The organism is Micromonospora sp. DSM 43699 (assembly GCF_055517075.1).
Genome location: NZ_JBTMMT010000009.1, coordinates 1 through 115343 on the forward strand (window position 1 = coordinate 1; position 115343 = coordinate 115343).

The 115343-nt window shown below is 72.5% G+C and carries 91 protein-coding genes, 1 tRNA gene and 3 pseudogenes (1 of these 95 running past the window's edge); 56 read left to right on the forward strand and 39 right to left on the reverse strand.

All coding sequences use genetic code 11. The features are described 5' to 3' along the window. Nucleotides 1–8: 8 nt before the first annotated feature. Nucleotides 9–851, reverse strand: a complete 843-nt coding sequence (locus tag AC0AIB_RS06950; RefSeq protein WP_328344477.1) for a GNAT family N-acetyltransferase — start codon at nt 849–851, stop codon at nt 9–11. Nucleotides 852–997: 146 nt separating this feature from the next. Here AC0AIB_RS06950 and gltB point away from each other — a divergent pair, with 146 nt between their 5' ends. Together gltB and AC0AIB_RS06960 are read left to right on the forward strand one after the other, a co-directional pair. Continuing rightward, on the forward strand, nt 998–5653 hold the full coding sequence (gene gltB / locus AC0AIB_RS06955; RefSeq protein ID WP_328344478.1) for a glutamate synthase large subunit: 4656 nt from the start codon (nt 998–1000) through the stop codon (nt 5651–5653). After that, nucleotides 5646–7253, forward strand: a complete 1608-nt coding sequence (locus tag AC0AIB_RS06960; RefSeq protein ID WP_465096249.1) for a glutamate synthase subunit beta — start codon at nt 5646–5648, stop codon at nt 7251–7253. Before gltB ends, AC0AIB_RS06960 begins: the two co-directional genes overlap by 8 nt. Nucleotides 7254–7972: 719 nt before the next feature. Here the strand turns inward: AC0AIB_RS06960 and AC0AIB_RS06965 are convergent. Beyond that, a complete protein-coding gene (locus tag AC0AIB_RS06965; RefSeq protein WP_328344480.1) occupies nt 7973–9511 on the reverse strand; it encodes a M1 family metallopeptidase in 1539 nt (512 codons plus the stop codon). 161 nt (nt 9512–9672) lie between these two features. Here AC0AIB_RS06965 and AC0AIB_RS06970 point away from each other — a divergent pair, with 161 nt between their 5' ends. The 3 genes from AC0AIB_RS06970 to AC0AIB_RS06980 all read left to right on the forward strand — a co-directional run bounded on the left by AC0AIB_RS06970 (nt 9673) and on the right by AC0AIB_RS06980 (nt 15671). Beyond that, complete coding sequence (locus tag AC0AIB_RS06970; RefSeq protein WP_465096250.1) at nt 9673–12375, forward strand: hypothetical protein; 2703 nt, start codon at nt 9673–9675, stop codon at nt 12373–12375. A gap of 80 nt (nt 12376–12455) precedes the next feature. Further along, a complete protein-coding gene (locus AC0AIB_RS06975; protein ID WP_328344483.1) occupies nt 12456–14963 on the forward strand; it encodes an FtsK/SpoIIIE domain-containing protein in 2508 nt (835 codons plus the stop codon). Continuing rightward, nucleotides 14964–15671 carry a hypothetical protein gene (locus tag AC0AIB_RS06980; RefSeq protein ID WP_328344484.1) on the forward strand — a complete coding sequence of 236 codons (708 nt, stop codon included), beginning with the start codon at nt 14964–14966 and terminating at the stop codon, nt 15669–15671. Nucleotides 15672–15778: 107 nt separating this feature from the next. Here the strand turns inward: AC0AIB_RS06980 and AC0AIB_RS06985 are convergent, their stop codons facing one another. From AC0AIB_RS06985 to AC0AIB_RS07000, 4 genes are all read right to left on the reverse strand, one after another. Beyond that, a complete protein-coding gene (locus tag AC0AIB_RS06985) occupies nt 15779–16126 on the reverse strand; it encodes a hypothetical protein (RefSeq protein ID WP_328344485.1) in 348 nt (115 codons plus the stop codon). A 370-nt stretch (nt 16127–16496) separates the two neighbouring features. Further along, nucleotides 16497–16979, reverse strand: coding sequence for a hypothetical protein (locus AC0AIB_RS06990; RefSeq protein ID WP_465096251.1), 483 nt, complete (start codon nt 16977–16979; stop codon nt 16497–16499). Continuing rightward, nucleotides 16976–17776, reverse strand: a complete 801-nt coding sequence (locus AC0AIB_RS06995) for a hypothetical protein (RefSeq protein WP_328344489.1) — start codon at nt 17774–17776, stop codon at nt 16976–16978. Before AC0AIB_RS06995 ends, AC0AIB_RS06990 begins: the two co-directional genes overlap by 4 nt. Then, nucleotides 17773–18153: a hypothetical protein gene (locus tag AC0AIB_RS07000; RefSeq protein ID WP_328344491.1), complete on the reverse strand. Its 381-nt coding sequence runs from the start codon at nt 18151–18153 to the stop codon at nt 17773–17775. Before AC0AIB_RS07000 ends, AC0AIB_RS06995 begins: the two co-directional genes overlap by 4 nt. A gap of 353 nt (nt 18154–18506) precedes the next feature. Here AC0AIB_RS07000 and AC0AIB_RS07005 point away from each other — a divergent pair, with 353 nt between their 5' ends. The 5 genes from AC0AIB_RS07005 (at nt 18507) to AC0AIB_RS07025 (ending at nt 22250) form a co-directional block, all read left to right on the forward strand. Then, entirely contained in the window at nt 18507–18728 is a 222-nt protein-coding gene (locus AC0AIB_RS07005; RefSeq protein WP_465096252.1) for a winged helix-turn-helix domain-containing protein, read from the forward strand. Between the two features lie 163 nt (nt 18729–18891). Then, nucleotides 18892–19161 (forward strand): DUF6244 family protein, encoded by a 270-nt coding sequence (locus AC0AIB_RS07010; protein WP_465096253.1) that lies wholly within the window; start codon nt 18892–18894, stop codon nt 19159–19161. Nucleotides 19162–19382: 221 nt separating this feature from the next. Continuing rightward, nucleotides 19383–19817 (forward strand): hypothetical protein, encoded by a 435-nt coding sequence (locus AC0AIB_RS07015; RefSeq protein WP_465096254.1) that lies wholly within the window; start codon nt 19383–19385, stop codon nt 19815–19817. 108 nt (nt 19818–19925) lie between these two features. Next, the gene (locus AC0AIB_RS07020) at nt 19926–20696 is read left to right on the forward strand and encodes an HsdM family class I SAM-dependent methyltransferase (protein WP_465096255.1); all 771 of its coding nucleotides are present in this window, start codon (nt 19926–19928) and stop codon (nt 20694–20696) included. Between the two features lie 69 nt (nt 20697–20765). Next, the gene (locus tag AC0AIB_RS07025) at nt 20766–22250 is read left to right on the forward strand and encodes a DUF3237 family protein (protein WP_465096256.1); all 1485 of its coding nucleotides are present in this window, start codon (nt 20766–20768) and stop codon (nt 22248–22250) included. Between the two features lie 22 nt (nt 22251–22272). On the opposite strand, the gene AC0AIB_RS07030 is transcribed toward AC0AIB_RS07025, so the two are convergent. Further along, nucleotides 22273–22905, reverse strand: coding sequence for an FAD-dependent oxidoreductase (locus AC0AIB_RS07030; RefSeq protein WP_465096287.1), 633 nt, complete (start codon nt 22903–22905; stop codon nt 22273–22275). Nucleotides 22906–22926: 21 nt separating this feature from the next. Beyond that, nucleotides 22927–23223 carry an FAD-dependent oxidoreductase gene (locus AC0AIB_RS07035; protein ID WP_465096257.1) on the reverse strand — a complete coding sequence of 99 codons (297 nt, stop codon included), beginning with the start codon at nt 23221–23223 and terminating at the stop codon, nt 22927–22929. A 122-nt stretch (nt 23224–23345) separates the two neighbouring features. On the opposite strand from AC0AIB_RS07035, the gene AC0AIB_RS07040 reads away from it, so the two are divergent. Both AC0AIB_RS07040 and AC0AIB_RS07045 read left to right on the forward strand, forming a co-directional pair. Next, complete coding sequence (locus AC0AIB_RS07040; protein WP_328344514.1) at nt 23346–24266, forward strand: LysR family transcriptional regulator; 921 nt, start codon at nt 23346–23348, stop codon at nt 24264–24266. 240 nt (nt 24267–24506) lie between these two features. Continuing rightward, nucleotides 24507–25391, forward strand: a complete 885-nt coding sequence (locus AC0AIB_RS07045; RefSeq protein WP_328344516.1) for a lipase family alpha/beta hydrolase — start codon at nt 24507–24509, stop codon at nt 25389–25391. Nucleotides 25392–26072: 681 nt separating this feature from the next. Here AC0AIB_RS07045 and AC0AIB_RS07050 read toward each other — a convergent pair. After that, nucleotides 26073–26939, reverse strand: a complete 867-nt coding sequence (locus tag AC0AIB_RS07050) for an aldo/keto reductase (RefSeq protein WP_328344518.1) — start codon at nt 26937–26939, stop codon at nt 26073–26075. A gap of 116 nt (nt 26940–27055) precedes the next feature. Further along, a complete protein-coding gene (locus AC0AIB_RS07055; protein WP_328344520.1) occupies nt 27056–29182 on the reverse strand; it encodes a PP2C family protein-serine/threonine phosphatase in 2127 nt (708 codons plus the stop codon). Between the two features lie 329 nt (nt 29183–29511). Here AC0AIB_RS07055 and AC0AIB_RS07060 point away from each other — a divergent pair, with 329 nt between their 5' ends. From AC0AIB_RS07060 to AC0AIB_RS07070, 3 genes are all read left to right on the forward strand, one after another. Then, nucleotides 29512–29877 (forward strand): YciI family protein, encoded by a 366-nt coding sequence (locus AC0AIB_RS07060; RefSeq protein WP_328344522.1) that lies wholly within the window; start codon nt 29512–29514, stop codon nt 29875–29877. Between the two features lie 259 nt (nt 29878–30136). Next, nucleotides 30137–31585: a pyruvate kinase gene (pyk, locus tag AC0AIB_RS07065; RefSeq protein WP_328344524.1), complete on the forward strand. Its 1449-nt coding sequence runs from the start codon at nt 30137–30139 to the stop codon at nt 31583–31585. A gap of 90 nt (nt 31586–31675) precedes the next feature. Continuing rightward, nucleotides 31676–32560, forward strand: a complete 885-nt coding sequence (locus AC0AIB_RS07070; protein ID WP_328344526.1) for an acyl-CoA thioesterase — start codon at nt 31676–31678, stop codon at nt 32558–32560. A 97-nt stretch (nt 32561–32657) separates the two neighbouring features. Here the strand turns inward: AC0AIB_RS07070 and AC0AIB_RS07075 are convergent, their stop codons facing one another. Both AC0AIB_RS07075 and AC0AIB_RS07080 read right to left on the reverse strand, forming a co-directional pair. Beyond that, entirely contained in the window at nt 32658–34424 is a 1767-nt protein-coding gene (locus AC0AIB_RS07075) for a vWA domain-containing protein (RefSeq protein WP_328344528.1), read from the reverse strand. A gap of 30 nt (nt 34425–34454) precedes the next feature. Continuing rightward, nucleotides 34455–36035 (reverse strand): serine/threonine protein kinase, encoded by a 1581-nt coding sequence (locus AC0AIB_RS07080; RefSeq protein WP_465096258.1) that lies wholly within the window; start codon nt 36033–36035, stop codon nt 34455–34457. Nucleotides 36036–36338: 303 nt separating this feature from the next. Here AC0AIB_RS07080 and AC0AIB_RS07085 point away from each other — a divergent pair, with 303 nt between their 5' ends. Together AC0AIB_RS07085 and AC0AIB_RS07090 are read left to right on the forward strand one after the other, a co-directional pair. Beyond that, entirely contained in the window at nt 36339–36809 is a 471-nt protein-coding gene (locus tag AC0AIB_RS07085) for an RrF2 family transcriptional regulator (RefSeq protein WP_328344532.1), read from the forward strand. Between the two features lie 114 nt (nt 36810–36923). Then, entirely contained in the window at nt 36924–38030 is a 1107-nt protein-coding gene (locus AC0AIB_RS07090) for a sulfite exporter TauE/SafE family protein (RefSeq protein WP_465096259.1), read from the forward strand. A 22-nt stretch (nt 38031–38052) separates the two neighbouring features. Here AC0AIB_RS07090 and AC0AIB_RS07095 read toward each other — a convergent pair whose 3' ends face one another. Next, entirely contained in the window at nt 38053–39495 is a 1443-nt protein-coding gene (locus tag AC0AIB_RS07095) for a pyridoxal-dependent decarboxylase (protein WP_465096260.1), read from the reverse strand. A 212-nt stretch (nt 39496–39707) separates the two neighbouring features. Between AC0AIB_RS07095 and AC0AIB_RS07100 the strand changes: the two genes are divergently transcribed. Continuing rightward, on the forward strand, nt 39708–42008 hold the full coding sequence (locus AC0AIB_RS07100) for a rhamnogalacturonan lyase family protein (protein WP_465096261.1): 2301 nt from the start codon (nt 39708–39710) through the stop codon (nt 42006–42008). Nucleotides 42009–42259: 251 nt separating this feature from the next. On the opposite strand, the gene AC0AIB_RS07105 is transcribed toward AC0AIB_RS07100, so the two are convergent. The 3 genes from AC0AIB_RS07105 to AC0AIB_RS07115 all read right to left on the reverse strand — a co-directional run bounded on the left by AC0AIB_RS07105 (nt 42260) and on the right by AC0AIB_RS07115 (nt 44194). Then, complete coding sequence (locus tag AC0AIB_RS07105) at nt 42260–43270, reverse strand: LLM class flavin-dependent oxidoreductase (RefSeq protein WP_465096262.1); 1011 nt, start codon at nt 43268–43270, stop codon at nt 42260–42262. 137 nt (nt 43271–43407) lie between these two features. Further along, nucleotides 43408–44079 (reverse strand): transcriptional regulator, encoded by a 672-nt coding sequence (locus AC0AIB_RS07110; RefSeq protein WP_328344540.1) that lies wholly within the window; start codon nt 44077–44079, stop codon nt 43408–43410. 32 nt (nt 44080–44111) lie between these two features. Continuing rightward, nucleotides 44112–44194 (reverse strand) — tRNA-Leu (locus tag AC0AIB_RS07115). Between the two features lie 94 nt (nt 44195–44288). On the opposite strand from AC0AIB_RS07115, the gene AC0AIB_RS07120 reads away from it, so the two are divergent. The 12 genes from AC0AIB_RS07120 (at nt 44289) to AC0AIB_RS07175 (ending at nt 57806) form a co-directional block, all read left to right on the forward strand. Then, a complete protein-coding gene (locus AC0AIB_RS07120; RefSeq protein ID WP_328344542.1) occupies nt 44289–44912 on the forward strand; it encodes an ANTAR domain-containing response regulator in 624 nt (207 codons plus the stop codon). 184 nt (nt 44913–45096) lie between these two features. Further along, nucleotides 45097–46302 (forward strand): beta propeller repeat protein, encoded by a 1206-nt coding sequence (locus AC0AIB_RS07125; RefSeq protein WP_328344544.1) that lies wholly within the window; start codon nt 45097–45099, stop codon nt 46300–46302. A 274-nt stretch (nt 46303–46576) separates the two neighbouring features. Next, entirely contained in the window at nt 46577–47737 is a 1161-nt protein-coding gene (locus AC0AIB_RS07130; protein WP_328344546.1) for a branched-chain amino acid ABC transporter substrate-binding protein, read from the forward strand. A 106-nt stretch (nt 47738–47843) separates the two neighbouring features. Then, a complete protein-coding gene (locus AC0AIB_RS07135; RefSeq protein WP_328344548.1) occupies nt 47844–48794 on the forward strand; it encodes a branched-chain amino acid ABC transporter permease in 951 nt (316 codons plus the stop codon). Next, the gene (locus AC0AIB_RS07140) at nt 48791–49936 is read left to right on the forward strand and encodes a branched-chain amino acid ABC transporter permease (protein WP_328344550.1); all 1146 of its coding nucleotides are present in this window, start codon (nt 48791–48793) and stop codon (nt 49934–49936) included. The genes AC0AIB_RS07135 and AC0AIB_RS07140 overlap by 4 nt, the downstream gene beginning before the upstream one ends. Further along, nucleotides 49929–50774, forward strand: a complete 846-nt coding sequence (locus AC0AIB_RS07145; RefSeq protein ID WP_442930656.1) for an ABC transporter ATP-binding protein — start codon at nt 49929–49931, stop codon at nt 50772–50774. The genes AC0AIB_RS07140 and AC0AIB_RS07145 overlap by 8 nt, the downstream gene beginning before the upstream one ends. After that, the gene (locus tag AC0AIB_RS07150; protein ID WP_328344552.1) at nt 50764–51474 is read left to right on the forward strand and encodes an ABC transporter ATP-binding protein; all 711 of its coding nucleotides are present in this window, start codon (nt 50764–50766) and stop codon (nt 51472–51474) included. The genes AC0AIB_RS07145 and AC0AIB_RS07150 overlap by 11 nt, the downstream gene beginning before the upstream one ends. A 30-nt stretch (nt 51475–51504) precedes the next feature. Next, entirely contained in the window at nt 51505–52410 is a 906-nt protein-coding gene (locus AC0AIB_RS07155; RefSeq protein WP_328344554.1) for an ABC transporter substrate-binding protein, read from the forward strand. Nucleotides 52411–52416: 6 nt separating this feature from the next. Next, complete coding sequence (locus AC0AIB_RS07160; protein WP_328344556.1) at nt 52417–53406, forward strand: amino acid ABC transporter permease; 990 nt, start codon at nt 52417–52419, stop codon at nt 53404–53406. Then, nucleotides 53403–54224, forward strand: coding sequence for an amino acid ABC transporter ATP-binding protein (locus AC0AIB_RS07165; protein ID WP_442930657.1), 822 nt, complete (start codon nt 53403–53405; stop codon nt 54222–54224). The genes AC0AIB_RS07160 and AC0AIB_RS07165 overlap by 4 nt, the downstream gene beginning before the upstream one ends. Before the next feature lie 171 nt (nt 54225–54395). Continuing rightward, a complete protein-coding gene (gene polA / locus AC0AIB_RS07170; RefSeq protein WP_465096263.1) occupies nt 54396–57104 on the forward strand; it encodes a DNA polymerase I in 2709 nt (902 codons plus the stop codon). A gap of 141 nt (nt 57105–57245) precedes the next feature. Further along, nucleotides 57246–57806 (forward strand): isochorismatase family protein, encoded by a 561-nt coding sequence (locus tag AC0AIB_RS07175; protein WP_328344560.1) that lies wholly within the window; start codon nt 57246–57248, stop codon nt 57804–57806. A 60-nt stretch (nt 57807–57866) separates the two neighbouring features. On the opposite strand, the pseudogene AC0AIB_RS07180 reads toward AC0AIB_RS07175, so the two are convergent. The 4 genes and pseudogenes from AC0AIB_RS07180 to AC0AIB_RS07195 form a co-directional block, all read right to left on the reverse strand. Continuing rightward, nucleotides 57867–58211: pseudogene (locus AC0AIB_RS07180) on the reverse strand (DUF3140 domain-containing protein); the annotation flags it as partial. A gap of 128 nt (nt 58212–58339) precedes the next feature. After that, nucleotides 58340–58663 (reverse strand): annotated as a pseudogene (locus AC0AIB_RS07185) (Uma2 family endonuclease); the annotation flags it as partial. 12 nt (nt 58664–58675) lie between these two features. Then, the gene (locus AC0AIB_RS07190; protein ID WP_328344562.1) at nt 58676–58828 is read right to left on the reverse strand and encodes a hypothetical protein; all 153 of its coding nucleotides are present in this window, start codon (nt 58826–58828) and stop codon (nt 58676–58678) included. Nucleotides 58829–58995: 167 nt separating this feature from the next. Beyond that, complete coding sequence (locus tag AC0AIB_RS07195) at nt 58996–59805, reverse strand: class I SAM-dependent methyltransferase (protein ID WP_465096288.1); 810 nt, start codon at nt 59803–59805, stop codon at nt 58996–58998. A 405-nt stretch (nt 59806–60210) separates the two neighbouring features. Between AC0AIB_RS07195 and rpsA the strand changes: the two genes are divergently transcribed. Both rpsA and coaE read left to right on the forward strand, forming a co-directional pair. Further along, nucleotides 60211–61710: a 30S ribosomal protein S1 gene (gene rpsA / locus AC0AIB_RS07200; protein ID WP_328344564.1), complete on the forward strand. Its 1500-nt coding sequence runs from the start codon at nt 60211–60213 to the stop codon at nt 61708–61710. A 286-nt stretch (nt 61711–61996) separates the two neighbouring features. Then, nucleotides 61997–63259: a dephospho-CoA kinase gene (gene coaE / locus AC0AIB_RS07205; RefSeq protein ID WP_328344566.1), complete on the forward strand. Its 1263-nt coding sequence runs from the start codon at nt 61997–61999 to the stop codon at nt 63257–63259. Nucleotides 63260–63310: 51 nt separating this feature from the next. Here coaE and AC0AIB_RS07210 read toward each other — a convergent pair whose 3' ends face one another. Further along, a complete protein-coding gene (locus AC0AIB_RS07210) occupies nt 63311–64684 on the reverse strand; it encodes a hypothetical protein (RefSeq protein ID WP_328344568.1) in 1374 nt (457 codons plus the stop codon). A 512-nt stretch (nt 64685–65196) separates the two neighbouring features. On the opposite strand from AC0AIB_RS07210, the gene uvrB reads away from it, so the two are divergent. From uvrB to AC0AIB_RS07230, 4 genes and pseudogenes are all read left to right on the forward strand, one after another. Then, a complete protein-coding gene (uvrB, locus tag AC0AIB_RS07215) occupies nt 65197–67305 on the forward strand; it encodes an excinuclease ABC subunit UvrB (RefSeq protein ID WP_328344569.1) in 2109 nt (702 codons plus the stop codon). Between the two features lie 12 nt (nt 67306–67317). Continuing rightward, on the forward strand, nt 67318–68199 hold the full coding sequence (locus AC0AIB_RS07220) for a helix-turn-helix domain-containing protein (RefSeq protein WP_465096264.1): 882 nt from the start codon (nt 67318–67320) through the stop codon (nt 68197–68199). A 23-nt stretch (nt 68200–68222) separates the two neighbouring features. Further along, entirely contained in the window at nt 68223–68591 is a 369-nt protein-coding gene (locus AC0AIB_RS07225; RefSeq protein ID WP_328344571.1) for a VOC family protein, read from the forward strand. A 111-nt stretch (nt 68592–68702) separates the two neighbouring features. Beyond that, nucleotides 68703–69533, forward strand: a pseudogene (locus AC0AIB_RS07230) (helix-turn-helix domain-containing protein); the annotation flags it as partial. Nucleotides 69534–69741: 208 nt separating this feature from the next. On the opposite strand, the gene AC0AIB_RS07235 reads toward AC0AIB_RS07230, so the two are convergent. Together AC0AIB_RS07235 and AC0AIB_RS07240 are read right to left on the reverse strand one after the other, a co-directional pair. Beyond that, nucleotides 69742–70503 (reverse strand): SDR family oxidoreductase, encoded by a 762-nt coding sequence (locus AC0AIB_RS07235; protein ID WP_465096265.1) that lies wholly within the window; start codon nt 70501–70503, stop codon nt 69742–69744. Nucleotides 70504–70715: 212 nt separating this feature from the next. Then, nucleotides 70716–71009 (reverse strand): antibiotic biosynthesis monooxygenase family protein, encoded by a 294-nt coding sequence (locus tag AC0AIB_RS07240; protein WP_328344573.1) that lies wholly within the window; start codon nt 71007–71009, stop codon nt 70716–70718. A gap of 440 nt (nt 71010–71449) precedes the next feature. On the opposite strand from AC0AIB_RS07240, the gene AC0AIB_RS07245 reads away from it, so the two are divergent. After that, entirely contained in the window at nt 71450–72448 is a 999-nt protein-coding gene (locus AC0AIB_RS07245) for a TerC family protein (RefSeq protein ID WP_328344575.1), read from the forward strand. A gap of 49 nt (nt 72449–72497) precedes the next feature. On the opposite strand, the gene AC0AIB_RS07250 is transcribed toward AC0AIB_RS07245, so the two are convergent. Further along, nucleotides 72498–73406, reverse strand: coding sequence for a C40 family peptidase (locus AC0AIB_RS07250; protein ID WP_465096266.1), 909 nt, complete (start codon nt 73404–73406; stop codon nt 72498–72500). Nucleotides 73407–73466: 60 nt separating this feature from the next. Further along, the gene (locus AC0AIB_RS07255; protein WP_465096267.1) at nt 73467–74564 is read right to left on the reverse strand and encodes a mandelate racemase/muconate lactonizing enzyme family protein; all 1098 of its coding nucleotides are present in this window, start codon (nt 74562–74564) and stop codon (nt 73467–73469) included. On the opposite strand from AC0AIB_RS07255, the gene AC0AIB_RS07260 reads away from it, so the two are divergent. After that, entirely contained in the window at nt 74563–75405 is an 843-nt protein-coding gene (locus AC0AIB_RS07260; RefSeq protein WP_465096268.1) for a tyrosine-protein phosphatase, read from the forward strand. The two genes, AC0AIB_RS07255 and AC0AIB_RS07260, sit on opposite strands and share 2 nt — an antisense overlap. 109 nt (nt 75406–75514) lie before the next feature. Here AC0AIB_RS07260 and AC0AIB_RS07265 read toward each other — a convergent pair whose 3' ends face one another. The 3 genes from AC0AIB_RS07265 to AC0AIB_RS07275 form a co-directional block, all read right to left on the reverse strand. Next, a complete protein-coding gene (locus AC0AIB_RS07265) occupies nt 75515–76372 on the reverse strand; it encodes a serine hydrolase (RefSeq protein ID WP_328344583.1) in 858 nt (285 codons plus the stop codon). Between the two features lie 291 nt (nt 76373–76663). Continuing rightward, nucleotides 76664–78532, reverse strand: a complete 1869-nt coding sequence (typA, locus tag AC0AIB_RS07270) for a translational GTPase TypA (RefSeq protein WP_328344585.1) — start codon at nt 78530–78532, stop codon at nt 76664–76666. A 478-nt stretch (nt 78533–79010) separates the two neighbouring features. Next, nucleotides 79011–81164, reverse strand: a complete 2154-nt coding sequence (locus AC0AIB_RS07275; RefSeq protein WP_465096269.1) for an MMPL family transporter — start codon at nt 81162–81164, stop codon at nt 79011–79013. Nucleotides 81165–81311: 147 nt separating this feature from the next. On the opposite strand from AC0AIB_RS07275, the gene AC0AIB_RS07280 reads away from it, so the two are divergent. From AC0AIB_RS07280 to AC0AIB_RS07290, 3 genes are all read left to right on the forward strand, one after another. Beyond that, nucleotides 81312–81827, forward strand: coding sequence for a MarR family winged helix-turn-helix transcriptional regulator (locus AC0AIB_RS07280; protein ID WP_328348726.1), 516 nt, complete (start codon nt 81312–81314; stop codon nt 81825–81827). Between the two features lie 5 nt (nt 81828–81832). After that, the gene (locus AC0AIB_RS07285) at nt 81833–83485 is read left to right on the forward strand and encodes a CocE/NonD family hydrolase (protein WP_328344589.1); all 1653 of its coding nucleotides are present in this window, start codon (nt 81833–81835) and stop codon (nt 83483–83485) included. A gap of 195 nt (nt 83486–83680) precedes the next feature. Then, on the forward strand, nt 83681–84529 hold the full coding sequence (locus AC0AIB_RS07290) for a hypothetical protein (protein ID WP_465096289.1): 849 nt from the start codon (nt 83681–83683) through the stop codon (nt 84527–84529). A 136-nt stretch (nt 84530–84665) separates the two neighbouring features. Here the strand turns inward: AC0AIB_RS07290 and AC0AIB_RS07295 are convergent, their stop codons facing one another. Further along, nucleotides 84666–84869 carry a cold-shock protein gene (locus AC0AIB_RS07295; protein ID WP_091237353.1) on the reverse strand — a complete coding sequence of 68 codons (204 nt, stop codon included), beginning with the start codon at nt 84867–84869 and terminating at the stop codon, nt 84666–84668. A gap of 194 nt (nt 84870–85063) precedes the next feature. Between AC0AIB_RS07295 and AC0AIB_RS07300 the strand changes: the two genes are divergently transcribed. Beyond that, a complete protein-coding gene (locus AC0AIB_RS07300) occupies nt 85064–85738 on the forward strand; it encodes a class I SAM-dependent methyltransferase (RefSeq protein ID WP_442930789.1) in 675 nt (224 codons plus the stop codon). 102 nt (nt 85739–85840) lie between these two features. Here the strand turns inward: AC0AIB_RS07300 and AC0AIB_RS07305 are convergent, their stop codons facing one another. Both AC0AIB_RS07305 and AC0AIB_RS07310 read right to left on the reverse strand, forming a co-directional pair. Then, complete coding sequence (locus AC0AIB_RS07305; RefSeq protein WP_465096270.1) at nt 85841–86494, reverse strand: MBL fold metallo-hydrolase; 654 nt, start codon at nt 86492–86494, stop codon at nt 85841–85843. Nucleotides 86495–86501: 7 nt separating this feature from the next. Further along, on the reverse strand, nt 86502–87221 hold the full coding sequence (locus tag AC0AIB_RS07310) for a maleylpyruvate isomerase family mycothiol-dependent enzyme (protein ID WP_328344941.1): 720 nt from the start codon (nt 87219–87221) through the stop codon (nt 86502–86504). Between the two features lie 178 nt (nt 87222–87399). Here AC0AIB_RS07310 and rsgA point away from each other — a divergent pair, with 178 nt between their 5' ends. The 3 genes from rsgA (at nt 87400) to AC0AIB_RS07325 (ending at nt 92342) form a co-directional block, all read left to right on the forward strand. After that, nucleotides 87400–88479, forward strand: a complete 1080-nt coding sequence (gene rsgA / locus AC0AIB_RS07315) for a ribosome small subunit-dependent GTPase A (protein ID WP_328344943.1) — start codon at nt 87400–87402, stop codon at nt 88477–88479. 265 nt (nt 88480–88744) lie between these two features. Continuing rightward, nucleotides 88745–91690, forward strand: a complete 2946-nt coding sequence (gene uvrA, locus AC0AIB_RS07320) for an excinuclease ABC subunit UvrA (protein WP_328344945.1) — start codon at nt 88745–88747, stop codon at nt 91688–91690. A 187-nt stretch (nt 91691–91877) separates the two neighbouring features. Continuing rightward, a complete protein-coding gene (locus AC0AIB_RS07325) occupies nt 91878–92342 on the forward strand; it encodes a Rieske (2Fe-2S) protein (RefSeq protein ID WP_328344947.1) in 465 nt (154 codons plus the stop codon). 53 nt (nt 92343–92395) lie between these two features. Here AC0AIB_RS07325 and AC0AIB_RS07330 read toward each other — a convergent pair whose 3' ends face one another. Then, entirely contained in the window at nt 92396–95674 is a 3279-nt protein-coding gene (locus AC0AIB_RS07330) for a penicillin acylase family protein (protein ID WP_465096271.1), read from the reverse strand. Nucleotides 95675–95886: 212 nt separating this feature from the next. Here AC0AIB_RS07330 and AC0AIB_RS07335 point away from each other — a divergent pair, with 212 nt between their 5' ends. Then, on the forward strand, nt 95887–97245 hold the full coding sequence (locus AC0AIB_RS07335; RefSeq protein WP_465096272.1) for a jacalin-like lectin: 1359 nt from the start codon (nt 95887–95889) through the stop codon (nt 97243–97245). A 10-nt stretch (nt 97246–97255) separates the two neighbouring features. After that, nucleotides 97256–99196: an excinuclease ABC subunit UvrC gene (gene uvrC, locus AC0AIB_RS07340; protein WP_465096273.1), complete on the forward strand. Its 1941-nt coding sequence runs from the start codon at nt 97256–97258 to the stop codon at nt 99194–99196. A gap of 68 nt (nt 99197–99264) precedes the next feature. Here the strand turns inward: uvrC and recQ are convergent, their stop codons facing one another. Together recQ and AC0AIB_RS07350 are read right to left on the reverse strand one after the other, a co-directional pair. Next, entirely contained in the window at nt 99265–101109 is a 1845-nt protein-coding gene (gene recQ, locus AC0AIB_RS07345; protein ID WP_465096274.1) for a DNA helicase RecQ, read from the reverse strand. A gap of 129 nt (nt 101110–101238) precedes the next feature. Further along, nucleotides 101239–101475: a hypothetical protein gene (locus AC0AIB_RS07350; RefSeq protein WP_465096275.1), complete on the reverse strand. Its 237-nt coding sequence runs from the start codon at nt 101473–101475 to the stop codon at nt 101239–101241. A 22-nt stretch (nt 101476–101497) separates the two neighbouring features. Between AC0AIB_RS07350 and AC0AIB_RS07355 the strand changes: the two genes are divergently transcribed. From AC0AIB_RS07355 to AC0AIB_RS07395, 9 genes are all read left to right on the forward strand, one after another. Next, nucleotides 101498–102397 carry a hypothetical protein gene (locus AC0AIB_RS07355; RefSeq protein WP_465096276.1) on the forward strand — a complete coding sequence of 300 codons (900 nt, stop codon included), beginning with the start codon at nt 101498–101500 and terminating at the stop codon, nt 102395–102397. A 260-nt stretch (nt 102398–102657) separates the two neighbouring features. Continuing rightward, nucleotides 102658–103566: an RNase adapter RapZ gene (gene rapZ, locus AC0AIB_RS07360; protein WP_328344962.1), complete on the forward strand. Its 909-nt coding sequence runs from the start codon at nt 102658–102660 to the stop codon at nt 103564–103566. Beyond that, the gene (locus AC0AIB_RS07365) at nt 103563–104525 is read left to right on the forward strand and encodes a gluconeogenesis factor YvcK family protein (protein ID WP_465096277.1); all 963 of its coding nucleotides are present in this window, start codon (nt 103563–103565) and stop codon (nt 104523–104525) included. The genes rapZ and AC0AIB_RS07365 overlap by 4 nt, the downstream gene beginning before the upstream one ends. 54 nt (nt 104526–104579) lie before the next feature. Next, nucleotides 104580–105560 carry a DNA-binding protein WhiA gene (gene whiA, locus AC0AIB_RS07370; RefSeq protein WP_328344966.1) on the forward strand — a complete coding sequence of 327 codons (981 nt, stop codon included), beginning with the start codon at nt 104580–104582 and terminating at the stop codon, nt 105558–105560. Between the two features lie 338 nt (nt 105561–105898). Beyond that, nucleotides 105899–106903 (forward strand): type I glyceraldehyde-3-phosphate dehydrogenase, encoded by a 1005-nt coding sequence (gap, locus tag AC0AIB_RS07375; protein ID WP_328344968.1) that lies wholly within the window; start codon nt 105899–105901, stop codon nt 106901–106903. A 52-nt stretch (nt 106904–106955) separates the two neighbouring features. Further along, a complete protein-coding gene (locus AC0AIB_RS07380) occupies nt 106956–108155 on the forward strand; it encodes a phosphoglycerate kinase (RefSeq protein ID WP_328344970.1) in 1200 nt (399 codons plus the stop codon). Further along, nucleotides 108155–108946 (forward strand): triose-phosphate isomerase, encoded by a 792-nt coding sequence (gene tpiA / locus AC0AIB_RS07385; RefSeq protein ID WP_208569200.1) that lies wholly within the window; start codon nt 108155–108157, stop codon nt 108944–108946. Before AC0AIB_RS07380 ends, tpiA begins: the two co-directional genes overlap by 1 nt. A 95-nt stretch (nt 108947–109041) precedes the next feature. Then, nucleotides 109042–109302: a preprotein translocase subunit SecG gene (gene secG / locus AC0AIB_RS07390; RefSeq protein WP_088645052.1), complete on the forward strand. Its 261-nt coding sequence runs from the start codon at nt 109042–109044 to the stop codon at nt 109300–109302. Nucleotides 109303–109425: 123 nt separating this feature from the next. Continuing rightward, on the forward strand, nt 109426–109770 hold the full coding sequence (locus AC0AIB_RS07395; RefSeq protein WP_328344977.1) for an RNA polymerase-binding protein RbpA: 345 nt from the start codon (nt 109426–109428) through the stop codon (nt 109768–109770). Between the two features lie 61 nt (nt 109771–109831). On the opposite strand, the gene pgl is transcribed toward AC0AIB_RS07395, so the two are convergent. The 5 genes from pgl to tkt form a co-directional block, all read right to left on the reverse strand. Then, nucleotides 109832–110602: a 6-phosphogluconolactonase gene (pgl, locus tag AC0AIB_RS07400; protein WP_328344980.1), complete on the reverse strand. Its 771-nt coding sequence runs from the start codon at nt 110600–110602 to the stop codon at nt 109832–109834. 172 nt (nt 110603–110774) lie between these two features. After that, nucleotides 110775–111791, reverse strand: a complete 1017-nt coding sequence (locus tag AC0AIB_RS07405) for a glucose-6-phosphate dehydrogenase assembly protein OpcA (protein WP_328344982.1) — start codon at nt 111789–111791, stop codon at nt 110775–110777. 46 nt (nt 111792–111837) lie between these two features. Then, entirely contained in the window at nt 111838–113388 is a 1551-nt protein-coding gene (zwf, locus tag AC0AIB_RS07410) for a glucose-6-phosphate dehydrogenase (protein WP_328348727.1), read from the reverse strand. Nucleotides 113389–113692: 304 nt separating this feature from the next. Beyond that, a complete protein-coding gene (gene tal, locus AC0AIB_RS07415; RefSeq protein ID WP_328344984.1) occupies nt 113693–114871 on the reverse strand; it encodes a transaldolase in 1179 nt (392 codons plus the stop codon). 16 nt (nt 114872–114887) lie between these two features. After that, nucleotides 114888–115343, reverse strand: the end of a protein-coding gene (gene tkt, locus AC0AIB_RS07420; RefSeq protein ID WP_328344986.1) for a transketolase. 1674 nt of this gene lie beyond the right edge of the window; only the last 456 of its 2130 coding nucleotides appear in the window; the start codon falls outside the window, past its right edge; the stop codon is at nt 114888–114890.

The window sequence follows — 115343 nt, forward strand, 5'->3', positions numbered from 1 at the left end:
GTGGGGTGTTAGAGGAGGGCGGTGGGTTCGGCCAGGCAGGCGGTGCCGATGCGGCGGAAGCCGATGCGGAGGTAGACCCTCGCGATCTCCTCGCTGCCGGCGGAGAGGAAGACCAGGTCGGTGCCGGCGTCGCGCAGGGCGTGGGCGAGGGTGGCGGTCACTGCCGAGGCGAGCCCGCGGCGGCGGGCGGAGGGCAGGGTGGCCACCCCGGCGATCTCGGCGACGTCGTCGACCCGCATCGCCATACCGCTGGCCAGCGCGCCGTCGTCGGGCGTACCGGCGATCGCCGACAGTCGCCGGCCGTCGGCGATCCGGACCCGTTCCTCGTCCAGGGCGGCCATGTCCAGCTCGGTCATCGCGGCGTCCCGTTCGGCCGGGCCGGCGTCGCCCCGGGTGGTGCCGGCGGCGGAGAACCCGACCGCGGCGACCGCGCGTCGGGCCGCCACGTCGAGCGCGAAGCCGGGCGCGTCCGGGTCCAGCACCCGCACGGGTACGTCGGTGAGCGTCGCCGGGTCGGGCAGGGCGGCCGGGTCGAGCACCAGCAGCGGTGCCTCCAGGACGCCCAGCCCGGCGGCGCGGGCGGTGGCGAGCAGGTCCGGGGTGGTCTCGTGCACCCACTCGAACGCCTCCGGCAGGCCCAGCTCCCGTTGCCGTTCGCGTACCGCGTGCACGTCGGCCAGCGACGGAGGTGCGGTGGCGTCGAGGCGCGGTCGCGCGTAGAACGGCCAACCCTCCCCATCCCGGGCAAACAGCACCAGCGCGCCGTGTTCCTCGGGGCGGGCGGCGTCCCGGGGTACGGCATCGTAGAAGCGTTCCAACCGGTCGAACAGGTCGCGGTGTGCAGGATCCACCGCGCGAGACTACATGTCCCAGAGTCTGGACGGTGTGATCAATCCGCACTGGCCCCGCCGGGGTCGCCCTAACGTAGACTCAACAGACTGCCAAGGGCCGACGTCGTCCCGACCACGAAACAACCTGAGTGACGACAGGAGACCCGGTGGCCCTTCCGTACCCGCACACCCCGCAGCCGGTCCCGTCCGCGACCGGTCTGTACGACCCGGCGCACGAGCATGACGCGTGCGGGGTGGCCTTCGTGGCCGACCTGTACGGACGGCGCTCCCATGCGGTGGTGGCGAACGGCCTCGGTGCGCTCTGCCGGCTGGATCATCGCGGCGCCCGGGGTGCCGAGCAGAACACCGGCGACGGCGCAGGCATCATGATCCAGATTCCGGACGCGTTCCTGCGCGCGGTGGTGGACTTCCCGCTGCCTCCCGCCGGTCAGTACGCCACCGGCCTGGTCTTCCTCCCCGACGACGACGGCGGCGAGGCCCGCGCCCGTCGGGTGGTGGAGAAGTACGCCCTGGTCGAGGGGGCCGAGGTGCTGGGCTGGCGGGAGGTGCCGACCGACCCGAGCGGGCTCGGCGCGACCGCGCTGGCGGCGATGCCCCGGATCCGGCAGGTCTTCCTGGCCGCGCACCGGCTCACCGACACCCCGGCCGGTCCGGCCGGCTCCCCGCTGGCCGGCATCGACCTGGACCGGGTGGCGTTCTGCGTCCGCAAGCAGGCCGAGCGGGAGACCGCCGAGCGGGGGGTGACCGCCTACTTCCCGTCGCTGTCGGCGCGGACGATGACCTGGAAGGGCATGCTCACCCCCGACCAGCTGCCGGAGTACTTCCCGGAGCTGACCGACGAGCGGGTCGACAGCGCTATCGCGCTGGTGCACTCCCGGTTCTCCACCAACACCTTCCCGTCCTGGCCGCTGGCCCACCCCTACCGGTTCATCGCGCACAACGGCGAGATCAACACGATCCGCGGCAACCGGAACTGGATGCAGGCCCGCGAGGCGCTGCTGCGCAGCCCCGGGATCCCCGGCAACATCCGGCGGGTCTTCCCGGTCTGCACCCCGGCCGCCTCCGACTCGGCCAACTTCGACGAGGTGCTGGAGCTGCTGCACCTGGCCGGTCGGAGCCTGCCGCACGCGGTGCTGATGATGATCCCGGAGGCCTGGGAGAACGACCCGGGCATGCGCCCGGACAAGCGCGCGTTCTACCGGTTCCACGCCAGCCTGATGGAGCCGTGGGACGGCCCGGCGTCGGTCGCCTTCACCGACGGTGAGATCGTCGGCGCGGTGCTGGACCGCAACGGCCTGCGGCCGGGCCGCTGGTGGCGTACCGCCGACGGGCTGGTGGTGCTGGGCAGCGAGGCGGGGGTGCTCGACCTCGACCCGGCCACCGTGGTCGCCAAGGGCCGCCTCCAGCCGGGCCGGATGTTCCTGGTCGACACGGTCAACGGCCGGATCGTCTCGGACGACGAGATCAAGACCGAGCTGGCCGCCGCCCAGCCGTACGACGAGTGGCTGCACGCCGGCCTGATCGACCTCGGTGACCTGCCCGCCCGCGAGCACGTGGTCTACACCCACGACTCGGTGCGGCGGCGGCAGCAGACCTTCGGGTACACCGAGGAGGAGCTGAAGATCCTGCTCGCCCCGATGGCGCGTACCGGGGCGGAGCCGCTCGGCTCGATGGGCACCGACACCCCGATCGCGCCGCTGTCGACCCGGCCCCGGCTGCTCTACGACTACTTCCACCAGCTCTTCGCCCAGGTCACCAATCCGCCGCTGGACGCCATCCGGGAGGAGCTGGTGACCAGCCTGGCGTCGACCATCGGCCCGGAGGGCAACCTGCTGGACCCGGGCGCGGCGAGCTGCCGCCAGATCGTGCTGCCCTACCCGGTGATCGACAACGACGAGCTGGCCAAGCTGCTCGACGTCGACGAGGACGGCGACCTGCCCGGCTTCAAGGCGGTCCGGGTCTCCGGGCTCTACCGGATCCGCGACGGCGGTGCCGGCATCAAGGCTCGGCTGACCGAGATCTGCCGGCACGTCTCCGAGGCGATCGAGGACGGCGTACGCATCCTGGTGTTGTCCGACCGGGACTCCAACGCCGATCTGGCGCCGATCCCGTCGCTGCTGCTCACCGCGGCGGTGCACCAGCACCTGGTGCGGGAGCAGACCCGGACCCAGGTGGCGCTGATCGTGGAGTCCGGCGACTGCCGCGAGGTGCACCACGCGGCGGTGCTCATCGGGTACGGCGCGGCGGCGGTCAACCCCTACCTGGCCTTCGAGTCGGTGGAGGACATGATCACCACCGGGGCGCTGGCCGGGGTGGAGCCGGCGAAGGCGGTCCGCAACTACGTCAAGGCGCTCGGCAAGGGCGTCCTGAAGATCATGTCCAAGATGGGCATCTCGACCGTGTCCTCGTACTGTGGCGCCCAGGTCTTCGAGGCCGTCGGCCTGGACACCCGGCTGGTCGACCGTTATTTCCGGGGCACACCCAGCACCATCGGCGGGATCGGGCTGGTCGAGATCCACGCCGAGGTCGCCGCCCGGCACGGGCAGGCCTGGCCGGCCCCCGGCGCCGTCGGCTCCGACCGGCTGGAGGTGGGCGGCGAGTACCAGTGGCGGCGCGAGGGTGAGCTGCACCTGTTCAACCCGGAGACGGTGTTCCTGCTCCAGCACGCCACCCGCAGCCGCCAGTACGACGTGTTCCGCCAGTACACCGCCAAGGTCGACGAGCTGGCCGCGCAGGCCGGTTCGCTGCGCGGGCTGTTCACCCTGCGTACCGGGCTGCGCCCGGCGGTGCCGATCGACGAGGTCGAGCCGGCCACCGAGATCGTCAAGCGGTTCGCCACCGGGGCGATGTCCTACGGGTCGATCTCGGCCGAGGCGCACGAGACCCTGGCCATCGCGATGAACCGGCTCGGCGGCAAGTCCAACACCGGTGAGGGCGGCGAGGACGTCGACCGGCTGCACGACCCGGCCCGCCGTTCCGCGGTCAAGCAGATCGCCAGCGGCCGCTTCGGGGTGACGAGCGAATACCTGGTCAACGCCGACGACCTCCAGATCAAGATGGCGCAGGGTGCCAAGCCCGGCGAGGGCGGGCAGCTACCCGGCAACAAGGTCTGGCCGTGGATCGCCAGGACCCGGCACGCCACCCCCGGCGTCGGCCTGATCTCCCCGCCGCCGCACCACGACATCTACTCCATCGAGGACCTCGCCCAGCTCGTACACGACCTCAAGTGCGTCAACCCGGCCGCCCGGGTGCACGTCAAGCTGGTCAGCGAGGTCGGCGTGGGCACGGTCGCGGCCGGGGTCGCCAAGCTCAAGGCCGACGTCATCCTGATCTCCGGGCACGACGGCGGCACCGGCGCGTCCCCGCTCAACTCGCTCAAGCACGCCGGCACCCCCTGGGAGCTGGGCCTGGCCGAGGCGCAGCAGACGCTGCTGCTCAACAAGCTGCGGGACCGGGTCACCGTGCAGGTCGACGGCCAGCTCAAGACCGGTCGGGACGTGGTGGTGGCGATGCTGCTCGGCGCGGAGGAGTTCGGCTTCGCCACCGCCCCGCTGATCGTCGAGGGCTGCGTGATGATGCGGGTCTGCCACCTGGACACCTGCCCGGTCGGCATCGCCACCCAGAACCCGGTGCTGCGGGAACGCTTCACCGGCCGCCCGGAGTTCGTGGAGAACTTCTTCCTCTTCCTCGCCGAGGAGGTCCGCGGCTACCTGGCCGAGCTGGGCTTCCGCAGCATCGAAGAGGCGATCGGGCAGACCGAGGTGCTCGACGTCGTACCGGCGATCGACCACTGGAAGGGCCACGGCCTCGACCTGGCCCGGGTGCTGCACACCCCGGAGCTGCCCGAGGGCGCGGCCCGGCGCGGCGTCCGCGCCCAGGACCACGGCCTGGAGCTGGCGCTCGACAACGAGCTGATCGCGCTGGCCCAGCCGGCGCTGCGCGACGGCAGCCCGGTCCGGGTGGAGGTGGCGGTGCGCAACGAGCACCGCAGCGTCGGCGCGATGCTCGGCGGCGAGGTGACCCGCCGGCACGGCGGTGCCGGCCTGCCGGACGACACCGTCGAGTTCGTGCTGCGCGGCACCGCCGGGCAGTCCTTCGGCGCGTTCCTGCCGCGCGGGGTGACCCTGCGGCTGCACGGCGACGCCAACGACTACGTCGGCAAGGGGCTCTCCGGCGGGCGGATCATCGTCCGCCCGGACGCCGCCGCGCCGTTCGTCGACCCCGAGGCCACCGCCGGGCAGCGCGCCGAGGACCAGATCATCGCCGGCAACACCATTCTCTACGGGGCCACCGGCGGTGAGCTGTTCCTGCGCGGCCGGGTGGGGGAGCGCTTCGCGGTCCGCAACTCGGGCGCGGTGGCCGTCGTCGAGGGCGTCGGTGACCACGGTTGCGAGTACATGACCGGCGGCACGGTGGTGGTGCTCGGTGAGACCGGCCGCAACTTCGCCGCCGGCATGTCCGGCGGTACGGCATACGTGCACCGGTTGGACACCGGCCGGGTCAACGCCGAGCTGGTCGACCTGGCCCCGCTGCGCGACGCCGAGCGTGAGATGCTGCACGACCTGGTGCAACGGCACGTCGCCGAGACCGACTCGGCAGTCGGCGCGGAGCTGCTCAAGCGCTGGCCGGAGGCGGTGGAGGAGTTCACGGCAGTGGTCCCCCGGGACTACCGCCGGGTGATGGAGATCATGAAGGCCGCCGAAGCCGCCGGCCGCGACGTCGACGACGCGGTCATGTCTGCGCTGACCGCGTCGGTGCCGCCCGCCACGCGGGTGGTCGCCCAGGAGGTGGCCCGTGCCTGACCCGAACGGTTTCCTGCGTTACGACAGGCGGCTGCCGGCCCGCCGCCCGGTGGCGGTGCGGATCACCGACTGGCGCGAGGTCTACCCGCCCGCCGGCGAGGAGCTGATCCGCGAGCAGGCCACCCGCTGCATGGACTGCGGCATCCCGTTCTGCCACGACGGCTGCCCGCTGGGCAACCGCATCCCGGACTGGAACGACCTGGTCCGCACCGGCGGTTGGGACGCCGCGGTGGAGTCGTTGCACGCCACCAACAACTTCCCCGAGTTCACCGGCCGGCTCTGCCCGGCGCCCTGCGAGGCGGCCTGCGTACTGGGCCTCGGTGGCCAGCAGCCGGTCACCATCAAGCAGGTCGAGGTGGAGATCGCCGACGCGGCGGTGGCCCGGGGCGGGCTGAACCCCCACCCGGTGCCGGCGTCCACCGGCCGGTCGGTCGCCGTGGTCGGTTCCGGCCCCGCCGGGCTCGCCGCCGCCCAGCAGCTCGCCCGCGCCGGTCACGCCGTCACCGTCTACGAGCGCGACGACGCGATCGGTGGCCTGCTCCGGTACGGCATCCCCGACTTCAAGCTGGAGAAGCAGCACATCGACAGGCGGTTGGCCCAGCTCGTCGCCGAGGGTGTGCAGTTCCGTACCGGCGTGAACGTCGGCGTCGACGTGACCGCCGAGGAGCTGCGGTCCCGGCACGACGCGGTGCTGCTGGCCTGCGGTGCGCTCCAGGGACGGGACACCCCGGAGACGCCGGGTCGGCCGCTGCGCGGCGTACACCAGGCGATGACCCACCTGGTCGCCGCCAACCGGGTGGTGGCCGACGCGGCTGCCGCCGGCTCCGGCGTGGCCGGTGGCGGCCTGCAGGGCGATGGCGTGACCGGTGGCGGCCTGCAGGGCGATGGCGTGGCCGGCGGCACCGGGTCCGATGGTGGCGGGCCCGCGACGGCGGTACTGCCCGACGGCACGCCGATCGACGCGGCCGGCAAGCACGTGGTGATCATCGGGGGTGGCGACACCGCCGCCGACTGCCTGGGCGTGGCCCACCGGCAGGGCGCGGCCGGTGTCCACCAGCTCGACCTCTATCCGGAGCCGCCGCACGGCAGGGACGCCGAACGGGACCCGTGGCCGACCTGGCCGTGGGTGCTGCGTAACTACCCGGCGCACGAGGAAGGCGGCGAGCGGGTCTTCGCGGTGGCGGTGCAGGAGTTCGTGGACGACGGCACCGGCCAGGTCAAGGGTGTCCGGATCGCCGAGGTGACGGTGGAGCGGCGGGACGGCCGACGGGTGGTCACCGCGCTGCCCGGATCCGAACGGGAGCTGCCGGCCGACCTGGTGCTGCTGGCCATCGGCTTCGAGGGCACCGAGGAACAGCCGCTGCTGGCCCAGTTCGGGGTGACCCGCAACGCCCGGGGCGCGGTCGACGCCCGCCCCGACTGGCAGACCGACACCGACGGCGTCTTCGTCGCCGGTGACATGCACCGGGGCGCGTCGCTTATCGTCTGGGCGATCGCCGAGGGACGGGCCGCCGCCGCCGCGATCCACTCCTACCTGGGCGGGGTCGGCACTCTGCCCGCCCCCGTCGACCCGGCCCGGCAACCCCTGGCCGCCCGCTGATCCCCCGACCCGCCGAATCCCTCGCCGCCCGCTGGTCCGTCCGCTTCGCTGGTGCTGTCAGCCGACCTGGTCCGCAGGTCGGCTGACAGCGTCCGGAGCCGGGATCGGCCCGCACGGCCCCGCCTGGGCCCGCCGGGTCCACTCCGTCAGCTGGCAGCCGGTCTCGCGGCACTACCTGTCCCGGTTCTCGTGCTGGGTGCCGGTACCGCTCCGGGCCGGCGGGTCCGCCGGTGCGGGTGCTGGTGCTGGTGCGGGTGCGGGACAGCAGGGACGGTGCCCACCGGGAGGCGAGCTGGCTCGGGTTGGGCACTGTCCGCAGAGGCTGCTATGCCCAGCAGGCATATTCATGCCTGCTGGGCATACTGCTCTCCGGGGTTACTGTTCCGGCTGGCGTAAAGGCGGTCCGGGGTTGGTCTGCGGGGCTACTGTTCCGGCCGGGTCGAAGCCGGCCCGGGGCTGGCCCAAGCCGAGCCGGAGCAGGGGTCAGAACCAAGACCGGGACCAGTGCAAGCCGGGGCGAAGGCAAGGCCAGACCGTCGTGAGAAGGCTGGAGTCGGGGCCAGCGCATGCTCTGGAGCAGAGTCAGGTCGGGGCCGGGGCCGCCGGCAGGACTGTCGGGAATGTCGGGCCGGTCGGGTGCCCCGTGAGATGCGCAGGGGTGGGGCCGGTTCGGGCTGCCCGCCCCGGTGCCTGGGGCAGGCAGCCCGAACCGGGGTCGGTCAGCGCGCCATCAGCTGGTGCGCCGCCCGGATCTGTGACCACGACTTCGGCTGTGCCGGGGCGGTCGCGGTGCGGGTGGCGGCGGCCGGGGTGGGGCGGCCGGGGGTGAACAGCCAGGTGGTGAAGACCGGGTCCAGGTCGACGCCGGAGATCCGCTCGGCGAGGGCCTGGAACTGGGCGATGCTGCCGTTGCCGTACTGGTGCTCGGCGGTCCAGGCGGGCAGGATCCGGAAGAACGCGTCGTCACCGACAGCCCGCCGGAGCTGGTGCAGCGCCATTGCGCCCCGGTCGTAGACCGCGTCGTCGAAGATCGCACCGGCACCCGGGTTGCCCGGCAGGACCTGCCAGAACGGGTCGTCGGCGGGGTAGTTGCCGTACGTGAAGTCGAACAGCTCCTGCGCGGTGCCCTCACCCTGCGCCTCCGACCAGAGCCACTCGGCGTACGAGGCGAAGCCCTCGTTCAACCAGATGTTGCTCCAGTTCGCCACCGAGACCGAGTCGCCGAACCACTGGTGGGCGTTCTCGTGCACCACCACGTACGGGTTGCTGCCGCGTCGCCAGAAGCCGGGCCCGTACACCGGGCGGGTCTGCGTCTCGAGGGCGAAGCCGATGCCGTCGACCGGCCCGGCCACGCCACCCTGCGCCTCGAACGGGTACGGCCCGAAGAGGCCGCTCTCCCAGTCGACGATCTCGGCGGTGCGTTCGATGCTGGCCCGGGCGGCGGGCCCCTGCACGCCCAGCGTGGTGCTGTAGGCGTTGATCACCGGCTGCCCGTTCGGCGCGGTGTCGGTGACGATGTCGTACTGGCCGATCGCCAGGAACGCCTGGTAGGTGGCGCCCGGCTTGGTGCTGCGCCAGCTCCACCGGGTCCGGTTGCCGGCCTCGGCCAGCGGGGGCCGGGGCTGCACGCCGTTGCTGACCACCTCGACGCCGGTGGGCACCGACACCGAGATGTCCCAGGTGGCCTTGTCGAGCGGGTGGTCGTTGGCCGGGAACCACCACCAGGCCGATTCGGGCTCGTTGACGGCGAGCGCCCCGTCACCCGTGCGGGTCCAGCCGGAGTAACCGTCGACCAGGGTTTCCGACGGCACACCGGAGTAGGTGACCACGATGGTCATCGCCTGGCCGGTGGTGAGACCACGCGGCGCCGTCACCACCAGCTCGTGGACGCCCTCCCGGCTGAACCGGGCGGTCCACCCGTTGACCCGCACCGACTCCACGTCGAGCAGGAAGTCGAGGTTGAACCGGGAGAGGTCCTGGGTGGCGGTGGCCAGGATGGTGGTGGTGCCACTGAGCCGGTCGCTCGCCGGTTCGTAGCGGAGCCGCACGTCGTAGTGGTCGACGTCGTAGCCGCCGTTGCCGTAGTCGGGGAAGTAGGGGTCGCCGAGCCCGGGGCTGCCGGGTTTCGGGGCGGCCGAGACCGCGACCGACCGGCTCTTGCCCGGTCGGGCGTCGGCCTGGCCGGGGGTGCCGGTCACCAGGGTGCCGGCGGTGGTGACGGTCAGGGCGGCGATGGCCGCCGTGAAAACACGTCGCACGGGTGGACTCCCTCCATCGGGGTGTTCGCACCGACAACCTAATCGACGGCGGTGGAACCGTCCGCCCCGCATCGGTGGCGATCCGCTACTTGCCCCGGACGTCGACAATGGGGGGTCTGGAGCTCCCGAGAGCACGGCGGAGGTGCCCGATGGTCGAGCCGGTGACTCCGGAGCCTTCCGGGTCCGTTCCGGACGGGCTCCCGGCGGGTGGCGTCGAACTGCTCTCCCTGCTGACCCGGTTGCTGCGCCGGCCCCGCCGGGGCGACCACCGGCTGCCGGTGATCTGGCTGGTCCGGGCCGTCGCCGGTAGTGACCCGGGTGCGCTGTTGCGGCGCTTCGTCGGGCGGGGCGTCGGTCGTCGGGTGCCGCATGCCGTACTGGATCTGGCGGTCCGTCGCGACATCTCGGACGTGCCGGCGTTGCTGCGGGAACTGCACAGGCAGTTGTCGCTGGAGGCGTTCGGGGCGGCCCGGCTGCGGTTCCGGCACTACCCGCTGGCCGACTGGCTCATGCAGCAGACCCTGGGCGTGGGCACCGGCCCTGCCGGCCCGGCCGACTCTGCCGACCCGGCCGACCCCGCCGACAGCGGCCGGGCCACCCTGGTCCGTCGCCTGCGTGACCGGCGGGGCCGGCGGCCCGTCGACGAGCCGCAGGTCAGCGGGGAATCGGGGGTCGGCACGGCGCTCCAGGTGCTGCTCTGGCTGCTGCGCCGCGCGGTGCCCAGCGTGGTGTTCCGGATCGCCGTCTCCGGCCGGGTGCCGGTCGTCGGAGGTCAGTACCGCTGGTTCATGCGGCAGCAGTACCTGGCCCCCCGCCAGTCGGTGACCTTCCTCGGGTTCGCCGAACGCCTCACCGCCGGTTGGCGCGACGGCGAGCAACCGGCCCAGGTGGACAAGCTGCTGTTGCACGCCTTCCTGGAGGACCTGCGGCAGGCGTACCGGCGACGGGTCTGGCGGCCCGGGGACTGGCGACGGACCGCCTACCCGGTGCTGCTGCTCGACGGGGTGACCGTCGGCAGCGTCGGGCACACCCTGGCCCGGCTGCTCAACGACGTCCGCAACGAGACCGGGCGCAACGATCCGCTGCTGGTGGTGGCGCTCGCCGCCGAACCGCCACCGGAGCTGCCCGGCACCCGCCCGCTGCGCGAGGCGGACGACGCGGTCGACGAGTGGGCCGAGGCGGTGACCGAGACCCGACGGCTGCGGCGGCCGGCAGCCTGGCTGGTGGCGTTACGGCCGGACGCCGACGACGCCACGCCGCCGCCGGGGGTGGTCCCGCCCGCGCTGGTCGCCCCCGATCCGCCGTGGTGGGCGCGGCGGTTCCTACCGGCGGCGGTGGTGCTGGCGCTGCTGGTCGGGGCCGGTGCATGGGCGGACAGCCGCTGGACGACCGACTGCCATCCGGCGCTGACCGGTCAGGTGCGGGTGCGGTTGATCGCCGGGGAGTGCGTCGGCTACAGCGACGGCGCGGCGCAGGTGTTCAACAGCGAGCCCGGCCAGGACCGGCTGCGGGCGGTGCAGCGGCGGATCTTCGCGCAGAACCGGGCCGCCGAGGAGGTGTGGCGGCGCAGCGACCACCGTCGCCCATACCTCACCCTGGTCTACCTGGGCACCCTCACCGGAAACCGGACCCGGGCGGACGAGGAGTCGTACGTCTCCGAACGGGAGGAGCTGGAGGGTCTGGCCACCACCCAGTACGCCCTGCTCAAGGAGTCGGCGGCGGCCGACGGCGCGGCCCTGCTGCACGTGGTGGTCGCCAACGGGGGCCGGCAGATGCGCCACGCCGGGCCGGCGGTGGCCATGCTGGAGGGTCTGGCCCGTGAGGATCCGACGGTGCTCGGGGTGGTGGGGCTGGTGGAGAGCCGGACCAGCACCGCCTCGGCGTTACGGGAACTCAACCGGGTCGGCCTGCCGGTGCTCGCGCCCACCCTGTCCGCCGACCGGATGGATCAGAACTCCAGCCTCTACCTGCAGATCTCCGCGCCCAACTCGGCGCAGGCCGCGATGATCGAGGTGTACGCCCGGCAGGTGCTGCGGGTGACCGAGGCGCACGCCTACTACAGCACCGGGGAGGACAGCTCCCTCACCGAGGACCTCTACGTCGGCACCCTGGTCGACGGGTTGCGCCAGCGGTTCGGCACCCGGCTCACCCGGCTCGACGAGTGGCGTACCGGGCAACGGTTGACAGGCGAGTGCGGTTACCGGGGGGTGCTGGTGTTCGCCGGGCGTTGGTCGGAGTTCGACGGTTTCCTGCGGGCGTTGAAGGAGTGCGGCGGCAACCCGCCCCGGCACCTGGTCGGCGACGACTCGGTCAACAGGTACATGGCCAACCCGGGGCTGCGGGTAAGCGCCCCGGGCAACCTGCCGGTGACGTACGTGTCGAAGGCGGCCCTGGCCACCTGCGCCGCGCTGCGGGCCGCGCAGGCCGCCGGGGACGACGCCCGGGGCAGCTTCCTGACCTGGGTCGGCTCCGCCGGCCTGCTCGATCCGCCGCGCTGCCGCGACGGTGCCGGCGCGCCGGTCGGCGAGCGGGTCAGTCTCGCCTACGACGCGGCGATGATGGTGGTGCGGGCGGTGGAGAGCCTCGCCGCCCGGCTGCGGCACGCCGATACCGGTCGGCGCTGGGAACCCCGCGCGGTCAACCCGGTCGGGGTGCACGCGGAGGTGCTGCGGCAGAACGCCGCCGCCGGCTACCCGGGGGTGGCCGGGGTGGTCCGGTACGCCCCCGACTCCGGGGAGCCGGTCGCCAAGCGGTTGGCGTTGCTGCGGGTGGCCCGGGTGCCGGACGTCGTCGCCGAACCGGTCGAGGTGTTCCACTGCGGTGCCGCCGACAGCGGGCCGGACCCGGGCTGCCGGCCGGTCTGACCGGTGGGCGGGTCGTGCGCCGCGACCCGGTGGGGCGCTAGGGTTCCCTCGATTCGTCCGCGCGTCGGTGGGGAGCAGTGGTGGGCAGGCTCGCATCGGCGTACGGGCAGGCGGTCGCCGCGCACCGGCAGGCCCGGCAGCGGTGGACGGCGGCCCGTGCGCTGCTGGACCGGTTGGCCGGGCAGCCCGTCCCGGAACGCACCGCCGACCTGGTCGCCCGGCTGGCGCGGCTCGCCGACGCGCTGGCCGCCCCGCAGGCGTCCGGGGGTCCGGCGCCGGTGCGCATCGGGGAGGCGTCCACGGCGGACGGTCGGTTCCCACTGCTGTTGCCGTTGGGTGCCGGCCGGCACCTGGCGGTCGACCGGGACGCCCGCGATCCCCGGGTGGCGGTGCTGTTGCGGGTGCTGGTGCTGCGGCTGCTCACCACGGCCGCACCGGGCAGCGTGCGGGTAGTCGGCATCGACCCGGCCGCCTGGGGTGCCACCTTCATCCCGCTGCGCCCGTTGCGCGACGCCGGGGTGCTCGGCGGCGTCGCCACCACCGAGGCGGAGATCGGCGCGCTGCTGGACACCGCCGAGGCGCACGCCCGCGCCGGTGCGGGGGAGGCGGAGCTGCTGCTGGTGGTGGCCGCGTCCGCGCCCGGCCCGCGGGAACTGGCCCGGCTCGCCGCGCTCACCCACGCCGGGCCGACCGCCGGGGTGTGCGTGCTGTTCGCCGGGCGCGCGGTGACGACGCCCGGCCAGGCCGCCCCGGTGTTGGGCGGCACCACCGAGGTACGCCTGGACGAACGCTACGCCCGGATCGGCGACCCGCCGGGGCAGCCGTTCAGCGACGACGGCACCGGGCTGGCCGTGCCGGTGTTGCTCGACGGCGATCCGCCCGCCCCGGCCGTGCAGGCGTTGGCCGACCGGCTGGGCGCGCAGGTGCGCCGGGACACCGCCCTGCACCTGGCCGACCTGCTGCCCGAGCGGCGCTGGACCGGCTCCGCCCGCGCCGGCCTGTCGACAGTGGTCGGCCGCTCCGGTCGTACCCCGGTGGGTCTGGCGTTCGACGACGCGACCCCGCACTGGCTGGTCGGTGGCCGCACCGGCGCGGGCAAGACGGTCTTCCTGCTCGACGTGCTGTACGGGCTGGCGGCCCGGTATTCGCCGACGGAGCTCCAGCTGTGGTTGCTCGACTTCAAGGAGGGGGTGAGCTTCACCGAGTTCGTCCCCACCGACCGGGACCCGTCGTTCCTGCCGCACGCGCGGGCCGTCGGCGTCGAGTCCGACCGGGAGTACGGCCTGGCTGTGCTCCGGGAGCTGCGCCGGGAGCTGGGCCGGCGGGCCGGGCTGTTCAAGCGGCACGGGGTGACCAAGCTCGCCGACCTGCCGGACACCGAGCCGGTGCCCCGCACGGTGGTCGTGATCGACGAGTTCCACGTGCTGTTCGCCGGCAACGACCGGCTGGCCCGGGAGGCCGTCGACCTGCTGGAGGAGCTGGGCCGCAAGGGCCGCTCGTACGGCGTACACCTGGTGCTGGCAAGCCAGAGCACAAGCGGCGTGGAGGCCCTGTACGGCCGGGCCGAGTCGTTGTTCGGGCAGTTCGCGTTGCGGGTGGCGCTGCCCGGCGGCGAGGCGGTGCTCGGCCCGCGCGGGGTGGTCACCGGCGCGACGGAGATCGGCACGGCGGTGGTCAACACCGCTGCCGGGGCGGCCGGCGCGGACACCCTGCTGCGGTTCCCCGACGCGCACGCCGACGCCCGGCAGCTCGCCCGGCTGCGCTACGAGCTGTGGGACGCGCGTCCTGACGACAACGGCCCGCCCGCGGTCTTCCGTGGCTACGCCACCGCCCACCTGGAGGACGAGCCGGTCCCGGCCACCGCTGCCGCCGCCCGCCGCCCGACGGTGCTGGTGGGCCGCACTGTCGACGTGGCCGGCAGCACCGCCCGGTTCGACCTGGACGCCTCGCCCGGCCGGCACCTGGGCGTGGTGGGCACCTCGGCGACCGGCGGGCACGTGCTGCGGGCCGCCGCGCTGAGCCTGGCCGGTCAGCACCGGCCCGGGGAGGCCGATTTCGTGTTGGCGTCGCTGGTGGCCGCCGCCGACGAACTTGCCGACGACACGGCCGTCGGGCTGAAGGCCGCCGGGCACCCGGTGACCCGGGTCGACGCGGCCGGGCTGCGCGCCCGGATCGGTGCGCTGGTGGCCGACCCGGGCGGGGGCGGCCGGACGTACCTGGTGGTCTTCGGGGTGGACGCGGCAGGTGCGGCGCTCGCCGTCGCCGACCCCGACACCTTCCGGTCCGGCCACGACGACCTGCGGTCGCTGCTCCGGACGGGGCCGGGGCACGGGGTGCACCTGCTCGGCTGGTGGCGGGGCCTGCGCCGGCTCGCCGACGACCTCGGCGGCAGCCAGAACCGCGACGACGTGGCCTGCCTGGTGGCGTTGAACGTGCCCGCCGACGATCTCGGGCTCTATCTCGGGGTGACCGACCTGACCTGGACGCCACGCCCCGACCGGGCGCTGCTGGTCGACAGGCACGCCCAGCGCACCGCGCTGATCGTGCCGTTCGTCCGCCCCGGGTACCACCCCGAAGAGGAGCGCTGAGTGGCCGGCTACGACGAGTACGCGGCGGCGGTCCGTCAGCTCTCCGCCCGGATCCGGGAGGGCGAGCGGGGTGCCGCCGCCGAGGCGGAACGCCGGCGCACCCTGCACGCCGGGGTGACCCGGCTCGGTCAGCGGCTGGCCGCCCAGGAGCAGCGCCTCGGCCAGCTCGGGGCCGCCGCCGGCCTGCCCCCGGCGACCGACCCCGCTCCGGGTGCTGTTCCCGCTCCGGAGTCGATCGCCGGGGCCGGGGCTGCTTCCGGGGCCGGGGTGGCTCCCGGGTCCGGAGCGGACGGTGATCCGGCGGTGGTGTTGGCGGAGGCGGCCCGGCTGGTCGACGAGGCGGACCGGCTGGGGCAGCAGGCCGAGGCGCTGGCCCAGCGGCCTGCTCTGCTGCCCACCTGGTCACCGACGGCCCGCGCGGTCGCCGTCTACGTCGGCTGTGCCGCCGTCGGGGCGCTGACCATGCTGGTGCTGGTGGTCGCCAACGGCATCGGCGTGGTCGACGGCTTCACCCTGGCCACGCTGACCTGCGCCGGCCTGCCGCTGGTCTCCTTCGTCGCCGGTTGGCTGATCCTCGGGCGGTGGGGACGACCGGCCCTGGCCGACACCGATCCGCCCCGGTACGCCCCGCTGGGCTTTCTCGTCTGCGCCCTGCTGGTGCCGCTGGCGTACTGCGTGACCCTGCTGCTGTTCCGCCTGGTGCGCTGAGGTGCCTGCGGGGCCGGTGGCGGCTGCTGCGCGGCAGCCGTTTCGGCGGTGGTGAAGAAGGGACCTCGTCCCGGTGGTCGTCCGGGAACGACCACCGGGAATGCTGGTCAGCCGGCCCGATAGGAGAGGTAGTAGCCCTCGTACGGCCAACTGTGGAAGTTGTTCAGTTCGGACGCGGTACCGGTGCAGTCGGAGGTCCGATAGCCGAAGACGGAACCGAAGCCGTTCCAGCCGATCGCCCAGATCGCCTCTGCCGGGACCGGGCGGCAGATACCGTCGGGCGTGGCCTGCCTGCCGACGATGATCTGCGTGGTGGCCTGGTAGAAGACGAGGCCGACGTCGGGGACCTTGAGCGTCTCGACAGCGGCTGCGGGCGACGCCGGTACCGTCACGGCCAGCGTGGTGATCAGTGCGGCGGCGAGACCCGCAGCGATTCGGCTGGTGAAACTGCGCATGAGCTTCCCTTCCTAACGGTTTTCAGGAACGGGGCCGGAGCTCGTTCAGTCCCGGAATAAATTGATCTGGATCGACTATATTCCCCGTGTCAACCAACCCCGTCGCTGATCGCTGTCGCCGGCTGCTGCCCGGGAGTGCCAGGTACTTGACGGTGAAACCTGCCGGCGGTAGCTTGGAGTCCGATCCACTCACATCAATGTGGTTAGATAGCTGTGCTGTTTATGCCGGCACGGACTGCGCCACGCCTGGTGACGGATTCTTCTACGTTCCCATGACCGTGACTAAGGTGAGTTGGCAGACGCACGTCTGCTGAATCCCGCCGTTTCCGCTCTCCCGGTGCCGCTGACCCGCCGCCTACCGCCTCGGCATCTACTGTGGTGTCGGTGCCTGCGGCGGCTTCGGCGGTGTCGTTTCGGCGGTGTCGGTGCCGGTTTCGGCGGTGTCGGTTGCGGCAGTTTCGGCGGCGGTGAGGAAGGCATCCAGTTCGGTGGGGAGCAGCCCCTCGTCCTCCAGCAGCCCGAGCAGCAGCACCGTCCGGGCGACCACGGCCGTCGGGTCGTCCGGCACCGGTGGCTGTTCGCCGAGGGCCGCCCAGATCAGCGCCTCGGCGCGTACCGGGTCGACGTCGCGGCCGGTCGGGTCGTAGCGTTCCCGGGCCGCCGCCACGAACCGGATCACCGGGGCGCGGTCCTGGCCGGCGACGAAGCGCCGCCGCACGGCGACCAGCAGCGCCCCGGCGAGCAGGTCGCCGTACCGTCGCCACTGGGGTTCGGTGAACCGGCGCAGCCGCCGGTCGTGGCTGCGGAGCCGGCCGGTGAGCAGGCCGCGCAGCGCGGCGGTCGGATCGTTCACCAGGTGTCCTCTCGGGAAGGGTGGCGCGGGTACGGGCCGGGGCGCGAGCGGAGCAGGCTCAGCGGGCCGGGGCGGAGCAGGCCGAGTGGGCCGGGGCGCTGGCGGCGGCGTCGGGCGGCGACCAGGCGTACCGCCGCTCTGCTGCCCGTGGCCACGGCGGCGACCGAACCGGTTGCCGGCGGTGGCGGCGGCTCCGGCTCCGGCGAGCCGGACACGTTCGCGGCGTACCGGTCGACGCGCCGGCCGCCGACCGCGAGCCGGGCGGCGGCCAGGTCGAGCCGGTGCCGAGCCGCACCGAGCCGCCGGGCCGCGACCAGATCCGCCGCCCCGCCGGTACGACGGAGCCGATCCTCGGCCGCGCCGAGCCGGTGCCTGACCACGCCGACGAGCGCGGTGGCCAGCTCGGCGTCGAGTCGCGCCGCCCGCAGCCCGGCCAGCAGCTCACCGGCCGAACCACCAGCATCGTCCGGTACCGCGTGGGCCAGGTTCAGCGCCCGCCAGCACTCGACGACGGCGTCCTGCCAGGGCACCTGCCGACCCGGCGGCCCCGCCCCGTGCAGTTGCGCTCCGGCCCGGTCGGCCGCCGCGAGCGTCGACAGCCAGGCGACCCGCAGATCGTCCACCGTGCCGCCGTAGTGCGCCAGCCAGGCCCGCGCCGCCCGCTGCGCGTCACAAGGCCCCGGCCGCCCGCAGCTCCGACAGACCCCGGTGTACGCCTCGATGCCGTGCTCGGCGAGCGTCCGCCGCGCCTCGGCGGCCCGTTCGGCGGCGTACCGGCGCAGCTCGGTGGCGTTCACCGGCGTCCCCTGGCGGCGACGGCCTTGATCAGCCGGGCGTACCGCACCTGCTCGCACGGGTAGTCGTCGCCGCAGCCGCAGATCCTGTGGGTCACCACGCGCGGGGGATGGGCGAACAGGATGTCGTCGGCGTCCTCGACGTCCTGGTCGGAGACGAGCAGACCGAGGTCACCGCCGGGTTCGGGGGGACCGTCGGCGGTCGAGCGCTGGTTGTCGTACGGGCGGCGGTTGTCGGGCTCGCGGTGGTTGTCGTGCGCTCGTTGGTTGTCGTGCGCTCGGCGGGTGGGGTGTGCTCGGTGCCGTCGGTCGGCGTGGCGCTGTTGGTCGGGGCCGGTTCGGTTGTCGGGGTGGTCGTCGGGGTCGGGTCGGTTGTCCATCGGGGCAGCTCCCGGTTTGTTCGGTCACCTCGGGCGGGGTCTGGTGGGTCGGGTAGCAGGGCTGTGTGGGCAGAGCGCATGCAAGCGGGCTTCTGGTCGGGTGAGCCTTGTTCGGGGGCGGGCTTCCGGTTGGGTGTGGGTGGGCAGGCTTCGGCACGCCCGGTCGGGTCGGGGGATGACCCGACCGGGCGCTCTGTGCGGGTGCGGAACAGACCAACTCCGGGTTTGCAGACCTGGGAGCCGGTCAATGGGAGCTTTACACATCTAGTCACGCATAGCAAGCACGACAACACGTTACTTGTCACGAGTGGTAGCACGTGATCGAATGGCGGGGCAGACCTGGGAGTACACACATGCCCGTCAAGCCCAAGTGGCAGCAACTCGCGGACCACATTCGTGGTCAGATCGAATCAGGAGGGCTGGCACCGGGGGACCAGTTGCCCTCCACTGTGCAGCTCAAGACCGAGCACGGCGTCTCCACGACAGTCGTGCGGCAAGCCATCCTCGTCTTGCAGACGCAGGGCTGGGTGCAGGGCGTTCATGGGCTCGGGGTGTTCGTCGCCGAGCGGGAGTGATCGACGACGGGCTTTCCGCCGACAGGCCGTCGGTGGCGGTGGCCCTGCCGGGCGGGGTGCGGTTCCGTTACGGGGTGGCTGCGTTCGGTGTTCACCTCGTAGGCTCTCTGTGGTCATCGCCGGTGCGGCGGCGTGACTGTGGTGTGTCGACAGACCTGGGGGAATGTGTGTGAGCGCGGCGGAGATGATCGCGAAGCTGGCAGCGGCCTCGCAGAAGTTGGACGAGGCGCGGGCGAAGACGGCAGCGGCGGCGCAGGACGCCGCCGAGGCACGGTCCCTGGTCGCCGGGGCGTTGCAGGGCATCGCCGCCGGTCCGCTGATCGGCATGATCGACAGCTACCGGCAGGCGCTCACCCAGGCCGCCCAGGGTGGTCAGCCGGCCCGGGAACAGGTCCAGGAGACGATCTCCAAGGTACGCGCGCTGGGGAACTGACCTCTGGTGGTGGCACCAACCACCCGTGGTACTTCGGCCCAGCGCTCCCGACGGCGGTGGACAGTTCGGTCGAGAAATGCTGGCTCACGTCATCGACGACGCCGTGGGCGTCCACGGCTCGGGGGCGCGTCGCCGGGCGGTAGTGACAGGAAGGCTCTGCTGTGATGAAGTGATCACCTCTCGTGTCGGTGGTACGGGCTGGAGGCCGCGGGGTGATGGGGATGGCTGAGGTGGGCGGGCGCGACGGTGGCGAGTTCGACGGGTTCCACGTGGGGCGGGTGCCGGAGGGAGCCGGGGAACTGGTGTCGGACTTCGCCTCCGAGTGGGAGGACGTCACCTTCACAAGCCGGGTCTGGGAACGTGCGGTGGAGGACGGCTTCCGGGTCGACCTGCGGGTGCACGTGTTGCGGGGCGAACGGCTGACCACACTGGTGCAGTTGCGCGAGTTCCTGGCCGGCTACCACGAGCGCGATTCCGCCGAGTGGCCCCTGGCCGAGTTCGGTCGCGGCGAGGGCGTCGGGCTGGCCGGTGGGGGCGAGGCGTTCTGGCTCGTCCGGCCGGGCCTCGCGGTCGACGTGCTGGTGGACGTCGAGCGGTTCGACGCGGAAACGGCGATCGAGGTCGCCAGCTCCATCACGGAACTGCCCCACGACTGACCCCGGGTGGGGACCCTTCCTCAGGAGTGAGACGTGACCATTCCTGAGGAAGAGGTATGCCTGTCCGTCATAATTATGACGCTCCGGCATACCCCCTCTCCCCCCATAGTGCTCCCGGCAGTTGCTGGCAAGGGCGCGGAGGACGCGAAGTCCGGCGCGGGGCAATACTTCACCCCGCGTGCGCTGACCGCCGCGATGGTCGACTGCATGCTGCCCACAGCCGACGACACGATCACCGACCCGGCCTGCGGCACGGGTGGGTTTCTGCTCGCCGCCTACGACCACATCCAGCGCCACCACGGCAGCACCCTCACCTCCGACCCGCGGCGACGGCTCGCGGGCGGCGCGATCACCGGCACCGGGCTGGTCGACGGCACGGCCCGCCTGGCGGCGATGAACATGCTGCTGCACGGCATCGGCACCCCGAACGGCCCGTCGCTGATCGCCGTGCGCGACGCCCTCGGCCGGGAGCCGGACCGGCGGGTCAGCCTGGTGCTGGCCAACCCGCCGTTCGGGCGCAGCTCGTCGATCCGGATGGTGGGGGAGGACGGCCGGTCCTCCCGCGAGGAACGCGAGATCGAACGCAACGGCTTCTGGGCGCGGAAGGCGAGCCCGCAGTTCGTCAAGCCGATCCTGTTCCGCCTGATCCGGGTCCGCACCGAGTGGATCACGTACGACGGGTGGGCCTGGCTCGACGGCTACCAGATCGACGCCAAGGGCGACGCGGTGGCCCGCCGGCTGATCTACGTCCAACCTGCCGAACTCCAGCCCCCCGAGCCCACCCCGCAAACCACCCCACCCCGCCGACCCGCCCCCGCCTCCCGTACCGCCCCCACCCCTCGCAAAGTTCCGATCAATCAATCGAGATTCATCGATTGACAGAAGTTTGTCCGATCGGGACACTGGCGGAAACATAACCGTGCGTGCAAGGGCCGATCGGGAGGACAGATGAGGCTCGTACACCGTCGGTCCCTGCTCGCCGGAGCGCTCGCCGTCGCCACCCTGGTCGGTGCCGGCGGCCTCGCCACCTCGGCCTCCGCCGCCGCCGGCTGCCGGGTCACCTACACCGTCTCCAGCCAGTGGAACGGCGGCTTCGGAGCCAACGTCGCCGTCACCAACCTCGGCGACCCGCTCAACGGCTGGCAGCTCACCTGGTCGTTCACCGCCGGCCAGCAGGTCACCCAGTACTGGAACGGCACCGCCACTCAGAACGGCGGTCGGGTCACCGTCGGCAACACCACCTGGAACGCCGCGCTCGGCACCGGGGCGAGCGCGTCGTTCGGGTTCAACGGCTCGTGGAACGGCGTCAGCAACCCGGTGCCCACCGACTTCGCGCTCAACGGCACCCCCTGCACCGGCGGCACCACCACGCCCACGGCACCGACCACACCCACCCCCGCCACCCCGCCACCCACCACGCCGCCACCCACCCCGACCACGCCGCCGCCGTCGAGCACCCCGCTGCCCACCCCGAGCACCACCCCGAGCGGCGCGGAGGCGACCATCGTGCCCGACCCGTCCTGGGCCTGCGGCCGGTCCGCCGGCATCGTGCCACCGACGCGCGGCCGGCTGGTCCTCCGCGCCACCGCCCAGCTCGGTGCGATCCGTGACGTGGGCGTCACCCAGTACGGCCGCCGCCGCATCCTCGACATCAGGGGCGGCACGGTCACCGGGGACCGGATCAACGGCACCATCCTCACCGGCGGGCTGGACCTCGAACTCACCCTCGGTAACGGTGCGACCGAGCTGGAACAGGTCGCCATCCTGCGTACCAACGACGGCACCCCCATCTACCTGCGCAGCTGCGGAGTCGCGCCGGCCGGCGACTCCACCGTCCGGATCGTGCCCGACTTCGAGGCCCCGAACTCCAGCGCGTACGCCTGGTTGAACACCGGGACGTACGCCGGCACCCGGACGGTCGACACCGCGACGAACACCCTGCACCTGGCCGTGTACGACGTCTCCGGGGTGACCCCGGCCGACCCGCGCGTGCAGCTCACCGACCCGGCCGGCGTCGCCAACCAGTCGTGGGACTGCGCGACGGGCAGCGGCACCCGGGGCGCGGCGGTGTTCACCGAGACCGTCACGCTCGGTGCCAGCGTCTCGATCGGGGCCAGCAAGCGCGGCACCCGCAACATCATCCCCATCACCGGCGGCACCGTGACCGGCCGGGTGACCGGGACCGTCCTGCCCGGCGGCGCGGACTACCAGCTCATCGGCGCGACCAGCACGCTTGACGCCCGGTACGTGCTGTCCACGGACGACCGGGAGCTGATCCTGGTCCGCAACTGCGGGGCGTTCGGCCGGCTGGTGCCGACCTTCGAGGCCCGCGCCGCCGGCCCGTACGCCTTCCTCAACGCCAACACCTGGCTCAGCTCCGACCCGGGTTCCGCCCAGGGCGGCGTGAGCATCACCTTCTACGAACGCCGGTGACGCGGGGGAGTGCGCCGGCCGGTCAGCCGTCCAGGGCCAGCCGGGCCACCTCGTCCGCGCAGCCCCAGGCCAGGGTCACCCCGGCGCCCCCGTGGCCGTACGCGTGCACCAGCCGCTGCCCCGGGACCGCCCCGGCCTGCACCGCCACCCTCGGCCCACCGTGCCGGGCCGGGCGCAGCCCCACCCGGGACCGCAGCACGGGGGCGTCGGCCAGCTCCGGCACCAGCGCCACGCACCGGTCCCGGATCGCCGCCGAGGTGGCCGGGTCGGGGCTGGTGTCCCACTCGCCCGGCTCGAAGGTGCCGCCGAGCACCACGTCGTGCCGGCGCGGGTGCACGTAGGTGATGCCGGCCGGGTTCTCCTCGTCGCGTACCGAGGTGGTCAGGCCGGGGTTCGCCACCAGCACCAGCTGCCCGCGTACCGGATGCACGGCCGGGTCGTCGGCGAGCCGGCCGGCGGCCAGGCCGGTCGCGTTGACCACCGTCGGGGCGAGGGCGAACCCGTCGACGAGCCGGTCCAGCCGGCCGGTCTTGACCACCCCACCGGCCGCCGTGAACCGGTCCCGCAGCCAGCCCAGGTAGGGCGACATCTCCACCGTCGGCGCGGTGAACCGCAACTCCGCCGCGTACGGCCCGAAGCCCGGCCCGGTCGCCAGGTCACCGGTCGCCGCCGCCCATCACGGCGGGCCGGTCCACGGGCGGCGTAGCAGCATCCGGGTCGGCCGGGCCACCACCCCGGGCACCCCCGTCGTGGCCTGCCAGCTCAGCTCCGCGTGTGTCTCGACGGCCCAGCGCAGCACCCGGGGATCGGCGTCGGTGTGGCTGGGATACCAGACCGCGGCGGCCACCGCCGACACCGTGTCGTCGGGCGGGTCGGCGGTCAGCAGCGTCACCTGCGCCCCCCGCTCCCGCAGCCGCACCGCCGCCGTCGACCCGATGATCCCGCCCCCGACCACAAGCACGTCCACGTCCATCGTCGACCTCCCGTCGGCGCCGCCCGAGGTGGAGCGGCCGGACCCCGATCGTCTCCCCCGCCCGACGGTCCGGTCCAAGACAGAATCGGCAGTCGGCGATAAGCCCCGCTTATGCTCGTCGGATGGGGGTGCCACCGCCCGACGGACCGCCCCGGCCGGACGACGTGGACCTGCGCCGGTGGCGGTACTTCGTGGTGCTCGCCGACGAGCTGCACTTCACCCGTGCCGCCGCCCGGCTGCGGATCGCCCAACCGGCGCTCAGCCAGCAGATCCGCGCCCTCGAACGGCAGCTCGGAGTGACCCTGCTGCACCGCGACAGCCACGGTTGCACGCTGACCGGGGTGGGCGCGCAGGTGGCCGGCGAAGCCCGTCGGCTGCTCGCCGAGGTGGACGCCGCCAGCACCCGGATCCGTGACCTGGTCGGTGGGCGCGGCGGCCGGCTGCGGTTGGCGTACACCAGGTCGGCCCGGGGTGGTCGGGTGGACGCGCTGGTGGCCCGGTTCCGGGCGGCCCACCCCGAGGTGGAGGTGGTCCCCGAGACCGGCTGGACGGCACCGAACGTGACCGGGCTGCTCACCGGCCGGCTCGACGTCGCCTTCGTCCGTCCGCCGTTGCCGGAGGCGGGCCTGACCTGCCGTACCGTCGATCGCGAGGAGCTGTTGCTGGCGGTGCCGGTCGGGCATCCGCTCGCCGCCGGGCGGGGCCGGGTGCGCCGGGCCGAGGTGGTCGGCCTGCCCGCGGTGATGTGGCCCCGCGAGAACGGCCCCGGCATGTTCGACCGCACCATCGCCCAGGTCTGGCCCGACGGCGGTTTCCACCTGGTCCGCCAGGAACCCGACGACGAACAGTTGCTGCGCGCGGTGGCCGACGGCGACGTGGTCGCGGCCGTCCCCGCCGGCCGGGCCCGCGCCCTGAAAGTCCCGGGTGTACGCCTGCGGCGCTTCGCCGCCCCGCTGCCGACCGTCGACGTCGCCCTGGCCTGGCGTCGCGGCACCACCAACCCCGCCGTACGCCACCTCGCCGCCCTGCTCGCCACCGCCTGAGCCGGTTCCGCCGTGCCGGGTGGGACTGCGTCGTGCCGGGTGGGACTGCGCCGTGCCGGGTGGGACTGCGTCGTGCCGGGCCGTTGTGCCGGTTTGTGCGGTGGGCGCGACAAGAGGTTACCGAGGCGTAACTTTCCATTGACGGGTGTGAAACAGGCCACGCATCATCGGTCCCACGATCGATCGGATCCCCCGCCCGCCGTCCCGGGTCACCGGGTACCTCCCACCGGAGGCGCAGCCATGCTGCTCCGCACGATCCTCGCCGCCACCACCCTCGCCGCCGCCCTGCTCGCCCCGGCCACCGCCGCCGTGGCCACCCCACCCACCCCACCCACCCCATCCGTCCCCGTCGTTCCCGCCGCCCCCGCTGACCGGACCGCCGCCACTGGTCGAGCCGCTCCCGCCGCCGACCCCGCCGCCGCCGACGCTGCGGGTGGTGAGCCGGGGTTCGCCCGGGTCGCCGCGACCGCCAACCCGGTCATCGTGGTCGGAGGGCTGGTAGGTGTCGCGATCGCCTACGAACCCATCGCCGCCCGGCTGCGCGCCGACGGCTTCCGGGTGTACGTCTACCAGCTCCCCGGACTCGGGTTCGGCGACATCACCGACTCCGCCCGCGCCTTCGCCGGCTTCGTCGACCAGGTGCGGACCGCCACCGGGGCGGCCCGGGTGGACATCGTCGGCCACTCAGAGGGTGGCCTGGTCTCCCGCTGGTACGCCAAATTCCTCGGCGGTACCGACCGGATCGGCCGGTACGTCAGCCTGGGCAGCCCACAGCAGGGCACCTACGTGGCGAACATCATCGCGTTCGCCGGGCTGGGGGACTGCGTCGGCATCATCGCCTGCCAGCAGATGTCCATCGGCTCGGACTTCCTGACCAGCCTCAACGCCGGCGACGACACCCCGGGGTCGGTGCGCTGGACCACCATCCGCACCAACCAGGACGAACTCGTCCGCCCGGTCGGCAACGCCACCCTCGCCGACGGGGCCACCAACGTCCTGGTGCAGGCATGGTGCCCACTGCGGGTGGTCGGCCACCTTGGTCTCGTGCTCGACGGCACCACGTACACGGTGGTCCGTCAGGCGCTCACCGACGCCGCGATCCGCCCCAACTGCCTGGCCCTGTGACGCCCGGGCCGGGCCCTGTGTCGGCCGGGCTGCCTGTGCCGGTCGAGCCTGGCCTCGTGCCGGTCGAGCCTGGCCTCGTGTCGGTCGAGCCTGGCCCTGTGCCGGTCGAGCCTGGCCTCGTGTCGGTCGAGCTGGCCTCGTGTCGGTAGTGCCGGGTCCGCGCTGGTCGCGCCGGGTCGGGCCGGTCGGGTCGGGTCGTGCCGGGTGGTCGGGCCGGGTCGGCCGGGTCGGTCGGGTCGGGTCGGTCGGGCCGGGTCGGTCGGGTCGGGGTCGGTCGGGTCGGGGTCGGTCGGGTCGCAGACCGGGCGGCACCGCGGGAGCCTCGCGCCGGGAGCCTGCGCCGGGGCATGTTCCTCTGTAGTCCTCATGCCCGTCCGTCATAAATATGACGGACGGGCATGAGGACTACTCGACATACTGTGGCCCGGCGCGACACGCCGACGCGAAAGCTTGCCATCGCCACATCACAGCCGTCCGCCGCCGCCAGCCGCCAGCCGCCAGCCGTCCGCCGCTGCTAGCCGCCGTCGGCCGCCAGCAGCCGGTAGTCGGTCAGCCGTGAGCCGGCGCCGTCAGCCGGTCAGCCGCGAGCCGCGAGCCGGGAGCCGCGAGTCGGGAGCCAGCATGCGGTCAGCCGGCAGCGGCAGCGGGGGTCGGCCGGGGCCGGGCCGGGGCCGGGCCGGGTCAGGCGGCCTTGGCCAGGGCCTCGTACTCGGCGTCGGTGAGCTCGACCTGCGCGGCGGCCACGTTCTCCTCCAGGTGACCAACCGAGGACGTACCCGGGATGGGCAGCATGACCGGCGAGCGGCGCAACAGCCAGGCGAGCGCGAGCTGGGCGGGCGTCGCGTCGTGGCCGGCGGAGATGGCGTCCAGCGGGCCGCCCGGCTTGGCCAGGTTGCCGGTGGCGATCGGGAACCACGGGATGAACGCCAGGTCGTTGCGCTCACAGTGGTCCAGGACGTCCTCGGCGCTGCGGTCGGCCAGGTTGTAGAGGTTCTGCACCGACACGATCGGGGTGATCTTCTGGGCCGCCTCGATCTGCGCGACGGTCACCTCGGACAGCCCGATGTGCCGGATCTTGCCCTCCTGCTTGAGCAGGGCCAGCTCGCCGAGCTGGTCGGCCAGCGGGACCTTCGCGTCGATCCGGTGCAGCTGGTAGAGGCCGATCGACTCCAGGCCCAGGTGCCGCAGGCTCAGCTCGCACTGCTGGCGCAGGTACTCCGGGCGCCCCACCGGCCGCCAGTCGCCCGGCCCGGAGCGGGTCAGGCCGGCCTTGGTCGCGATGACCAGGTCGTCGGCGTACGGGTGCAGCGCCTCCTTGATCAGCAGCTCCGAGACGAACGGCCCGTACGAGTCGGCGGTGTCGATGAACGTGACACCCAGCTCGTACGCCCGGCGCAGCACCCGGACCGCCTCGGCCGGGTCCTTCGGGTCACCCCACACCCCCGGCCCGGTGAGCTGCATGGCCCCGTAGCCGAGCCGGTCGACCTGGAGGTCGCCACCGATCCGGTAGGTGCCGGACGCCTTGGCGGGTTGTGCGTGGGTACCCATGAGTCTTACCTCGATCCTGTGCGTTGTCGTCAGCGGCAAATCTAGCCACCACCTCCATGGCTTTCCCGGAGATCGCCGTCGGCAACACCTGCGCGCCCGATGTGGGCACCGACACCTCAGCCGGCGTGCCGGATGACCACCAGCGCCTGGTCGTCGTCGGAGCCGGAGAGCTTGGTCAGGATGGTGTCCGCGATGACCTCCACCGGCTGGTCGCGCACCGGCACGAGCACCTCGTGCAGTGCCGCCACCCCGGCCTCGTACGCCTGGTCGCGCCGCTCCACCAGCCCGTCGGTGTACGCCACCAGCAGGTCACCCGGGCCGAACGCCACGGTGGTCACCGGCACCGGGTCGCGGACCAGCCCCAGCGGCAGCGAGTGCCCCGTCCAGACCGTCTCCGGCGGGTGGCCCGGCCGCAGCAGCACCGGATGCGGGTGCCCCACCCGGGCGATCTGCGCCTCGCCGGCGACCGGGTCGACCACCATCGCCAGGCAGGTGCCGAGGAACCCGACCCCGAGCAGCCCGGTCAACCGGGGGAACACCTCGGCCAGCGGCACCCCCGAGCGGATCAGGGTGTTCACCACCGTACGGAGCTGGGCCATGTCGGCGGCCGCCTCGACCTGGTGACCCACCACGTCGCCGACCACCACGCCCAGCCGGCCCTCGTCCAGTTCGACCAGGTCGTACCAGTCACCGCCCAGGTGCAGGCCGCTCATCGCCGGCTGGTACCTGGTGGCCAGCTCCAGGCCGGGCGACCCGACCGTGTCCGAGGTGCGTAGCCGATCCGCCAACCGGGTCACCAGGTTGTGCTCGGCGGCGACCAACCGGACCCGCTCCAGGGTCTGCTCGCACAGGTCGGCGATGGTGTCCAGCAACGCCAGGTCGTCGTCGTGCAGCGGCCGTTCCCGGGGCCAGCCGAAACCCAGTGCGGCGATGGGCCGCCTCGACGCGTCCAACAACGGCAGCACCACGGTGGTCACCATGCCGTACGTCGCGGCCAGGTCCGGCAGGTCGGGATGGCGGGCGGCGAACTCGGCCCGGTTGCGCAGGATGATCCGCTCACCGGTGCGCAGCGCGCGGGCGATCGGCCGCGGATCGTCGATGGTCAGGTCGTCGAAGGTGGCGACCAGCCCGGTCGGCAGCTCGCCGTGCCACACCCGGACCCGGCGGCCCTCGTCCCGTATCGCCAGGCCGGGCAGTGCCGCGCCGAGCGCCGTCGGGGCGGCGTCCAGGATCACCTCGATCGCCTCGGCGGTGGACCGGGTGACGCTGAGCCGGGCGGCGAACTCCGCCATCGCCCGCGCCGACGCGGTCAACTCGGCCCGCCGCAACGCCTGGCTGCACAACCCCGCCACCGCGTCGAGCAGGGTACGGCGGGCCTCCTCGTCGGTGACCGGCCCGGCCCAGCGCACCTCGAGCGCGCCGAGCACCGCGCCACCGCCGTCGCGGAGCGGCAGGCAGATCCCGTCGGGCAGCGGCACGGTCGTCTCCTCGCGTACCGCGCGGGCCAGCGGCTCGTCGTCGGCGACCGCCAGCCGGGACGGCCCGGTGCCGCCGGCCACCGCCAGGTCCAACGCGCCGGCCGTGGCCACCGCGACCCGGACCTCTGCCGCGCCGACCAGCGCCGGGGTGACCGAGGTGACCACCTCCGTCACCGCCGCCGTGCTGCCGGCTGCGCTGAGCGACCCGGCGAGCCGGGCCAGCCCCTGGGCCTGCCGCAGCGCCCGTCGCCGGTCCCCGGCCCGCTGGGCGGGAACGTCCCCCTCGGTGGGGGCGTCGGTGATCGTGGTGAAGACGCCGCCGGGGTGGCCGAGGGCGTCGACGACCGGGCCCGACGAGCAGACCAGCCGCCGTCGACCCGCACCGACGTCGACGTCGCGTTCGTGCCGGCAGGTGACCCGGGCGGCGGTCAGCACCTCGGTCAGCGCCGGCACGGCGTCCGGCCAGACCGCCGCGCCCCGCCGGCCCGGCGACTCCCGTCCGGCCGGGTCGAACAGCGCCAGGTAACCGTCGTTGGGCAACAGCACGAGTTCCGGACCCCACCAGACCGCCGCCGGGGTCGGGGTGTGCAGGCAGATGGCCAGGGCGGTGCGCAGGCTCTGCGGCCAGGAGTCCAGCGGCCCGAGCGGGGTGCCGGCCCAGTCGTGTCCGACGATCCGCAGGCCGGCGTCACCGGCCCGGGAGAGGAGTTCCCGCCAGCGCGAGTCGTCCGGCGGCCGGGGGGCGACGGCGGCGGAGCGAGTCATGTCGGGACCTCCGCTCTGCGGATCGAGCGCTTTCCCATCAGTCGGACCGTACCAGCGTCAGCCGACACCCACGTCGGTCGATCCCCGGTGCGGGACGTCGGAGCGCCGCCGTCCCGCCCGTCGGACCGCGCCGGACCGGGTGCGCCCACGTCGCCGGTCGGCGCACCGGCAGCAGCCTCCCGGGCAGTTGCCCCGACCGCCCGCCGGGGGCGGTCGGGTCGTGGGACGCTGGCCGGGGCCGGGGGAGCGCGGCGGGTTCGGCACCGCCAGGTCATCCCGGACGGGGTCGACGACCGGCGCGGTGGGGCGCCGACGCGCAGGGGGACGCCATGACCGGTACGCCGCAGCTGGACTTCGCGCTCGACACGTACGAGTGCATCGTGCTCTATCCGGGACCGGCCGGTCGGGTGCTGCCGAAGGAGACCGTGCAGCGGCTCCAGGCCGAACACGCCGCGCACATGCGGGCCCTGCAACGCCGGGGCCTGGTGCTGGTCGCCGGGTCGATCGACGGCCCGGCCCGGGAACCCGCCCCGCCGATCGGCATCGGGTTGGCCCGCACCGGCTCGGTCGACGACGTACGCAGCGTGATGGCGGCCGATCCGGCGGTGCAGGCCGGGCTCTACACCGTCGACGTGCTGAGCTTTCTGTGCCCGGCCGGCTCACTGGAGTTTCCGCTGGTCAAGACCGACAGCTAGCGGCCTGCGGGGAAGGAGGTCCGGCAGCGGCGGCCGATGACGGCGCCGCCGGGGCGGACGGGCACGGGAGCGCGCGGACGGCGGTGGCCGGTGAGCGGTACGATTCCCGGCGCGCGGTCGCCGATGCCCGCGCCTCCCCGACGTACCCGGCGTGGCCCGCGTCCCGCCGGCCACGCGCCCCACGCGCGCGTCGTCGGACCCTGTTCCTCAGTCCGCAAGGGGTCGGCCCACAGGTCGACCCGGAGGAGAGACTAGCCTGATGGGCGTGAAACGCCGCGCGAAGATCGTCTGCACCCTTGGCCCCGCCACCTCGTCCCCGGAGCGGCTCCGGGGGTTGATCGAGGCGGGCATGAACGTGGCCAGGCTGAACTTCAGCCACGGCAGTCACGCCGATCACGAGTCGGTCTACCGCATGGTCCGCGAGGCAGCCGAGGCGGTCGGCGTGCCGGTCGCCATCCTGGCCGACCTGCAGGGCCCGAAGATCCGGCTCGGCCGGTTCGCCGACGGGCCGCACGAGTGGCGTACCGGCGACTCGGTGGTGATCACCGGGGACGACGTCCTGGGCACCAGGGACCGGGTCTCCTGCACCTACCGCAAGCTGCCGCAGGAGGTGAAGCCGGGCGACCGGCTGCTGATCGACGACGGCCGGGTCGCCGTCGAGGTCAGCGACGTCACCGGCAACGACATCCGGTGCCTGGTCACCGAGGGCGGCCCGGTCTCCAACAACAAGGGCGTCTCGCTGCCGAACGTGGCGGTCAGCGTCCCGGCGATGTCGGACAAGGACGCCGAGGACCTGCGCTTCGCCCTCGGCCTGGGCGTCGACCTGATCGCGCTCTCCTTCGTCCGCTCGGCAGAGGACATCAAGCTCGTCCACACCATCATGGACGAGGAGGGCGTACGCCGCCCGGTGCTGGCCAAGGTCGAGAAGCCCGAGGCGGTCGACCACCTGGAGGCGATCGTGCTCGCCTTCGACGGCGTCATGGTGGCCCGCGGTGACCTCGGCGTCGAGATGCCGCTCGACCAGGTGCCCCTGGTGCAGAAGCGGGCCGTGCAGCTGTGCCGGGAGAACGCCAAGCCGGTCATCGTGGCCACCCAGATGCTCGACTCCATGATCGAGAACTCCCGGCCGACCCGCGCGGAGGCCTCCGACGTGGCCAACGCGGTGCTCGACGGCGCGGACGCGGTGATGCTCTCCGGCGAGACCAGTGTCGGCAAGTACCCGGTGCTCACCGTCAGCACCATGGCCAAGATCATCACCACCACCGAGGCCGGCTCGATCGGGGTGCCCCGGCTCCAGCACGACCCGCGTACCCACGGTGGCGCGCTCACCGTGGCCGCCTCCTCGATCGCCCGCGCCATCGGGGCCAAGGCGCTTGTGGCCTTCTCGCAGACCGGCGACACCGTCAAGCGGCTCAGCCGGCTGCACTGCGACCTGCCGCTGCTGGCCTTCACCCCGGTCCCCGAGGTACGCAGCCAGCTCGCGCTCTGCTGGGGCGTGGAGACCTTCCTGATGCCGTTCGTGCAGCACACCGACGACATGTTCCGCCAGGTCGACCAGGCGCTGCTCGGCCTCAACCAGGCGACGCCCGGCGACTACGTGGTGATCGTCGCGGGCAGCCCGCCCGGCACCCCCGGCTCCACCAACACCCTGCGCGTACACCAGCTCGGCTCCCTGGTCGACGCCGCCTCCGCCCGGGCGCTCCAGTGAGCCCGTCGGCGTCGCGAACAGAAGTGATCCGGTGAGCGCGAGGAGTGCGCCGGGGTTGCGCGCCCCGCAGTCGCGAACAGAAGTGATCCGGTGAACGGGCGTCCGGCGGCGACCGGTCAGGCCGCGGTCGACCAGCTCCTCGAGGTCCTCGACCTCGACCACACCGGCGAGATGACCTTCCGGGGGATGAGCCCTCCGGTCGGTCCGCAGCGGGTGTTCGGGGGGCAGGTCGCCGGTCAGGCCCTGGTCGCCGCCGGGCGCACCGTCGACCCGGAGCGGTTCGTGCACTCGCTGCACGGCTACTTCGTCCGCCCTGGCGATCCGGCCGAACCGATCGAATACCAGGTGGAGAACGTCCGGGACGGGCGGTCCTTCTCGGTCCGTCGCTCGGTGGCGTTGCAGCACGACAAGCCGATCTTCTTCATGTCGGCCTCGTTCCAGCGGCAGGAACAGGCCCTGGAACACCAGGCCCCCACCCCGCCGGACGTGCCCGGCCCGGACGACGTCCCGACGATGTCCGACCGGCTGGCCCGCTACCCGGAACGGCTCGGCATCTGGGGGCAGATCCCCCGCCCGATCGACGTCCGTTACGTCGGCGAACCCGGCTGGGTACGCCCCGGTGACCGCCCGGCCGACCCGCACCAGCGGGTCTGGATGCGCATCGACGGCAAGCTGCCCGACGACCCGCTGCTGCACGCCTGCGCCCTCACCTACGCCTCCGACCTGACCCTGCTGGACTCGGTCCTGTCGGTGCACGGCGAGGTCTGGGGGCCGGGCGGCCTGGTCGGGGCGAGCCTGGACCACGCGCTGTGGTTCCACAGGTCGTTCCGGGCCGACGAGTGGTTCCTCTACGACTGCTGGAGCCCCTCCGCCTCCGGCGCGCGGGGCCTGGCCACCGGCCGGATGTTCACCACCGACGGTCGGCACATCGCCAGCGCCGTCCAGGAGGGCCTGCTCCGCCGCGTCGGCGCGTGATCCGGCAGGGCCGGGCGGCCCCCCGGCCCGTGCCCGCCGGCCCCGGACCCCGCAGGCGCCGGCTCCCGGCCCCCGACCCGTCGCCGGCCGGGGTGGGTCAGAAGCTGCTGACCACCTTGACCAGGGCGTCGTCGATGGTGGCCGGGTCCTTGGCGTCGAACGCCTTGCCGGCCGACGCCTTGGCGATCCGGTCCAACGCGGCCAGGTCCGAATCCTGGTCGAAGGCCACGCAGAAGACCTTGACCGGCTGCTTCGGGTCCAGCGCGATGTCCCGGAGCAACCGGTCCAGGTCGCTGTCCTTCTGGTACTCGTTCTTACCGTCGGTGAGCACCACCACCGCGTTGATCCGGTTCGGGTCGTAGCGGTCGAGCAGGGTGCGGTGCGCCGCGCGGACCGTCGCGTACAACGCGGTGTTGCCGCCGATGCGCAGCCCGGTCAGCTTGCGGTTGAACGCGTCCCGGTTCAGCGGCGCCAGCCGTACCTCCTCGCTGTAGGGCTTTTTCGGCCGCTGCGGAGTCTCGCTGGAGAACGACCAGAGCGCCACCTGGTCGGCGGAGTTGAGCAGCCCGATCGCCTTGCTGGCGGCCCTGGTCGCCGCCTGGAACCGGGTCTGGTCGCCGACGACGGCCTTCATCGAGCCGGAGGTGTCCACGGCGAGCAGGATGTTGGCCTTCTTGCGCAGGGTGTTCCAGCTGCCGAGGATCGCGCCGACCACCTCCGGGGTGGGCGGGTCGAAGTAGGTGAGCCGGTCGCCGCCCGGCCCGGGGACGGCGGCGAGCAGCCTGTCGTCGGGGCGGCGCTCGTCGTCCCGGAAACCCAGCGCGGCGAAGCTGCGCTGCTGCGCGCCGTCGCGGAGGAAGGCGAGGAAGTCCTCGGCGGCCTCGCGCTGCGCCGGGTCGGCCGAGGGCAGCACCACGTACGGGTGGTCCAGGTTGAAGGTGCCCTCCTTGGGATGCACCGCCACCAGCGGAACCCGGGGCTTGCTGCCGGTGGGGCTGAGCTGGCCCTGGTTGTAGAGGTAGACCAGCTCCTCCTGGAGGACGATCGCGCTCATGTCGGTCGCCGGGGCGTCCCCGCTGGCAGCGGCGTCGGCCTCGGCGAGGTTGCGCAGCAGGTCCACCGAGTCGTCGCTGTAGTGCGAGACGTTGGCCTCGATCCGCCTGACGAACTGGGTCACCGCCGGCTGGGCGAGGTCCTCGCTGGTCAGGTCGCTGGCCCGGTTGACCGCCGCGTAGTAGGTGGCGATGGTGGCGGCCAACCCCGAGGTGGACAGGTGCGGGTTGTCCTTGCCGAAGGTGAACCGGCCCCACTCGGGCTTCCCGAACGCCGCCCAGCCGGTGTCCCCGGAGAGGCCGAGGACGTCGGCCCAGCCGAGCGGGCCACGCTGCTGCACCAGCTCGCCCTTGTCCTTCGGCATCGCGATGACCAGGGGACTGTTGGCGATCGACGGGTACTGACCGGGGGTCTGCGCGGGTCGGCCCGCCGCCTTGTCCAGCAGGCGCAGCTGCCCGGTCCACAGTGACGAGGTGGGCAGCCACACCTGCGGCTCGGCTACCTGCGGCTGGGTGAGCGCCCACCCGCCGGCCAGCGCCTCCATCGCCTCGCCCGAGTTGAGGCCGTGCACGGTCACCTGCGCGCACCGCCCGCCGAAACGCCGGTCGGCGGCGTTGTACCGGTCGGCGAGCTGGGCGACCAGCTCGCTCTTCTCGGTCGAGGAGCTGACCTCCAACCGCACGCAGTCCGCCCGCTGCGTACCGGGTGCCGGCCGGACGTACAGGTACGCCGCGCCGATCACCGCGAGCCCCGCGACGACGGCCATCGCGTACGGCAGCCACGATCGGGCGGGACGCTCAGCGGTGGCCATCGGGTCCTCCAGGGGTTCGTTCGGCGTGGGTCAGGAGTCGGACCGGGGTGCCGGTGCGGGGCGCCCGGGGGGCTCCGGCGGGCCGTCCGGCGCGGCGGGCGGGGTCAGCGCGGCGGCGACCAGTAGACGGACACCGTAGACCACCACCAGGGTGACCGAGCCGAGGGCGGCGGCGGTGCCCACGGCGGTCGTGGCGACGTACCCGGTGGCGGCGCCCACCGAGCCGAGGAAGATCGCGGTCGACACCCCCCACGGGTCGGCCCATTGCCGGCGCAGCCGCCGGCCGAAGCCGTCCCGACCCACCGGCGGGGTGACCGCCGTGACCGGCCGGTCGGTGGCCGTCAGGGTGGGTGGGGGCGTGAGGGCCGGGGCGGTGGCGGTGGCCCGGGTCCACGGGGGTGCCGTCGGTCCGGCCGGGGCGGACCGGGCCGTCGCCGGTGGGGCCGTCGCCGGGTCGGTCGGCACGTGCGGTGCGTGGTGGGTGCTTGACGTGGTGGGCCACGGTGCCGTCGCCGGCGGCTCGGTCGGCACGTGCGGTGCCGGGTGGCCGGTCGACGCGGTCGGCCAGGGTTCCGCCACCCCGGCGGTCGGCCAGGGGTCCGCCGCCGCACCGGTCGGCCAGGGGTCGGCCGCCGCACCGGTCGGCCAGGGGTCGGCCGCCGCACCGGTCGGCGCGTGCGGGGTGGCCGGCGGGGGCACCGGCGGGGTGGTGGTCAGGGTCCGGGGCACCTGCTCGGTGGCCGCCGCGTCGGTGCCGGCCCGCAGCACGGTCTGCAGCGGCGCGTCGCCGGTGCCCGGGTGGGTGTCCCGCCCGAGCAGGCGGAGCAGCACCTCCTGGGCGTGCGGCCGGGCCCGGGGGTCCTTGTCGAGACACTGTCCGATCAGGGCGGCCAGCGGGCCGGAGAGCCCGGTCAGCTCCGGGGGGTCGTGCAGGATCCGGTGCATCACCACGGTGACCGGTCCGGTGCCGAACGGCGGCTGCCCGCCCGCCGCGTAGGCGATCGTCCCCGCCCAGGCGAACACGTCGCTGGCCGGCCCGACCGCGTCGTCGCGGAACCGTTCCGGGGCCATGTACGGGGCGGTGCCCATGATGCGGTTGGTCATCGTCTCGGTGACGTCCAGTGCGCGGGCGATGCCGAAGTCGATCACGCGGGGGCCGTCCGCCCCGAGGATCACGTTGTCCGGCTTCAGGTCGCAGTGCACCACGTCGGACTGGTGGATCGCGGCCAGCGCGGTGGCGGTGCCCACGGCCAGCCGGTGCAGCGCGTTGCCGCCGATCGGCCCCTGCTCGCGTACGTGCCGTTGCAGGGTGACGCCCTCGATGAACTCGCTGACCACGTACGGCAGGTCACCGTCCACGTCGGCGAAGAGGATCTGCGCGGTGCAGAACGGCGCCACCCGGCGGGCGGCGGCGATCTCCTTGGTGAACTGGGACTTCGCCTTCGGGTTCCGGTGCAGGTCCACGTTGATCACCTTGACCGCGACCCACCGGCCGTGCTCGTCACGGCCCAGGTAGACCACACCCTGCCCGCCCGCGCCGAGCCGGCCGACCAGCTCGTACGGCCCGGCCTGGCGCGGGTCCCACGCGTTCAGCGGTGTCACGTCCGGCATCGCTGTCGCTGCCCCTATCGGCCGGTGCTCCGGTGCGCTGTGTCGTCGCTCGGCGACCATGCCGACGACACGGGTATGGTGCCATGCCCGTGCCACCGTTGGCATCGCCCGGCCGGTAGCAGGGCACCGTCGGGCCGGTAACAGGGCACCGTCGGGCCGGTAGCAGGGCACGGTCGGGCCGGTAGCAGGCCCGGTCGGGCCGGCGGCGGGGACGGTCCGTCCGGCGAACCGTCCGTGACGCGATCGGCCGTTCGGTGGAGGGTGGCGGACCGGCCGGACGGTCCGCCGACTAACCTTGCGGCCATGCGTCTCTCCGCCCGGGTCGACTATGCCCTCCGTGCGGCCGCCGAACTCGCGTCGGTCGCCGACGGCGCGGACTCCGGGCGGTCGCGGCCCGTCACCGCCGAGCAGATCGCCCGGTCGCAGGACATCCCACCGAAGTTCCTGGAGAGCATCCTGCTCCAGCTGCGCCGGGGCGGCATCGTGCACGCCCAGCGCGGCCCGGAGGGTGGCTACTGGCTGGCCCGACCGGCGGCGGAGATCTCCCTCGCCGAGGTGATCCGGGTGATCGACGGCCCCCTCGCCCACGTCCGGGGGCAGCGCCCCGAGCAGCTCGGCTACCGCGGCGCGGCACAGGCGTTGCAGGAGGTCTGGATCGCGTTGCGGGCCAGCGAGCGGGAGATCCTGGAGCAGGTCAGCATCGCCGACGTGGCGGCCGGGGTGTTGCCGGGGCGGATCAACGAGCTGGCCGCCGACCCGCGCGCCTGGAGCTGAGCCCGGCGGAGCCGGTGGCGCGTCCCAACTACCAATCAGGGGGTTGACCCGCGGGCCGTGATGCCGCATTGTCGACCAAGTCGATAGGAGATACCGAAAAGTTCGGAGGGGCTCGTGCGCAAGCTTCTGGTGCTCGCCCTGGTGGGCCTGGCCGCGCAGCTCGTCGACGGCGCGCTCGGCATGGCGTACGGGCTCACCTCGTCCACCCTGTTGCTCTTCGTCGGCGTCGCCCCCGCCGCCGCCTCGGCGTCGGTGCACCTCGCCGAGATCGGTACCACCCTCGCCGCCGGTGTCGCGCACTGGCGGTTCGGCAACGTCGACTGGCGGGTGGTCACCCGGATCGCCCTGCCCGGCGCGGTCGGCGCGTTCGTCGGGGCCACCTTCCTCAGCTCCATCTCCACCGAGAACGCCGCCCCGTGGATGGCCGGCATCCTGTTCACCCTCGGGGCGTACCTGCTCGTGCGTTTCTCCCGACCGCTGCGCCAGCGCTCCGGCGCGGGGCCGCTGCGTGGCCGGTTCCTCGGCCCGCTCGGCCTGGTCGCCGGGTTCGTCGACGCCACCGGCGGCGGGGGATGGGGGCCGGTGGCCACCCCGGCGCTGCTGGTCTCCGGCCGGATGGAACCCCGCAAGGTGATCGGCTCGGTGGACACCGCCGAGTTCGTGGTGGCCGGGGCGGCCAGCATCGGTTTCCTGATCGGCCTGGGCAGCGAGGGCTTCCTGCTGCCCACCGTCGCGGCGCTGCTGATCGGTGGCCTGATCGCCGCGCCGGTGGCCGCCTGGCTGGTGCGGATCGTCCCCGCCCAGCTGCTGGGCGCCACCATCGGCGGGGTGATCGTGCTGACCAACGCCCGCATCCTGCTCAACGCCGGCGACGCCGGGTCGACCGCCCGCCCGGTGGTCTACACGCTGCTCGCCCTGGGCTGGGTGGTGGCCCTGACGCTGGCCGTCCGCGCGCTGCGCCGGACCCGCCGTGCCCGCGCCATCGTCGACGCCCACGCCACCGACGCCCACGCCACCGACGCCGACGCCGACGTGTGGGCCGACGCCGGGGCCGACGTCCACGCCGGCACCCGCGTCGCCGCCGAGGTCGACACCGGTGCCACCGCCGATGCCGACGTCCGGGCCGGTGCGGACGCCCGCGCCGACGCCGGGACGGCACCGCGTCCGGTCACGCCCGCGCCGGACGCGGCCCCCGACGCGCTGGTCGTGGCCGAGCGCTGACCTTTACCGGTACGCCGGCAGCTCAGTCCCCGGTCCCGGCCAGGATCTCGGTCGCCGCGCTCGACAGCAGCTCCCACGCCCGGTCCACGTGCTCCGGCCCGGTCAGCGGCGAACCGACGGCCAGTCGCAGGGTGTACCGGCCGTTGACCCGGGTGTGGGTCAGGTGCACCTGGCCGCTGTCGTTGACCCGGGCCAGCAGTGCCGCGCTGGCCTCGTCGCCGGCCCGCAGCCGGAACGTGACGAGCGAGAACGGGTGCGGGGCGGCGAGGGCGAACCGGTCGTCGGCCAGCACCCGGGCGGCGAACCCGTCGGCCAGGGCCACCCCGGAACGCAGGTGCGCGCGCAGCCCTTCGACGCCGTACCAGCGCATGACGAACCAGAGCTTGAGCGCCCGGAACCGGCGGCCGAGCGGCACCTGCCAGTCCCGGTAGTCGATGACCGCGCCGGACTCGCTGGCGGCGTTGCGCAGGAACTCCGGCATGACGGTCAGCGCCTCGACCAGCTCACCCCGGTCGGCCACCCAGAAGGCGTCGCAGTCGAAGCCGGTGAGCAGCCACTTGTGCGGGTCGAAACAGTACGAGTCGGCGTGCTCGACACCTGCGTGCGACCAGCGCAGCTCGGGGCAGATCGCCGCCGCCCCGGCGTACGCGGCGTCGACGTGCAGCCAGACGCCGTACTCGGCGCAGATCGCGCCGATCTCCGGCAGCGGGTCGACGGCGGTGGTGGAGGTGGTCCCGATGGTCGCCACCACGATGGCCGGCACCTCGCCGGCGGCCAGGTCCGCCGCGATCGCCGCGCGCAGCGCCGCCGGCCGCATCGCCTGGGTCTCCGGGTCCACCTCGATCGTCCGGACGCCCTGCTCGCCGAGCCCGGCGACACGGGCCGCCTTCTCGATCGAGGAGTGCCCGTGCACCGAGGTGTACGCCCGGTACCGCCTGTCGACGCCCACCTCCCGCCAGCGGCCCTTGCCGGCCCGGTGCAGGGCGGCCAGGGTGGCGACCAGCGTCGCGGAGGAGGCCGAGTCCTGGATGACGCCGCCGCCGGGGCCGGTGGAGCGGAACCTCGCCGGCAGGTCCATCAGGTCGGCCAGCCAGTCCAGTACCACCGTCTCCAGCTCGGTGCCGGCCGGGTTGGTGGCCCAGAGCATCCCCTGGGTGCCGAGGCCGGAGCTGACCAGGTCGGCCAGCACGCTGGGGCCGCTGGTGTTGGCCGGGAAGTAGCCGAAGAAGCCGGGGTGCTGCCAGTGGGTGACCCGGGGCACGATGATCTCGTCCAGGTCGGCAAGCATCGCCGCGACCGGCTCACCGTGCGCGGGCGGGGTGGTCGGCAGGGCGGCGGTGACCGTGCCGGGCGGGTCCTGGGGGACGACCGGGCGCTGGTCCAGCGTCCGCCAGTAGTCGGCGACCCAGTCGACCACGGCGTAACCGGCGCGGCGGAACTCCTCCGGGTCCATGTGCTCAGCCATGGGCCAAGTCGATCAGGTGGGTCGCCCGGGAGCAAGAGCGGGTACGGGTTGTGCGGCCGGAAAGCGTTGTCCTACGATCCAGCTGCGCGGAGTCGAACTATGGATGTCGATGCAAGGCGTCCCGTCACCACCGTCAGCGTGGCGCACCATCCCGCCGGTCTGGGCAGGCCGGCGTCGTCGCCGTGCGCTGACCTCCGCGAAAGGCGTTCCCCGTGCACCTGAATCCCACCCGTCGACGAGCCGCGTTGCTCGCCGCCGCCGCGGTCGCCACCCTCACCGCCGGCACCCTCACCGCCGTGACGGCCTCGGCCGCCGCTGCCGGCTGCCGGGTCGACTACAAGATCAGCAGTCAGTGGGGCGGCGGCTTCGGTGCCGACGTCACCGTCACCAACCTCGGCGATCCGCTCAACGGCTGGACGCTGACCTGGTCCTACACCGCCGGTCAGCAGGTCACCCAGGCGTGGAACGCCACTGTCACCCAGTCCGGCGCGCAGGTCAGCGCCAAGGACGCCGGTTACAACGCCGCGCTCGGCACCAACGGCGCCGCGAACTTCGGCTTCAACGCCTCGTGGAACGACGCCAGCAACCCGGTGCCGGCGAGCTTCGCCCTCAACGGCACCACCTGCACCGGCGGCACCGCGCCGACGACCGCCCCACCCACCACCGCGCCCCCGACCACGGCACCGCCCACCACCGCGCCGCCGACCACGCCGCCCCCGACCACCCCGCCACCCACCACACCGCCGCCGACCAACCCGCCGGCCGGGGCGAAGCAGTTGGAGAACCTCGACCGGGGGCTGATCAGCGTGCGCTCCGGCAGTGGCAACCTGGTCTCCTGGCGACTGCTCGGCACCGAGACCAGCGGAGTGTCGTTCAACCTCTACCGGGGCTCCACCAAGGTCAACGCCTCGCCGCTCACCGGTGCCACCAACTACCTGGACAGCGGGGCTGCGGCCGGCTCGGCGTACACAGTGCGGGCCGTGGTGGGCGGTGCGGAGCAGGCGGCGTCCGCGCCCGCGCTCCAGTTCGCCAACGGCTACCTGGACGTGCCGATCCAGCCGCCGGCCGGCGGCACCACCCCGAGCGGGGAGGCCTACAGCTATGCGGCCAACGACGCCAGCGTCGGCGACCTCGACGGCGACGGCCGCTACGAGATCGTGCTCAAGTGGGACCCGTCGAACGCCAAGGACAACAGCCAGTCCGGCTACACCGGCAACGTCTACGTCGACGCGTACACCCTGACCGGCAGCCGGTTGTGGCGCATCGACCTGGGCCGCAACATCCGCGCCGGCGCCCACTACACCCAGTTCCAGGTGTACGACTACGACGGCGACGGCAAGGCCGAGGTGGCCATGAAGACCGCCGACGGCACCCGCTCCGGCACCGGCCAGCTGATCGGCTCGTCGTCGGCGGACTACCGCAACTCCAGCGGCTACGTGCTGTCCGGCCCGGAGTACCTGACCATGTTCAACGGGCAGACCGGTGCCATCGCCTCCACCGTCAACTACGACCCGCCGCGCGGCACCGTCTCCTCCTGGGGCGACTCGTACGGCAACCGGGTCGACCGGTTCCTCGCCGGCACCGCCTACCTGGACGGGCAGCGGCCGTCGCTGATCATGGCGCGCGGCTACTACACCCGCGCGGTGATCGCCGCCTGGGACTTCCGCAACGGCGCCCTGACCAAGCGGTGGACGTTCGACTCGAACGCCTCCGGCAACTCGGCCGCCGCCGGCCAGGGCAACCACCAGCTCTCCGTCGCCGACGTGGACGCCGACGGCCGCCAGGAGATCGTGTACGGCGCGGCCACCATCGACGACAACGGCCGGCTGCTCTACTCCACAGGCAACGGACACGGCGACGCCCTGCACGTCGGTGACCTGGACCCGAGCCGCTCCGGCCTGGAGGTCTTCAAGGTCGACGAGGACGCCAGCAAGCCCAGCTCGTGGTTCGCCGACGCGCGTACCGGCCAGATCATCTGGAAGACCGCGGCCAACGGCGACAACGGTCGGGGTGTCTCGGCCGACATCTGGGCCGGCAGCCCCGGTGCCGAGTCGTGGTCGTCGGCGGTCGACGGCCTGGCCAACACCCGGGGGCAGAACATCGGGCGCAAGCCGTCGTCGGCGAACTTCCTCGCCTGGTGGGACGGTGACCCGGTGCGGGAGCTGCTCGACGGCACCAAGATCGACAAGTACGGCACCGGCGGCGAGACCCGGCTGCTCACCGGCAGCGACGTGGCCTCCAACAACGGCACCAAGTCCACCCCGGCGCTCTCCGGCGACATCCTCGGCGACTGGCGCGAGGAGGTCATCTGGCGCACCAGCGACAACCGGGCGCTGCGGATCTACAGCACCCCGACCCAGACCAGCACCCGGATCTACACGCTGATGCACGACCCGCAGTACCGCGCGGCGATCGCCTGGCAGAACACCGCCTACAACCAGCCGCCGCACCCGGGTTTCTTCATCGGCGACGGCATGTCCACCCCGCCCACGCCCAACATCTACCTGCGTTGACGGCGCCGGCCCGGCGCTGACGCGGCCCTGCCCGCACCGCCCCGAACAGGGCGGCTGCGGTAAGGGCGGTGCGGTCAGGGCCGAAAAAGCAGGCACCGGGTCGCCAGCCGCGGAATCCGCTCAGCTGGCGACCCGGTGCACCACACCGCAGCACCCCCGACCCGTCCCGACCGGGAGTGCCGTACCACCACCGGTCATAAAGTTAGAGGTCCTACGCGACGGTGGGGTGACGTGGCTATGAAGAGCGTGTTTCAAGCGCTCCGGGAGAGCCCGCCGGCAACCTTCTCGGCCACCAGCTCGAACGAGCGCACCCGGTCGGCCACGTCGTACACCATCGTGGTGAGCATCAGCTCGTCCGCGCCGGTGCGGGCCAGCAGCTCGGACAACTGCCGGCGGACCGTCTCCGGCGAACCCATCGCCTGGCCGTCGCGGCGCTGCCTGACGAACTCCCGCTCGACCTCGGTGTACGGGTATGCGGCGGCGTCCTCGGGACTGGCCAGCGGCTCCGGCCGCCCCGACCGCAGCTTGAGGAACGACAGCGCGCTCGGCCCGGTCAGCCACTCGGCGCGCTCGTCGGTGTCGGCGCAGACCACGTTCACCGCCACCATCGCGTACGGCTCGGCCAGCCAACGCGACGGCCGGAAACTCTGCCGGTAGAGCTGGAGCGCGGGCAGGGTGTGCTGGGCGCTGAAGTGGTGCGCGAAGGAGAACGGCAACCCGAGCAGACCCGCGAGCTGGGCGCTGAACCCGCTGGAGCCGAGCAGCCAGACCGCGGGGGACTGGCCCAGCCCCGGGGTGGCGGTGATCGCCCCCGGGTCGTCGCCGCTGAAGTAGTTCACCAGGTCGGCCAGCTCCCGGGGGAAGCCCTCCGCCGACAGCCCCTCCATGGTGCGGCGCAACGCCCGCGCGGTCCGCTGGTCGGTGCCCGGGGCACGGCCGATGCCGAGGTCGATCCGGCCCGGGTGCAGCGCCTCCAGGGTGCCGAACTGCTCGGCGACCACCAGCGGCGCGTGGTTGGGCAGCATCACCCCGCCCGAGCCCAGCCGGATCGTGGTGGTGTGCGCCGCCAGGTGGGCGAGCAGCACCGCCGGTGCGGAGCTGGCGATCGCCGGCATGTTGTGGTGCTCGGCCATCCAGAACCGGCGGTAGCCCAGCTCCTCGGTCCGGCGGGCCAGCTCGGTGGTGTGCCCGAGCGCCTCGGAGGCGGTGGCCCCGGCGGCGACCGGAGCAAGATCAAGAACAGACAACGGTACGTCGATCACGCCACTGCCCAACCCGTCCCGCGCCGGATTTGTTCCCCTGGCCGGGTCTCCGGGGAAGACTCAGCTCTTGGGGCCGACATGGCGGCCCAGGGTGGCGACCGCCGTCCGTCGGGCCACCGACAGGCAGTTGCGACGGTTCATCCTCCAGTCGATGCCGAGCAGGTCGAGTGCCCACTGGCAGAGGCCCATGATGTGGGGTGATTCGTTGCTGAAGTGGTAGCGCGGGAGACGCACCGCCGGCCACGGACGGTCACCCGGTTGTCCACCCGGCAGCCGTCGGAGTGGAACAGGCCCCGCAGAAAGTCACCCAGTTGACGCTGGACGATCTCGCGTTGCCAGTCGGCCAGGACGATCGGGCGTTCGTGCTTCCTGCCCCGCCCGTGTTGGGCGAACAGGCACGGCCAGTGCGTGCCATAGCTCTGCACGCCGACGCAACCCTGCTTCCGTACCCGTTGCACCTTCGTGGCGAGTACGGCCCGCATGGCCACGTCGCACGCGTCGATCAGCCCCGGCCGGGTCTCGGAGCAGTAGATCCGCAGCACCGGCACCCGGGCTGTCGTTACCAGGTGGCCGTCGCCGAGGTAGAGGCCGAGGAGATAGGCGTACGCCGCAGGGTCGGTCGGACCGTCGACACCGTCCCGGCAACGGAAGCACCGCAGCAGGGTGCCCTGCTGCAGTGGTTCGGGGCGGTCGTTGCACCAGTGCCAGACCGCGCGGTAGGGGAGGCCGACGGCACGTGCGGTGTCGGCGACCGAGCCGCCGGCGCGGTGCAGTTGCCGTGCGCGGGCCCTGATCTCTGGTGGATGCACGGGGGCATCGTCGAATACACGTATGACAGCGGTGCCGGGAGCGGGATTCGAACCCGCAAGCCCTCTCGGGCAGAAGTGTTTGAGACTTCCGTGTATGCCGTTCCACCATCCCGGCGTCACCCCACGGGGCGCGTGGCTCACTGTACCCGACTAGGCTCATGCGAGAGCATGGGCGGTAGCCGTGTGGGATCTATGTGGGGGTAGGGCTGGTGGCCGAGACGCAGACGGATGCCGAGCGCAGGCGGGTGTTGATCGCCGAGGACGAGGCGCTCATCCGACTGGACCTGGCCGAGATGCTGGTCGAGGAAGGTTACGAGGTCGTCGGCGAGGCCGGGGACGGCGAGACCGCCGTCCGGTTGGCCGAGGAGCTCAAGCCCGATCTGGTCATCCTCGACATCAAGATGCCGATCATGGACGGGCTGGCCGCCGCCGAGCGGATCGCCGGCGCCCGGATCGCCCCGGTGATCATCCTGACCGCGTTCAGCCAGCGTGACCTGGTGGAACGGGCACGGGCCGCCGGCGCGATGGCGTACCTGGTGAAGCCGTTCCAGAAGAGCGACCTGGTGCCGGCGGTGGAGATCGCCCTCTCCCGCTACTCCGAGGTGGCCGCCCTGGAGGCGGAGGTCGCCAGCCTCACCGACCGGCTGGAGATCCGCAAGACGGTCGAGCGCGCCAAGGGCGCGCTGATGACGACGTACGGGATGACCGAGCCGCAGGCGTTCAAGTGGATCCAGCGCACCGCGATGGACCACCGGATGACCATGAAGGAGGTCGCCGAGCGGATCCTCGCCGAGACCGCCGGTGGCGAGGTCGCCGAGCAACCCACCACCTGACCGGTCGCGCCGCGGATCCCGCCGGTTCGGCCACCGGATCATGACCGACCGGCGCGACACCCGCCTCCGGTGGGCGGCCGGTCCCGCACGGATCGGGTGGTCGCCCACCGCCTGTCGGCGGCCGGTCCGGAACCGGTCGGTGTGATGTCGCCCGTCGACGGGTGTCACTGGTTAACATCGACGCGTGTCTGCACGACGCGTCCTCGCGGTGTTCGGTGTCCTCGTCATGCTGGTCGCCGGCTGCGACCGCCCCGGAGCCGATGACGACCGTTCGACGGCTGGTGACGGCCGGGCGGCGGCACCGATGGAGCTTGCCTGGCAGGAGTTGACCCTGCCCGCACCACCCGGCCCGGCCGGCCGGCTGCTGCTGCGTGACGCGGTCTCCTGTGCCGGGCGGTGGTTCCTGGTCGGCGGGGTCGTCGACGCCGCCGGGGAGACCCGTCCGGCCGCCTGGTCCAGCGTGGACGGTTCCTCCTGGACCCCGGTGCCGATCGCGGCGCGGACGTTCTACGGCCGACAGCACGTGCTCTACGCGGCGGCCTGCGCACCGGGCCCGGCGGGCGGGTCGGCCGGGGGTCGGGTGGCGGCGTTGGGCGCCAAGAACGGCGGGGTGCACGGCAATCCGCGTACCGGCACCTGGGTACGCGACGGGGCTGGCGCGTTGCGTGAGGTCCCGGCGGCGTTCGAGCTGTTCGGCGGGCCGCGTGCGGTAAGCGTGGCCCGGCTGGCGGCCGGTGCGGGCGGGTGGTTGATCGCCGGTGCCCGGGTGGACGGCGCGGCGGTCTGGACCTCCCCGGACGCGGACGGGTTCACCCTGGCCGAGGGCCTGCCGGAGCTGGCCGGGGACGCCCGGGGCCGGACGGCGGCGTACGACGTGGTGGCCCTGCCGGCGGGCTGGCTGGTGGTCGGTTCGCTGCTGCCGACGGGTGGCACCGCGCTGACGCCGGTGGCCTGGACCTCGACCGACGGGCGATCCTGGCGGCGGGCGGAGCTGCCGGCCCGGGGCGGGCGGGGCCGGGCGGAGCGGGCGACCCTGCGCGACGGTGTGCCGGTGGTGGTCGGCGCGGCTCCCGACGGCTTCGACGTGTGGCGGGCCGACGACGGGTCCCGGTGGCGGCGGGCCGGCGGGTTCGGGGCAATCGGCCCGGGGGTGCTGTCGGTGGTGGGGCTGACCGCGGTGCGGGGTGTCCTGGTGGCGGTCACCGGGGACGGTGCCGGTCGCTCTGCGTGGGCATCGACGGACGGGGGAGCGTCGTGGCGGGCCGTACCGGTGCCGTTGACGGTGGTCGATGGGGGCGACACGGCGCTGGCGGTGGCCGGCGATGGAGATCGACTTTTGCTGTTGGCTGACGACGGCCGCGGCTCCCATGCCTGGTGGGGGAGGGTTTGAGTGCCTATAGGCGGGGGTTGTCCCCCGGATTGCCCGACACCTTCGAACGGAAAGTGAAAGCCATTCGTAACCGATGGTTCTTACAGCTAACGTTTCCGATCCGCCACGGCGTGTAACGGTTCGATCAACCCCGCTTGCTGGGGCTTACGTCGCAGCTTCCCGGTGGGATAACGTCCCGCCCCAGACCGGCGACGACGGTCTGGTTCGTCCGCCCCCCGCAAGGGCCAATAACCAGCGGGTGGTCCGGGCCATGTGACGGAGGAGGGTTCCGGCCTTGAGGCAGAAGCTCGCACGCGTGATCGGTGGAGTTGCCATGCTGGCGCTCGTCGCCGGCGGCACCGCCTGCTCCAGCGGCGGCGACGACGAGGCGTCCGGTGGGGACGGCTGCGGCAGCAAGATCGCGTTCTTCGGCGCGCTGACCGGCAGCTCGGCGGCGCTGGGTATCAACGAGAAGAACGGCGCCAAGCTCGCCGTCGACAAATACAACAAGGAGAACGCCGACTGCAAGGTCGAGCTGGTCGAGCTCGACTCGCAGGGCAGCGGCGACCAGGCCCCCGGCCTGGCCCAGAAGGCCATCGACGACGCCAAGATCCTCGGCATCGTCGGCCCGGCCTACTCGGGTGAGTCCGAGGCCGCCGGCCCGCTGTTCAACGAGGCCGGCCTGGTCACCATCACCCCCTCCGCCACTCGTCCGAGCCTTGCCGACCAGAACTGGAAGACCTTCTTCCGGGCGGTCGGCAACGACTTCAGCCAGGGCCCGGCGGCCGGTAACTACATCAAGAACGTGATGAAGGCCGACAAGGTCTACGTCATCGACGACCAGTCCGCCTACGGCGCGGGCCTGGCCGACGAGGTCAAGAAGGTCCTCGGCGGCTCGGTCGCCGGCTCGGACAAGGTCCAGGGTGAGGGCAAGCAGACCGACTTCTCCGGCGTGGTGACCAAGGTCAAGGCCGCCAACGTCAAGGCCGTCTTCTTCGGCGGCTACTACCAGGAGGCCGGCCTGATCCGCAAGCAGCTCACCGCTGCCGGCGTCACCGCCCCGCTGGTCGCCGGCGACGGCACCAACGACCCGGCGTACATCACCTCGGCCGGCGCCGCCGCCGCCGAGGGCACCATCCTCACCTGCCCGTGCGCGCCGGCCACCGAGGCCCGTGGCACGTTCGTCGAGGAGTTCAAGGCGCTCAACGGCACCGAGCCGGGCACCTACAGCGACACCTCCTACGACGCCGCGAACATCCTGCTCGCCGGCATCAAGGCCAAGAAGACCACCCGGGCCGACCTGCTGGAGTTCGTGAAGGGCTACAGCGGCGAGGGTGTCGCGGCCAACTACAAGTTCGTCGAGGGCGGCGAGCTGGACCCGGCGCAGGTGAAGGTCTGGGCCTTCAAGGTCACGGGCGGCAAGGTCGTCCCCGACCAGGAGATCCCGAAGTCCTGACCACGGTCGCCGTGAGCGATTGACGACAGATCGCGGGTGCGGCCGGGAGCTAGCTCGCTCCCGGCCGCACCTTCTCTTTCTCCTCACCTGACGGAGCGGCCCTCCCGTGAACTTCGACGGACTGTTCTCCAACTTCGGGGAACTCACCACGACCGGCCTGACACAGGGTGCGATCTACGCCCTGGTCGCGCTCGGCTACACGCTTGTCTACGGCGTACTCAGACTCATCAACTTCGCGCACTCCGAGGTCTTCATCGCCGGCGCGTTCGCCGCCATCTGGACCTGGAACGCCTTCGGCCTCGACCAGGACTCCCAGGTCAGTGGGCTCGGCTCGATCCTGTTCTACCTGCTCGTCGCGATGATCGTGGCGGCCATCGCCTCCGCCGGCACGGCGACCGTGATCGAGCGGGTGGCGTACCGGCCGCTACGCAAGCGCAACGCCCCACCGCTTGCCTTCCTGATCACCGCCATCGGCGCGTCGATCGCGATCTCCGAGGCATTCGGCGTCTACACCCGCCGCCTTCCGGAGAGCGCGCCCAAGCTGGTCAGCTCCGAACCGGTGTTCCACCTGGGCAAGGTGCCGATCGATGGGATCCAGCTGCTCACCCTCGGTGCCGCGCTGGCGATGATGGTCGCGCTGGACCAGTTCATCAACCGTAGCCGGGTCGGCCGCGGCATCCGGGCGGTCGCCCAGGACGCCAACACCGCCGCGCTGATGGGGGTCAACAAGGACCGGGTCATCCTGATGGTGTTCATCGCCGGTGGCTCGATGGCCGGCGTCGCCGGCCTGCTCTACGACGTGCGGATCCAGACCCTGACCTACAGCGTCGGCTTCCTGCTCGGGCTCAAGGCGTTCACCGCCGCGGTGCTCGGCGGCATCGGCAACCTGCGCGGCGCGCTCCTGGGCGGCCTGCTGCTGGGCGTGCTGGAGAACTACGCGGCGGGTCTGTTCGGTAGCCAGTGGAAGGACTTCGCCGCCTTCGCCGTGCTGGTGGTGCTGTTGATGTTCCGGCCGACCGGTCTGTTGGGCGAATCGCTGGGAAGGGCACGGGCATGACGACGACGGTTAATCCGCCGACCCCCGAGCAGCAACAGGGGATCCGGACACGGCTGCGGCACGGCCGCGAGGCCGTCGCGCAGCGGTGGCACGACGCCCCGCGCTGGGTGCGCTGGGCGGCGCTGGTGGCGCTCATCGCGTTCTTCTACGCGCTACCGAACAAGGAGTTCTACCAGTACCTGGGGCCGATCCCCACCACCGGCTCCAACTTCACCCAGGTGTTGTTCACCGTCTCGATCTACGTGCTGCTGGCGGTCGGGTTGAACATCGTGGTCGGCTTCGCCGGCCTGCTCGACCTCGGCTACTTCGGCTTCTTCGCCGTCGGCGCGTACACCGTGGCGGTGTTGACCTCGCCGAGCAGTGACCTCAAGACGCTCTGGCCGTGGCTGCTGGTGGTGCCGGTCGCGATCGCCCTCACCATGGTCTCCGGCGTCATGCTCGGCACCCCGACGCTGCGGTTGCGCGGCGACTACCTGGCGCTGGTGACGCTCGGCTTCGCCGAGATGATCCGGATCGCGGCGACCAGCTCCGAGTTCCTCAAGGGCCAGCGGGGCTTCAACCAGATCCCGCACCCGCCCGGCAAGTACGCCGACGGCAAGCCGCTGTTCGGGGTGCTCGACGCCCGCCCGTACTACTGGCTGGTGCTCACGCTGATCATCCTGGTGGTGATCGGGGTGCGGAACCTGACCCACAGCCGGGTCGGCCGGGCCTGGATCTCGATCCGGGAGGACGAGGACGCCGCCCAGCTGATGGGCGTGCCGACCTTCAAGTTCAAGCTCTGGGCGTTCGCCTCGGGCGCGGCGATCGCCGGCCTGGCCGGCGCGCTCTTCGCCGGCAAGCAGAACTTCGTCAACTCGCAGAACTTCGAGCTGCTCAACTCGATCATCATCCTGGCCGCGGTCATCCTGGGCGGCTCGGGCAACATCGTCGGCGCGATCGTCGGCGGCGGCCTGGTGGCGTACATGATCGAGCGGTTCCGCGGCATCGAGCTGTTCGGCATCGAGCTCTACGAGTACCGCTTCCTCTTCTTCGGCGTGGTGCTCGTGGTGATGATGATCTTCCGCCCACAGGGCATCATTCCCAACCGACGACGGGCGGCGGAGTTCAAGGACCGTCGCAAGGAGGTGATCGTCGGTGAGTGACACCGAACAGACCCCGGCCGTTCCGGCCCAGGCGGGCGCGCCCGCCGTCGAGACGGTCCCGGCGCGGGAACCGCTGCTGGAGGTCGACCACGTCACGCTGCGCTTCGGTGGTGTGGTGGCGCTCAACGACGTCGACTTCACCCTCTACAAGGGGGAGATCCTCGGGCTGATCGGCCCGAACGGTGCCGGCAAGACCACCTGCTTCAACGCGATGACCGGCATCTACCAGCCCAGCGAGGGCCAGATCCGGTTCCGTGGCCAGAAGATCAGCGGTAAGAAGCGGCACCAGATCACCAAGATGGGCATGGCGCGGACGTTCCAGAACATCCGCCTCTTCCCGGAGATGACCGCGCTGGAGAACGTGCAGGTCGGTGCCGACGCGCACCACAAGACCAGCGTGGTCTCGGCGCTGCTGCGGCTGCCCCGGCACCGGCGCGAGGAGCGCGAGGGCCGGGAGAAGGCCGAGCGGCTGCTGGAGTTCGTCGGCATCCGGCCCCGGATGCACGAGTTCGCCCGCAACCTCTCCTATGGCGAGCAGCGCCGGCTGGAGATCGCCCGGGCCCTGGCCACCGACCCGGTGCTGCTCTGCCTGGACGAGCCGGCCGCCGGCTTCAACCCGGCGGAGAAGGAGGAACTGCTCCAGCTCATCCGGCAGATCCGCGACACCGGCGTGACAGTGCTGCTGATCGAGCACGACATGCGCCTGGTCATGGGCGTCACCGACCGGATCGTGGTGCTGGAGTTCGGGAAGAAGATCGCCGAGGGGCTGCCCGCCGAGGTGCGGGACAACCCGAAGGTGGTCGCGGCGTACCTGGGGGTACCGGACGATGCTGCTTGAGATTGAGGACGTCAGCCTGCTGTACGGGCGCATCCAGGCGCTGCACGGGATCAGCCTGACGGTGGGCGAGGGCGAGATCGTCGCCCTGATCGGCGCGAACGGCGCCGGCAAGTCCACCACCATGCGGGCGATCTCCGGCATCCGGCCGATCGCCACCGGGGCGATCCGCTTCGAGGGCGAGGACATCTCCAAGCTCCGGGCGGACCTGCGGGTCCGGCGGGGGCTCTGCCAGGCCCCCGAGGGTCGCGGCATCTTCCCCGGCATGACCGTGCTGGAGAACCTCGACATGGGTGCGTACACCCGGCGGGACCGGGCCGGCATCGCCCAGGACCTCAACCGGGTGCTGGAGCTGTTCCCCCGGCTGGCCGAGCGACGCAAGCAGGCCGGTGGCACCCTCTCCGGCGGCGAGCAGCAGATGCTGGCCGTCGGGCGGGCGCTGATGAGCCGACCCAAGCTGCTGCTGCTCGACGAGCCGTCGATGGGGCTGGCCCCGATGCTGATCCAGCAGATCTTCACCATCATCACCGAGATCAACGAGCAGGGCACCACCATCCTGCTGGTGGAGCAGAACGCGCAGCAGGCGCTCGCCCGGGCACACCGGGCGTACGTGCTGGAGACCGGTCGCATCGTCAAGAGCGGCACCGGCGCGGAGCTGCTGCACGACCCGTCGGTCAAAGAGGCCTACCTCGGCGTGGCCTGACCGTCGCCCCCCTCGCAAAGGAGTACAGCCATGTTCCACCTCACCCCTGGTCGGCGGGCGGCGTTCGGCGTCGCCGGCGCGACCGCCCTGCTGCTCTCCCTCGCCGCCTGTGGCGAGGAGGAGAGCACCGAGCAGCCCGGCGGCGGCCCCTCGGTCAGCGCGTCGGCCGACACCTCGCTGGCCGACAAGGTGCCCGCGGCCATCAAGGCCGACGGCAAGATCGTCGTGGGCACCGACTCGACGTACGCCCCGGCGGAGTTCCTGGACTCCGACGGCAAGACGGTCATCGGCTTCGACGTGGAGCTGTTCCGTGCCGTCGCCCAGAAGCTCGGTCTGCAGGCCGAGTTCGTCTCCGCCCCGTTCGGCGACATCATCTCCGGTGTGGGCAGCGGTAAGTACGAGGTCGGCGTCTCGTCGTTCACCATCAACGACGAGCGCAAGCAGCAGGCCAACATGGTCAGCTACTTCCAGGTCGGCACCCAGTGGGTGACCAAGAAGGGCAACCCGGCCGGCGTCAAGATCGACGACGCCTGCGGCAAGAAGATCGCCGTGCAGAAGGACACCGTCCAGGTCGAGGACATCCAGAAGCGCTCCAAGACCTGCACCGACGGCGGCAAGCCGGCGATCACGATCGAGCAGTTCCCCGGCCAGGACGCCGCGACCGCCGCGGTGGTCTCCGGCAAGGACGACGCGATGCTCGCCGACTACCCGGTCGGGGTGTACGCGGTGACCCAGTCCAACGACGCCCTCGAACTGCTCGACAAGCAGTACGAGGCGGCCCCGTACGGCTACGTGGTCGGCAAGGACCAGGCGGCGTTCGCCGAGGCGGTGCGGGACGCGACCAAGGCGCTGATCGCCGACGGGTCGTACAAGTCGGTGCTGGACAAGTGGAAGGTGGCGGACGGCGCGATCACGGACCCCGCGGTCAACCCGTAACAGGTCATGGAATCCCACGACACTTCCACCGTACGGGCGCGGCCGGAGCCACTCCGCGCCGTGCCCGTACGGCACCCGGGGCGCTGGGTCGCGGTCGCGGTGCTGGCCGTGCTGGTCGCCATGTTCGTCCACCTGCTGGTCACCAACACGGCCTTCAACTGGCCGTTCATGGTGGACAAGATGTTCCGTCCACCGATCATCGAGGGGCTGCTGCGCGGCACGGTGCTGATGACGGTGAGCGCGATGCTCATCGGCGTCACCCTGGGCGTGGTGGTCGCGGTGATGCGGCTGTCCGACAATCCGATCCTGCGCGGGGTGGCCTGGCTCTACACCTGGTTCTTCCGGGCGGTGCCCCGGCTGGTGCTCTTGGCGGTCTTCGGCAACGTCGGCATCCTGTGGAGCCGGATCGAGTTCGGGGTGCCGTTCGACACCCAGCTCGGCCAACTCTTCGGCATCGACAACCTGCAACTGCGGCTGTTCGGGTTCTCGTCCCGGGACATCATCAGCGGCTTCATGGCGGGTCTGCTGGGGCTCGCGCTCTCCGAGGCGGCCTACATGGCCGAGATCGTCCGGGCCGGCATCCAGTCGGTCGACGAGGGGCAGACCGAGGCGGCCCAGGCGCTGGGCATGAGCCGGGGTCAGCTGCTGCGCCGGGTGGTGCTGCCGCAGGCGATGCGGGTGATCATCCCGCCGACCGGCAACGAGACCATCGCGATGCTCAAGGACACCTCGCTGCTGCTCTACGTGCCGGTGAGCGTGGAGTTGTTCTTCCAGCTCGACGCGGTCGGCAAGCGGACCTTCCAGATCTTCCCGATGTATGTCGCCGCCTGCCTGTGGTACCTCTTCCTGACCAGCATCCTGCTGGTCGGGCAGTACTTCCTCGAGCGGCACTTCGGCAAGGGTTACGGTCCGGCGGGCCGGGCGCGGCTGCGGTTGCGCGGGATGGCGGCGGAGACCGGTGGCGGCGGCAACGCGGGGACGGTGGGTCCGGCATGAGTGAGCTGATTCCCGGCCAGCCTGGTGCGCCGGCCGCCGAGTCACGGGCCGGCGGGTCCGAGGTGATGGTCCGGGCCGAGCAGGTGCACAAGTCGTTCGGGTCCCTGGAGGTGCTCAAGGGCATCGACCTGGAGGTCCGCGCGGGGGAGGTGTGCTGCCTGCTGGGGCCGTCCGGCTCCGGCAAGTCGACGTTCCTGCGCTGCATCAACCACCTGGAGAAGATCAACGCCGGGTCGATCCGGGTGGACGGCGAGCTGATCGGCTACCGGGAGCGCGGCGGCAAGCTGCACGAGATGCGGGAGAAGGAGGTGGCCGCGCAGCGCCGGGCGATCGGCATGGTGTTCCAGCGGTTCAACCTCTTCCCGCACATGACGGTGCTGGGCAACGTGGTCGAGGCGCCGGTGCTGCTGGGCCGGGAGAAGAAGGTGGCGGCCCGGGAACGGGCCGCGCAGCTGCTGGAGCGGGTGGGGCTGGGCGACAAGCTCGGCGCGTACCCCGGTCAGCTCTCCGGCGGGCAGCAGCAGCGGGTGGCGATCGCCCGCGCGCTGGCCATGCGGCCGAAGCTGATGCTCTTCGACGAGCCGACCAGCGCGCTCGACCCGGAACTCGTCGGCGAGGTGCTGGACGTGATGAAGGACCTGGCCCGGGACGGGATGACCATGATCGTGGTGACCCACGAGATCGGCTTCGCCCGGGAGGTCGGCGACACGCTGGTCTTCATGGACGGCGGCGTGGTGGTCGAGTCCGGCGACCCGCGCGAGGTGATCGCCAACCCGCGGCACGAGCGGACCAGGGCGTTCCTGGCCAAGGTGCTCTGACCGTCGGCCGGACGGCGGCCCGCTGCGGTGTCACCCACCGCGCCGGGCCGCCGTTTCTGTTCCGGTATGTCCGTGCCGCCGGCCCGGGTCCCACCCGCCTCCGGCGGCGACCGCAGGGCGCGCCCGTGCCGCCGCCCGGGGTTGTCGGGGGTACGGACTAGAGTCGCTGCCGTGACAGCTACGACGCCGCGCCTGCTTCTCGTCGACGGACACTCCCTGGCATACCGGGCGTTCTTCGCTCTGCCGGTGGAGAACTTCTCCACCACGACCGGGCAGCCGACCAACGCGGTCTACGGCTTCACCTCGATGCTGATCAACGTGCTCCGCGACGAGCAGCCGACCCACATCGTGGTCGCCTTCGACGTGTCCCGGCACTCCTTCCGCACCGATAAGTACGCGGAGTACAAGGCCGGCCGCAGCGAGACCCCGGCCGACTTCAAGGGCCAGGTCAGCCTGGTCAAGGAGGTCCTCGACGCGCTGCGCGTCCCGGTCGTCGAGCAACCGGGCTACGAGGCCGACGACGTCATCGCCACCCTCGCCTGCCAGGCTCGCGACCAGGGCATGCAGGTGCTGATCAGCACCGGCGACCGGGACGCCTTCCAGCTCGTCGGCGACACCGTCACAGTGCTCTACCCCCGCAAGGGCGTCTCCGACCTGGCCCGGATGGATCCGGCCGCGATCGAGGCGAAGTACGGCGTCGGCCCGGAGCGTTACCGCGACCTGGCCGCCCTGGTCGGCGAGACCAGTGACAACCTGCCCGGCGTCCCCGGCGTCGGCCCCAAGACGGCCGCCAAGTGGATCACCATGTACGGCGGGGTCGAGGGCGTGATCGCCCACGCCGACGAGATCAAGGGCAAGGCCGGCGACAGCCTGCGCGAGCGGCTCGCCGACGTGATCCGCAACTACGAGATCAACTGCCTGGTCTCCGACCTGGAGCTGCCGATCCGCCCCGAGGACGCCCGCTGGCAGGGCTGGGACCGGGAGGCCGTGCACCAGGTCTTCGACACCCTCCAGTTCCGCATCCTGCGCGACCGGTTGTATCAGTACCTGGAGGCGGTGGAGCCCGAGGCCGAGGCCGGCTTCGACCTGACCGCCGAGGTGCTCACCGCGCCCGGCGCGTTGACCGGCTGGCTCGCCACCCACGCCCCGGTCGGCACCCAGGTCGGCGTGGCGGTGAAGACGCCGGCCAAGCCGAAGGACCCCCGCGAGCGTTACGAGCCGCAGCTGGAGGCGCTGGCGTTCGCGCTGGCCACCGGTCCGGCGGCGTGGCTCGACCCGACGACGTTGGCAGAGGACGACGAACGCGCCCTGGCCGGCTGGCTGGCCGACCCGCGGCAGCCGAAGGTGCTGCACGACAGCAAGCACGCCCGGCTGGCGTTCGCCGCGCGTGGCTGGTCGCTGGCCGGGGTCGCCCGGGACACCGAGCTCGCCGCCTACCTGGCCCGCCCCGACCAGCGCTCCTACGACCTGACCGACCTCGCGCTGCGCTACCTGCACCGCGAGCTGCGGGTCGACGCACCCGAGACCGGGCAGCTCACCTTCGACGGCCTCGGTGACGACGGCGAGGCCGAGCAGAACCTGATGCTCCAGGCACGGGCCACCCTCGACCTGGCCGACGCGATCGACGCCGAGCTGTCCCGCGACGGCGAGCAGTCCGCCCGGCTGATGGCCGAGGTCGAGCTGCCGCTGTCCGAGGTGCTGGCCGCGATGCAGCGCGTCGGCATCGGTGCCGACCTGGACTACCTCCAGGAGCTGGAGGCGCACTTCGCCGGCGAGGTGAAGTCCGCCGCGCAGAGCGCGTACGCCTCGGTGGGGCGGGAGTTCAACCTGGGCTCACCCAAGCAGCTCCAGGAGCTGCTCTTCGGGGAGCTGGGGCTGCCGAAGACCAAGAAGATCAAGACCGGCTACACCACCGACGCCGACGCGCTCCAGTGGCTGCACGCCCAGAACCCGCACCCGGTGCTGGAGCACCTGCTGCGGCACCGGGACGTGGCGAAGCTCAAGACCACAGTCGACGGCCTGCTCAAGTCGGTCGCCGACGACGGTCGCATCCACACCACGTTCAAGCAGACCGTGGCGGCCACCGGCCGGCTCTCCTCCACCGACCCCAATCTGCAGAACATCCCGATCCGCACCGAGGAGGGGCGGCGCATCCGTCGGGCCTTCGTGGTGGGGGAGGGCTACCAGACCCTGCTCACCGCCGACTACAGCCAGATCGAAATGCGGATCATGGCGCACCTGTCGTTGGACGAGGCGCTGATCGAGGCGTTCAACTCCGGCCACGACTTCCACGCCGCCACCGCGTCCTCGGTCTTCGAGGTCCCGGTCGGTGAGGTCACCCCCGACCAGCGCCGCAAGATCAAGGCGATGAACTACGGCCTGGCGTACGGGCTGAGCGCCTTCGGCCTGTCCCAGCAGCTCGGCATCACCGCCGAGGAGGCCCGGGGGCTGATGGAGAACTACTTCACCGGTTTCGGCGGGGTCCGCGACTACCTGCACGAGGTGGTGGCCCGGGCCCGCCAGGACGGCTACACCTCCACCGTCCTGGGTCGCCGCCGCTACCTGCCCGACCTGGTGAGCGACAACCGGCAGCGCCGGGACATGGCCGAGCGGATGGCGCTCAACGCCCCCATCCAGGGCTCGGCGGCCGACATCATCAAGGTCGCCATGCTGCGCGTGGACACCGCGCTGCGCGACGCCGGGCTCCGGTCCCGCATGCTGCTCCAGGTGCACGACGAGTTGGTCTTCGAGGTCGCCCCCGGTGAGCGGGAGGCGTTGGAGGCGCTGGTCCGGCAGGAGATGGGTGCGGCGTACCCGCTGTCCGTGCCGCTGGAGGTCTCCGTCGGCGAGGGCCGGGACTGGAACAGCGCCGACCACTAGCTGCTACCCGGCCGGGACGATGGAGCCTGCCCGGGTCCGGCGTGCGCGTCGACTGTCGGAGGGTGCGGCTAGCCTGCCGGGCAGCGCGGCCGACCGCACCGGGGGCTGCCGACCGGTTCGATCGCCACCAGGGGGAGACACATGAGCACACTCACCGACCGACCGCACACCGCGCTGCTCGTCGTCGACGTGCAGAACGGCGTGGTCGCGGGGGCCTACCGGCGCGACGAGGTAGTCGCCAACATCGGCGGGCTGGTGGAGCGGGCCCGGCACGAGCGGGTGCCGGTCGTCTGGGTGCAGCACTCCGACGCCCAACTCGTCAGGGGTGGTGACGACTGGCGGATCGTCCCCGAGCTGGTTCCGGGTGACACCGAGCCACTTGTCGAGAAGCGGTACGGCGACTCCTTCGAGGACACTCCCCTGGAGTCGGTGCTGGCCGGGCTGGGGGTCGGGAGACTCGTCGTGGCCGGTGCGCAGACCGACGCGTGCGTCCGGTCGACGCTGCACGGCGCGTTCGTCCGCGGCTACGACACCACGCTGGTCAGCGACGCCCACACCACGGAGGACCTGACGGCCTGGGGCGCCCCGCCGCCGGCGCAGGTCGTCGCCCACACCAACCTCTACTGGTCCCACCAGTCGGCCCCGGGCCGTACGGCCGGCACGGTCGAGTCGAAGGACGTCGACTTCGCCGCTCCGGCCTGACGTCGCCGACGGCGTGCCGACCGTCGCCGGTGCGGCGTGGGTGCGGGGTGCGTCCGGTCAGCGCAGCGGGTCGTGTCCCCAGTTCATCAGCGACCACCGCCACTTCGTGTCCCGGACGTCCCCGGCGGGCCGCTGGGCCAGGTGCCGGTGCACGTAGCCGATCACCGTGCGCATGTGGTGGTAGTCGGCGGCGGAGAGCTCGGCCCGCTTGCGGCGGAGCAGGTCGACGATCCGCCGGCCGGACGAGTGCCCGACCGACTCGCCGCCCCCGGCCCGGCCGCCCTTGTGCCAGCCGACCTGCTTGGACTCCTGCGTCTGCAACCAGGAGGAGAGCTCGCCGGGCCGCATGTTCACCGCCTCGGTGAACTCCCGGTAGGTCTCCTGCGGATCGTCCGCCCGGCTCATGGCGCGACGCCTCCGGCCGGCGGACGACCTCCCGGAGCGTCGTGGTGGATGCGGGACCTCTGCTCGACCATGCCGCCGGGTACCCGGCGGCGGTCCACCGAAACGACCAGGTCGGCCGGGCGGCGTCGCTAGGGGGTGATCTCGGCGATCGGCAGCTTGATGTCGAACGGCTCGGTCAGCTCGATCAGGTCGGCGCTGTCGGCGACCAGCTCGTACTGCCGCACTCCGCCCGGGCCGACGCGCTCACCGATCCGGTACGCGTAGAGGTGCACCGGATCCTGCTCGATGCGCCAGTAGAACGGGATTCCCGCGGCGGCGTACTCGCCGGGTTTGGCGAACCGGTCGACCCGCCGGGTGCCGGGCGTGACGATCTCCACCGCGAGTACGACGTCCGACGACCGCAACCGGAACCGGTCGGCCGGCACCTCGGCGCGATACAGCAGCACGTCCGGCTGGCGGCTGGACTACTCCGTCGACGAGTTCGACGTCGACGAGTTCGACGCGGGGGCGTCGTCCGGCAGGGTGAGCAGATCCTCCAGTGTGTAGTCGGCACTCTGCTGCCGCATCGGATCCGGACACCAGGGGCCAGGTGATGTCGGGATGGGCTCGGCGCTCATGGGTGCACCGTACCGCCGGGGAAAGCGGCCCGGGTCGCACCGGCGGTGCGACTGCGGCCCGGTCCGGCGACGGCGTCCACTCGCTCCCGGCAGCCGGATCGACGTGCCGGAACGACCCGGTACGGGCGGCGACCGGGCCCGTCGGGACCGGTCAGGGCGGAGGCCGGTCAGCCGGGGGACGGCTTCTCGGCGACGAAGATGGCGGTGCCGGGGAAGAGCCGCCCGCGCAACGGGCTCCACTGCCCCCAGGTCTGCCGGTGCTCCGCCGGCCACTCCGGTTCCACCAGGTCGAGCAGGCGGAAACCGGCGTCGACCAGCTCCCGGATCCGGTCACCGAGGGTCCGGTGCTGCTCCACGTAGCTGGCCACCCCGCGCTCGTCCTGCTCCACGTAGGGCGAGCGGTCGAAGTACGAGTGCACGGCGGTCAGCCCGCCCTCGCCCGGGTCGTCGAGGAATATCCAGCGCATCGGGTGGGTCACCGAGAAGACCCAGCGTCCGCCGGGGCGCAGCACCCGGTGCACCTCGGCCATCACCGTGGCCGAGTCGTCGACGAACGGGATCGCTCCGAAGGCCGTACAGGCGATGTCGAAGGACGCCTCGACGAAGGGCAGAGCCAGGGCGTCGGCCTGCACCAGCGGAACGCGTACCCCGCTGGTGCGTCCGGCGCGGGAGGCGTGCCGCAACATGCCGGCGGAGAGGTCGAAGGCGACCGGGCGCGCGCCCTGGGTGGCCAGCCAGCGGGCGCAGGACGCGGCCCCGCAACCGACCTCCAGGACCCGCCGCCCGGTCACGTCGCCGAGCAGCCGCGCGTCGGCCTCACGGAGCCCCTCCGGGCACCAACGGAAGTCCACCTCGCCGAGGAACGTGCCGTGTTCGGCCTGGTAGTCGTCGGCATCGTCGTCCCACCAGCCGCGGTTGGCCCGGCGCGTCTCCGTGTCGCCCACCCGGCGTCGGAGCACCCGGTCGTCATCGTCCAGCCGCACGTCGTCGTTCACCCGCTCACGCTAGGCCCTGCCCGGGCGTCACCCGCCGGACCCCGGTGTGCGCGGCGTGCCGGACGGCCGTACGCTGTCGGTCCCGTGGGGTGGATGTGACGGATGAGACAGCGGAGGTGTTTTCCCACCGAAATCTCCGCTTTCGCAGCAGACGAGGTCACGAGGACCGGGGAGGGCTTGCACGCTGTGGTAATGCAGCGGGTAGGCTGGACGATGCGCTCGTGGATCGTGTACCTCGGCAGGGAGCAGGTGCGCGGTCATCGGAGCACCAATGGTCTTCTTCTTGGCGATCGTTCGGTGCGCCCGGTGGCGGATCCGCTGGCGCGAACGGGTCACTGCGACACCACGCCTGCTGTGACAACCCATCCGACCGGAGCAACCGCCCACATGACGAGCAGCATCGAGGCCCCCTCGAGCGCCACCCGGGTCACCCACGACGATCTCGGTTCCGAGGAGGCTTTCCTCGCCGCGATCGACGAGACCATCAAGTACTTCAATGACGGCGACATTGTCGAAGGCACCGTCGTCAAGGTCGATCGGGACGAGGTCCTGCTCGACATCGGCTACAAGACCGAGGGTGTGATCCCCTCTCGGGAGTTGTCGATCAAGCACGATGTGGACCCCGCCGAGGTCGTCTCGGTCGGTGACCACATCGAGGCCCTGGTCCTCCAGAAGGAGGACAAGGAGGGGCGTCTGATCCTCTCCAAGAAGCGGGCGCAGTACGAGCGGGCCTGGGGCACGATCGAGAAGATCAAGGACGAGGACGGCGTCGTCCGCGGTTCGGTCATCGAGGTGGTCAAGGGTGGCCTCATCCTCGACATCGGGCTGCGCGGCTTCCTGCCCGCCTCCCTGGTCGAGATGCGGCGGGTGCGTGACCTGCAGCCGTACGTCGGCCGCGAGCTCGAAGCCAAGATCATCGAGCTGGACAAGAACCGCAACAACGTGGTCCTGTCCCGCCGGGCCTGGCTGGAGCAGACGCAGTCCGAGGTGCGCACCGAGTTCCTCAACAAGCTCCAGAAGGGCCAGGTCCGCAAGGGCGTCGTCTCGTCGATCGTCAACTTCGGCGCGTTCGTCGACCTGGGCGGCGTGGACGGCCTGGTGCACGTCTCCGAGCTGTCCTGGAAGCACATCGACCACCCGTCCGAGGTCGTCGAGGTGGGCCAGGAGGTCGAGGTCGAGGTCCTGGACGTCGACCTGGACCGCGAGCGGGTCTCGCTGTCGCTGAAGGCGACCCAGGAGGACCCGTGGCGGCAGTTCGCCCGTACCCACGCGATCCAGCAGATCGTGCCGGGTAAGGTCACCAAGCTCGTCCCGTTCGGCGCGTTCGTCCGGGTGGACGACGGCATCGAGGGCCTGGTCCACATCTCCGAGCTGGCCGAGCGCCACGTGGAGATCCCGGAGCAGGTCGTCCAGGTGGGCTCCGAGGTGATGGTCAAGGTCATCGACATCGACCTGGAGCGTCGCCGGATCTCGCTGTCGCTCAAGCAGGCCAACGAGGGCTTCGTCGAGGGCGAGGAGCACTTCGACCCGACCCTCTACGGCATGGCCGCGACGTACGACACCGAGGGCAACTACATCTACCCGGAGGGCTTCGACCCGGAGACGGGCGAGTGGCTCGAGGGGTACGACAAGCAGCGCGAGACCTGGGAGAACCAGTACGCCGAGGCGCGTCAGCGGTGGGAGGCCCACACCAAGCAGGTGCAGACCTCCCGCGCCGCCGACGCCGAGGCCGCTGCCAACCCGGCTCCGCCCGTGGCCACCGGTGGTGGCACCACCACCTCGACCAGCTCGTCGACCCCGAGCCGGCAGGCCGAGGAGCCGGCCGGCACCCTGGCCACCGACGAGGCGCTCGCCGCGCTGCGGGAGAAGCTCGCCGGCGGCAAGTGACCCCGGCGGCCACTCCCATCCGGTACGGCGGCTGACGCCGCACCGGGCGGGGAACCGTCGCTGACGACGAAGAGCCCCGCCCCCGATCCGGTTACCCCGGGTCGCGGGGCGGGGCTCTCGCCATTCCCTCCCGCTGCCGTTTGCGCACGGCACCATTCCCGCCCTGTGCTGTTCTTGCGCGTGGCGGTCCCGGGCATGGCGGTCCCGGGCGTGGGGATTCCGCGCGTGGGGTCGTCTGTGGTGGGTCGGTGTGGTGGGGCGGGGGCCGATCCGGTTGACTGGGCCCGTGTTGAGGGTGGGGTTGACCGGTGGCATCGGGTCCGGCAAGAGCGCGGTGGCGGCCCGGCTGGCCGAGCGGGGCGCGGTGATCGTCGACTCCGACCGGATCGCCCGGGAGGTGGTCGCGCCGGGCAGCGAAGGGCTGGCCGAGATCGTCGCCGCCTTCACCGACCGGGTGTTGACCGTCGACGGGGCGCTGGACCGGGCGGCGCTGGGCGCGATGGTCTTCGCCGACGGGGCCGCCCGTCGCCGGCTGGAGGAGATCACCCATCCCCGGGTACGCGCCCGGTCCGCCGAGCTGTCCGCCGCGGCGCCTTCCGACGCGGTGGTGGTCAACGACGTACCGCTGCTGGTGGAGGTGGGACTCGCGCCGACGTACCACCTGGTGGTGGTGGTGCGGACGGCCGTGGCCACCCGGCTGGAGCGGTTGGCGCGGGACCGGGGGATGACCCGGGCGGAGGCCGAGCGGCGGATCGCCGCCCAGGCCGACGACGCCCGCCGCCGCGCCGCCGCCGACGTGCTGCTCGACAACGACGGCGGCCTCGACGAACTGCACGCCGCCGTGGACGCCCTCTGGCGGGACCGGCTGCTGCCCTACGAGCGCAACGTGCGCGACCAACGTGCGGTCCGGGAGGGACCGGTGGTGCTGACCGAGCCGGACCCGACCTGGCCGCAGCAGTACGCCCGGCTGGCCGCCCGCATCCGGCACGCGCTCGCCCCGGCCGACCTGCGGATCGACCATGTCGGCTCCACCGCTGTCCCGGGGTTGGCCGGCCGGGACGTCATCGACGTGCAGGTCACCGTGCCGTCACTGGCCGAGGCGGACGGTCCGTTGGCGCAGCGGCTCGCCGACGCCGGCTTCCCGAGGGTGCCCGGGGACCGGTGGGACAGCCCCCGGTCGGCGGGTGGCGAGGGTTGGACAGGCACTGAGGTCGGAGCACCAGGGGAGGATTGGGCAGCCGGCGAGGGCCGGGCGGGTCGGGTGGGCCACGAGGGTTGGGAGAAGCGGTTGCACGGCGGTGCCGACCCGGGTCGGCCGGTCGAGGTGCACCTGCGGGTGGCGGGTTCCCCCGGTTGGCGGCACGCGCTGCTGATGCGTGACCACCTGCGTGCCGATCCCGATCATCGGGCTGCCTACCTGCTGGTGAAACGGGAGTTGGCGGCGTCGGCACCGGACGGCGCGGGCTCCGCCACCGCCGCCGACCCGTGGTTCGACGAGGAGTACCTGCGGGCCGAGGCCTGGGCCGCGCAGACCGGCTGGCGCCCCTGACCGGGCACCGGGGTCCGGATCCCCGGTCGGAACGCGAGCCGGACGGGAGTGCTAGCCACGACGGGGTGGGACGATTTCCGCCGGCAGCGGGCCGGGGGTCAGGTCGAGCTGCGCCCACGGACCACCTGCGGTACGCAGTTCCAGCCGGTGCGGGAATCCGGAACGGTCCAGCCAGTACCTCATGCGCTGGCTCTGGAGGCGTACCTCGAACACGTCCACGGGTCGGCCGGCCCGCCGGTCGCCTCGCACCCGTACCGTCGCGTTGGTCGGTGGGGTCGCCCCGCCGGCCCGCAGCGCCGCGTCGACAAGCACGTCCAGTTCGTCGGCCGGTTGCCCGGCGGACCGCCAACCGACGTCGGTCGGTGGCGGCAGCGGCGGCCCGGTGGCCGAGGTGTCCGGTCCCACCGGTACGTCCGCCCGGGCGAAGCCGGCCCGGTCCCGACGAAGCAGCGTGCGGCGGCCGAGGGTGTCCAGCTCGGCCACCGACAGGTAGGCGACGCCGGCGGACCAGCTCAGCCAGCCGGTGCCCCGCAGGTTGGCGGCGCCGCCGAGCGGTGCCGTGACGGTCACCGCGGCTCCGGAGCCGGTACGCAGCCGGGTGGGCAGCCGGCCCAGCCGTGCGGCCTCCTCGTCGGTGAGGGCCCGGGGCAGCCCCGGCCGGCCCCCGAGCGCGTCGACCGGCCACAGCGTCGGCCGGTCGACCCGGTCCAGTTCCACGGTGATCGGGGTGCCGTCGGCGAGCCGGCCCGCCCAGCGACGCAGCCGGGCGTCCCGGTCGACCCACCAGCGGGGATCCCCCTCGCCGGCCACCGGATGGCCGGTCGGTGCGGTGGTCGGGCCGGCTGGTGCGGACGGTTCGGCCGGCCACAGGGCCGCCTGGAGGACGTCCACCCGGTCGCCACCGAGGGTGTCCTGCCCGATCCAGCGCCCGCCGCCGGCCCGCAGCGGTTCCGCCACCTCGGCCCGGCCGGCGGCGAGCCCGAACAGGACGGCCAGCGCCCCGGCCAGACCCCGCCCGGACGGCAGGCTCCGTAGCCGCCACCGGTCAGCGGGCGGCACCAGCGGCGGCCGGGCCGGGGTCACGATCGCCGTGGGGTCGGGACGGTGCACCACCGTCGACCGGGTGGCCTGCACCAGCCCCCGGTCGGGGCCGGCCCCCGGACCGCCGACGTCGAGGTAGGCCAGCGGACGGGACCAGTCGACCCAGCCGATCAGGTCGGTGCGGCCGGCCCCGGTCCCGACGGCCACCCGCACCCCGGCCCGGACGTCCCGGTAGGTGCTGACCCGTACGGCGGCGAGCCGTTCGGCCTCCTCGCCGGTCAGCGCGCGGGCCGGCACCGCCGGGGCGGGCGCCCAGCTGAGCAGGCCGGCGGTCAGGGCTGCGGCGGAGACGGCGGCGACCACACCCAGCGCGACCAGGGTCACCCGCCGACGGCCAGGTGCGTTGTCGTCGGTTTCCGCCGTGGCGGGTACGGCGACGGTGGCCGGTCGACCGGACGGCCGATGGTGCCGGCCGGGTCGCCGCCGACCCGGACCGGTCGGCGGCGGGCTGGCCCCGGGGGTGCGTCGTGGCAGGTCGGACGAGGTCTCCACGTGTGGTTGAACGGGCCGGCCCGGGGTCGGGTGACGCCGGGGGCCGCCGGGGTGATGCCGGGCGGGTGGGTCGGGAAGGCAGGGGCGCTCGCGGCGGCCGGTCTGCGCCAGGGGCGCGACCACGCGGGATGCGCACGCCGGTGATGTCCGGGTGCTGCGACCCCAGGTGCCGGGCGGTGGGAGCCTGTCGAGGGCCCGGCCACCGCCGCGGTCGGCCGCCGCGAGCGGCCTACGGTGTCAGGCTAGCCCTCTGAGATGTGGGCCACAATGGCAATATCGAAGGTTATCACCGGCTGGGCGATGATCGCGGTGGAGTGTCGGACCTGCGGCGTACCGTGGGGACCATGGCGCTCGACATTCCCCGGCTCGACGGTCGCTTCCAGGTCGTCAGCGACTTCCAGCCGGCCGGCGACCAGCCGGCAGCCATCGACGACCTTGAGCGCCGGGTCCGGCGTGGCGACCGGAACACCGTGCTGCTCGGCGCCACCGGCACCGGTAAGAGCGCCACCACGGCGTGGCTGGTCGAGCGGCTGCAACGGCCGACCCTGGTGCTCGCCCCCAACAAGACGCTCTGCGCCCAGCTGGCCAAGGAGTTCAGCGAGCTGCTCCCGCACAACTCGGTGGAGTACTTCGTCTCCTACTACGACTACTACCAGCCCGAGGCGTACATCCCGCAGACCGACACCTACATCGAGAAGGACTCCTCGATCAACGAGGAGGTCGAGCGGCTGCGGCACAAGGCGACGATGTCGCTGCTCACCCGGCGGGACACGATCGTGGTGGCCACCGTCTCGGCCATCTACGGCCTGGGCACCCCGGAGGAATACCTCGACCGGGCCGTCCGGGTCACCATCGGGCAGGAACTCGACCGCGACCAGCTGCTACGTCGGCTGGTCGACATCCAGTACACCCGCAACGACATGGCCTTCCAGCGGGGCACCTTCCGGGTCCGGGGCGACACCCTGGAGATCATCCCGGCGTACGAGGAGCTGGCGGTCCGGATCGAGCTCTTCGGGGACGAGGTGGAGAAGCTCTACTACCTCAACCCGCTCACCGGTGACGTGGTCAAGGAGGTCGACCACCTGCTGATCTTCCCGGCCACCCACTACGCGGCCGGTCCGGAGCGGATGGAGCGGGCCACCCGGGACATCGAGGCCGAGCTGGGGGAGCGGCTGGCCGAGCTGGAGCGGCAGGGCAAGCTGCTGGAGGCGCAACGGCTGCGGATGCGGACCACCTACGACCTGGAGATGATGCGTCAGGTCGGGTTCTGCTCCGGCATCGAGAACTACTCCATGCACATCGACGGCCGGCTGCCCGGCAGTCCGCCGCACTGCCTGCTCGACTACTTCCCGGACGACTTCCTCACCGTGGTCGACGAGTCCCACGTCACCATTCCGCAGATCGGCGGCATGTTCGAGGGCGACGCGTCGCGCAAGCGGATGCTGATCGACCACGGTTTCCGGCTGCCCAGCGCCGCCGACAACCGCCCGTTGCGCTTCGACGAGTTCCTGGAACGGGTCGGCCAGGTGGTCTACCTGTCGGCCACCCCCGGTCCGTGGGAGATGGAACAGGCCCAGGGCGAGTTCGTCGAGCAGGTCATCCGCCCCACCGGTCTGATCGATCCGGAGGTCGTGATCAAGCCGACCAAGGGCCAGATCGACGATCTGATGCACGAGATCAAGCTGCGTACCGAGCGGGACGAGCGGGTGCTGGTCACCACGCTGACCAAGAAGATGGCCGAGGACCTGTCCGACTACCTGCTGGAGAACGGCATCCGGGTGCGTTACCTGCACTCCGAGGTCGACACCCTGCGCCGGGTGGAGCTGCTGCGCGAGCTGCGCAAGGGCGACTACGACGTGCTGGTCGGCATCAACCTCCTCCGGGAGGGTCTCGACCTGCCCGAGGTCTCCCTGGTGGCGATCCTGGACGCCGACAAGGAGGGTTTCCTGCGCAGTGGCCGGTCGTTGATCCAGACCATCGGCCGGGCCGCCCGTAACGTCTCCGGCCAGGTGCACATGTACGCCGACAAGATCACCCCGTCGATGGCGGCGGCGATCGACGAGACCAACCGCCGTCGGGCCAAGCAGACCGCGCACAACGAGGCGCACGGGATCAGCCCCGAGCCGCTGCGCAAGAAGATCCACGACATCCTCGACGACATCTACCGCGAGGCGGAGGACACCGAGGCTTCCCGGGTCGGCGGGGCCGCCCGTCAGCTCTCCCGGGGCAAGGCCCCGGTCAAGGAGACCCGCAGCCGCAGTCGGACCACCGCCGGGGCGCCCTCCCGGGAGGGGATGGCCCGAGCCGACCTGGCGCAGCTCATCCAGGAGCTCAACGACCAGATGCTCGCCGCCGCCCGGGAGTTGCAGTTCGAGCTGGCCGCCCGGATCCGCGACGAGGTCGCCGACCTCAAGAAGGAACTGCGCGGGATGGACGCCGCCGGGGTGAAGTGACGGGGCGCGACGATGCTGGACGAGGCGTGCGTCGGGGTGCCGGCCGGCCGGTTGCGTCCATTCGTGGGCGGCTACCTGGGCTACCGGGAAGGCGCGGCGCGGCACCCGGCACGCCTGGAGGGCACACCGCCGCCACTGGTCCGGCACGAGGCGGCCGGTGCCTTCGTGGTGCTCGTCCTCGGTTGGGGTGCCCCGCTCGACGTGGTGGACCCGCGATCGACGGCGCGTAGCGCGTACCGGGTGGACTCGTTCGTGGCGGGGCCGTACGACGGCTACTGCACGACCTCGACGATGGGTGCCGGGGCCGGGGTGCAGTTGCTGCTCACCCCGCCGGCGGCCCGCCGGATTCTCGGGGTGCCGCTGGGTGAGCTGGCCAACCGGGCGGTGCCGGTGGACCGGCTCCCCGACCCCTGGCTCGACCGGCTGCGGATCCGGCTGGCCGAGGCACCGGACTGGCCCCGCCGGTTCGCCCTGCTCGACACGGCGCTCGGCGCCCGGCTGGCGGTCACCGACCCGATCGACCCGCGCCTCGATCGAGCCTGGGGCCTGCTCACCGCTTCGGCCGGTCGGATCGGCATCGGTGGGTTGGCCGACGAGGTGGGGTGGAGTCGTCGGCACCTCTCCGCGCGGTTCGGTCGGGAGCTCGGGTTTCCCCCGAAGGCCACCGCCCGTCTGTTGCGCTTCCAGCGGGCGTACGCGGCACTGGGTCGGGAGCTCGTGCTGCGTCCCACGTCGGTCGAGGCGGACCCTCCCGGGCCGGGTGGCTGGGCCGAGTTGGCCGTGCGGTGCGGGTACTACGACCAGTCTCACCTGATCCGGGAGTTCCGGGAGTTCGCCGGGGTGACACCGGCGGCGCTGGGACAGCCCGGTTCCCATTCGTCCAATCCGGGCTGAGCGTGGGGCGGCACACTCGACACATGACCAACATCTTCCCGACCTTCCGATACCCGGATGCCCGGGCGGCGATCGACTGGCTCTGCACCGCGTTCGGTTTCCGGGTCCACGCGGTGCACGGTGGCCCGGACGGGGCGGTGGCGCACGCCGAACTGGCGCTCGGTGACGGCATCGTCATGCTCGGCACCGGCCCCGGTCGACCGGACCGGCCGGCCGACGACGACTACGCCGTCTACGTGGCGGTCGACGACCTGGACGCCCACCACGACCGGGCGCGGGCGGCCGGGGCGGAGATCGTCCGGCCGCCGTTCGACACCGACTACGGATCCCGCGACTACGCGGTCCGGGACCCGGCCGGAAACGTCTGGTCGTTCGGTACCTACCGGCCCTGACCTCAGCTCTTCCCCGGCATCCGAATCCGGCTCAGATAATCATTGCGGTGAGCAAGCAAGGTGTTGCCCTGGGTGATGATCCTGCGTACCCTCCCTCGTGGGGAGGCTGGGATGCCATTGTCATCGAGTCCTGTCATTCGACGTGCACGGCTCGGCGCCGAGCTGCGGCAGTTGCGCAGACGGGAGGCGCTGACGCTGGAACAGGTCTGTTCCCGGTTGGGTTGGGCCTCCACCTCGAAACTGTCCCGCATCGAGCTGGGGCAGAGCCGGCCCGACCTGGCCGACGTCCTCGACCTGCTGGACGTCTACGAGGTCCCGTCGCCGCAGCGCGAGGCGCTGATCGTCATCGCCCGGGATGCGGCGACCGGCCGCGGCTGGTGGAAGGCGCTCGGCGAGATGAGCGAGCGGCAACGCACCTATGCCGAGTTGGAGGCGGGGGCGGCGTCCATCGTGGAGTACCAGCCGGCGGTGCTACCCGGCCTGCTCCAGGCGCCCGGCTATGCCCGGCTGCGGATCACGGCCGGCCGGCTGCTGCATCCGGACATCGACGTCGAGGCCGATCTGCGGGCCCGGCTCACCCGGCAGGGGGTGTTGCGCCGTCCCGATCCGCCGCGGTACACCGCACTGCTCGACGAGCGGGCCTGCGATCCGGCCGACCTGCCCACCGACGTCTGGCGCGAGCAGTTGGACCAGTTGCTGGCGTTGGCCGAGCTGTCGCACGTGACGATCCGGGTGGTGCCCCGTACGGCGGCTCCGCGCGGTGGGGCGTACCCGTTGACCGCCTTCTCGTGCTATTCGTTCCCTGACCCGGCCGATCCGCGCACGGTGATGCTGGAGGCGTTGACCACCGATGTCCGGCTGGCCTCCGACGCCGACGTCAGCCGCTACGACCGGATGACCGGCTGGCTCTCCGCCGCCGCGCTGAGCCCGGCGGAGACGGCGGAGCTGTTCCGCCACAAGGCCGCAGATCTCGCCGCCGGCGCAGCCGTCGAGCTCGCCACCGACACCACCGCAGATCTCGCCGCCGACCCGCTCGTCGATCCGTCGGCCGGCGAGGAGGCCGGCGAGAGCGGGCCGGCGGCCGTCGAAGAAGCCGGTGACGTCGTGTCCGGGGCCCAGGGGATCAGCAGGCGGACGGTTGCTCCGGGGCTCAGCCGTAGCGGTTGAACCCACCCTCGGAGTCGATGACCTGACCGGTGATCCAGTCCGCCTCCCGGGAGCAGAGGAAGCGGACCAGTCGTGCCGCGTCCTGTGGGGTTCCCCAGCGCCCGGCCGGAAAGCGCGCCGCCACGGCATCGTGCGTGTCCGGTGGGGCGTACCCGGTGTCGGTCGGTCCGGGGTTGAGGCAGTTGACGGTGATCCCCCGGGCCATCAGCGCCGGCGCGAGCTGGGTGGTGAGGTTCTCCACGCCGGCCTTGCTGGCCGCGTAGGCCAACTCGGCCGGCATCGGACCGAGCCGTTGGCCGCTGGAGAAGAACACCAACCGGCCGCCCGCTCCGGCGGTGAAGGCGGTGGCGTACGCGTCGGCCAGCAGCAGTGTGGCCCGTACGTTCACCAGCAGGTGCCTGTCGATCTGGGCCACCTCCAGCCCACCCAGGCTGGTCGGGTGGGAGTAGGCGTGCGCCGCCACCACCGCGTCGAGCCGACCGTGCCGGCGCACCGCCTCGGCCACCAGGGCGGCCGGGGTGGCGGGATCGAGCAGATCGGCGACGACGTGGTCGGCGGCGTCGCCCAGCTCGGCGAGCAGCGCCGGTATGCCGTCCGGATCTCCGCCGTAGGGCTGGGCGTCGTCGTAGCCGGGCAGCCCGGTGAGGAGCAGCCGGTGCCCGTCGGCGGCGAGAGCGCGGGCGACCGCCGCGCCGATGCCGATCCGCCGGCTCACCCCGGTCACCAGGAACACCTGTTGAGTCATGCGGGCCAGTCAACTGGACCGGCGGCCCGCCTGCCACGGGTTATCCGTCGCGTCGCCGACCCGCGTCGCTGACGTGTGTGGATCGTCGCCGCGTGGCCACCGGACCCGGCACCCCCGAACGCGTCGGGGCCGGTGTGCCGCGCGTGCGCCGCACGATAGACCGGGGGTACGACAGTTTCGGGGTGCCGGAATCGAGCAGGGTGAATTGCTTCTCAGGCGGGGACGTCGACGAAGTGCTCGACCCGGGGTGGCCCGGCGAAGTGCGGGCCGATCAGCGCCCGCCACCTGCCGAACGCCTCGGTCGCCCGGAAGTTCTGGTCGTGCGCCTGCACCGAGTCCCACTCGACAAGCAGGACGAACCGGGAGGGGCTTTCGATGCCCCGGGTCATCCGGACCGAGCGGCAGCCCTGTGCGGCGACGATGATGGCGTGCGCCTGCGCGTAGGCGGCGGCGAATTCGTCCTCGTGTCCGGGCAGTACGTCGATGAGCGCGACCTCAAGCACCATGTCGACAGCCTGCCACGCCACCGCACCCCGCCGCCCTGCCGGGGGCGATCTCCCTGCGCGAGTGCCGGGAGAAGTCGCGGCACCTGCGCTCGAACGACTATCCCTAGCCTCCTAGGATGCCTTAGGGAATGGGAGGTGGGTAGCAGGCGACCGGGTGTCGGAACGTGATGCTGTCGGCAATGCGGGCCGCAGGAGGTGCGCCCGTGGCCCTCGATGGTGAACAATGGTGGCCGAGGAGGGGAGTATTCCCTCGCGACGGAGTCGTCAGCACGGTCGAGCGTCACCCCGACGATCGACCCGGCTCCGCCGGTCAGCGTCCTGCTCGCGGGGGTCGCTGGCGGAAGAGACCTCCGACAGTCACCAATGTGTGCGTCGTCGCCCACCCCGCCGTCACGCGGCGTACGGTGTGCCCGACGCCGCGTGTCTGCCGGAGGAATGGATTGAACGTGTCCGGAATGGTGTGGGCGGGAACCCTCGTCGCACTGACGGCGGTACTCCTCGTCGACCTCTTCATCATCGGCCGCCGGCCACACGAGCCCAGCGTTCGCGAGTCGAGCCTCTGGGTCGGCTTCTACGTCGGCCTGGCGCTGCTGTTCGGGGCGGGGCTGTGGGTCACCGCGGGCGGCAACGTGGCCGGCCAGTTCTACACCGGTTGGCTCACCGAGTACAGCCTCTCGGTGGACAACCTCTTTGTCTTCGTGATCATCATGGCCCGGTTCGGGGTGCCCCGGAAATACCAGCAGAAGGTGCTGCTCATCGGCATCGTGCTGGCGCTGGTCATGCGGGGTGGCTTCATCGCCGCCGGGGCGGCGCTGCTCGCCCAGTTCTCCTGGGTCTTCTACATCTTCGGTGCGTTCCTGATCTACACGGCGATCAACCTGGCCCGCCAGGGTGAGCCCGAAGAGGACGAGTTCAAGGAGAACGTGCTGATCCGGTGGAGCCGCAAGGCGCTGCCGATCTCGCGGGACTACGACGGCGCGAAGCTCACCACCCACCAGGCCGGCCGGCGGCTGTTCACCCCGATGCTGGTGGTGATGATCGCGATCGGCACCACCGACCTGATCTTCGCGCTGGACTCGATCCCGGCGATCTTCGGGATCACCCAGGAGCCGTACCTGGTCTTCACCGCGAACGTCTTCGCGCTGATGGGGCTCCGGCAGCTCTACTTCCTGGTCGGTGGGCTCCTCGACCGGTTGGTCTACCTGAGCTACGGCCTGGCCGTGGTGCTCGGCTTCATCGGCGTCAAGCTGGTGCTGGAGGCGCTCGCCGACAACAACCTGCCGTTCCTCAACGGTGGCGAGCCGATCGGCTGGGCGCCGCACATTCCGATCTGGCTGTCGTTGACCGTCATCCTCGGTTGTCTCGCCGTGGCGACGGTGGCCAGCCTGGTCAAGTCGTCCCGGGACCGGCGGCGCGAGCCGGTCGAGGCCCACCACTGACCGTGGCCCGGCCGGGACGCCGCCCTACCCGGCGGTGTCCCGGCCGGGGTCAGACCCGGTGCGCGCCGACCAGGGTGGCGACCCGGTCGGGCGGCAGCGGCTCCGCCAGCACCCGTTGCTGCCGGTAACAGGCATGCAGCATCCGGGGGCCGGCACCTGCGGTCACCAGGCCGACGTGGTGGATTCCCCTCCCGGGTCGGGCGAAGAAGTAGAGGTCGCCGGGTCGCTCCTCGCCCGCCGGCACCGGTGTGGTGGCCGCCGCCTGGTCGTCGGCGTCCCGGGGCAGCGTCACGCCGAACCGCCGCCAGACCAGGTGGACCAGGCCGGAACAGTCGATTCCGTGCCCGGAGAGCCCACCCCAGACGTACACGACGTCGCGCAGCCGGGCGGCGACGGCGAGCACGTCGACGGCCGACGGCGCGACGGCGGGCAGGTCGGTGACGTCCGCCTCGGAAACCCAGAGCGGAACGAGTCGCCCGGGTACCCGGACCGGCCGCCACCCGTCGACGGCCGGCCCGACGGGAAGGAGCCGGGTGCCGAGGACGACCCCGGGCAGGGCCACCGGACCGTCCGGAACGGCGTGCAGCGCGGTGCTGACGGCGTCGACGACCAGCGGCGCGGGTGGGTCGCCGGCCGGGGTGGAGGGGGCGAGCTGGGCGGCGGGCAGCCAACCGGGATAGCCGCGCGGGTCGCGGCGGGGGGCCGCCTGTTCCACCGCGACCACCTCGGCCCAGCCGCCGGGATGCAGCGCGGTCACCAGCACCCGTTCGCCGAGCAGCAACTGGCTGAGCACACAGTCGCCGACCCGCTGGGTGGGGTCCATCCCGGTGATCCAGCGGTAGGTGTCGGAGGGCACCGACAGGGCCGGCCGGTCGACCGTCCGGGTCGCGCCGGGCTCGGTCCAGAGCGTGGCGACGGCTACTCGTACCAGGGCCTCCCGGCCCGGCTCCAACTCCACGTCGACCTCCGGCTCACGTGTCGGTGCCTACCCGGACGATAGGAAAGAAATCTGCCGCCATCAACCGTGGTGTTGAACTTTTGTTTCGGTCACCGAGGTTATGCCGAGCCCCGGCGCGTCCGGCAGCACCACCGTGGCACCCTCGTACCGCAGGCCGCCGCGCACCGGTGACCAGGCCAACCACCAGGCGGCGTCCAGGTCGGACACCGCGCTGGTCCGGTACGCGGCGGCCAGGCTGGCCGCCGCGCCGACGCCGACCTGACTCTCCATCATGGACCCGACCAGGGTGCCCATCCCGTGCGCGCGGGCCAGCTCCAGCAGGGTCCGCGCAGGTCGCAGGCCGCCGCACTTGGCGAGCTTGACGTTGACCAGGTCGGCGGCCCGTCGCCGGATCACCTCGACCAGGTCCTGCACCCCGAACACCGCCTCGTCGGCCAGGATCGGCACATTCACCCGGTCGCCGACCCAGGCCATGCCGTCCAGGTCCCACCGGGCCACCGGCTGCTCGACCAGCTCCACGTCGAGCCCGGCGTCCTCCGCACCCCTGATCACCCGGACCGCCTCCCGCGGTGTCCAACCCTGGTTGGCGTCCAACCGGATCCGCACCTGCGGGCCGACCGCCGCCCGGACCGCCCGGACCCGTTCCAGGTCGCCCGCCGCGTCCGTGCCGACCTTCAGCTTCAGCACGTCGAAGCCCTCGGCCCGCCGTTGCCGGGCCGCCACCGCCAGCTCCGCGCCGTCCCCGGCGGCCAGCGTGACGTCCGTCGGGACCCGCAGCTCCGCACCCCCGAGCAAGCGCACCAGCGGTACGCCGAGCCGCCGTGCCGCCAGGTCGTGCAGGGCCACGTCCAGCGCCGCGCGGGCCGCCTCGTTGCCGGCCACCGCCGCCTCCACCTCGGCGCAGCGCGCCAACACGTCGTCGGCGTCCCGCCCGACCACCGCCGGGGCGAGCACGTCGTGCACACACGCCTGGGCGCCGGCCACCGACGCCCCGGTCACCTGCCACACCTGCGGCGCCTCGCCGTAACCGGACCGCCCGTCGGCGTCGGTCACCTCGACCACCAGGGTCTCCACAGTGGTGGTCCGGCGCAGCGCGGTGACGAACGGGGTGTGTAAGGGGGCGGACAGCCGGTGGGTGCGTACCGCGGCGATCGTCATGTGCGGCACCCTATACGCACGACGTCACCGGAGAGGGAGGCCGACGAACGTGCGGGACTGGGAGCTGTTGGGCGCACCGAACGCCCGTGACCTGGGCGGACTACCCACCACGGACGGGCGGCGGGTGCGGGTCGGCCGGCTGATCCGCACGCCGGCGCTGGGTCGGCTCACCGAGGACGACCTGACCGTGCTGGGTCGGCTCGCCCCGGCCTGCGTGGTCGACCTGCGCGACGACTCCGAGACGGCGGTCGCTCCGCCCAACCGGCTGGTCGGTGACCCGTACCTGGTCCGGCTGCCGGTGCTCGATCCGGCGCACCCCGGGTTCACGTACCTCTCGGCGGTGCTGCACGGGCGCGACCTCGCCGGGTACGACGACCAGGCTCGACGGGGCGCGGCGGCGGCGATGGCGACGGTCTACCGCTGGTTCGTCACCGGTGCGGCGGCCCGGGAGGGCTTCGCCCGCGCGGTCCGGCTGGCGGCCGACCCGGCGAACCTGCCGCTGCTGTTCCACTGCTCGGCGGGCAAGGACCGCACCGGGTGGCTGGCGGTGGTGCTGCTCACCGCCCTGGGCGTCGACGAGGAGACGGTACGGGCGGACTACCTGCGGCACAACGAGCTGACGGTGGAGCTGCGCGAGACCATGTCGGCGGCGATGCTGCGCCGACGGCCGGAGTTGGACCCGGAGACGGCGCGGGCGGTGCTGGAGGTCCGCCCCGAGTACCTGGACGCCGGATACGACGAGGTGCGCCGGGTGTACGGGTCGTTCGACGCCTACCTGGCCGACGGGTTGGGGATGACCGCCGCGCTCCGCACCGCCCTGCGCACACACCTGCTGGACTGACTGTGAGGCTGGCGGGGTCGGTCCGCAGGTGATGTGCCGAGGTCGGCAGCGGTGGGCGTGGCTCCTGGTCTGACCGGCAGCGCGGCCGGCCGGGTCGCCCGTCGGTCGGTCAGCCGGTCAGGTCGTGTCGGGCGGCCCAGGCCGTCGCCGAGATCTCCGCGACCAGCCGGCAGGCGTCGTCGAGGTCGTCGTCGGGGGAGGCGGCGAGGTCGGTGGTGGTGCAGACGGCGATCACGTACGCCGGGGCGTCGTCGGGCCACACCACGCCGACGCCGTGCCGCACACCGCGTACCCAACCGTTCTTGTGGGCGATCCGGGTGCCGTCGGGCAACCCGGCGGCGAGGTCCTCGCGGTGCCGCTGGGCCAGCAGCACGTCCACCATGGCGGCACAGGCCGCCGGGGAGGCCAGCGGACCGGCCCGGAGTGCGCCGACGGCCAGCCCGCCGAGCAGCGCCGCCAGGTCGGCGGGGGTGACCAGGTTGGTGATGCCGGCCTCCCGGGCGGCGGCGTCCTCGATGCCGCGGCCGGTGACGCTGTGTCGGGCCCCGGCGAGCTGCCACGCCTGCGCCACGGCGGGCAGCCCGACCCGGTCGATGATCAGGTTGGTGGCGAGGTTGCTGGACCGGGTGATCATCCGGTCGGCCAGCCACCGCGGGGTGGCCTGCCCGCCCAGCCGTTCCCAGACCGCGTCGTCGTTGTCGTAGTGCCGGGCGCAGGAGAACCGGGGCGCGCCCGGCTGGGCCGAGTCGAACTCGTCGACCACCGGCACCGGGGTGTCCAGGTCGAGGGCGCCCGCCTCGGCGGCCCGGTGCAGGGCCAGCAGCACCGCGACCTTCATGGTGCTGGCTGCGTAGTGGGTGGCATCGGGGTCACGGGTCCAGGTGGGCGGCGCGTCGAGCCGGCCCAGGTACGCCGAGACGGTGCCGGGCACCCGGTCCAGCCGGGCGTCGAGATCGTCCCAGGTCATGCCCGTGACGCTAGCGGACCACCGGCCCACCCGGGTACCGGGACCACGTCGGGCCCACCGTTGCACCCACACCTCGCCACCCGGTGGCCGGACCGGAGCGGTCTGCCGCGCCGCCCGATGGCTGGAGTGGGAGATCGCCCCGGCGCCCCTCGCGCCCGCCGCAGTGGGAGCGGGCCGCTTGCTCTCGTGTCGCCGTCGCTGACGTCGACCGCCTCCGCCAGGGTGCGGGACGGGTGGAGCCCCGGGCCGCGTGCGGCGGCCCGGGGCTCCGGGTGGGTCAGGTGGGGCGGGTCAGCTGGAGTGCTTACGGCGGGCGGCCATCCGGCCCCGCTGGGTCTGGTCCAGCACCACCTTGCGGATCCGGACGGCGACCGGGGTCACCTCGACGCACTCGTCCTCGCGGCAGAACTCCAGCGCCTGCTCCAGGGAGAGCTTGCGCGGCGGGATCAGCTTCTCGGTCTCGTCGGAGGTCGAGGCCCGCATGTTGGTGAGCTTCTTCTCCTTGGTGATGTTGACGTCCATGTCGTCGGAGCGGGAGTTCTCCCCGACGATCATGCCCTCGTACACCTCGGTGGTCGGCTCGACGAAGAGCTGGCCGCGTTCCTGCAGGTTGATCATCGCGAACGGGGTGACCACGCCGGTCCGGTCGGCCACCAGCGACCCGTTGTTGCGGGTCCGCAGCTCGCCGAACCACGGCTCGTACGACTCGAAGACGTGGTGCAGGATGCCGGTGCCCCGGGTGTCGGTGAGGAACTCGGTGCGGAAGCCGATCAGGCCGCGCGCCGGCACCAGCCACTCCATCCGGATCCAACCGGTGCCGTGGTTGACCAGCTGCTCCATCCGGCCCTTGCGGGTCGCCAGGAGCTGGGTGATCGCGCCCAGGTACTCCTCCGGCGCGTCGATGGTCAGCCGCTCCACCGGCTCGCAGGTCTTGCCGTCGATCTCCTTGGTGACCACTTGCGGCTTGCCGACGGTCAGCTCGTACGACTCGCGGCGCATCTGCTCGACCAGGATGGCCAGGGCCAGCTCGCCGCGGCCCTGCACCTCCCAGGCGTCCGGCCGCTCGGTCGGCAGGATGCGCAGCGACACGTTGCCGACCAGCTCCTTGTCGAGCCGGTCCTTGACCATCCGGGCGGTGACCTTGGCGCCCTTGACCCGGCCGACAAGCGGCGAGGTGTTGGTGCCGATGGTCATCGAGATGGCCGGCTCGTCCACGGTGATCAGCGGCAGCGGGATCGGGTTCTCCGCGTCGGCCAGGGTCTCGCCGATCATGATCTCCGGGATCCCGGCGACGGCGATGATGTCGCCCGGCCCGGCCGAGTCGGCGGGCTTACGCTCCATGCCCTCCGTCATCAGCATCTCGGAGATGCGGACCCGTTGGGTGTTGCCGTCGGTACGGCACCAGGCCACCGTCTGGCCCTTGGTGATGGTGCCCTGACGCACCCGGCACAGCGCCAGCCGGCCCAGGAACGGCGAGGCGTCGAGGTTGGTGACGTGCGCCTGCAACGGCGCGTCCTCGTCGTAGGAGGGCGGCGGGATGGTGTTGAGCAGGGTACGGAACAGCGGCTCCAGGCTGGTGCTGTCGCTGGGCACCGAGCCGTCGGCCGGCTGGGTCAGCGAGGCGATGCCGTCGCGGGCGCAGGCGTAGACGATCGGGAAGTCGATCTGCTCCTCGTCGGCGTCCAGGTCGAGGAAGAGCTCGTAGGTGTCGTCCACGACCTCCTTGATCCGGGCGTCGGGCCGGTCCACCTTGTTGATCACCAGGATGATCGGCATCCGGGCCTTGAGCGCCTTGCGGAGCACGAAGCGGGTCTGCGGCAGCGGGCCCTCGCTGGCGTCGACCAGCAGCACCACCCCGTCGACCATGGTGAGGCCCCGCTCGACCTCGCCGCCGAAGTCGGCGTGACCGGGGGTGTCGATGATGTTGATGGTGACCGGGTCCGAGCCGTCCGCCGGCAGGTACCGCACGCCGGTGTTCTTGGCCAGGATGGTGATGCCCTTTTCCCGTTCGAGATCCATCGAGTCCATGACACGCTCGGTGTTCTCGCCACGGGCCCCGTAGGCGCCGGCCTGCCGCAACATGGCGTCGACCAGGGTCGTTTTGCCGTGGTCGACGTGGGCGATGATGGCGACATTGCGGAGGTCGGTGCGAAGCTGCATACCCTCCATACTCCTGTCTACGGTTGCCGGGGCATGCGTCGGGGTAACCCCGGCACCGCCCGGATCTCTGCCGGAACTGCTGTTCCGGCCGTGCCAGCTGCTGGTCCGCCGTTTCCTCCGGTCCGGTCGGTCGGTCCGGTCCTGTCGGTCCGGCTGGCCGGGGCCGTTCGACGACCGCGAGATCATGGCGGACGAGGCCGCAGTGATCTTCGGTTTGTCGGTGCCGGGGGAGACGACCCTGCTGGTCGGTCTCCTAGCGTACGCGGGACCGCGAAGGCCCGTCTCGGCACTGCTCCCGACGACCGCCCCCACCGTGACCGGCGACACCCCCACCCCCGCCCCGCCACCCCCGGTGGCGGGTCCGTCGCCCCGTCAGCAAGACCGCACTCGAACATGGTTGTAGTGGCATCCAGTGCATCGGATGCCACTACAACCAGGAGGCAGCGCGCTCCTGAACCAGGAAGCAGCGCGCTCCTGCTCAGTCCCGCCCGGCGCGGGAGCGGTCGGGGGTGAGGGTGTCGGGGGTGGGGGTGGCGGGGACGGGCTCGGTGGGGGTGTCCCGGTGGATCCGGCCCGGCCACCAGAACCGGTCGCCGAGCACGAACGCCAGCGCCGGCACCAGCACCGTACGGACCAGCAGGGTGTCGAGCAGCACACCGATGCACACGATGATCCCGATCTGGGTCAGGGTGATCAGCGGCAGGACGCCGAGGACGGCGAAGACCGCGGCGAGCAGGATGCCGGCGCTGGTGATCACCCCGCCGGTGACCCGCAGGGCGGAGAGCATCCCGTCCCGGGTGCCGGCCCGGCGGGCGTCCTCCCGGGCCCGGGTGACCAGGAAGATGTTGTAGTCCACCCCGAGTGCCACGAGGAACACGAAGGCCAGCAGCAGCACCCCGCTGTCCAGCGCGGGGAAGCCCAGCACGTGGTCGAAGAGCAGCCAGGCCGCGCCGAGGCTGGCGAAGAAGGACGCGATCACGGTGAGCACCAGCAGCAGCGGGGCGAGCAGCCCGCGCAGCAGCAGCACCAGCACGGCGAAGACCAGCACCAGGATGATCGGCAGGATCAGCCGCAGGTCCCGGGTGTTGGCCTCGTCGGAGTCGTACGTCGCGGCCACGGTGCCGCCGACGAGTGCCCCACCGGCCGGTGCGACGCCCTCGACGGCGGGCGGTGCGGAGTCCGGCACGGCGGCGACGGCGTCGCGCAACGCCTCGACGGCCCGGTCGGAGGCCGGGCTGCCCGGTTCGGCGGTCAGCACCACGTCGACCTGGGCGACTGTGGTGCCGGCCGCGCCGGGGCGGGCGGAGGCGACTCCGGGTACGGTCGCGGCGACCCGGGTGACCGCCGACGCGGCGGCCGGGTTGGTGATGACGGCCACTGGCTGGGTGGTGCCGGCGGGGAAGGCACGGGCCAACGTCTCGGCTCCGGCGACCGCCTCCGGCTTGACCCGGAACTGTTCGGTCTCGGACAGGCCGGTGCGTACGCCCAGCCCACCGAGGGCGAGGCCGGCGAGCAGCAGGGTGGCCAGCACGGCGACCGGCACCGGGCGGCGGACCACGGCCGCGCCGAGCCGGCCCCACAGCCTGCCCTCCCGGGCGGGGCCGCCGACGGTCGGCACGAACGGCCAGAACAGTCCCCGCCCGAAGACGACAAGCACGGCGGGTAGCACGAACAGCGCCGAGAGCATGGCGAAGACGACCCCGGTGGCGCAGGCCACGGCGAGTGCCCGGTTGGTCTCCTGCTCGGACAGCAGCAGCGTGAGTACGCCGAGCACGACGGTCCCGCCGCTGGCAAGGATCGGTTCGGCGGTACGGCGTAGGGCGGCGCGCATGGCGGCGAACCGGTCCTCGACGCGGCGCAGTTCCTCCCGGTAGCGGGCGATGAGCAGCAGGGCGTAGTCGGTGGCGGCGCCGAAGACCAGCACGCTGGCGATGCCGGTGACCGCGCCCTCCTGGAGGTTGATGCCGACGGCCGGGACGATGGTGTCGACGGCGCGCAGGGTGAGCTGTTCGGTGGCGGCGACGACGATCAGCGGCACGATCCACAGGAACGGGCTGCGGTAGGTGATCAGCAGCAGCAGGGCGACCACCCCGGCGGTGACGGCGAGCAGGGTGACGTCGGCGCCCTCGAAGACCTTGGTCAGGTCGGCGGTGAACGCGGGCGCCCCGGTGACCGCGACGGTGAGGCCGTCGGGCAGGCCGGTGAGGGTGTCGCGTACCTGGGCCACCTCGTCGGCGACGGCCTGCTGGCCACCTGCGGTGTCCAACGGCACGGCGAGCAGCGCGACGGTGCCGTCCGGGGAGACCTGGGGCGGGCTGACCTGACCGCCGACGGCCAGCCGGCCCAGTGCGCCGGAGCGGTCGGTGACGGCGGCCCGGTCGGCGTCGGTCAGCGGGCTGCCGTCGTCCCGGCTGACCACGATGATCGCCGGTTGCACGTCGCTGGCCGGCAGTTGGTCCTGGAGGCGTTCCACCTGGGTCGACTGCCACTGCACGGACAGGCCGGTGGCGGAGACCGGGGCGGGGTTGTCGGGCTTGGGGAGCCCGAAGACGACCGCGCCGACGACGATCGCGGCGACCACGGTGAGCCAGGCGGCGAGCCGGCTGCGGGCGACGCGGGTGAACAGCGACATCGAATGTCCTCATGGTCTGCCGGTGTGACGCCGGACGGAGAGATAGCCCGCTCTTCGAGTATCTTGATAGGCGAGATTATCGGCAGCTGCTCTATGCTGCAACCGGGCACACCGACAGGGGGCGGCGCGGGCGTGGCAGCGCACGAGATGTATCGGCGGCGGGACGACCCGCGCGGGCGGATGGTGGCCGACATCACCAACGACCTGCGGCGTTACTCGGTGGACGCGCAACACATCGGGCACGCCTTCGCCGGCCTGCACGGGCTCAACCCGACCGACCTGCACGCGTTGATCGCGGTGATGGACGCCGAACTGCTCGGCGCCCCGATCACCCCCGGCCGGCTCGGCGAACAGCTCAACCTCTCCTCCGGGTCGGTGACCGCGCTGGTCGACCGCCTGGAACGCGCCGGGCACATCCGCCGGGACCGGGACACCGCCGACCGGCGCAAGGTGTTCCTGCACTACGCCGACCAGGGGGCCGCCCTGGCGATGAGCTTCTTCGGCCCGCTCGGCCGGCGTACCGACGAGGTGATGGCCCGGTTCACCGACGACGAACTGGCGGTCGTGCACCGGTTCCTGGCCACCATGGTCGCCTCGATGCGGGAGCACCGTGACGCCATGCGGGCTGCCCGTGCCGAGCCGCCCCGCCGTCCGGTGGACTGACCGCCGTGCTGGACCGTTCGCTCGCCCGGCTCGCCGCCGCCGCGCTGCGGCTGCCGGCCGGGCCCACGCACCGGGTCGACGTCACCCGGGGCCTCACGGTCCGGGCCCGCGACGGGGTGCCGCTGCGCACCGACCACTACGCCCCCCGGGTGCCCGGTGCGCCGACCGTGCTGATCCGAACCCCGTACGGGCGGGGTGGGCCGATGCGGCTGCTCGGTCGGCTGGTCGCCGGTCGCGGCTTCCACGTGGTGATCCAGTCCTGTCGGGGAACCGACGGCTCAGGCGGGCGGTTCGACCCGCTGGTGCACGAGCGCGACGACGGCCTGGACACCGTCGACTGGCTGCGCCGGCAACCCTGGTACGCGGGCCGGTTCGGCATGTTCGGGGCCAGTTACCAGGGCTTCGTCCAGTGGGCGCTGGCCGCCGACGCGGGAGAGGACCTGGCCGCGATGGTCGCGGTGGTCACCGCCTCGGCCACCCGTGACTCGACGTACGCGGGGGAGTCCTTCGCCCTGGACACCGTGCTGACCTGGGCCGAGCTGCTCCAGGCGCAGACCGTGCCGTGGCTGGCCCGGCAGTGGGAACTCAAGCGCGGGCAGCCCCGGCTGGCCGCCGCCCTGGCCCACCTGCCGCTGGCCGAGGCCGACCGGGTGGCGACCGGGGTGACCGTGCCGTTCTTCCAGGAGTGGCTGCGCCACCACACCCCGGACGCCGACTACTGGCGGACCCGGGTCTTCGGCGCGCGGATCGCCGAGGTGCGCGCCCCGGTGACGATGGTCAGCGGCTGGCAGGACATCTTCCTCCCCGCCCAGCTCGCCGACCACGCCGCGCTGCGGGCGGCGGGGGTGCCCACCCGGCTCACCGTCGGCCCGTGGACGCACGGCAGCCCCGGGCTGCTGGCGACGGCGCTGCGGGAGGGGCTGGGCTGGCTCGACGCCCACCTGCACGGCCGGCCCGTGCCGCCATGCGCCCCGGTGCGGGTGCACGTCGGCGGGGACGGCGGCGGTTGGCGGGACCTGCCCGACTGGCCGCCGCCGGCGACCGGGACCCCGTGGCACCTGCACGCCGGTGGCCGGCTCGCCCCGGAGCCACCGGCGGCGTCGGCACCGGACACCATCCGGTACGACCCGGCCGACCCCACCCCGTCGCTGGGCGGCCCGCTGCTTGTCGCCCAACGGGCCGGCCCGGTCGACAACCGCCCCGTCGAGGCCCGGCCGGACGTGCTGGTCTACACCGGCGCGGTGCTGACCGCCCCGGTCGAGGTGGTCGGCCCGGTCCGCGCCGAGATCCACGTCCGCAGCGACCTGCCCTACCTGGACGTGTTCGTGCGGCTCTGCGACGTGGACCTGCGCGGCCGGTCCTGGAACGTCTGCGACGGTCTGGTCCGGGTCGCCCCCGGCCGGTTCCCGGTCGACCCGGACGGGGTGACCCGGGTGCCTGTGGCACTGTGGCCGGTGGCGCACCGCTTCGCCGTCGGGCACCGGCTGCGGGTGCAGGTCTCCGGCGGTGCCCACCCCCGGTACGCACGCAACCCCGGCACCGGCGAAGCGCTGGGCGAGGCGGTCACGCTCCGCGCAGGGCTCCGACAGATCCTGCATGACCCAGCGCACCCTTCGCGGCTGGTGCTGCCGGTGCTCCCCGCCAGTCCCCAGCTTTGACCTATCTGAAGACAACCCCTCTGAGCTGGGTATTTCTGGCAACTACGGATAGCGTTCCTCGCAACACTCGATGACGTACACCAGTGCTCGGGTCCGCTCCCCAGCAGGTGCTGCCTACTGGCAGTCACGATCCTCCAGCCCTGGTTGGCGCTGAAGCAGCCGACGCCGCTGGCCCGGCCGCAGAAACGGGACGTCATGACAACCGCTCCGACCAATCTGCTCGCCGTCCGCCGGCTCCTGCTCGACACCATCAGCGGGCTCGATCCCGCTTCGGTCGGGATCGTCGGTGATCCGGCCCACCGGGGTGGCTACCACACCGGCTCGGACCGGGTGGTGGCCAACGACTACTCCGTGGTGGAGTCCACCCGGGACTCCACCGGCCTCACCCTCTACGCCTCGGCACTGGACGTCGGCACGTTCAGCGTGTGGTCCGGGGGTGCCACCCACAACCTGCGGACGTTCTCCGAGTGGTGTGTCGCCCAGTGCCGGGCGAACACGGGGGACAGCCGCGACATCCGCGAGATCATCTACAGCCCGGACGGCAAGGTCGTGCGGCGCTGGGACCGGCTCGGCCGGCGCAGCTCCGGCGACGACTCGCACCTGTGGCACACCCACGTCAGCTTTTTCCGCGACTCGACCAAGGCCGGACGGGACCAGACCCCGCTGTTCCGGCGCTACCTGACCGGCATCGGACTACTGGAGGGCACTGACATGACACCCGAAGAGCACGCCTGGCTGGAAACCGTCCACCGGAACCTCACCGTCCTGGACGGCCGGAACCCGGTGGGTCAGATCTATACCCGGATGGCGACGGGCGAGGACCACACCAACCCCGACCTGGTGGTCTCGCACCCGACCCTGAAGTCGCTGGGCACCCAGCTGACCTCGGTGCAGACCGTGCTGGCCAACAAGGATTTCACCGACGAGCCGGCGATCGTCACCGGCGTACTGGCCGGACTCGCCCCGGACAAGATCGCCGCCGCCATCCCGCCCACCATCGCGAAGCAGGTCGCTGACGAACTGGCCAAGCGGCTGGTCGCCTGACGGCCGAGCCCGTGGGCACCCCGTCCGCCGTCGGCACACCCGCAGCAGCGGTCCGTGCCGGAGTGGTGAGAGCGGCGGGTGACCGCGGGAAAGCGCTCGGTGGCGGCGGCCCACGGCCGCCGCCACCGGCACGGACCTACAGCGGGCGGACGTTCTCCGCCTGCGGACCCTTCTGCCCCTGGGTCACATCGAACTCGACCTTCTGGGCCTCCTGCAGCTCCCGGTATCCGCTACTGGCGATCGCCGAGTAGTGGACGAAGACGTCGGGGCCTCCGCCGTCCTGCTCGATGAAGCCGAAGCCCTTTTCCGAGTTGAACCACTTGACCGTGCCGGTTGCCATGCATCTCTCCCTGTTTTACAACGGGTGACCCTCCACCACTGCGGCGGCTGGTCGCCCTGTACTGCCCCGACAGTAACCGGCCGGCCCGGTTTTTGCCTGCTGAAGTGCCGCAAGATTCAACGGAAAACTCGCGGGCGGTGCCGGAATACCGCCCGTCGGCTGGTCGGCTCCGGCACACTCGACCGGTGAACGGACTGAGTACCGCCGCGTTGACCGCGCTGGAGCGGGAGATCGACGCGCCGGGTGAGGGGCTGGACCGGCTCCGGCTGGTGCCCACGCCGTTCGTGCCCGAGGTGCGGCTGCACCTCGCCGAGGACGCGATCGTCTGGTGGGCCCGGATGGAGGCGGCGGCCGGCCATACCCTGCCGCCGCCGTTCTGGGCGTCGGCCTGGGCCGGCGGCCAGGCGCTCGCCCGGCACCTGCTGGACCACCCCGACCTGGCCGCCGGCCGTCGGGTCCTCGACCTGGCCGCCGGCTCCGGGCTGGTCGCCATCGCCGCCGCGCTGGCCGGTGCCACCCAGGTCGTCGCCAACGACGTGGACCCGTACGCGGTGGCGGCGGTGACCGTCAACGCACGGGCCAACCGGGTACGGGTGCTCGCCCGCCAGGGCGACCTGCTCGACGACGACGGAACGCCCGCCGATCTGCTGGTCGCCGGGGATGTGCTCTATGACCGGGACCTGGCTGAACGGGTGCTGCCGTACCTGCGACGGGCCGCCGAGGGCGGAACGCAGGTGCTGGTCGGCGACCCGGACAGGGGGCACCTGCCGCCGGACGTGCTGGAGGTGGTGGCCAGCTATCCGGTGCCGACCACCGAACCCTCCGTCGACTCCCAGGTCCGTCGGGTGCAGGTGCTGCGACCCCGCTGAACGGCCCGGGAGGGGCGGCGTCGGCGTGGACCGGGAGGGGCGGCGTCGGCGTGGACCGGGAGGGGACGGCGTCGACCGGCCGGGCCGACCGTCGCCGCGCCGTCACCAGCCGCGGGCCCGCCACTGCGGCAGCGACGCCCGCTCCGCGCCGAGGGTGCTGTCTGCGCCGTGCCCCGGGTAGAACCAGGTCTCGTCGGGCAGCCGGTCGAACAGCTTCTGCTCGACGTCGTCGATGAGTTGACCGAAGCGCTCCGGGTCCCGGTCGGTGTTCCCCACGCCTCCGGGGAACAGCGAGTCCCCGGTGAACAGGTGCGGGGTGCCGGCCGGATCGCGGTAGAGCAGCGCCACCGAGCCGGGAGTGTGCCCCTTGACGTGGATCACCTCAAGCGTCTGGTCTCCCACTGCGACGGTGTCACCCTCGGTCAGGGTCTCTGCCGCGATCGGTAGTCCCTCGGCGTCGTCGGTGTGCACCAGGGCGCGGGCGCCGGTCTTGGCGACGACCTCCTCCAGGGCCACCCAGTGGTCCATGTGCCGGTGGGTGGTGACCACCGAGGCCAGCCCGGCGTCGCCGATCAGGTCGAGCAACCGGGGCGCCTCGTTCGCGGCGTCGATGAGCACCTGCGCCCCGGTGTCGTGGCAGCGCAGCAGGTAGGCGTTGTTGTCCATCGGGCCGACCGACAGCTTGGTGACGGTGAGGCGGTCCAGCTCCCGGACGGCGGGCGGGCCGCCGTGGGTGACGTCTCCGGTGTAGCTCATGGGCGGTCTATATCCATTCCGGTGGGGTCGGCAGGGGACCGTCCGGGGTGACGGTCAACCCGTCGCCGCTACTGCGGCCGATCAACCAGGCGGCCAGCTCGGCGGCGGGGCCGGCGACCAGTGGGGGGTCCGCCGGGTCGCCCACCACCAGCTCCGGCCGGTTGCCGTCGGCGGGCCGCAGCACCATCGCCGGCGCGTCGGGCCGGTCGGCGAGCCCGCCGGCCACCTCGTGCAGCAGGTGCTGGGCGAACGCCGCCGGCCAGTCCGCCGGCCGGTAGCCGGCACCCAGGTCGACGTGGTGCACCTCCAGCTCGCGCAGCCGGCCCCAGACCAGCATGGCGGCCGGCCAGGGGCCGCGTCGGGTCTGCACGGTGGCGCGCCACGCCTCGACCGGCATGGCGGCCACCGCCTCGGCGAACCTGTCGGCGCTGCGGCGCAGGTCGGCCACCTGTTCGGCGGGTGGCCGACCGGCACCGGCGGCGATGTCGGCGTCCCGGGCGGTGGCGCTGGCGTACATCGGGATGTCCTCGCCGGTGCGGGCGGCGGTGAGCAGGTTGACGAACCCGTCGGCGTTGCGGGCCAGGTGGGTCAGCACGTGGCCGCGGGTCCAGCCGGGCAGCAGGCAGGGGGCCGCGACGGCCGCCGCGTCGAACCCGGCCGCGGTGTGCAGCAGCCGGTCGGTCGCGTCGTCCACCTCACCTGTCAACAGCAATGGATCCGTGGTCACGCCACGACCCTAGCGGTCCCGGGAGCGTTGCGCCGCCGGGGAATTCGCTTTCGGCGCGTCGGTGCGCGGCCTACCGTCGGCCTGGACGCGGTACCGGGACGACGGACGGGGGTGGTGATCATGCCGGTCGCAGTACGCGTGTTGCGCCATGACCAGCTCCGACCCCGATGAGGATGACATGACCATCGATCTGACAGCCCTCGGCCTGGACGCCGAGCGGGCGGCGTACGCGCGGCGGCGTCCGGACCGCCGGCCCGGCCGGGTGACCCGGGTCGACCGGGGGGCGTGCACCGTGCTCGGCGCGGACGGACCGGTCCGGGCCAGCCTGGGCCCGGCGGTGCTGGCCGCCGCCGCCCGTGACCTGACCGCGTTGCCGTGCGCCGGCGACTGGGTGCTGCTGGCCAGCTGGCCGGACGGCCCGGTGACCGTCGACGCGGTGCTGCCCCGGCGTACCGCGCTGATCCGCCGGACCGCCGGCAAGGACGCCAGCGGGCAGGTGCTCGCCGCCAACCTCGACACCGCGGCGGTGGTCGAACCGGTGCACCCGGAGCCGGACACCGCCCGGATCGAACGGCTGCTCGCGTTGGCCCACGAGTCGGGGGCCGAGCCGCTGGTGGTACTCACCAAGGTCGACCTGGCCGCCGATCCGCAGGCGGTGGCCCGGCAACTCGCCGCGGTGGCCCCTGGGGTGCCGGTGCTGCCGGTCAGCGCCGAGCGGGGAACCGGCCTGGAACCGCTGCGTCCACTTGTCGCGCCGGGTCGTACGCTGGCCCTGCTCGGCCCCTCCGGTGCGGGCAAGTCGAGCCTGGTCAACGCCCTGGTCGGGGCGGACGTCATGGCGACCCAGGCGATCCGACGCGTCGACGGCAAGGGCCGGCACACCACCACCTGGCGGGCACTGGTCCCGGTGCCCGGCGGCGGCGCGGTGCTGGACACCCCCGGGGTCCGGGCGGTCGGCCTGCTCGACGGGCACGCCGGGCTGGACCGGGCGTTCACCGACATCGTCGAGTTGGCCACCGGCTGCCGGTACGCCGACTGCGGGCACACCGCCGAGCCGGCCTGCGCGGTGCGGGAGGCGTTGGAGAGCGGGGAGCTGCCGGCCCGGCGCTGGGAGAGTTGGCGTCGTCTCCAGCGCGAGGTGGCGTACGAGAGCGGTCGTCGGCAGAGCCGGCTGGCCGCCGAGCGGCGGGGTGGCCGTCGGGGTGGCCGTCGGCGACCGGCCCGTCCGGCGACGCCGCCGCTGCCGGGCGGATTCTGACCGGCCCGACACGGGCCGCCGACCGGGTCGGGCCGGACGGCGGGTAACCCGGGCTGCCCGGGGCCGGGGCCGGGCGCGGGGTGGGTCGGGTCGGACGGCGGGTCGACCCGACCGGTGTGAGCTGGGGGAATGTGCGCGTGAGGGAAGTTGTCGTACCCCGGGGCTAGAGTTGCCGAGGCGTTCCTTCTGCGCCCGTAAAACCGCTCAGATCCCACTCGGAGCGGACAGATCCGCCTCACATTCTTCTTTCGGGAGCACACGTACCGTGGCCGACCGTCTGATCATCCGTGGCGCGCGCGAGCACAACCTGCGTGACGTCAGTCTCGACCTGCCCCGGGACGCGCTCATCGTCTTCACCGGGCTCTCCGGCTCCGGCAAGTCGAGCCTGGCCTTCGACACCATCTTCGCCGAGGGGCAGCGCCGCTACGTGGAGTCGCTGTCGTCGTACGCCAGGCAGTTCCTCGGCCAGATGGACAAGCCGGACGTCGACTTCATCGAGGGGCTGAGCCCAGCCGTCTCCATCGACCAGAAGTCGACCTCGCGCAACCCGCGCTCCACCGTCGGCACCATCACCGAGGTCTACGACTACCTGCGGCTGCTCTTCGCCCGCATCGGCGAACCGCACTGCCCGGTCTGCGGCGAGCGGATCTCCAAGCAGAGCCCGCAGCAGATCGTCGACCGGGTCCTGGCGATGGCCGAGGGGACCAGGTTCATGGTGCTCGCCCCGGTGGTCCGGGGCCGCAAGGGCGAGTACGTCGACCTCTTCGCCGAACTCCAGGCCAAGGGCTACGCCCGGGCCCGGGTCGACGGGGTGGTGCACCCGCTGACCGAGCCCCCGAAGCTCAAGAAGCAGGAGAAGCACACCATCGAGGTGGTGATCGACCGGCTCAGCGTCAAGTCGAGCGCCAAGCAGCGGCTCACCGACTCGGTGGAGGCCGCACTCGGCCTCTCCGACGGCCTGGTGCTGCTCGACTTCGTCGACCTGGCCGAGAACGACCCGGCCCGGGAGCGCCGCTACTCCGAGCATCTGGCCTGCCCGAACGACCACCCGTTGGCGATCGAGGACCTGGAACCCCGGGTCTTCTCGTTCAACGCGCCCTACGGGGCCTGCCCGGAGTGCACCGGCCTGGGCACCAAGAAGGAGGTCGACCCGGAGCTGGTCGTCCCCGACCCGGAGCGCACCCTGCGCGAGGGCGCGCTGCAACCCTGGGCCACCGGGCACAACCTGGAGTACTTCCTGCGGCTGCTGGAGGCGCTCGGCGAGAGCCAGCACTTCGACGTCGACACCCCGTGGCGGGCGCTGCCGGCGCGGGCGCAGAAGACGATCCTGCACGGCTCCGACGACCAGGTGCACGTGCGCTACCGCAACAAGTTCGGTCGGGAGCGGTCCTACTACACCGGCTTCGAGGGCGTGGTGCAGTGGATCGAGCGTCGGCACACCGACACCGAGAGCGAGTGGTCGCGGGACAAGTACGAGGGCTACATGCGCGACGTGCCCTGCGCGGCCTGCGGCGGCACCCGGCTCAAGCCCGAGGTGCTGGCGGTCACCCTGGCCGGCAAGAGCATCGCCGAGGTGTGCAACCTGTCGGTGGGTGAGGCGGCCGAGCTGCTCGCCGGCATCGAATTGACCGACCGGCAGAAGATGATCGCCGAGCGGGTGCTCAAGGAGATCAACGCCCGGCTGAAGTTCCTGCTCGACGTCGGCCTGGACTACCTCTCCCTGGACCGGGCGGCCGGCACCCTGTCCGGTGGCGAGGCGCAGCGCATCCGGCTGGCCACCCAGATCGGCTCCGGCCTGGTCGGCGTGCTCTACGTGCTCGACGAGCCGTCGATCGGCCTGCACCAGCGGGACAACCACCGGCTGATCGAGACCCTGCTGCGGCTGCGCGGCCTGGGCAACACGCTGATCGTGGTCGAGCACGACGAGGACACCATCCGGGTCGCCGACTGGATCGTCGACATCGGGCCCGGCGCGGGCGAGCACGGCGGCCGGATCGTGCACAGCGGGTCGGTGCCGGCGCTGCTCGACAACCCCGAGTCGGTGACCGGTGCGTACCTGTCGGGCCGGCGGGAGATCCCGACGCCGCAGAGCCGCCGGCCGCAGACGCCGGAGCGGGAGCTGGTGGTGCACGGGGCGCGTGAGCACAACCTGCGCAACCTGACCGTGCCGTTCCCGCTGGGCCAGCTGATCGCGGTCACCGGGGTCTCCGGCTCGGGCAAGTCGACCCTGGTCAACGACATCCTCTACGCGGTGCTGGCCAACCAGATCAACGGCGCCCGGCTGGTGCCGGGCCGGCACACCCGGGTCTCCGGGCTGGAGCACGTCGACAAGGTGGTGGGCGTCGACCAGTCGCCGATCGGCCGGACGCCGCGCTCCAACCCGGCCACCTACACCGGGGTCTGGGACCACGTCCGCAAGCTGTTCGCCGAGACCACCGAGGCGAAGGTCCGGGGGTACGGGCCGGGCCGGTTCTCGTTCAACGTCAAGGGTGGCCGCTGCGAGGCGTGCTCCGGCGACGGCACCATCAAGATCGAGATGAACTTCCTGCCGGACGTCTACGTCCCGTGCGAGGTCTGCAAGGGCGCCCGGTACAACCGGGAGACCCTGGAGGTGCACTACAAGGGCAGGACCGTCTCCGACGTGCTGGAGATGCCGATCGAGGAGGCGGCCGAGTTCTTCTCCGCCATCCCGGCCATCCACCGGCACCTGCGGACGCTCAACGACGTGGGCCTGGGCTACGTGCGGCTGGGCCAGCCGGCGCCGACGCTCTCCGGCGGCGAGGCACAGCGGGTCAAGCTCGCCTCCGAGCTGCAGAAGCGCTCCACCGGCCGGACGGTCTACGTGCTCGACGAGCCCACCACCGGCCTGCACTTCGAGGACATCCGCAAGCTGCTGATGGTGCTGGAGGGCCTGGTCGACAAGGGCAACACGGTGATCACCATCGAGCACAACCTCGACGTGATCAAGACGGCCGACTGGCTGATCGACATGGGTCCGGAGGGCGGTCACCGGGGCGGCATGGTGCTCGCCACCGGCACCCCGGAGGAGGTCGCCGAGGTCGCCGAGAGCCACACCGGCCAGTTCCTGCGGCCGATGCTCAAGCTCGACGGGGAGCCCCGGGGAGCGAAGGCGGCGGTCACCCGGGCGGCCAGGGCCAACGGCACCACGCCGAAGGCGCGTACCCGCAAGGTGCCGGCCGGGGCGCGCTGAGCCGACGGTACGCGCCGGTCCCCGGTCGGCTTCCCGACCCTCGCGGCGCGCGACCGTCCGATATGGTCAGCCGTCCGAATGCGTTGGTGGCGGGCCGGGGCGAACCGTCGGGCACCGCCGTGCGTGTGTCCAGCAGGGCTGCGAAGGTCGACGACTTTCGCTGCGGCAGCCGAGAGAAAGGCCGGAGATGAACGACGATCAGGCGGTGACCGGGGCCGGTACGCAGACCCGACGCGCCCTGCTGGCCGGGGCCGGCGCGGTGGGGGCGTCGGTCCTCCTGACCGCCTGCGGCGGTGACGATTCCGACGACGGGCCAGCCGCCCCGGCCAGCGGTGCCCCGGCGGCCACCACCGGTGGCGGGCCGGGCACCCCGATCGCCAAGACCGGCGACATCCCGGTCGGCGGTGGTCAGGTCTTCGCCGCACAGGGGGTGGTGATCACCCAGCCGACCGCGGGGCAGTTCAAGGCGTTCGACCCGATCTGCACCCACCAGGGCTGCCCGGTGTCGAACGTCGACGGCGGGACGATCAACTGCACCTGCCACAACAGCACGTTCGCCATCACCGACGGGGCGGCGAAGAGCGGGCCGGCGACCACCCCGCTCGCCGCCAAGGAGATCAAGGTCGTGGGCGACCAGATCTCGCTGGCCTGACCGACGCCGGCCGGCGCGGAGGACGCCCTCCGCGCCGGCCGGTCCCGTCGGGCTCAGTGCGCGTACACCGCCAGCTCCCAGAGCGAGTAGCCGTACGAGGTGGCCCGGGTCACGCCGTGCATCCGGACGTACCGGGCGGTCTCGGTGGGGAAGGCGACCACGTCGGTGCCGCCGTCGCCGGCCGTGGTCGACCAGGCCGTACGCCAGTTCGACCCGTCGCTGGACACCTCGATCCGGTACGACCGGGCATACGCAGACTCCCAGGCCAACGTCACCCGACCCACCTGGCGGGCCGACCCGAGGTCGACGGTGAGCCACTGGTCGTCGGCCCAACTGCTCGCCCAGCGGGTGCCGAGGTCCGAGTCGACGGCCTTGCCCGGCCCGAAGAACAGCTCGCTGCCGGACGCGGTGACCGGCTGGCCGGCGGCCAGGTTGGTCAGGTCGTCGCCCCGCCGGGACGGGAACGAGACCACCTGCTGGAAGGTGGGCCGGTTCTGCCAGGCGATGGTGGCGTGCTTGATCCCGCCCAGCGGCGACTGGATGATCGCGTCCGCGCACCACTGGTCACCTGCGGTGCAGCTCGCGTCGCCGGGGTAGACCTGGGCGGCCGGGGTGGCTGCCGCCGCGCGTAACGTGTCAAGCAGCACCTGCCGGCAGCCGGTGAGGCTCCCGCCGCCGCAGAAACCCCGGCCCGGCCCGCCGCGCACCGGATCGCCGAGCACCGCGCGCAGGTCCTTGTCGACATACCCCCACCAGCCGTACTGGAAGGACGAGCCCTTGTGCGCCTGGGCCTCGTTGGCCGAGCTGGGCAGGTTGGACACGTCGCCCTGCTGGTGCCCGGAGGGGGACTCGTTGACCTGGATCGCGTTGATCAGCGACTGGTAGAGGTCCGGGCCGAGCGGGTCGCGGAACATCCCCCGGACCAGCAGCGGCCACCATGCGTCGAAGGTGCGGATCGCCTCGGCGTGCCGGTAGACCTTCGACCCCTTGGCGGTCTCCACCCGCAGTGCGCCGTCCTGCCGCCACGCCTTGAGCCGGCTGATCTCGGCGGCCGACGCGGTGTCGGTGACGGGCTGGCTCTCCAGTACCCGGATCAGCTCGTCGAGCACCTCGGCCCCGCGCAGGTCGGTCAGGCCGGCCTGCTCGACCAGCGCGGTCAGCGAGCCCCGGTCGAACTTCCGGCCGGCGGCCAGGGCCGCCTTGAGCGGGCGGTCCAGCAGGTCGGCCCGGTGCACCGCGCCGAAGCTGTAGTTGCCGTCCGCGCCGCCGAAGTCCTTGGCCTGCTTGTTGTTCCAGCTGATGTAGTAGTTCTGGTTCACCGAGCGGGGGTGGGCGGCCAGCGGGGCGTAGTCGGCGGTGTTCGTCGCCGGGTCGAAGCCCTGCCACTCGTAGGCCGGTTCGGCCTTCATCGGCAGGTTCGGGTTGGACCCGACGGCGCGCACCGGGTTCAGCCCGGAGTTGTAGTACGCCGACTCGGTGGAGTTGACGTAGAACCAGTTGAACGCGTACTCGACGTTGTCGGCCGAGGCGACGAAGGCGTCCGCCGAGCCCATCTGCGCCGGGTCGTTGAACATCTGGAAGCCGATCGCCGAGTCGGCCTCGTGCCGGTAGGTGGAGCGCAGCTGGGTGAAGGCGTGCGGCCGGCCGCCCACCGTGCCCCGCCACGACACCAGGCCGAGCTTGGTCCGCCAGGCGACCAGTTTGTACGACCCCTTGGCGGTGCCGTCGGCGAGGGTCGGGGTCCACTTGTTGACGTGCGCGAGCTGCTCCATGGCCAGGCACTGACCCCGGTAGAGGTAGTGGTCGGCGGCCAGGGTGGGGGCGCTGCCGTCGGTGGTGCACAGCGGCACCGCGTAGGTGTCGGTGATGTCGTGGATCGACGAGGTGGCGCTCCACGCGTAGTCCTGGCCCCGGCCGAGCAGCACGTAGAGGTTGAGGCCGGCGAACGCGGCCCCCCGGGCGCTGATGCCCGGCCCCTGCAACTCCTGCACCATCAGCAGCTGCGGCGAGAAGTAGCCGGTCTGCGGGCCGAAGACCGCCACCGGGTGCCCGGTCGCGGAGTTCGCGGCGGAGACCACCGCCGCGTTGGACATGCCCCGGTGCGCCGGGCTGATGGTCAATCCGGACAACGCGGCGGCCAACTCACCGGCCGCGCTCGTGGTGCCGCCCTTGGCGGCACCGGCGGTACGGGCCGCGCCGGTGTGGGCGGCGGCGGTGCCGGCGGAACCCGTCGGGTCGGTGAAGATCGGCTCGACCCGGGCCGAGCCGGCGTCGGGCAGCACCACGCTGGCCGCGTCCGGGGAGGCGTCGCCGTACGGGAAGCTCTGCCCGTCGTGCAGGGTCAGCACGGTCTCCGGGTCGTTCTGGTTGCGGAACCCCGTCCACACCTTGTCGCCCTCGGTGGCCCCGTACTTGGCGCGGGCGGCGATCCGGACCAGCGCGGACTGCATCTCGGTGCCGCCCCCGCCGCCGAACAGCCCGCCGACCACGCCGGCGATGGCGATCAGGTCGGTGAGCTGGAACGGCTCCGGGCCACCGGCGTTGGTGACCGCGTCGAGGTGGCCGGTGAGCACGTACTCGCCGGGGCAGTTGCGGTTGGCCATGCAGACACCGATGTAGGCGTTGATGCCGGCGATGTACTCCTGCACGTCGGCGTAGAGCTGCTGGCCGCGCGGCCCCTTGTCGCGCAGCGCCTCGATCTGCGTCTGGAGGTCCGCCTCGGTGTACGGCGAGTTGCGCCAGACGCTCTGCTCCAGCGCCCGGTTCCCGGGTGCGCCCCCGGCGAACGAGGTGAGGGTGCCCCGGCCGACGTGCCGCAGCAGGTCCATGGTGAACAGCCGGTCCTCGGCCCCTGCGTACCCCGCGCCGTACATGGTGCCGCCCCGGGTGCTGCCGGTGACGTGCGGGACGCCGGTCGCCTTGTCCCGCAGGATGCGCACGTCGGCGCGGGGCGAGTAGTCGCGTTCGACCTGCCCCTGCGGGACACCGAAGGACGCGTCGTCGAAGAACGAGCCGATCTGCTCCTCGCGCAGCCCGGCGTAGCCGTAGACCAGGTCGGCGTACCGGCCGAGTTGGTCGGCGGAGTGCCGGGGGAGGGTGCCGAGGGTCTGGTTGCCGAGCACCTCGACCAGTGTGGCGTTGCCGTTCTGGCCGGGCGGCAGGATGTCGCCGCACTCGCCGAGGCAGTTGTCGTTGGCCGCGTACCCGCTGGTGGTGACGGCGGCGGGCGCGGCGGTGGCGGGTGGGGTGGGGGTGGCGACCAGCAGCGCGGCGACCGCGACGGCGGCGGTGCCACCGGCGAGCAGGCGGCGGGTGGGGCGGGGACGGGGCATGGTGATCCTCCGATGAGGATGGGGATCTTTACGTGAATAACATTCGGTTACCGGATGGTAATCTCCGTTCGTCGATATCGGAAGACGTCCATCGCGCGGCTGCCGGATCGTTGCCCGGGAGTATCGAACCGGTCGGCGCGGGTGGATAGCTTTCGATTCCGCGTCCGCCCGGCGTCAGCCCGTCGGGCCTGCCTCTCCAGATTGGACAGTCGATGAAGGTCGTCCGTCTGCTCGCGTCCGCGACGCTGCTCGCGGCCGTGCTCACCCCGTCCGGGCCGGCCGCCGCGTCCGCGGCCCCTGCCCCTGCCGCTGGCACCGCTGCCGGCACCGCCGCTCCGACGTCGGGGGCGTTCTCCGTGCTCACCTACAACGTGGCCGGTCTGCCGGACATCATCTCCAGCGGCGACCCGGCGACGAACACCCGGCCGATCGGCGAACGGCTCGGCGGGTACGACATCGTGCACGTCCAGGAGGACTTCAACTACCACGCCGACCTGTACGCCACCGACCAGCACCCGTACCGGACCCCGACCAGCGGGGGCGTGCCGTTCGGCAGCGGCCTCAACACGTTGTCGAACTATCAGTACAGCGACTTCGCCCGGGTGAAGTGGAACTCCTGCAACGGCACCGACTGCCTCACCCCGAAGGGCTTCACCGCCAGCCGCATCCGGCTGGCCGAGGGCGTCTTCGTCGACTTCTACAACGCCCACCCGAACGCCGGCAGCACCGACGCCGACCTGGCCGCCCGGCGGGCCAACCTGAGCCAGCTCTCCGCGTACGTCACGGCCAACTCGGCGGGCAACGCGGTGGTGCTGATGGGGGACCTGAACGTCCGCTACACCCGTACCGGCGACAACATCCGCGACCTGGTGGCGGCCAACGGCCTCACCGACGTCTGGGTGCAGCAGGAGCGGGGCGGCCAGCCGCCGGCCGCCGGTGACCCGGCGCTGGTCTGCGACCCGGCCAACGTGACGGACAGCTGCGAGGTGGTCGACAAGATCCTCTACCGGAGCAACAAGCTGGTGAACCTCACCCTGAACCGCTACCACAACGAGCACGCCCGGTTCCTCACCCCGACCGGCGGGCCGCTGTCGGACCACTACCCGCACGCCGCCTGGTTCGACTGGACCCTCGCCCCCGACCTGCGGGCCAGCGACACCTGGGGCGGCCCGCACGGTGACCCGTTCACCGACGCCGACCGGGTCGGCCCGGCGGTCACCCGGGTCACCCTGCGCGGTGGCTCCCGGCTCGACGCCGTCGGGGTCGACCTCGCCGACGGCGGCCAGCTGCGCCACGGCGGCACCGGCGGGACCGAGACCAGCCTCACCCTGGCCCCCGGCGAGCGGATCACCCAGGTCACCCTGACCCAGGGCCAGAAGGACGGCCGGACCCGGATCTTCTCGGCCCGGCTCGGCACCGACCAGGGCCGCACCCTCGCCACCGGTACGCCCACCTCTGCGGCGGTCACCTTCACCGCGCCCCCGGGTGGTCGGCTGGCCGGCTTCTTCGGCCGCAGCGGCACCGAGGTCGACCAGCTCGGCGTGATCTGGAGTGTCGGGGGCAACGGATAGTCTCGGTGCCGTGGCTGATCCCTCGACCTACCGTCCCGCGTCCGGCACGATCCCCGAGTCCCCCGGGGTCTACCGGTTCCGTGACGGCACCGGCCGGGTGATCTACGTCGGCAAGGCGAAGAACCTGCGCAGCAGGCTCAACTCCTACTTCGGCGATCTGCTGGGTCTGCACGAGCGGACCCGGCAGATGGTCACCACCGCCGAGTCGGTCGACTGGATGACAGTCGCCACCGAGGTCGAGGCCCTGCAGCAGGAGTTCACCTGGATCAAGCAGTACGACCCCCGGTTCAACGTCCGGTACCGCGACGACAAGTCGTACCCGTACCTGGCGGTCACGCTGGACGAGGAATACCCGCGGTTGCAGGTCATGCGGGGCGCGAAGCGTAAGGGCGTGCGGTACTTCGGGCCGTACTCGCACGCCTGGGCGATCCGCGAGACGCTCGACCTGCTGCTGCGGGTCTTCCCGGCGCGCACCTGCTCCGCCGGGGTGTTCAAGCGGGCCGGCCAGGTGGGCCGCCCGTGCCTGCTCGGCTACATCGGCAAGTGCTCCGCGCCCTGTGTGGGCACCGTCTCCGCCGACGCGCACCGGGCGATCGTCGACAACTTCTGCGAGTTCATGGCCGGCCGCACCGACAGCATGGTGCGCCGCCTCGAACGCGAGATGACCGAGGCCAGCGAGCAGTTGGAGTTCGAGCGCGCGGCCCGGCTGCGCGACGATGTGGCCGCCCTGCGCCGGGCCATGGAGAAGCAGACAGTGGTGCTCGGCGACGGCACCGACGCCGACGTGGTCGCCTTCGCCGACGATCCGCTGGAAGCCGCCGTGCAGGTCTTCCACGTCCGCGACGGCCGGGTACGCGGCCAGCGTGGCTGGGTGGTGGAGAAGACCGAGGAGCTGACCACCGGCGACCTGGTGCACCACTTCTGTACCCAGGTCTACGGCGGCGAGCAGGGCGAGGCGGACGTCCCCCGGGAGCTGCTGGTCCCCGAGCTGCCGGGCGACGCCGAGGCGCTCGCCGACTGGCTCAGCGCCCGCCGGGGCAGCCGGGTGTCGCTGCGGGTGCCCCAGCGCGGTGACAAGAGGACCCTGCTGGAGACGGTGGGCCGCAACGCCAAGGACTCCCTGGCCCGACACAAGCTCAAGCGGGCCGGCGACCTCACCACCCGCGGCAAGGCGCTCGACGAGATCAGCGAGGCGCTCGACATGCGCACCTCACCGCTGCGTATCGAGTGCTTCGACATCTCCCAGATCCAGGGCACCGACGTGGTGGCCAGCATGGTCGTCTTCGAGGACGGATTGCCGCGCAAGAGCGAATACCGCCGGTTCATCGTCCGGGGGGCCACCGACGACCTGTCGGCGATGTCCGAGGTGCTGCGTCGCCGTTTCGCCCGCTACCTCGACGCCCGCGCCGAGACCGGTGAGCTGGGTGAGGAGACCGCCGCCGACCCCGACCGTCCCGGCATCGACCCGACCACCGGCCGGCCCCGGAAGTTCGCCTACCCGCCGCAGTTGGTGGTGGTCGACGGCGGTGCCCCGCAGGTGGCGGCGGCGGCCCAGGCGCTGGCCGAGCTGGGTATCGACGACGTGGCGCTGTGCGGGCTGGCCAAGCGGCTGGAGGAGGTCTGGCTCCCCGACGACGAATACCCGGTCATCCTGCCGCGCACCTCCGAGGGGCTCTACCTGCTGCAACGGGTCCGGGACGAGGCGCACCGGTTCGCCATCACCTTCCACCGGCAGCGCCGCTCCAAGCGGATGACCGAATCGGCCCTGGACACCGTCCCCGGGTTGGGTGAGGTCCGCCGCAAGGCGCTGCTGCGGCATTTCGGCTCGCTCAAACGGCTCTCCGCCGCCACGGTGGAGGAGATCACCGAGGTGCCCGGGGTGGGCCGGCGCACCGCCGAGGCGATCCTCGCCGCCCTCGACGGCACCCCCGCTCCCGCCACGGCCGACTGATCCCGCCCGCTCGCCGGATCGGCCGGGGCAGGGAGCTCGATCCGTTCTATCGGGTGGGAGCGGTGCGGTCAGGGTTGGTCGGCGAGGACGGTGAGGATGGACTCGCCGTACTTGGCCAGCTTGTTCTCGCCGACGCCGCTGATCCGGGACAGCTCGGCCAACGAGGCGGGGGCGTCGGTGGCGATCTGCCGCAACGTCGCGTCGTGGAAGATCACGTACGCTGGCACGCCCTGTTCCTTGGCGGTGGCCCCCCGCCAGGCGCGCAGCCGCTCGAACAGCGACCCGGCCGCCGGGGAGAGTTCCGCGACCACGGTGGCTGCGCCGCGTGGCTTCGCCGACCGGGTCGAGGCCACCTTCTCCGGCTCCCGGCGCATGGTGACCGTGCGGCGGCGGGCCAGCACCTCCGCGCTGGCCTCGGTGAGCGCCAGCGTGCCGTAGTCGCCCTCGACCGCCAACAGCCCCTCGGCGAGCAGCTGCCGGACCACCCCGCGCCACTCCGCCTCGCGTAGCTCGGTGCCGATGCCGAAGGTGCTCAGCGCGTCGTGGCCGTACTGGCTGATCTTGTCGTTCTGCTTGCCGATCAGGATGTCCACGCAGTGCCCCGCGCCGAAGCGCTGGTTGCGTTCCCGGTCGAGCCGGTAGACGGTGGAGAGCAGCTTCTGCGCGGCCACCGTGCCGTCCCAGGTCTCCGGCGGGGTCAGGCAGGTGTCGCAGTTGCCGCAGTCGGCCGTGCCGGGCTGGCCGAAGTATTCGAGCAGTTGCACCCGGCGGCAGCGGACCGTCTCGCAGAGCGCCAGCATGGCGTCCAGGTGGGTGGCGAGGTTACGCCGGTGGGCCAGGTCGCCGTCGGACGTCTCGATCATCTTGCGCTGCTGCACCACGTCCTGGAGGCCGTAGGCGAGCCACGCCGTCGACGGCAGCCCGTCCCGGCCGGCCCGCCCGGTCTCCTGGTAGTAGCCCTCGACCGACTTGGGCAGGTCGAGGTGGGCCACGAAGCGGACGTCCGGCTTGTCGATGCCCATCCCGAAGGCGATCGTGGCGACCATGACCAGGCCGTCCTCCCGCAGGAAACGCTGCTGGTTGGCGGCGCGGGTGCCCGAGTCCAGGCCGGCGTGGTAGGGCAGCGCGGCGACCCCGTTGGCGACCAGGAACTCGGCCGTCTTGTCCACCGAGGCCCGGGACAGGCAGTAGACGATGCCGGCGTCGCCCGGGTGCTCGTCGCGCAGCAGGGCCAGCAGCTGCTTGCGGGGCTCCTTCTTGGGCACGATCCGGTACTGGATGTTGGGCCGGTCGAAGCTGGCCACGAAGTGCTTCGCCTCGGTGAGCTGGAGCCGGGTGGCGATCTCGGCCCGGGTGGCGCTGGTGGCGGTCGCGGTCAACGCGATCCGGGGCACCGCCGGCCACCGCTCGTGCAGCATCGACAGGGCCAGGTAGTCGGGGCGGAAGTCGTGCCCCCACTGGGACACGCAGTGCGCCTCGTCGATGGCGAACAGACCGATGCGGCCCCGGTCGAGCAGTTGCTGCACGCCCCGGGTGCCCAGCGCCTCGGGGGCCAGGTAGAGCAGGTCAAGCTCACCGGCGACGAACGCCTGCTCGACCGTGCGCCGGGCGGCGTAGTCCTGCGTCGAGTTGAGGAAGCCCGCGCGTACGCCGACCGCGGTCAGCGCGTCGACCTGGTCCTGCATGAGGGCGATCAGCGGGGAGACGACCACCGCGACGCCGTCCCGGACCAGGGCCGGGACCTGGTAACACAGCGACTTGCCGCCACCGGTGGGCATCAGCACCAGGGCGTCCCCGCCGGCCACCACGTGCTCGATGATCTCCTGCTGGAAGCCCCGGAAGGCGTCGTAGCCGAAGACCCGGCGGAGCACGTCGAGGGCGTCGGAGGCGCGCAGCTCGGTGGGGGAGGCCATCCGGGGAGTCTACGAGCCCGCCCCGACAACGCCGTCCACGACGCCCCCTGGACCCGTCCCGCCCGCCCCGCAGCCTCACCCGTCGCCCTGAGTCGTCCCCTCGCCGGAGCCACCCGTTGCCCGGCACCGTCACCCGGAGCTGTCCCCCTCGCCCCAGCAGGGTCCGCCGAGGCCGGCCGCGCTGTGGAAGCCGGGGTGACCGGTGACGTCCATGCGGACCTCGCCGTCGGGGCCGATCCGGCCGCAGAAGACCGGCTCGACGTGGTTCCAGGCATCGGCCCGGAACAGCAGCCGTCGGTCTGCGGCGGGGCCTGCACGGCTGACCCGTTCGCCGGGCAGCCCCCGCCCTGATGCCGGCGGCGTCACCCATACCCGGTTAGATGGCCGGATGGCGGTACGCATCGACATCGAAGCGCTCCGGGACGAGGCCGGGTCTGTGGCCTGCGCGGAAGCGGACAAGCTCCGGGCAGCCGGTCAGCCGACGGAGATCGTGGCGGTCGGCGGGGGAGCCTCCTGCGTGATCCGGGAAACCGGGCAACCGCCGTACGAGGTCTGGGTGGGGGTGACGGCGGACGGCTTCACCGTCGAGTGCGACTGCCCAGCCGGTGCGGAGGTGTGCGGGTACGCGGTGGCCCTCACCGCCGCTGCCCTGGAAGACGGATTCTCGTGGTCCTCGGCGGCCACCCCGCCGTCGGCCGTGGAAGTCGATCCCAGGCTCACCGAGCTGGTCGAACTCGCGCGCGGCATCCCCGCCCGCCGGCTGGCCGCGCTGGTCGCCGAGTGGGCCGCCACGGATCGCGTGCTGGAGCACAGGTTGCGGGCGCACGCCGGCCAGCTCGCGCCCCTCACCGCCGCCGAGTTGGACGACATCCGGCGGACGATCGACAGCCTGGCCCGCGAGGCGACCAGCGGCGACCGGTGGGACCTGCACGACGTGGAGAAGGCCGGCCGGGCCATCGTCGAGGAGGTCGAGGTGCTCGCCCAACGGCCGCCGACCCAGGAGACGCTGGTGCTGGTCGAGCGGGCCGCCCGCGCCTGGGACGGGCTCGCGGGCTACCTCTGGGACGCCTGGGAGACGTACGAGGAGGAGCCGGCCGAGATCGGCGGCGCGTTGCGGGCGGTCCACGTCCAGCTCTGTGAGCAGGTGCGGCCGGACCCCGACCAACTGGCCGCCCGACTGGCGGAGGTCATCGGGGCGGCCGAGGTCGACTCCTGCCTCGACGAGCCGGGGGACTACCTCGGCGTGCTCGGTCGTGACCGGGTCAAGGCGCTGCGCAACCGCCGCTGACGGTCGTGACCCTGTCGCCTTCGAGCGGCGGCACTTCTCTCGGAGACTGGTATGCCTGTCCGGCATAAATATGCCGGACAGGCATACCAGTCTGCGCGGAACAACGCCCGGGTGCCGGTCGACCGCCGGGCCGCACCCGTCGGGCGACCCGCCGCCGGGCGTGCGGGGATCGACGTCGCCGACCGGGATAGAGTCGTCGACTGACCCTGTGCGGCACGGGACCCATCGGGGCTCGCCGCCACGGAATCGGGAGCGGTGGGATGAGCGAGGCGCGGACAGTCGGCGGGCACGTCGAGGGCACGGCCGAGTCGGAGACCACGCTGGTGGTGGTCACCGGCCTGTCCGGTGGTGGCCGCAGCACGGTGGCCCGCGCCCTGGAGAACGTCGGCTACTACGTCGTGGACAACCTGCCGCAGGCGCTGATGCTGGACATGGCCGAGCTGGCGGTCAAGGCCGGCGGCGCGGCCCGGCGTACCGCGATGGTGCTGGACGTGCGGTCGCGGGCCTTCTCCACCGACCTGGCCGGGGCGATCCGGGAGCTGAAGGACCGGGGTTTCTCGCCCCGGGTGGTCTTCGTCGACGCCGACGACGAGGTGCTGATCAGGCGGTTCGAGAGCGTCCGCCGGTCGCACCCGTTGCAGGGCGAGGGGCGGCTGGCCGACGGCATCGCCGTCGAGCGGGCCCTGCTGGAGGAGGCCCGGGACCAGGCCGATGTGATCATCGACACCAGCCACCTCAACGTCAACCAGCTCCGCCGCCGGGTCGAGGAGCTGTTCGGCGGGGAGGACGCCCGTCGGCTGCGGCTGACCGTGCTCTCCTTCGGCTTCAAGTACGGCCTGCCGCCGGACGCCGATTTCGTGCTCGACGCCCGCTTCCTGCCGAATCCGTACTGGGTGCCGGAGCTGCGGGAACACACCGGTCGGGAGGCGGCGGTCAGCGCGTACGTGCTGGGGCAGGAGGGCGCGGACGCCTTCGTCGCCTCGTACGCCGACCTGGTCAACGCCACCACCGCCGGGTTCGAGCGGGAGGGCAAGCGTTACCTGACGGTGGCCGTCGGCTGCACCGGCGGCAAGCACCGCAGCGTGGCCATCGCCGAGGAGTTGGCCGAGCGGCTGCGCCAGTCGGGGTTGGCGGCCAACGCGCAGCACCGGGACCTGGGGCGGGAATGACGGCCAGGACGGTGGTCGCCTTCGGTGGGGGGCACGGCCTGTCGGCCTCGCTGCGGGCGCTGCGGCACTGCGCCGGGGAACTGGACCTGGACATCACCGCGGTGGTCACCGTCGGCGACGACGGTGGCTCCAGCGGCCGGCTGCGCGCCGAACGCGGCGGCCTGCCCCCGGGTGACCTGCGGCAGGCCCTGGTGGCGCTGGCCGGGGACCATCCGGCCACCCGACGCAGCGCCGGGCTGTTCCAGCACCGGTTCGCCGGGGACACCCGGGACGGGCTGGCCGGGCACGCGGTGGGCAACCTGGTGCTCTGCGGCCTGATGGAGCAGCTCGGCGACCCGGTCGCCGCGCTGGCACACGCCGGGGCGATGCTCGGCGCGGTCGGCCGGGTGCTGCCGATGTCGGCCCAGCCGGTGGACATCGAGGCCCGGGTCCGCGGCGTCGACCCGGCCCACCCCGACGAGGTACGCACCGTGCGCGGCCAGCATCAGGTGGCGGTGACCACAGGCACGGTGGAGGCGCTGCGGCTGACCCCGGACACCCCGGTGGCCTGCGCGGAGGCGGTGGCCGCCGTGGGCGACGCGGACTGGCTGATCTTCGGCCCGGGTAGCTGGTACACCAGCGTACTGCCGCACCTGCTGGTGCCGGGGCTGGCCGAGGCGATCGTGACCAGCCCGGCCCGGCGGCTGGTCACCCTCAACCTGGCCGCCGAGCAGGAGACCCTGGGCCTCTCGGTGGCCGACCACCTGGCCGCGCTGCGTTGGTACCTTCCGCAGCTCACCGTGGACTACGTGGTGGCCGACTCCAAGGCGGTGGGTGACCCGGAACCGGTCGGGCGTGCGGCAGAATCGCTTGGTGCCCGGTTGGTCCTCGCCCCGGTCGCCGTCGACGACGGCACGTCCCGTCACGATCCGGCCGCCCTGGCTGCCGCACTGGTGCCTGTCCTGGGCGCCGATCGTTAAGCACGTACGTAATCACCGGCGACACGCCGGTACCGGTCCGTGAGGGGGCGCACAATGGCGATGACGGCTGCGGTCAAGGACGAGCTGAGCCGGGTCGACGTGCCCAAGCCCTGCTGCCGGCGGGCGGAGATGGCCGCGCTGCTGCGCTTCGCCGGTGGGCTGCACATCGTCTCCGGTCGGGTGGTGGTGGAGGCCGAGCTGGACACCGGGGCGGTGGCCCGCCGGCTGCGTCGGGAGATCGCCGAGGTGTACGGCTATCCCAGCGAGATCCACGTGCTCGCCTCGGGTGGCCTGCGCAAAGGCAGTCACTTCATCGTCCGGGTGGTCAAGGACGGCGAGGCGCTGGCCCGGCAGACCGGCCTGCTCGACGTCCGGGGCCGGCCGGTACGCGGCCTGCCGCCGCACGTGGTGGCGGCGAACGTCTGCTGCGCGGTCTCGGCCTGGCGGGGGGCGTTCATGGCGCACGGCTCGCTGACCGAACCGGGCCGCTCCAGCGCGCTGGAGATCACCTGCCCCGGCCCGGAGTCCGCGCTGGCCCTGGTGGGCGCGGCCCGCCGGATCGGCATCACCGCCAAGAACCGTGAGGTACGCGGGGTGGACCGGGTGGTGGTCAAGGACGGTGACGCGATCGCCGCGCTGCTCACCCGGGTGGGCGCGCACTCCAGCGTGCTGGCCTGGGAGGAGCGTCGGGTACGCCGGGAGGTGCGGGCCACGGCCAACCGGCTGGCGAACTTCGACGACGCCAACCTGCGCCGCTCGGCGCGGGCCGCGGTGGCCGCCGCCGCCCGGGTCACCCGGGCCCTGGAGATCCTCGCCGAGGACGCCCCGAACCATCTCACCTCGGCCGGTCGGCTGCGGCTGGAGCACCGGCAGGCGTCGCTGGAGGAGCTTGGCGCGCTGGCCGATCCGCCGTTGACCAAGGACGCCATCGCCGGGCGGATCCGCCGGCTGCTGGCGCTGGCCGACAAACGGGCCCGTGACCTGGGCATCCCGGATACCGAAGCGGCAGTCACGCCGGACATGCTCGTGGTCTGATAGGACGGTGGGCCGCCATCCCGCGGGCGAGTGCGAAGCACGAGCCGGCGGGGCGACGTGTCACGGGTCGGGTGGGTGGGGCGTGCCGTGCCGTCGACCCGACGGGGTCACCACCCGCCGCATCGTGGCGGGGCACGCTCGGATAGGGTCGTCGGGTACGGCAAGGGGGCCGGCACAGGCACTCCTCGCCGTGCACACCGCCTCGGGCGGTCAGGTCCTCCCAGACCGTGGCGGGGTGGCCGAGACGAATCGTCAACGGCCGGCTCACCGGCCGGCGCACACACCTCCGCCGGCCCGGTTCTGACGTCGGCGGACCAGAACGCGAGGAGATGGGACCTGTGACCATCCGGGTTGGCATCAACGGCTTCGGCCGCATCGGCCGTAACTTCTTCCGGGCCGTGCTGGCGTCCGGCGCCGACATCGAGGTCGTCGCCGTGAACGACCTGACCGACAACGCGACGCTCGCCCACCTGCTCAAGTACGACAGCATCCTCGGTCGCCTGCCGCACGAGGTCAAGGCCACCGCCGACGAGATCACCGTCGGTGGCAAGACCATCAAGGCGTTCGCCGAGAAGGACCCGTCGAAGCTGCCGTGGGGCGACGCCGGCGTGGACGTCGTCATCGAGTCCACCGGTTTCTTCACCGACGGCACCAAGGCCAAGGCGCACGTCGACGGCGGGGCCAAGAAGGTCATCATCTCCGCCCCGGCGAAGAACGAGGACGTCACGGTCGTCATGGGCGTCAACCACGACCAGTACGACCCGGCCAAGCACACGATCATCTCGAACGCGTCGTGCACCACGAACTGCCTGGCCCCGATGGCGAAGGTCCTCCAGGACACCTTCGGCATCGAGAAGGGCCTGATGACCACGATCCACGCGTACACGCAGGACCAGAACCTCCAGGACGCGCCGCACAAGGACCTGCGTCGGGCCCGCGCCGCCGCGCTGAACATCGTCCCCACCTCGACCGGTGCCGCCAAGGCGATCGGGCTGGTGCTGCCGGTGCTCAAGGGCAAGCTGGACGGTTACGCGCTGCGGGTGCCGATCCCGACCGGCTCGGCCACCGACCTGACCGTCGAGGTCGGCCGGGAGACCACCGTGGACGAGGTCAACGCCGCTATCAAGGCCGCTGCGGACGGCCCGCTCAAGGGCATCCTGGTCTACAACGAGGACCCGATCGTCTCGTCCGACATCGTCACCGACCCGGCGTCGTGCATCTTCGACGCGCCGCTGACCAAGGTCATCGGCAACCAGGTCAAGGTCGTCGGCTGGTACGACAACGAGTGGGGCTACTCCAACCGGCTGGTCGACCTGGTCAAGCTGGTGGGTTCCTCGCTGTGAGTGCGAGGAGTGAGCTTGCGAGCCCCGCAGTCACGAACGGAGAGTTAGCTCTGTGAGCATCCGCAACCTCGACGACCTGCTCGCCGAGGGGGTGTCGGGTCGACGCGTGCTGGTGCGCGCCGACCTGAACGTCCCACTCGACAAGCAGACCGGAGACATCACGGACGACGGCCGGATCCGGGCCGTCCTGCCCACCCTGGGCGCGCTCGTGCAGGCCGGGGCGAGGGTCGTGGTCTGCTCGCACCTGGGCCGTCCGAAGGGCGCCCCGGATCCGCAGTACAGCCTCCGCCCGGTCGCCGGGCGGCTCGGTGAGCTGCTCGACGCGCCTGTGCACTTCGCCACCGACACCGTCGGCGAGTCCGCCCGCACCACCGTGGACGCGCTGACCGACGGTCAGGTCGCCCTGCTGGAGAACCTCCGCTTCAACAAGGGGGAGACCAGCAAGGACGACACCGAGCGGGGAGCCTTCGCCGACCAGCTCGCCGCGTTCGGCGAGGCGTACGTGGACGACGCCTTCGGCGCCGTGCACCGCAAGCACGCCAGCGTCCACGACGTACCGGCCCGGCTGCCGCACGTGGCCGGCCGGCTGGTGCTGCGCGAGGTCGAGGTGCTGGGTCGGCTGGCCGGCGAGCCGGAGCGTCCCTACGTGGTGGTGCTCGGCGGTTCCAAGGTCTCCGACAAGCTGGCGGTGATCGAGGCGCTGCTGCCGAAGGTCGACCGGCTGCTCATCGGCGGCGGTATGTGCTTCACCTTCCTCAAGGCCCAGGGCCACGAGGTGGGCACCTCGCTGCTGGAGGAGGAGATGGTCGAGACCTGCGGCAACCTTCTGGCCCGTGCCGACGGCAAGATCCTGCTCCCGGTCGACGTGGTGGTCGCGGACGCCTTCGCCCCGGACGCCGCGCACGACACGGTGCCCGCCGACGGCATCCCCAGCCACCGGCTCGGCCTGGACATCGGCCCGGAGACGGTGGCCGGCTTCACCGCCGCGCTGTCGCCGGCGAAGACGGTCTTCTGGAACGGCCCGATGGGCGTGTTCGAGATGCCGGCGTTCGCCAACGGCACCCGGGGTGTGGCCGAGGCGATCACCAAGACCGACGCGTTCACCGTCGTCGGCGGCGGTGACTCCGCTGCGGCCGTCCGGGCCCTCGGGTTGGACGAGTCGTCGTTCGGGCACATCTCGACCGGCGGCGGCGCCTCCCTGGAATACCTGGAGGGCAAGACCCTCCCCGGCATCGCGGCCCTGGAGGACTGATGGCGAGTGTCACCCGCCGGCCGTTGATGGCCGGCAACTGGAAGATGAACCTCAACCACCTCGAGGCCAACCTGCTGGTGCAGAAGCTGGCCGCGAGCCTCACCGAGCAGCAGCTCACCGCCGTCGAGACGGTGGTCCTGCCGCCCTTCACCGATCTGCGCACCGTGCAGACCGCTGTGGACGGCGACAAGCTGCTCATCGGCTACGGCGGGCAGGACCTGTCGCCGTACCAGTCCGGCGCGTACACCGGGGACATCTCCGGGGCGATGCTGGCCAAGCTGGGCTGCACGTACGTGGCGGTCGGGCACTCGGAGCGGCGGCAGTACCACTACGAGGACGACGCGATCGTCAACGCCAAGGTGGCCGCCGCGCTGGCCAACGGGCTCACCCCGATCCTCTGCATCGGTGAGGGCCTGGAGATCCGCGAGCAGCTGCGGCACGTGCCGCACTGCTGCGACCAGCTCGACGGTGCCCTGAAGGGGCTCACCGCCGAGCAGGTCACCAAGGTCGTGGTGGCGTACGAGCCGGTCTGGGCGATCGGCACCGGCAAGACGGCCACCCCCGAGGACGCCCAGGAGGTCTGCGGGGAGGTCCGCAAGCGGCTGGTCGAGACCTACGACCAGGGCACCGCCGACCAGGTCCGGATCCTCTACGGCGGCTCGGTGAAGTCGTCAAACGTCGCGTCGATCATGTCCCAGCCGGACGTGGACGGGGCGCTCGTGGGCGGGGCCAGCCTGGACGCCGAGGAGTTCGCGAAGATCTGCCGCTTCCCGGAGCACACGGGTCGCTGATCGCTCGCTATTCTTGACTCCGCCCGTCCGCCGGTCGGTGCCGCCGTGCCCGATCTGTCCGGGCGAGGATCGTAACGAGAGGACTGACCCCAGCCATGCCGATCTGGTTCGCATACACGTTGATCGTGTTGCTGGTCATCACGAGCGTTCTGCTCACCATGCTCATCCTGCTGCACCGGGGTAAGGGCGGCGGGCTGTCGAGCATGTTCGGCGGCGGGGTCAGCTCCAGCCTGGCCGGCTCGTCGGTGGCCGAGAAGAACCTGGACCGCTACACCGTCCTGGTGAGCATCGTCTGGTTCGCCTGCATCGTCGGGCTCGGCCTCTGGCTCCGGCTCCAGCTCAACAGCGGGTCCTGAGCGGCTCGATCAGGTCATACAATCTGCGCGCGGTCCGTCACGGACCGCGCGCAGTTTTGTTTCTCCGCCACGTCGCCCACCGCCCGCCTCAGGCGGTGGTCCCCTCCGACGACAGGAGCAACCGTGCCCAGTGGCAACGTCATCCGTGGCTCACGAATCGGGTCGGCACCGGAGCGCCCCACCGAACGGTACGAGCCGGCCCCCCGCCGCGCGGTCACCTACTGGTGCCGCAACGACCACGCCACAGAGATCCGGTTGGCGGTGGACGCCGAGGAGCCGGCCGTCTGGGACTGTCCGCGCTGCGGCCTGCCCGCCGGTCTGGACGCCCAGAACCCGCCCGGACGCACCCGCCCCGAGCCCTACAAGACCCATCTGGCGTACGTGAAGGAGCGGCGCACCCCGGAGGAGGGGGAGGCGCTGCTGGCCGAGGCGCTGGCCGCGCTGCGCCGTCGACGCGGCCGGGAGTGACCGCCCCGGCGACGGCGTGAGCGTCCCGACCTGACCCGGTCCGGGAGGACCGGGCCAGGGCTCAGCGCGGGGTGTGCAGCCGGGCCGGCACGTCGGCCGCCGCCGCCCGGTCGAGCAGCCAGAGGGTACGCGAGACGCCCTGCACCCCGGCGGCCGGCAGCTGCTCCGGGCCGGTCCCGGCCAACGCCGTCCCCACCGCCTGCGCCTTGTCGGCGCCGCTGGCGACCAGCCAGACCTCCTCGGCGGTGTTGATCGTCGGCAGGGTGAGGGTGGTCCGTACCGGCGGCGGCTTCGGGCTGCCCCGCACCGCGCTGACCGGCCGGGTGTCGTGGCGCACCGGGTGCCCGGGGAAGACCGACGCCACGTGCCCGTCCTCGCCGACGCCCAGCATCAGCACGTCGAAGTGGGGGAGTGCGGCGTGACCTGTCCGCGCCGCCCGGGCCAGCTCCTCGGCGTACGCGGCGGCACCGGCCTCCGGGTCGTCGCCGGTGGGGCCGTCGGTGGCCGGCATCGGGTGCACCCGGGCCGGGTCCAGCGGCACCAGGTCCAGCAGCGCGGCCCGCGCCTGCGTCTCGTTGCGGTCCGGATCCCCGGCCGGCAGGAAGCGTTCGTCGCCCCACCAGACATCCACCCGGGACCAGTCGACGGCATGGTGGGCGGGCAGGGCGACCACCGCCCGGTGCACCGCCGCGGCGATCCGCCCGCCGGTCAGCACGATCGACGCCGCACCCCGCTCCGCCTGCGCGTCAAGCAGCTTCACCACCAGCCGGGCCGCCACCGCCTGCGCCAGCAGGTCGGCGTCGGCGTGCACGGCGACACTCGCCTCACTCATCTTGGCCTTTCCCGACCGCTCCACGCGGTCCTGCTCGTCGTGGCGGGACCGGTCGGCCCCGCCGGGTGCCGATGTCACCAGGGATCTCGTCGTGCCGGCCCGCCCGTCCTGGGCGGGCCGGCACCGGACCGGCCGGTGGGCGGCCCCGCCGGACCGCCCACCGGCGCACCGGTCAGGATGCCGTGCTGGTGCCGGAGTGCGCGGTCACGCCCGCCTCGGCCCGCCGGGCGGTGGCCGGGTCCTTCCAGACGTGCACCCGCTGGGCCGGCCGCTGCTCCAGGGCGGGCAGCCCGGCCGCCGCGCCCAACGCCTCGGCGTACACCTGGTCGGCGTCGAGCCGGCGCAGCTCCTCGGCCAGCTCGTCACCGAGCGGGCGACGCACCAGCGGCAGCATCCGGTCGTCCTGGCCGGTACGCCGGAACGTCGCCATGCTGTCGTCCCGGGTCAGCGTCAGCTCGTCGCCGTTGGCGCAGCGCAGCTGCACCTGACGCATCCTCGGGTGGTCGTCGGTGTGCTGCCACTGCGGGTCGATGCCGAGCCGGGCGGCCAGCCAACCCCGCATCAGCGCCGCCGTCGGGTCCCGGCGCGGGGCCACCACGGTCGCCTCGGTGACCCGGGCCTCGGTGGTGTCGAACGCCCCGGCGACCAGGGTGCGCCACGGGGTGATCCGGGTCCACGCCAGGTCGGTGTCGCCTGGGGCGTAGTCCCGGGCCCGTTCCCGCAGCGCCTCGATCGGGTCCACGGCCTGCGCGCAGTCGGTGATCCGTCGGTCGGCGACCACCCCGAGGAAGTCGGTGGCGATCTCCGCCGGCGGCTCCCCGTGCCACCAGGTGACCACCGGTACGTCCGGTACCAGCAGCGGCATCACCACCGACTCGGCGTGCAGGGCGAGCCGGCCGTACATCCGGGTCACCACCGCCTCGCACGGCCCCAGCCGGCCGCCGACCACGATCTCGGCGTCCAGCCGGTTGCGCTCCCGCTCCACGTCGGCGCGGACGACGACGAGCAGCCGGCACGGGTGGGCGGCGGCGGCGATGGTGGCCGCCGCCTCCGCCTCCCGGACCCGCTTCTCGTCGACCACGACGATCAGGGTGAGCGCCATCCCGCTGGCCACCCCGCCCGCGCTGCGCCGCTCGGCGGCGAGCGCCTTGACCACCTCGTTGCCGGTGGTGTCCCACAGCCCGATCACTGGTGCCTCCCGGTCCGCCCGCTGTGCCTGATTCCCTCGTGGCCGTTCACGCCCGCCGCCAGGCGCGGCCCTCGCGGGCCAGCATCTCGTCGGCGGCCCGGGGCCCCCACTCGCCCGACCGGTACGGCTCCGGCTTGGTGCCCTCCCAGGCGTGCTCCAACGGGTCCACCACCGCCCAGCTCTGCTCCACCTCGGAGGCGTCCGGGAAGAGCGTCCGGTCGCCGATCAGCACGTCCAGCACCAGCCGCTCGTACGCCTCGGGGCTGGACTCGGTGAACGCCTCGCCGTACTGGAAGTCCATCGCGATGTCGCGGACCTCCATGGTGGTGCCGGGCACCTTCGAGCCGAACTTGAGCACCACGCCCTCGTCCGGCTGGACCCGGATGACCAACTGGTTGTTGCCCAGCGACTCCATGTCGGCGGTGTTGAACGGCAGGTGCGGGGCCTTCTTGAACATGATGGCCACCTCGGTCACCCGCCGGGGCAGCCGCTTGCCGGCCCGGATGTAGAACGGCACCCCCGCCCAACGGCGGTTCTGGATGCCCAGCTCCACGGCGACGTACGTCTCGGTGGTCGAGTCGGCGGGGACGCCGTCCTCGTCGAGGTAGCCGACGGCCCGTTCGCCACCCACCCAGCCGGGCAGGTACTGGCCGCGTACGGTGCCCCGGGCGACGTCCTTCGGCAGGGTGATCGCCTTGAGCACCTTCAGCTTCTCGGCCCGGATCTCGTCGGCGTCGAAGCTGGTGGGCTCCTCCATGGCGACCAGGGCGAGCAGTTGGAGCAGGTGGTTCTGGAGCACGTCCCGGGCGGTGCCGACCGAGTCGTAGAAGCCGGCCCGGGAGCCGATGCCGACGTCCTCGGCCATGGTGATCTGCACCGAGTCGACGTACTTGGAGTTCCACAGCGGCTCGAAGAGGTTGTTGGCGAACCGCAGGGCGAGGATGTTCTGGACCGTCTCCTTGCCCAGGTAGTGGTCGATCCGGAAGACGTCCTGCCGGGTGAACACGTCGTCGACCAGGTCGTTGAGCTCCTTCGCCGACGGCAGGTCGTTGCCGAACGGCTTCTCCACCACCACCCGCCGCCAGCCGCCGCACTTCTCGTTGTCGGCCATGCCGGTGCGGGCCAGCTGCTTGAGCACCACCGGGAAGGCCGTCGGGGGGATGGAGAAGTAGAAGGCGGCGTTGCCGTGGATGCCGTGGCTGTCGCGCAGCTTGTCCAGGGTCGCGGCGAGCTTGTCGAAGGCGGCGTCGTCGTCGAACGAGCCGCCGACGAACTTGATGTTGCCGGCCAGCCGGCCCCACACCTCCTCCCGCCACGGTGTCCGGGCGTGCTTCTTCGCCGACTCGTGGGCCAGCGCCTCGAAGTCGCCGTCGCCCCAGTCGCGCCGGGCGAAGCCCAGCACCACGAAACCGGGTGGCAGCAGCCCCCGGTTGGCCAGGTCGTAAACCGCCGGCAGCAGCTTCTTGCGCGCCAGGTCACCGGTCACCCCGAAGATCACCAGGGCACACGGCTCCGGGATCCTGGGGAGCCTGCGGTCCTGCGCGTCGCGCAGCGGATTCACGCCGCCTCCTCGCTCCGTCTGGTCCATGTCGTCCATCGTCACGCCCGCCATTGTCCGATCGCGTCCAGCCGGGCCGGTGCGGCCGGCCTGTCGGCCAGGGGCCGCCGTAGCAGTCGGCCGGCCCCGGTCGGATGGTGCCACCGGGAAGCCCCGCGCGTACAGGGCGGCCGGCACGGAAACGGGCGCGGTCGGTCCGACCGCGTCCGTCCCGGGCACCGCGAGACCGGCACCGGCATCGGCCGGGCCGGTCGACAGCTCACTCACGTCGCCACCGGTGGTGCGGTGGCGACGGCGTGGCGCGTCGCGGGGCAGGGCCCCGCGACGCCTCCGACGCCGTCGGTCACGCGTTCCCGCCGGCCCGCCGGGCCGCCTCGGCGTTGCCCTTGGCCGCCTCGTTCGGCGTGCCGGTGCCCTGCGCCGCGGCGGTCAGCGACTTGCGTACGCCTTCGAGCAGCTCACCCCAGCTGGTCTCGAACTTCTCCACGCCCTCCCGTTCCAGGGTGGCGATCACCTCGTCCATGTCGATGCCGACGGCGGCCAGGTCGGCGAAGACCTGCCGGGCCGCGTCGTACGCGCCGGTGATGGTGTCGCCCCGGGTCTCGCCGTGCTCGGCGTACGCCTGGACCACCGACTCCGGCATGGTGTTGACGGTGCCGGGGGCGATCAGCTCCTCGACGTAGATCACGTCCCGGTAGTCCGGGTTCTTGGTGGAGGTCGACGCCCACAGCGGGCGCTGCGGGTGGGCGCCGGCGTCGGCCAGGGCCTGCCAACGGTCGGAGGAGAAGACCTCGGTGTAGCGCTCGTAGGCGAGCTGGGCGTTGGCGACGGCGGCCTTGCCGCGCAGCGCCTTGGCCTCGTCGGAGCCGATCTTGTCCAGTTGCTTGTCGATCTCGGAGTCGACCCGGGAGACGAAGAACGAGGCCACCGAGCCGATCGCGGACAGGTCGTGGCCGTTGGCCTTGGCCTGCTCCAGACCGGTGAGGAACGCCTCCATCACCGCCGAGTAGCGGTCCAGCCCGAAGATCAACGTCACGTTGACGCTGATCCCCTCGGCCAGGGTCGCGGTGATCGCCGCCAGCCCCGCCTCGGTCGCCGGGATCTTGATGAACAGGTTCGGCCGGTCGACCAGCCACCACAGCGCCTTGGCCTCGGCGACGGTCTTGTCGGTGTCGTGGGCGACCCGGGGGTCGACCTCGATGGAGACCCGCCCGTCGACGCCGTCGCTGCCGTCGTACGACGGGCGCATCACGTCGCACGCCCAGCGCACGTCGTAGGTGGTGAGCATCCGGACCGCCTCCTCCACCTCGATGCCCCGGGTGGCGAGGTCCTTCAGCTGCCAGTTGTACTCGTCGGCGTCGCTCAACGCCTTGGCGAAGATGGTCGGGTTGGTGGTCACCCCGGCCACGTGCTGCTCGCGGCGGAGCTTGTCCAGCCCGCCGGAGCTCAGTCGTACCCGGGAAAGGTCGTCGAGCCAGACCGCCACTCCGGCGGCGGTGAGGTCACCCAGTCTGTCCGTCATGTCGTCCACGCTCTCCTCAGTTGCCGGTCGTGAAACCGGTGATGTCGCCCACCCGGGTCAGCGCCGCGTGCGCGGCGGACACGATCCGGTCGGGGGTGAAGCCGAACTGCTCGAACAGCACGGTGTGCGGGGCGCTCGCGCCGTAGTGCTCCAGGCTGACGCTCTCGCCCAGGTCGCCGACGACGCCCCGCCAGGACATCCCGATGCCGGCCTCGACGCTCACCCGGGCCTTGATCCCGCGCGGCAGCACCGACTCCCGGTAGGCCTCGTCCTGCTCGTAGAACCACTCCTGGCAGGGCATCGAGACGACCCGGGTGGGGGTGCCGTCGGCCTCCAGCCGCTCCCGGGCGGTGAGGCAGAGCTGCACCTCGGAACCGGTGCCCACGATGATCACCTGCGGCTTGCCGTTGGACGCCTCGGCCAGCACGTACCCGCCCTTGGCGGTGCCCTCGGCCCCGGCGTACCGCTCACG

What these genes read in the sequence shown, in the direction of transcription:
- AC0AIB_RS07160 (WP_328344556.1), top strand. Translation starts at nt 52,417, where the DNA reads ATGGAATCCCACGACACTTCCACCGTACGGGCGCGGCCGGAGCCACTC.
- AC0AIB_RS07140 (WP_328344550.1), top strand. Translation starts at nt 48,791, where the DNA reads ATGACGACGACGGTTAATCCGCCGACCCCCGAGCAGCAACAGGGGATC.
- pgl (WP_328344980.1), bottom strand. Translation starts at nt 110,602, where the DNA reads ATGAGTGAGGCGAGTGTCGCCGTGCACGCCGACGCCGACCTGCTGGCG.
- AC0AIB_RS07055 (WP_328344520.1), bottom strand. Translation starts at nt 29,182, where the DNA reads ATGACTCGCTCCGCCGCCGTCGCCCCCCGGCCGCCGGACGACTCGCGC.
- AC0AIB_RS07325 (WP_328344947.1), top strand. Translation starts at nt 91,878, where the DNA reads ATGAACGACGATCAGGCGGTGACCGGGGCCGGTACGCAGACCCGACGC.
- typA (WP_328344585.1), bottom strand. Translation starts at nt 78,532, where the DNA reads ATGCAGCTTCGCACCGACCTCCGCAATGTCGCCATCATCGCCCACGTC.
- AC0AIB_RS06985 (WP_328344485.1), bottom strand. Translation starts at nt 16,126, where the DNA reads ATGCGCAGTTTCACCAGCCGAATCGCTGCGGGTCTCGCCGCCGCACTG.
- AC0AIB_RS07355 (WP_465096276.1), top strand. Translation starts at nt 101,498, where the DNA reads ATGGCGGTACGCATCGACATCGAAGCGCTCCGGGACGAGGCCGGGTCT.
- pyk (WP_328344524.1), top strand. Translation starts at nt 30,137, where the DNA reads ATGGGCGTGAAACGCCGCGCGAAGATCGTCTGCACCCTTGGCCCCGCC.
- AC0AIB_RS07165 (WP_442930657.1), top strand. Translation starts at nt 53,403, where the DNA reads ATGAGTGAGCTGATTCCCGGCCAGCCTGGTGCGCCGGCCGCCGAGTCA.
- AC0AIB_RS07280 (WP_328348726.1), top strand. Translation starts at nt 81,312, where the DNA reads ATGTATCGGCGGCGGGACGACCCGCGCGGGCGGATGGTGGCCGACATC.
- AC0AIB_RS07265 (WP_328344583.1), bottom strand. Translation starts at nt 76,372, where the DNA reads ATGACCTGGGACGATCTCGACGCCCGGCTGGACCGGGTGCCCGGCACC.
- AC0AIB_RS07175 (WP_328344560.1), top strand. Translation starts at nt 57,246, where the DNA reads ATGAGCACACTCACCGACCGACCGCACACCGCGCTGCTCGTCGTCGAC.
- AC0AIB_RS07260 (WP_465096268.1), top strand. Translation starts at nt 74,563, where the DNA reads ATGTGCGGCACCCTATACGCACGACGTCACCGGAGAGGGAGGCCGACG.
- zwf (WP_328348727.1), bottom strand. Translation starts at nt 113,388, where the DNA reads ATGGACGACATGGACCAGACGGAGCGAGGAGGCGGCGTGAATCCGCTG.
- AC0AIB_RS07010 (WP_465096253.1), top strand. Translation starts at nt 18,892, where the DNA reads ATGTGTGTGAGCGCGGCGGAGATGATCGCGAAGCTGGCAGCGGCCTCG.
- AC0AIB_RS07040 (WP_328344514.1), top strand. Translation starts at nt 23,346, where the DNA reads ATGGGGGTGCCACCGCCCGACGGACCGCCCCGGCCGGACGACGTGGAC.
- AC0AIB_RS07220 (WP_465096264.1), top strand. Translation starts at nt 67,318, where the DNA reads ATGCTGGACGAGGCGTGCGTCGGGGTGCCGGCCGGCCGGTTGCGTCCA.
- whiA (WP_328344966.1), top strand. Translation starts at nt 104,580, where the DNA reads ATGGCGATGACGGCTGCGGTCAAGGACGAGCTGAGCCGGGTCGACGTG.
- AC0AIB_RS07330 (WP_465096271.1), bottom strand. Translation starts at nt 95,674, where the DNA reads ATGCCCCGTCCCCGCCCCACCCGCCGCCTGCTCGCCGGTGGCACCGCC.
- rpsA (WP_328344564.1), top strand. Translation starts at nt 60,211, where the DNA reads ATGACGAGCAGCATCGAGGCCCCCTCGAGCGCCACCCGGGTCACCCAC.
- AC0AIB_RS07235 (WP_465096265.1), bottom strand. Translation starts at nt 70,503, where the DNA reads ATGACTCAACAGGTGTTCCTGGTGACCGGGGTGAGCCGGCGGATCGGC.
- recQ (WP_465096274.1), bottom strand. Translation starts at nt 101,109, where the DNA reads ATGGCCTCCCCCACCGAGCTGCGCGCCTCCGACGCCCTCGACGTGCTC.
- uvrB (WP_328344569.1), top strand. Translation starts at nt 65,197, where the DNA reads ATGGCGCTCGACATTCCCCGGCTCGACGGTCGCTTCCAGGTCGTCAGC.
- tal (WP_328344984.1), bottom strand. Translation starts at nt 114,871, where the DNA reads ATGACGGACAGACTGGGTGACCTCACCGCCGCCGGAGTGGCGGTCTGG.
- AC0AIB_RS07095 (WP_465096260.1), bottom strand. Translation starts at nt 39,495, where the DNA reads ATGGCTGAGCACATGGACCCGGAGGAGTTCCGCCGCGCCGGTTACGCC.
- AC0AIB_RS07240 (WP_328344573.1), bottom strand. Translation starts at nt 71,009, where the DNA reads ATGGTGCTTGAGGTCGCGCTCATCGACGTACTGCCCGGACACGAGGAC.
- AC0AIB_RS07190 (WP_328344562.1), bottom strand. Translation starts at nt 58,828, where the DNA reads ATGAGCGCCGAGCCCATCCCGACATCACCTGGCCCCTGGTGTCCGGAT.
- AC0AIB_RS07335 (WP_465096272.1), top strand. Translation starts at nt 95,887, where the DNA reads ATGAAGGTCGTCCGTCTGCTCGCGTCCGCGACGCTGCTCGCGGCCGTG.
- AC0AIB_RS07295 (WP_091237353.1), bottom strand. Translation starts at nt 84,869, where the DNA reads ATGGCAACCGGCACGGTCAAGTGGTTCAACTCGGAAAAGGGCTTCGGC.
- rsgA (WP_328344943.1), top strand. Translation starts at nt 87,400, where the DNA reads ATGACCATCGATCTGACAGCCCTCGGCCTGGACGCCGAGCGGGCGGCG.
- AC0AIB_RS07305 (WP_465096270.1), bottom strand. Translation starts at nt 86,494, where the DNA reads ATGAGCTACACCGGAGACGTCACCCACGGCGGCCCGCCCGCCGTCCGG.
- AC0AIB_RS07035 (WP_465096257.1), bottom strand. Translation starts at nt 23,223, where the DNA reads ATGGACGTGGACGTGCTTGTGGTCGGGGGCGGGATCATCGGGTCGACG.
- AC0AIB_RS07150 (WP_328344552.1), top strand. Translation starts at nt 50,764, where the DNA reads ATGCTGCTTGAGATTGAGGACGTCAGCCTGCTGTACGGGCGCATCCAG.
- AC0AIB_RS07365 (WP_465096277.1), top strand. Translation starts at nt 103,563, where the DNA reads ATGACGGCCAGGACGGTGGTCGCCTTCGGTGGGGGGCACGGCCTGTCG.
- AC0AIB_RS07225 (WP_328344571.1), top strand. Translation starts at nt 68,223, where the DNA reads ATGACCAACATCTTCCCGACCTTCCGATACCCGGATGCCCGGGCGGCG.
- AC0AIB_RS07290 (WP_465096289.1), top strand. Translation starts at nt 83,681, where the DNA reads ATGACAACCGCTCCGACCAATCTGCTCGCCGTCCGCCGGCTCCTGCTC.
- AC0AIB_RS07255 (WP_465096267.1), bottom strand. Translation starts at nt 74,564, where the DNA reads ATGACGATCGCCGCGGTACGCACCCACCGGCTGTCCGCCCCCTTACAC.
- secG (WP_088645052.1), top strand. Translation starts at nt 109,042, where the DNA reads ATGCCGATCTGGTTCGCATACACGTTGATCGTGTTGCTGGTCATCACG.
- AC0AIB_RS07060 (WP_328344522.1), top strand. Translation starts at nt 29,512, where the DNA reads ATGACCGGTACGCCGCAGCTGGACTTCGCGCTCGACACGTACGAGTGC.
- AC0AIB_RS07015 (WP_465096254.1), top strand. Translation starts at nt 19,383, where the DNA reads ATGGCTGAGGTGGGCGGGCGCGACGGTGGCGAGTTCGACGGGTTCCAC.
- AC0AIB_RS07080 (WP_465096258.1), bottom strand. Translation starts at nt 36,035, where the DNA reads ATGCCGGACGTGACACCGCTGAACGCGTGGGACCCGCGCCAGGCCGGG.
- AC0AIB_RS07275 (WP_465096269.1), bottom strand. Translation starts at nt 81,164, where the DNA reads ATGTCGCTGTTCACCCGCGTCGCCCGCAGCCGGCTCGCCGCCTGGCTC.
- tpiA (WP_208569200.1), top strand. Translation starts at nt 108,155, where the DNA reads ATGGCGAGTGTCACCCGCCGGCCGTTGATGGCCGGCAACTGGAAGATG.
- AC0AIB_RS07075 (WP_328344528.1), bottom strand. Translation starts at nt 34,424, where the DNA reads ATGGCCACCGCTGAGCGTCCCGCCCGATCGTGGCTGCCGTACGCGATG.
- AC0AIB_RS07085 (WP_328344532.1), top strand. Translation starts at nt 36,339, where the DNA reads ATGCGTCTCTCCGCCCGGGTCGACTATGCCCTCCGTGCGGCCGCCGAA.
- AC0AIB_RS07000 (WP_328344491.1), bottom strand. Translation starts at nt 18,153, where the DNA reads ATGGACAACCGACCCGACCCCGACGACCACCCCGACAACCGAACCGGC.
- AC0AIB_RS07005 (WP_465096252.1), top strand. Translation starts at nt 18,507, where the DNA reads ATGCCCGTCAAGCCCAAGTGGCAGCAACTCGCGGACCACATTCGTGGT.
- AC0AIB_RS07050 (WP_328344518.1), bottom strand. Translation starts at nt 26,939, where the DNA reads ATGGGTACCCACGCACAACCCGCCAAGGCGTCCGGCACCTACCGGATC.
- AC0AIB_RS07155 (WP_328344554.1), top strand. Translation starts at nt 51,505, where the DNA reads ATGTTCCACCTCACCCCTGGTCGGCGGGCGGCGTTCGGCGTCGCCGGC.
- AC0AIB_RS07045 (WP_328344516.1), top strand. Translation starts at nt 24,507, where the DNA reads ATGCTGCTCCGCACGATCCTCGCCGCCACCACCCTCGCCGCCGCCCTG.
- AC0AIB_RS07025 (WP_465096256.1), top strand. Translation starts at nt 20,766, where the DNA reads ATGAGGCTCGTACACCGTCGGTCCCTGCTCGCCGGAGCGCTCGCCGTC.
- rapZ (WP_328344962.1), top strand. Translation starts at nt 102,658, where the DNA reads ATGAGCGAGGCGCGGACAGTCGGCGGGCACGTCGAGGGCACGGCCGAG.